The sequence below is a fragment of the Gilvimarinus polysaccharolyticus genome, from assembly GCF_001187555.1.
GTDB lineage: Bacteria > Pseudomonadota > Gammaproteobacteria > Pseudomonadales > Cellvibrionaceae > Gilvimarinus > Gilvimarinus polysaccharolyticus.
Genome location: NZ_LFIJ01000002.1, coordinates 992545 through 1107887, shown reverse-complemented (window position 1 = coordinate 1107887; position 115343 = coordinate 992545). Strand labels below are relative to the sequence as shown.

The window sequence follows — 115343 nt, the reverse complement described above, 5'->3', positions numbered from 1 at the left end:
CCCTGAACCGAGGTGGCGCATTATAGGGAGCACTTGAGTATCGGTCAACCCCGTTTACGAAATACTTTTAAATTACCGCAACTTAGATGCCTGGGCGCTCAGATACAAACCAATACGACTGCAAAACAACCTACAACACCAAATTGCAGCTCGGCAAGGCGGGTAACAATGCAAATTACCGAGCAAAGACGTTAACTAAAGAGGATATAGTAAGTGGTACGCGGGTGAATAATCACTTTTTAACAGTCATCGGCGCAGGCCAAACACAAAACTAAACCACTCCGGCAGCCTAGCTAACACCACAATATGACATAACGCCTTAGCCCCCCTATAATCGAGGCCAAATCGGTGCCAATCAAGCTGCGCCGCTAATTTACAAACAACGGTTCGCATAGGGCGACTAGCATTGCACTCTGCGCGCCATCATTTGACGCAACTGACAAAAGGTACGCCTATGAAACTTCCAAACCTAAAAACCCAACTGATCGGACTCTCACTGGCCAGCACTTTACTCTGCAGCACTGTTTTAGCGGCCGAGCCCAGCGTCTATATTATTGCGCCCGCCGATGGCGCCAGCGTATCTAACCCTGTGACCGTGAAGTTTGGGCTTAGCGGTATGGGAGTCGCACCCGCAGGCGTCGAGCGCGACAACACAGGACACCATCACCTGCTGATCGACGTAAAAGAAATGCCCGACCTAACGCAACCGATTGCCGCCGACCAGAACCACATACACTTTGGTGGCGGCCAAACCGAAACCACCCTAGAGTTGGCTCCCGGCGAACATACCCTGCAACTGTTGCTAGGCGATTACCTACACCGCCCGCACAGCTCACCGGTCATGTCAGACAAAATCACCATTACCGTCAAGTAAACCGTGCCACGGGGTCGGTTAGACGACCCCGTGATACCAGGCAATGACGTAGCTCAACAGGCTTAGCGCGGTCAAAAATATAATCAACCCAAAGAAAAGTGTTTTGAGCTTAAAGGGGCGACGCTCAACACTGTGAACGCCGCGGTTAATAACCCGGTCTACACGCGCTTGATCTTCGGGCGACAACTTACTCGGCATACTTAAATCCCTCACTGTGATATTGCAGCAGAGAATAGCAAGCTGCCGTCGCTTGGCCAACCTTGTCGTAGTCCAGCGGCAAGCAATATAAAAGTAAAAGCGAGTAACTAAGCGGGTAATTCAGAACGGACGGGGTTACACCGGGAAATAGTGGGCAGCTTAGGCGCGCAGATCTACCGCACTGTAAAGCCCTGCGGCTGGCTCGGCGGCATTGTTAGCACCACTACTGTAAAGAAATAACTCTGGGTTAATAGGCAGTGGCGCTTTAGGCGCGGCGGTGTCGTCATCGCTACCGGCCGCGGCCGCTTGCGGTGACGCCTCGTCTTGCTCTTCATCGCCAGCGGGCGCCTGACTTTGCGCTAAGTCTTCACGCACCAATTGCGCCAGCTCAGCACGGGCGTCAGCCGCCATGCGGGACGCATCGGCCGCCACCAATCGATCTTGAGACGAAGGCTCTGCGGGGGCCATGGCCGCCGCATGCACCTGCAACGCTTTTTCTAACGTAGCCTGAGGATCCCCGGCCACTGGGCTGGTATCAATCTTAACCTCGCCCGCCACTGCGTAATTAACGCCATCGGGGCCGCGGGTTGTTTCGTAACTGGGGGCGCCGGCAAACTGGCCACCAGCCGCCGCATGGGCGCGTTCGTGGGCGCGCACTTCGCGATCGCGCTTAGCCAACTCGGCTATTTGCCCTTGGCGCTCTTTTAATTCTTGGGCTTCGACCGCTTTGGCCGCCGCGTCAGCACGGGTGCGCTCACGCTCTTCAACCTCACTAGGGCGATCTTCTGTGGCCCGGCGGTTTTCACCTCGGGCAGACTCGGCCCCCTCCTCTAACGGCTTAAAGCTTGAAGCTTTTAGCTCCGCGCTCTCTTGCCCTACAGGCGCGCGCCCCAAAGGTGCAAAAGGGGTTACCGCGCTGGCAAAGTTAGAGGGCAGTGTATTTAACATGGCAACAGTTAAGCTTTAACGTCCAGCAATGCGCCAATAGCTTGATCCGCCACTTCCAAGACACGGGCCGAGCTATCAAACACTTGCTGTTGCTGTTGCTGTTTTATATTAATCAGTGGGGTGGCTAAATCGACCGGCTCGCTGCTGGTAGTTGCTGTAGCAATCTGCTGTGCCGACTGGGTGATTTCTGCACGCGAATTTTGCATCCCGATCAAACTTTGGTTGACGACAGATCCGATATCCACAGTGACTCTCCTAATTTACATACGCCTATTTGCATATGTTGATTCGCAGTTGCCGATGATAACGCTAAACCAACAACAATAACACTCGCCGCGCGTGACAAACTGCCAACAAAACACGATTAACATTGCCCATTTTAACGCCAAGGGCGAACAAAAAACAGTCAAACGAGCTATTATTTACGACTTACTAAGATTAGTTAGGGCTAAAAAGATCGGAGTTATAGCCAAATCAATCGGCTAGACACGCGGCTCCAGAGACTCAAGCCTAAGATACGCACTCAGCGCCGCAGGGCTCGGCTCCGTCAAATAAGGCACCACCCCCACACAAGGTGCTGCAATCTGGCGTTGCAGGGTATCGATATTGGCATCGAGTCTCGCGGTGTCAGGGTCGACCACATTGGCCACCCAGCCGGCAAGGTGCAAGCCGTCGCGCCGAATCGCCTCGACACTTAACAATGCGTGATTAATACAACCCAGACGCATCCCCACCACCAAAATCACCGGCAGTGCCAAGACTTGGGCTAGCTCGGCCAAGGTTTCGGTATCGCTTAAAGGCACCCGCCAACCACCGGCGCCCTCCACCACGGCAAAGTCAGCTCCTTGCGCTAACACTGCGCGACTTGCCTGGGCCAATGCGGTAACACTCAAGCTAACCCCCTGCTCGGCCGCTGCAATGTGCGGCGCAATTGGCGCCTCAAACGCCACAGGGTTAACCGCCGCATACTCCAGCGGCGGCCAGCACTGCGCCTGCAAGCACAACGCATCATCATTAACCCAGCGCCCGGTGACAAATTGACAACCCGCCGCCACCGGCTTAACCGCTGCCGTCGTTAAACCCGCCTGCCGCGCTAAAGATAACAGCGCCGCCGCGACACAAGTTTTACCAACATCGGTATCCGTGCCGGTGACAAAATAATGAGCCATTACACGCCCTCCGGTTTGCGGGCAGACAAATACACCACCTCATAGCTCGCGGGCAGCCCACGCGCCTCTCGACACTGCTCGTAAGCGGCCTCCAAAAGCTGTAGCTGCTTGCGCCCCGTCAGCCCCTGAGGTCGACCACGGTTCACATTATGAGCCCCCAAGCCTTTTAGCTCGCGCGTGAGCTCACGCACATTAGCGCTAAACAATGTTTCGGTATGCACGCGCAGACTCGCATCAACAAACCCTGCCGCTTGCGCTGCCGCCAACAATAACTCGGGCGGCATAAAATGATTAACGTGCACATACTCATCAACTGCACGCCACGCACTTTGCAGCTCGTTTAAGGTGCCGGGCCCCAAGGTCGCAATATAAATACAGCCGCCGGGGGCCAATACTCGGTACAACTCAGAAAATAGCGCCGTAAGATTTTCGCACCATTGAATCGCAAGGCTCGAAAACACTAAATCGATACTCTCAGACGCCAGCGGTAAAGCCTCGGCGTCGGCGCACAGCCAAGCATCGGGCTCCGGGTGATGCTCGCGGCCATAGCGCAACATACCCTCGGCCAAATCCAGCGCCCAGTGATTCTCGGCACCCGTCACGCGGCGCAAGCCTGCGCCAAACAACCCAGTGCCCGAGCCTAGGTCGAGCACTCGCGAGGCCGGCCCCGCAATGCTAGAGAGTAACTGCTCACCTACCGCGCGTTGCAAGCGGGCGGCAGATTCATAAGTGGTGGCGGCGCGACTAAACGATCGAGCAACTTGCTGTTTATTTAACTGTTGTTTATCGCGCTGAGCAGCACCGATAAGATCCGCCGTTAAAAAATCGGTTATCGCCTGCGCCACCGCGTGCGGCTGATCTAAATGCATAGCGTGGCTCGCATCGGCAATCACAGTCACCTTATGGCCCGCATTAAGCGCCGTTAACGCTGGAGCCACACCTACCGGCAGCAACGCATCCCGCTCGCCCAGCAAATGCAACGCGGGGCACGCCAGTTGCGCCAACGCGGCGCGATTGTCACTCGCGGCTAAGTAATCAAGCGCGGCGCGCCAATTATTGACACTCTCGTCACTTTCCAGCGGGTTGCTCAGCCACAGGCGCAATTGCTTTAAACGCTCGCGCTCGGCACTACTGCCCGCCGCTACCAGCGCCGCAAAACGTCGCGCAGTTGCCAGCGGCTGCGCCGTAAAAGCCGTATTAAATTGTCGGTTAACCGCTGAGGTCATGGCATCGGGCCAGTCTCGCTGAGCGACAAAACAAGCATTGCTCGCAAGCGTCACTAAGCGACTGACGCGCGCGGGATAAGCGTGGGCAAACTGTGTCGCCAGCATTCCACCCAACGACCAACCCACTAACTGACAGCGCTTAGGCAAGGATGCCGCAAGCTGCTCTAGCACTTGCTCACAACGCCACGCGGGCAGTGACGCAGAACCGCCAAAGCTGGGTAAATCGACCAGCCACACATCCGCCAACGGTTGTAACGCCCAAGCTAAAGGAGCCATCGCACGCGAATCAAAACCCCAGCCGTGCAACAGGACGATAGGGTCGCGTCCGCGATTAGCGCCAGAGGATAAACGTTCAACAGAGAGGGACATGTTACTGACGCACATCCTTTAAAGCGGCCAACAGCCCATCGAGCTGGGCGTGGCTATGAGCGGCGGTTAAGGTGACGCGCAACCGAGCACTGCCGGCGGGAACAGTGGGTGGACGAATCGCGCTCACCCAATAACCGCGTTGATACAGCGCCTCGGACAAGGCCATTGCATCAGCATCGGCGCCAATCATTATCGGTTGGATGGCCGTGGGCGAATCCATCAACTGGTAGCCCAGTTCACTCGCACCCTGGCGAAAGCGCACAATCAGCTCCTCCAAATGGGTCCGGCGCCAAGACTCGGCCTGCGCCAAGCGCAAGCTGACGCGGGTAGCCGCGGCAACGGCGGGCGGCATAGCGGTGGTATAAATATAACTGCGCGATAACTGAATAAGCGCCTCGATCAAACGCTCGGAGCCGGCAATAAACGCCCCAAAGCTGCCCATCGCTTTACCCAATGTACCCATCAGTACCGGCACATCAAGCTGGCTTAAACCAAAGTGCTCGCAAATTCCGGCACCGGTCTTACCCAGGCAACCAAAACCGTGGGCGTCATCGACCATCAGCCAACCACTGTGTTCGCGCACGGTGCTGGCAAGCTCGGGCAGTGGCGCTAAATCACCATCCATACTAAACACACCATCTACCGCCACCAACTGACGGGCGCCAGAAAAACCAGCTAATTTGGCCTTTAAGCTGGCTGGGCTATTATGTAAAAAACGACCAAAGCGCGCGCCCGAGAGAGCACCGGCATCCAGCATAGAGGCATGGTTAAGGCGGTCCTGCCAAATAGCGTCGCCCTTGCCTACCAGCGCCGTAATAGCCCCTAGATTTGCCATATAACCGGTAGAGAACAACAAGGCTCGCTCGCGGCCGGTGTACTCGGCAATTTCACGCTCAAGCTCATGATGCTCGCGCGAGTGGCCGCACACCAAATGCGAGGCGCCACTGCCTACGCCCAGCTCGCGGGCGGCTTGGCTCATGGCATCAATTAACTCGGGGTGCGCCGCCAGGCCTAGGTAGTCGTTACTGCAAAAGCCGATAACCTTGCGGCCATCAACGTTTAACACGGGCCCTTGGGCCGAGCCAATTTCGCGGCGCTGACGATAGCGGTGCTGCAGGCGGCGCTCATCGAGCACCGCCTGCAGGTGTTGATCAAAGGGATTCATGGGGTTCGCTTAAGCTGCGTAGCTAGGTTGCGTTATTGCGCCGCATCGTAAAAGAACTGGTCGTTGTGCACCGCTTCTAGCGAGGCGGCAATCGACGCTTCGGCCTCACCGTCGTCTTCGTGCACTTCGCGCGACTCGGGCTTAATGCCCAAACGCTTAAACAGCTGCATATCTTTGTTCGATTCAGGGTTGGCCGTAGTCAGCAGCTTCTCGCCGTAAAAAATCGAATTGGCACCGGCAAAAAATGTCATCGCCTGCATTTCATCGCTCATTTCTTCACGCCCCGCCGACAAGCGCACGTGAGAGTGCGGCATCAAAATACGCGCCACCGCGATGGTGCGGATAAACTCCAGCGGGTCGAGGTCAGCCTCTTGCTCAAGCGGCGTACCGGCCACTTTTACCAACATATTGATGGGTACAGACTCGGGGTGCTCAGGCATATTGGCCAACTGTTGCAGCAGGCCCGCGCGGTCTTCGGCCTCTTCACCCATACCGACAATACCGCCACAGCAGACTTTCATACCCGCTGCACGAACATTACCCAACGTTTCTAAACGGTCTTGGTAAGTCCGCGTAGTAATCACCTCGCCGTAATACTCAGGCGATGTATCCAAATTGTGGTTGTAATAATCCAACCCTGCGGCGGCTAAATCGTCGGCTTGCTTCTCATCCAGCATGCCCAAAGTCATGCAGGTTTCTAAACCCAGCGACTTAACCTCTTGCACCATTTTGGTGACATAAGGCATATCTTTACCCTTGGGCGAGCGCCAAGCGGCGCCCATACAAAAGCGGGTTGCGCCAGAGGCTTTAGCCGCGCGAGCTTCCTCGACTACCTTTTCTACCGCCATCAAGCGCTCGCGCTCAAGGCCGGTATCGTAGCGGGCGCTTTGCGGGCAGTAAGCGCAATCTTCTGGGCAAGCGCCTGTTTTGATCGAGCACAAGGTGCTTACCTGAACCTCATTGGGATTAAAGTGCGCACGATGCACCGTTTGCGCCTGAAACAACAGATCGTTAAACGGCTGAGTAAACAGCGCCATAATTTCAGCGCGGGTCCAATCGTGACGTACAGCAGTAGCAATAACAGAGGCGTTCATAGGAGCATCCGAGTGTTTTTTGATTGATCCGCAAAGTGCCTCACAGGCACTGGCCGATCTCGATTAAGCGCCTATAGTAATCTGTGCGATGGAACTGTCAACCCAAAAGACGCGCGGGGGTTAACAACTCAAGCAACCCAGCTGGCGGCCAGAGACTCCGCGTTGCGCCCACTCAGGACAACCGCCCGACCGTTACGTTTTATTTTAATGCGGCCGCTAAGATACGGCGTTAATATATAAAGCTAAAACAGATAACAGCAGGTATGCGAGGGAAACGGCAATGACCGGCGACAACGATAAAACGCAAATTAACAATACGCCCAGCAAAGAGCCCTCCGAGCGGCGTAAGATTGGCCATTACGAGGTTGTCTCTGAGCTGGGCCGTGGCGGTATGGGAACCGTCTACCGCGCTTACGAAAGCTCGCTTAATCGTTACGTCGCCATCAAAGTATTAGCCCCCCATTTAGCCGACGACCAAGAGCTGGTATTGCGCTTTGCCCGCGAGGCTAAAAGCGTTGCTGCGCTCAACCACCCAAACATTGTGCATATTTACTATACCGGCGACGATAACCGCATACCCTTTTTTGTTATGGAGTGCGTTGAAGGCGACACCATCACCGACCTACTGGCCGAGCGCGGCGTGTTTAGCCCAGACAAGGCCGCTAAAATGATACTGCAAGCGGCCAAAGGGCTGGCCGCCGCCCACCAAAGCGGCATTATTCACCGCGACATTAAACCGTCCAACTTAATGGTCGATAGCACCGGCACTCTTAAAATTGCCGATTTTGGCATTGCCCTCGCCCGAGACTCAAGCGACAACCTCACCGCCACCGGGCACTTTGTGGGCACCACCGGTTACGTTAGCCCGGAAATTTTTAAGGGCCACACGGTTGATGCGCGCTCGGATATTTTTTCGTTGGGGGTAGTACTGTTTGAAATGCTAGCGGGCCGTAAACCCTTTGACGATGACAGCCCCATGGGGCAAATGCTGCAAGTCGTCGAGCACCCGGCACCAAACATTCACGACCTTAACCCCGCCGTTGATGCCGAGCTGCAAAAAATACTGGCAAAGATGATTGCCAAAGACCCCGAAGAGCGCTACCAAAACTGCGATCAACTGGCCGCAGATATACGCCTATATCTAGCGGGCACCGCAACGAGCAATACCGTGCCCCCCGTATCCCCCGCTAGCACCCAAACATCACCTTCGCGGCGACGGGCATGGCTGGCATTACCGTTATTATTGCTGGCCGTGGGAGCGGCGGGTTACTGGTGGCGCGCCCCCTTAAGCGAAGCACTAAACGGCACCGCGCCCGCCCCCAAGCTTTTGCCAGAAGAGGCCGCAGCGGCACCCAAAGCAGCGGTGGTAATAACGACTAAAACAACAGAAGCCGCCACCACAAACGCCGTAAATACCGCAGAAAACGCAGCCGCTAACACACCTAAAAGCACAAACATCGCAGACGCAACCGAACCACAACTCACCACCGATCAAGATCACACGGCCAGCCAATCATACTCGGCCGCAGCGGCAGCCGACACACCCGTAACCGCCACCGGCAACAACACAACAGCCGCCACTTTAGCGCCAGCCACTGTCGATACCACCGCTGCAGAAACGCCTGTTGCGACTAATAACACGACAGCCCAGCATAGCCACAAAACAACTCCAGCTGTTGCCCCCACCGATACCGTAGTCGTCGTACGTGGAGACCCAGTGCTGGCCCACGAACTGCGGCAAATGCTGAACCAAGCTGCTCGCAACAACGGTTTAACGCTATTAGACAGCGCTTTTATCGCGGGGCTTGGCGGCGACACTAGCGCTCCACTACCGGCACTTGCCGATGTACGCACACCAATCATGGAAGCCGGCGGACGCTTCTTGGTTGTCGTAAACGCCGTAACACTCGACTCAGAACCATTAAGTTATTACGGCCAGCAAGACACGCTATACACCGGCCAAATAAACCTAACCGGCTACGACTTAGTCGCACGCACGCAATTAGGCACCTGGGGCGAGCCGGTGCGCTACACCAACCTCAACGCCAAAACACAAACCAACACGGCGGCCCAAGCAATGGTTGATGAATTGTCTAGAAACTTAAGGGATGCGGCTCAATAGCCACAATGTGGCGGCTTAGCTGCCGCCATAAAAATGAGAATGGCATTACCGAATCAACACAAGACATGGCCTTAACAAGGGCGGCCTTTAATACCATCTAAAGGCAAGTTTTAACTTGCCTCCTAGGTTTTTTTATTAAAAGCCTACAAAGCTAATGCTTACTCGCACCCGTTATTTCAACAAGCCCGCCGCCAGTATCCGAAAAGCCTCTATGGCTTTTGGCAACACCTTTTTCGGCGTGTCGCTGGCTGCAACCCACAGCGCTGCATTCAAGGCCGCGCCATTTAGCAGCCTTGCCGCCGCTTCGGTGTCCACCGGCTTAAGGGCTTGCTCGTTAATCAACTTTTCGACAATCGCAATAGTTGCCTGCAAACAACTGCTCTGGCTTGGCCATTGAGAGGGGTCACCCAGTACCGCAGGGCCATCCAGCAAAACGATACGCTGAAATTCAGGGTCGAGGGCTTTCTCGATATACGCAGTCCCCTCGGCCAATAAACCCTCCCAATCGCCTGCGGATTTATCGCCTACAGCTTGTGCATATTGCGCCATCTCTGAATCCATTTGCTCTACAACCGCTGCAAACAACCCGCGCTTATTGCCAAAGCTGTGGTAAAGAGCGCCGCGAGTAAGCCCCGCTGCTGCCGTTAATTCATCCATGGATGCAGCAGCATAACCATGCTCGGCAAAAGCTTGGCGAGCGGTCGCAATCAATTTGGTTTTATTTTCCCGGGCACTTTCATCACGTTTATTCATCGTTTTTCGTTATCTCACAAAGCAATTGACATACGCGCCGTATGTAGAGTAATTTGACATACATCTCGTATGTGGAGTTGGCCGACACCTCAAATGCGTAGTCGATTCTGCAACATTACTCTTAACAGCGATTTAACGGATACAAAAGGTAAATTATGATGCAACGCGAAGCCATATTCCCAACCAACAGACACGCCTTATACGATGCCCACGGCTATTCGGCTGCCATAAAGTCCGGCGACTTGCTGTTTGTCTCGGGCCAAGTAGGGAGCCGCGAAGATGGCACCCCAGAGCCGGACTTTAAACGACAAGTAGCACTCGCCTTTGAAAATTTAAAAGCCGTATTGGCCGCCGCCGATTGCAGCTTGGACGATATTATCGACGTTACCTCTTTTCATACCGATCCCGAAAATCAGTTTGCCGCGATAATGGACGTGAAAGCACAGACATTCAATACCCGCCCCTACCCAAACTGGACAGCAGTCGGCGTAACCTGGCTGGCGGGGTTTGATTTTGAAATTAAAGTTATCGCGAGAATTCCAGCAACGCCATAAAAGTACAGAAGCATAAGGTCAGCAATGAGATCAGAGCGGCTAACACTTGGGGCTCTGATCCTATTCAGCTTAATAGCTTGATGTAAACGAGGATTGTCAGATACCTAAATCTTTTAGATGGTTCATAGACTCAAGCTCTAACGTATCAAGCGTGACCTCTGCAAACCGTTTCAGCATGAGCTGTTCGGCCTCACCCATCACATCTTGTAGTGCCTTATTAACCGCAATCTCTATCGGGCAGCTATTATGCTCATCGGTTAAGCCAATGGTAAAAACAGAGCCCTCCCCTAACGAGCTATGAATATCCAATAAAGAGATTTCGGCTAGGGGCTTTGCAAGTGTCCAACCGCCGTTATGCCCCTTGGCAGAATGCACATAACCCTGAGCACGCAACAACGCCATCGTGCGCCTTACAACAACGGCGTTGGTCGATAACATTTTTGCCAAAGTATCCGAAGTAACAGGGGAGTCGAACCTGTTGAGATGTACCAGTACATGTAGGACTCGCGAGAGCCGGCTATCTTTGCGCATGTGTCACCTTGGAGCTTAAAGCCTCAATATATCACGAAACATTATAGGTTACGTGGGTTGCCACAAGCCCACCCTTCATGTAACTATTGATGTTCTTTAAGTGAGGCGATACACATGAAAACAGAAATAGTAATTATAGGTGGCAGCTTTGCAGGCTTATCGGCGGCCATGCAGTTGGTTCGCGGCAGACGCAATGTTGTCGTGGTGGACGCTAACTCACCGCGAAATCGTTTTTCAAAAGAATCTCACGGCATTTTTTGTCTCGATGGAAAAACACCGGCCGAGATTCGCGCAACGGCATTAGCGCAACTACAGTCTTACCCAACGTTCCGGTTGGTTGAAGATAGCGCCGTCGACGTAGCGCAAACCACAGACGGGTTTTTGGTCACTCTGGCAAGCGGTAACCAACACCACGCACAAAAACTGATTCTCGCCACCGGTATCACCGATCAGCTGCCGGATATTCCCGGCGTAAAAGAACACTGGGGCAAGAGCGTTATCCATTGCCCTTACTGCCACGGTTACGAACTGCAAGATCGCGTCCTTGGCGACGAGCGAAATGTCTTTTCATCAAGCCGCCATGATCCCAGATTGGGGCGCGACAACCCTGTTTACCCAAGGGCAATACAAACCTGAAGGAGAAGTGCTCGATCACCTTCACCAAAGAGGCGTCAGCTTAGAAGAATCGGCCATAGTCCGTGTGGTCGGCGACGGAGAACACATTCAGCATGTTGAGCTGGCAGATGGCCGCCAGACAGCCATTCAAGGCCTGTACGTTGCGCCCCAGGTAACCATAACCTCGCCCATTGTCGCCAAGTTGAAGCTTGAAACTGTAGAGACACCCATGGGCACTCATATCAAAGTTGATGAATTTAAAGAAAGCTCTACAGCGGGTGTATTTGTTGCCGGAGATTTATCCAACCCAATGCAAAACGGCACCTTCGCTATTGCATCGGGCACCATGGCCGGTGTCGCGGCCCATCGTGCATTAATGTTTAATCATTAAGATTTACCGACATTAGATCTCAAGGGTTCTGCACCGACCAACCAAAAGCGAGAACATAATGCAGCAGGATGAAATAACGGCTCTGTTTGATCAACAGGCCCCCCATTACGACACCCATTGGGCCAAAACCGCAGCGATTCGTGACTGTTTAAATTTATTGGTCGACGGTTTATTTGCGTCGCTACCAAACGATGCGCACATTCTGTGCGTTGGTGTTGGTACGGGCGATGAACTACTCCACCTTGCTCGGAAAAATCCTGGCTGGTGTTTCACTGCGGTCGAGCCCTCAGGCGCTATGCTGGCTATTTGCCGAAAAAGAGCAGAACATTCTGACGTAATCTTGCGCTGCGAGTTTTACCAAGGCTTTTTAAACGAGGTGTCCAGTATCGCTCAATACGATGCCGCCACGTGTTTTTTAGTGTCGCAATTTATTCTAGAACGCGCAGATCGCATACAGTTTTTTCGCAGTATCGCCGACAGGCTAAAACCTAATGGCTTATTGGCCAGCGCCGATCTTGCCGCACAAGTCACCTCGCCCGAGTTCGATGTGTTACTGCGCGCTTGGATGAAGATGACCTCGGGCCAAACAACAGAAGAAGGGTTGGCCCGCATGCGCAACACCTACACTAACGATGTCGGCGTATTACCACCAAGCGAGGTGTCCACCTTAATCAAAGCTGGCGGCTTTGATGTACCCATACCGTTTTTTCAAGCGGGCTTAATACACGGCTGGCTGGCGAGTCGGGCAGGCTTTTAATGGGCAATGACAAGTAGTGTTGATATTTAAGCACTAGCCAAAGCCGCCACGGCATTAGGCACACGGCGGCCAAGCCCAACGCTATTGATTACTATATTGCACCCACGCTTTGGACGAGGCCACATACACAAAATCCGAGTTAATACATTGCATCAAACGTAAATCACCATGCTGCGGCGGGTCATAATCTTCCAGCCCCTCCAGCGACAAACTGTTCGCCATTGGCGCTTTACGGGCCAATTGTGCGGGGATATCGTTCAAATGCAGCTCTGCGGCCGACCACGTCAAACCATCGCGCTCTTGGGCCGAACTGCTCGGGTTGTTTTCATCCACAAACACCGCCGATGTACCCGCCATTTTTTTATAAGCCATTTGAGCTCCTATGTGAGAGGTTAAGTTTAGGTTTTACCTATAGCCGGACTTAATCTATATCATGTGTGACTGATTTTCTATGGAAATCATGAGGTGCGGCTGAGTCAATCAGCGGGATTTTTGAATGGCATGTAACCAGAAATTTAGTTGGTGATTCTTAAAAAACCTCGATACCCAAAGTGCTAAACGATTTACACTGGCACCGCCTTCACTTTTCTTGCCCCCTGTCGTGGACCGGCGAATGGCTTTTCTGCTTGGCCAGAAAATCCATCGAAAGGCCGCTCCTGCACATCCAAGCACCTCAACTCTAGCGCCCAAAGCCTCGCTACGTAAAGTAAACATAGGCGATTAAGCCAGACAAAAACGGTAGATTATAGATAGCGACAAAACCGACAAAAAGAATTACCCCTTCAAAACCACGAGTTTTTACTAGGTGATTCAACAGAAGAATCGGCCACGCAAAGAACACCAACGCACCAAAAGTGAAATCTGGTATTTGACTTGATTTATGCGGCTCTTTGATTACCCATAGCGATATCAGCAAGGCGAAGACAAACATCCAAAGAAACTCGGTTCGATCTGGGGTATCCATTTCCGAGAGACCATACTGTATATTCACATACGTGCATGCCGCAGCAACAACAGTAATTGTTAGAAGAATTAAATTATGGATTCCTTTCATGAAACAAATTCCTTATGTATTTAAACACTTGCAACAAATAGGCAGACAAATGAGCGACAACAGGCGTTATTTTAATCGCTGTTCTTATAAAGAGTTCTTATCCGTCTAATTACACTATAAAAAGCCCAATAAAATATACTATAGATTATTGCTGTAGCAACCCATCTATCTCTGGTAGAGATTGGATTAGGAAAAAACAGAAGATCTTTGAGTAAAAACAGAAAGATAACACTTACTGACAGTTCCTTGTCGGAGAAAAACGCACTGAAGGCGTATGTTAGCCGTAGAATATTATGCCACCGCAATAAACGCAACCACCAAAAAAACGCTACGAAGCGCCGCTTTTAGGTCCCCAGCGGCCAGCCGAGCACAATTCTATTTTAGGGGGTAAGCACGCATGAATGCGTGCCATCTAAAATCGGCTAGGGCGAGGGAACCCGAATCACTACATGGATGTAGCTAAATAGAGCAGCGCAGGAGCAGTTGCCGTGGGCTGGATGGGCGGAGCCTTTATCCTGTAAAAAATCTATCCGTTAGCCCTTAACCGCCAAATAAATCGTATGCTTACTGCCCTTGCCTTTATGCGCCCGCACAGTCTTTACATCTACCTTAAACTTCGCCTTTTTAATCTGTGTGGTAAAGCTCGGGTCATGCCAAGCCGACCACACCGCCAACACTCCGCCTTTATGTAGTGTATTGCGTATCGCCTGCAAGCTATCTAGCGAGTACAAGCTGTTATTGTCAGCGTGAGTAAAACCCTCTGGGCCATTATCGACATCGAGCAGTATTGCGTTAAAAGTGGGTTGCTGCGCTACAAAAAACTCCGCCACATCGCCCACATGCACAACTGTGCGCGGATTATTTAACGGGTAACCGGCGCATTCGCCTAGCGGGCCTTTATTCCACTCAATAACATCTGGCACAAGCTCGGCAACGGTAACTTTAGTGGTCGCGGTTGTGGCATTAAGTGCCGCCGCTAAGGTAAAGCCCATACCCATGCCGCCCACCAAAACCGCAGCGTTTGGTACTGCCTCTAGATGCGCGCAGCCTAAATCGGCTAATGCTAACTCCGAGCAGTGTACGCGGCTATTCATTAGTTCGCCGCGCACGCCTTTAAGCGCAATAGAAAATTCTTTATCGCGCTGCGCAAGGCGTAGCTCGCCGCCATTATTGGGGATCGTTGCCGTGCCTAGTAGGTTCCAAGGGATCATATCAATACGCATTAACAGGGAATGAGGCGGCTACTTTAGCAGATTCGGCGCGCCGCTATCAGCAGAAACTAAGCTATCGCGACAACACCTTTAGCAATAACGTCGGTATTATCTGAGTTTTATAAAATTTTGCTGCACGATTACTTATAAAAAATAATACATCGGTATAAAAATAGGCGTTAAGCAAAGGCTAAAGAGTTCTAAGCAAAAACATGCGGCACCATTGCAACGACAGATTATAACGTCTATGGTTCTGGTTTTCGTTTATCGGGAGAAAAAGATGTTTAACAAGCTAGTGGGAATTGAACCGTTGAGTTTAGTTCCAGCGGTAGAAGAACAACTTTATACACTTGCCAAAGAGGTGGTGTTATATCAAGACATCCCTAGCAACCCCGCCGCCATAGCGGCGCGCATTGGTGACGCCGATGCTGTTTTACTGAGCCACACCACACATTTAGGCCGCGAGGCCTTAGAGCTGTGCCCCAACATTAAATACATTGGCATGTGCTGCTCGCTGTACTCACCCGAGTCGGCCAACGTTGATATTCATTACGCTAACGCGCAGGGCATTACCGTAACCGGCGTGCGCGATTATGGCGATGAAGGGGTTGTCGAGTACGTTGTCAGCGAGCTTGTGCGCTGCCTGCACGGCTTTGGGAACAACCCCGACGGCAGCCCAGCAAAACCTTGGGATGGCGTAGCCCGTGAAATTACCGGACTTAACGTGGGAATTGTTGGCTTGGGCACGCTGGGCGGCATGATCGCCGATGCCTTAGCAATGTTTGGCGCTAACATCACCTACTTTGCCCGCAGCGAGAAACAAGCCGCCCGCGAAAAAGGTTACCAATTTTTACCTTTAGGTGAACTTTTGGCCAAAAGCGAAGTGGTTATTTGCAGCCTAAACAGAAACGTTGTGCTGTTGCACGAAGAAGAGTTTAAACAACTGGGCAACAACAAAATCTTGTTTAACACGGGTTTATCTCCCGCTTGGGATGAAGCACCATTCTTAAAATGGCTGGACGGCGACAACCTGTGCTATTGCGATTCGCTGGGCGCACTCGGCGGCGAGAAACACTTGAGCCACCCCAACGTCCGAAGCGTGAATGCTTCTACCGGTCGGACGCGTCAAGCGTTTCAGCGCCTTAGCGATAAAGTGCTGCAGAATATTTTAAAATACAATGGCCGAGGTGATATTACGTAAGGTGTTTACCACGCTCCAGCCCGCTATTTGAGCTGTTTTACTGTAAACATCAATCACGGCATGGACCTGTTCACTTTTGATTTCTATCCGGTGATCATCCCCGACATAACCGGGCACTGAGGTCATGGATACTTGCATTTGTTCAGGTCCAACCGATGCCAATGAGGCGGCTACCGCCACGTTAACTCGGGTGGGAAACAACGCAATCGCCTCTACCGCGTTACCTTCAAATACTTGGCGTTTTTCTGTCTGTAAAGATTCATCGTAAACCGAGATGCCACGCAAAGAGTTTGGGCCTTTCTCGGTTTTAAATGATGCCTCGCATGGCCCCATTAAAGATGCCGTTCGCAACACATCAAAGCCGCCTATCGCGCCCGGCACAAGGTGTACACGCGTGCCGTGTTCACGGGCTACTTGCTCCACTTCTTGGTAAAAAGCAGTATCGGCCAAAGCGCCAATAGATAAGGTAACAATGGATGCACCACTTTTAAGTGCTGGCAAAGCCAGATCTTTCATGGCGGCCGGAGAGGCCGTCTCGACAATATAATCGGGCTTTAGCTCTAGCAACTGCTCAAGACTATCGCACGCGACGCAGTCGTGAACCTTATTAGAAATACTCCGAGTTTTTTCTTTGGTGCGAGAAAACGCCCCCACCAGTTTATAATCGGGGAGCAATCCATCTAAAAGAGCACTTACAACAATATCGGCGAGCTTGCCGCAACCCACAATAGCTAATGTCTTCATTTTTACACCCCACACTCATGATTTTTGAAGCGTCATAAATGAACGCCACTAAAAGCATCGGGCAGCCTATCAATACCCTATAGAGATATCAACACACTAAACACATAGTCGCGCTGACGCCATTTAGGCGTAAGCTTATGGGGAGCAATATATCAATGGAACTTATATCACTTTAGAGTACAAAGCCGTAGACGAGCTTTTTAGGTACTGATCAAACACCATGCAGATTCTTCTAATTAGCAGGCGGCCAGCGCTATTAACCTGAATGCCCGTTGGCGTCAGTGTGACTAACCCGTCTGCTACCATCGGGGTTAATGCCTGTAGCTCTGGGGCAAAATGTTGCGCCATATCAATATCAAACTGTTGGTTAAACGTTGCAAAATTTAGCTCAAAGTGACAAATAAGTTGGCTAATTAATTCTTTGCGGATGAGATCTTCGCGAGTTAGCGATACGCCACTGACAAATGCCGGAGTATTGGCGTTTATCAGGTTTTGGTATTCATTAATGTCTTTACTGTTTTTAATATAGGTATCGCCAAAATAGCTAATCGCCGACACACCAAAGGCTAATAGCTCACAGCCCTTGTGGGTCGAATAACCCTGAAAATTGCGATACAGCGCTTGCTCGTTTTGCGCTTTCACTAAAGAGTCACTGGTTTTAGCAAAATGATCCATCCCCACATACACGTAGCCGGCCGCTTGTAACCGCTCGATAATAAGTTGCAGCATGTCGAGCTTTTGCTGCGCTGCGGGTAATTGATCATCATCAATTAAGCCTTGGCTTTTAAACAAGTGCGGTAAATGCGCATAACCAAACGCCGAGATCCGGTCGGGCGACAGCGCGATCACCTCATCCAGCGTTTTACTTAGCGATGCCACCGACTGCAGCGGTAAGCCGTAGATAATATCCATGCTAATCGACTGGAAGCCACATTCGTTGGCTGCCGCCATAATGGCATTAACTTGCTCGACGCTGTTATAGCGATTCACCGCCTTTTGCACGTCGGGGTCAAAATCTTGCACACCCATGCTCAAACGATTAAAGCCAATATCACGCAGGCAATAAATTTTATCGACCGACATTCGACCGGGATGAACCTCTACCGAAGCTTCTAGAGCATCGCCAGGCAGCAGGTTAAAGTGACGCCGTGTGGCGGCCATCAGCCAGCGCATTTCTGATTCGCTAATATAAGTAGGTGTGCCGCCGCCCCAATGGAGCTGAGCTACCGGCTTGGTCGTATCCAGTTGTGTCGCTATCGCCGACATTTCACGCTCTAACGCTTCAAGGTACGGCATTGCGCGCTCTTTATGATGAGTCACAATTTTGTTACAGCCGCAGTAGTAACACAGAGTTTCGCAAAACGGGATATGAAAATAGAGCGATAAGTCGCGCTCTGAGGCATTACATTTGGCAATCGCTTGGGCAAAATCTTGCGCGTCAAAGCTCTCAAGAAATTGGGGCGCGGTGGGATACGAGGTGTAGCGCGGCCCCTGTAGATCGTAGCGTTTTAATAGCTCTGGATCCCAGGGGACATTGACTGAACTCATGACGGTAAAACCTTAACTGTATCAAGGGGGCTTAATTGACGGTTAATTATTGCAGCAACGGCGAGCCGCTGACGTCGAAATCGTACCCTTTAATATCGGCCTCGGCAATAAGCACTTGGATATACTGCGCCACGGCTTTACGCTGTACTTTTTCGGTTAAATATTCCACTATTTTATCTTTAACTGACTCGTACGGCATGGCTTCTCCGGCTATTTTCCGCTCGATATAGACCAAATGAAATCCATAACGGGTCTCGACTGGGCGCGGCATTAAGCCCAGATCGGCTACAAAGACTTGGCGTTCAAATTCGGCAACTGTTTGCCCTCGGCTAATTTGCCCCAAACTACCGCCGGTTTCTTTCGATGGGCAAGCAGACTCACGTCTTGCCAGAGTGGTAAAGTCGGCGCCGCCTTTTAGCATCTCGAGCAGTGCATCGGCGCGGGTTTTGGTTTCGGCGCGGCCGGCATCGTCGTCTTTATTAACCGCCAATAAAATATGCTTAACTTCTAATAATGGCGAGGTTAAAAATCGCTCTGGGTTGGCAGAAAAATAGGTTTTACAATCTTCCTCGGTCGCCTCTGGCGTAGCAACTTCTCGCTCGATTAGCGCTTCGATAAAACCTTCATCCGAACTCTCTAGCGAATCATCGGTAACGGTTATGCCTAACGCTTTAGCGCGCTGGCGAAACAGCTCGGCAATGACTAAAGATTCGGCCGCTTTACACATAGCTTCGCGCTTAGAATCGGCGCGGTGGTATTGCACTTCTTGCGAAATAGTATTTTCGTCGATAACAACATCATTGACGGTAATCATAGTGGCGATGGCCTCGCAAACAACTCATTTTTATAGCGACGACACTGGTCGTCGGGAATGGTAATGCTTAAGCGTTGGTTAATGCGCGGCGCCTTAGCGCCGCGCAACAATTACATAGATGCTCGACTACGGCGGCGTACAACTTGGTAGTTTCTGCCAAGGTACTTAACCGGCACACTCAGCATGTGAACCAAACGGGTGAACGGAAATACCAAGAATATTGTCATGCCAAGAATAATGTGTGCTTTAAACACCCACGATACATTAACAATCGCCTCGGCACCGCTAAACCCGCGTAATAAAAATACGCTTTGGGCCCAATGCATTAACTGGAGCATTACCTTGCCATCTAAGTGACCTACCGAGATAAAAATCGAGCAAAGCCCAAGCATTAGTTGCGCTAAAATAAGTAGCAGCACCAGCACATCCGAGCCATTACTGGTGGCGCGAATACGCGGGTGAAACAAGCGGCGAATTGTCAACACCACTAAACCAAACAGGCATAATAGGCCAAAAAAACCACCGGCAATAATTGCCAACAGTTGTTTTGCCTCGGCGGTGACACCTAAAAAATGCCAAACGGCTAATGGCGTTAGTAAGCCGACAAAATGCCCCATGAAAATGCCAATAATGCCCACATGAAAAGGAATGCTGCCAATGCGCAGCCACTTTTTTTCTAACAGTTGGCTAGAGCCGGCCTTCCAGGTGTACTGCTCCCTGTCGTAACGAATCCATGTGCCGATAAACATCACAGCAATCGCGATATACGGATAGATACCAAAGGCAAACAAATGAAAAGTAGACATCGTTGCTCCTAATGTTTTTGCGCGCGTTGTGGATCGACAATATTAAGTATTTGCTCTTGATCTCTGCGCTGACCGGATTCTGGCTTGTAGTTAGTGTTACAGGCATCTGACTTAGAGTCGGGGCCAAAGGTCACCATCTCCTCCTCCCATACTTTATCCAGTGCCTCGGGGGTATCATCGCGCGCCTCTGTTGCAACTTTTTGGCGCATCTCGTCTAAATTAACGCGTGCCCCACACCAATATAACAACGCCTCAAATAAAGCCGCATAATTGCATTCGCGCTCTTTTAACCGGGCGGCCAACAGCGCCAAAATATGCTCTACCTCTTGCAGACCGGCGCGGGCGTTATCGGCCCCTTGAGTCGATAAAAACTCTAGGTACAGGGGCAAATAATCGGGCAGCTCTTTGGCGTCTATCTCCAGCCCCGCTTGACGATACTGATCCATCAAATCGACCATCGCCTGACCACGATCGCGCGATTCACCGTGCACGTGCTCAAACAACAACAGCGATAAAGACCGGCCGCGCTCGAACAAAGAGTCGTACTCGGACTGCCAATCCATTAAATCGCCGCCGGTGCGCTGCGCTACAAACTCTGTTAACTCGCCACGCAACTTAGACTTAAGATTAATGCTGGCCACCAACGCCAACAGCTCGTCTCGCCCATCCATTAACTCTTGGGTTGGGTACTCCATAAGCAGCGATACTAAACGCAAACTTTCCATGCTTTACTCCTAATCTTCTTGCAAGACGGCGGGGATAATTTGCCTAACACCAGCACGATTGCCACCAAAAAGACTGGTTTCATCATTACCACCACCGCAACCATTACCAAAGGTAAAGCCGCACTCGCCTTTCATATCGTAGGCGTCTTCGGCATAGGCCCGATGGCTGGTCGGAATCACAAAGCGATCTTCGTAATTGGCGATCGCCATATACCGGTACATCTCCTCTACCTGCGCCACGCTCAGGCCGACTTGTTTTAGTACGTCTAAATCTTGTACCCCATCGACGTATTTAGAGCGGTTGTAAGCACGCATCGCGATCATTTTTTCTAACGCATCAATCACCGGTTGCTCTTCACCTGCCGTTAATAAATTGGCCAAGTAACGCAGCGGTATACGCAGTGACTTAAGATCAGGAATTTCGCCATTCATGCCTACATGGCCGGCCTCTGCGGCACCTTGAATGGGCGACAGCGGCGGCACGTACCAAACCATCGGCAAGGTGCGATACTCTGGGTGCAGCGGCAATGCAACCTTCCACTCTACCGCCATTTTATAAGTGGGTGAGCGCTGCGCGGCTTTAATCCAGCCCTGGGATATACCTTCTTTTTCGGCGGCGGCAATAACTTCTGGATCGTTAGGATCCAAGAAGATATCCAACTGCGCCTGATACAAATCGGCTTCATTGGGTACGCTGGCGGCCTCTTCAATACGGTCGGCATCGTACAACAGCACGCCTAAGTAGCGAATGCGGCCGACACAGGTCTCGGAGCAAACCGTTGGCTGGCCGGCTTCGATGCGCGGGTAACAAAAGGTACACTTCTCGGACTTACCGCTCTTCCAGTTGTAGTAGATTTTTTTGTACGGGCAGGCCGACACACACATACGCCAACCGCGACACTTATCTTGGTCGATCAGGACAATGCCGTCTTCTTCACGTTTGTAGATGGCACCCGACGGACACGCAGAAACACAGGCTGGGTTTAAGCAGTGCTCGCAAAGACGCGGCAAATACATCATAAATGTATTTTCAAACTGGCCATAAATATCGGCTTGAACTTTGTCAAAGTTAATATCTTTACGACGTTTTTCAAACTCGGTGCCTAAGATTTCCTCCCAGTTAGGGCCCCACTCGATTTTCTCCATGCGCTGCCCGGTAATTAACGAGCGCGGCCGTGCCGTGGGCTGATGCTTGGTATCGCCAACCGTGTGTAAGTGCTGATAGTCAAATTCAAACGGCTCGTAGTAGTCGTCAATTTCGGGCAAGTCGGGGTTGGCAAACAAGTTGGCCAATACCCGCAGCTTGCCGCCGATGCGAGGTTTTATTTTGCCTTTCTTATTAAGCGTCCAACCGCCGTTCCAAACTTTTTGATTTTCCCATTCTTTGGGGTAACCAATGCCCGGCTTTGTTTCTACATTGTTAAACCACGCGTACTCGACACCTTCGCGAGATGTCCAAACGTTTTTGCAGGTAATCGAGCAAGTGTGACAACCAATACACTTGTCTAGATTTAATACCATGCCTATTTGTGCTCTTACTTTCATGCGTAAACCTCCGGGCCTTACTCGGTATCGAGCCAATCGACTTTATCCATTTTGCGGATAATGACGAACTCATCGCGGTTACAGCCCACTGTGCCGTAATAGTTGAAGCCGTATGCTTGCTGCGCGTAACCACCGATCATATGGGTGGGTTTCATCACCACTCTGGTAACGGAGTTATGAATGCCTCCGCGCGTTTTGGTTAGGTTTGAGCCCGGGGTGTTGATGATGCGCTCTTGAGCGTGATACATCATGCTTAAGCCTTGCGGCACCCGTTGCGACACAACCGCCCGACAAGCCAGTGCACCGTTCACGTTAAACACATCAATCCAGTCGTTATCGACAATGCCAGCGGCTTTGGCATCGGTTTCGCTGAGCCACACAATGGGCCCACCGCGCGATAGCGTTTGCATTAATAAGTTATCGGAGTAAGTACTGTGAATACCCCACTTTTGGTGTGGTGTTACCCAATTAAGCACCAACTCTTTATGGCCGTTTTCTCTTTTGCCCAAGAGCGGTTCTACGGCTTTTAGGTTAACCGGTGGTTTATACAAACAGTGCTGCTCACCAAAATCGAGCATCCATTCGTGATCTTGATAAAATTGTTGCCGGCCGGTAATAGTGCGCCAAGGTATTAGCTCATGCACATTGGTGTAACCGGCGTTGTAGGACACGTGTTCGTCCTCCAGCCCCGACCAAGTAGGAGATGAAATGATTTTACGCGGCTGGGCGACAATATCGCGAAAGCGAATTTTTTCGTCTTGTTTAGGTCGCGCCAAATGCGTGTGATCGCGCCCGGTATGTTTGCCCAACGCCTGCCAGGCTTTAACCGCCACTTGACCATTAGTTTCTGGCGCCAGCGATAAAATAACCTCGCAAGCATCAATCGCCGATTCGATTTTAGGCCGACCTTGATTGGCGCCCTCTTCGTGGTGCACTTGGTTAAGTTTACCTAAAAACTCAACCTCTTCTTTGGTGTCCCAGCTAATACCTTTGCCACCGTTGCCCAAGGTTTCTAGCAGTGGTCCAACCGAGGTAAAGCGATGATAAGTGTTGGGGTAATCACGCTCTACTAGGTTGATGTTAGGCATAGTAACGCCAGGCACGGCATCGCATTCGCCCTTCCACCAAGCTTTAACGCCGTAAGGTTGTGCCAGCTCGCCGGGGGAGTCATGCATAATAGGTGTAGTGACTACATCGGTCTCTACCCCTAAATGCCCCACCGATACTTCGGAGAATTTTTTGGCAATGCCTTTAAAAATTTCCCAATCGCTGCGCGACTCCCATACCGGATCAATCGCCTCGGTTAACGGGTGAATAAACGGATGCATATCCGAGGTATTCATATCGTCTTTTTCATACCAAGTAGCGGTAGGCAATACAATATCGGAGTACAAACAAGTGGTCGACATGCGGAAATCTAAAGTCACCCACAGGTCTACTTTGCCCTCGGGGGCGTCTTCGTGCCACACCACATCTTCGGGTTTGGTCTCGTCCGACTCACCCAGATCTTTGTTCATCAGGCCGTGTTTGGTGCCCAAAAAGTGACGCAGCATATACTCGTGGCCTTTACCGCTAGAGCCTAACAAGTTGGAGCGCCAAACAAACATATTGCGCGGAAAGTTTTTAGGACTGTCTGGGTCTTGGCAGGCAAACGTTAACTCGCCGTTAACCAGCTGTTGCTGAACATAATCTTTAACATCTTTACCGGCAGCTTTAGCTTGTGCGGCGATATTAAGCGGGTTTTCACCTAACTGCGGCGCCGATGGCAACCACCCCATACGCTCGGCGCGGGTGTTGTAATCTAGAATGCTCGATTGCCATTTAGCTTTATTGGCCAGCGGCGAAACCAGATCGCTCATGCTCAGTTTTTCATAGCGCCACTGATCGGAGTGCGCGTAAAAAAATGAGGTTCCGTTCATATGTCGTGGTGGACGCTGCCAATCAAGACCAAAGGCTAAGGGTGTCCAACCGGTTTGCGGGCGCAGCTTTTCTTGCCCCACATAATGCGCCCAACCGCCGCCGCTTTGGCCAACACAACCGCACATCATCAGCATGTTAATTAGGCCACGGTAATTCATATCCATGTTGAACCAGTGGTTCATACCGGCACCGACAATAATCATCGACCGGCCATGGGTTTTATCTGCTGTGCGCGCAAACTCGCGGGCAACGTTAATGACGTGCTCGGGCTTGACGCCGGTTATACGCTCTTGCCATTTAGGCGTGTAGGGTTTGTCATCGTCAAAGCTTTGCGCACAATTAACGTCGTTTAAGCCGTTGTCGACCCCGTAGTTGGCTAGAGTTAAATCAAACACCGTCGCCACTAACACTTGTTCGCCATTGGCCAAAGTAACGCGTTTTACCGGAACTTTATGCACTTGCACGTCGGTGTGATTGGTGTGCTGAAAGTAACCGTGGTCGTGCTCTTTACAACCAAAATAAGGGAACGAGACATCGGCGATTTCATCGCTGTTGCCTTTCAACGACAGCTGTAAATCAACCTCATCGCCTTTGCCACCTTCGCACGCCTCTAAGTTCCATTTACCATGCTCGCCCCAGCGATAACCAATAGAGCCGTTAGGGCTAACCAAGCGCTGATCCGCGCTATTAATAGCCACAGTTTTCCAATCGGAGTTATTGGTTTCACCCAAGTTATCCACTAAATCGGCGGCGCGTAAAAAACGTCCTTGCTGTAGTACGTCACCACTTTTTTCCAGCATCACTAAATGCGGAAAATCGGTATAGCGCTTAACGTAGGGGATAAAGTAATCACTTTGCGAGTCGACATAAAACTCTTTTAAAATTACGTGGCCAAAGGCCATCGCCAGAGCGGCATCGGTGCCTTGGCGCGGTGCCAGCCATTGATCGGTAAGCTTGGCCACCTCCGAATAGTCGGGAGTAATGCTGATAACCTTGGTGCCTTTGTAGCGTACCTCAGTCAAAAAGTGAGCGTCGGGGGTACGCGTTTGCGGCACATTAGAACCCCAACAAATAATATACGACGAGTTATACCAATCGGCCGATTCGGGCACATCGGTTTGCTCGCCCCACACTTGTGGCGATGCCGGTGGCAAGTCGCAATACCAATCATAAAAGCTTAAGCAGTTACCGCCAATTAACGATAAATAACGCGCACCCGCCGCGTAAGACACCATCGACATAGCAGGAATAGGCGAAAAGCCAGAGATGCGGTCGGGGCCATAACTTTTGGTGGTATACACATTGGAGGCGGCGATAATTTCATTCACCTCATCCCAATGAGCGCGAATAAAACCACCCAAGCCGCGACGCTCTTTATAGCTTTTGGCTTTTACTGGATTTTCTACAATAGATGCCCAGGCATCTACCGGGTCGGCGTACTGCGCGCGCGCTTCGCGCCACAGCTTCATTAAAGACTGGCGAACTTTAGGATACTTTAAGCGGTTAGCACTGTAGATATACCACGAGTAACTTGCACCACGAGGACAACCCCGTGGTTCGTGGTTCGGCAAATCGGGGCGGGTGCGGGGGTAATCCGTTTGCTGCGTCTCCCAGGTAACCAAACCGTTTTTAACATAGATTTTCCAGCTGCAAGAGCCGGTACAGTTAACCCCGTGGGTCGAGCGGACAATTTTATCGTGCTGCCAGCGCTGGCGGTAACCGCGCTCCCATTGACGATCCTCAGTGGTGGTAACGCCGTGGCCTTCGGAAAAAGGTTCTCGCTGCGCCTGAAAATAACGCAACTTATCGAGCAGATGACTCATTCGCGGACTCCTGAACAGAGGCTATAGCAATAAGCACTTAGGGCTCTTGCCGGTAATAAATTCACCCGCTAATGGTGCGCCTCCTAAGCTTTTTTCGCCACGTGCCAAAACCGCCTACTCATGCCCCCTGCTACCACCAAAGTGGTAGTAAGAAAAAATATAAGCTACTGATTTATAAGGCCATAACTTAGCAACCCGCTCATTAAATACTATTTTTTACGTCAAACAGTTCATCGGTGGTATTCCTCAATGGTTCGCCAAAAAACACAACTTAAAGCGCGCAATCACATCGCGAGTAAACCCAACCGGCAGACTGTGGCAGAATAACGTTTTACCAGTCCGCTTTCGGGCATCATATTCGCCAAAAAAGATAATCTCTTATGCGCCAAAGCTCACTCGTTATCAGCATCAAACTGACCTTAGCTGGCATTGTCGCGCTGGCCGCGATGACCATGGCGGTCTCTTACTGGATTTCCGATCGCTCGGACAATGACGCCTACGCCATCAACTTGGCCGGCTCACTGCGCATGCAAACATATCGGCTGGCGCTGTTAACACACACCGATTCGGTCAGCCCCGAGGCCATAACTCAAGCACGCAAGAGCCTAGAGCAAACTTGGAATCACCCGCTGATACAATCGTTGCAACAACAAAGCTCGACACAAAATACGGCCTGGACTGAAGCGAGAGATTTTTGGCTGCAACACCGCCAACAGCCCAATGCACAAGCGTTAACAGCTGGCTTACCCATCCTTGAGCAGCAGGTAGAAAAATTAGATAAATTAGTACAGGGTATTCAGTCACACACCGAGGCCAATGCACAAAAACTTAGATTGGTACAGGTGATTTCATTATTTTCTATACTGACGTTAGCTGCGGTGGTTATTTACTGGCTGCGTATTCGTATGGAGTTGCCACTACTGCAATTGGGGCAAATGAGCCGACGGATTAGCCAAGGGGATTTTGATTACCGAATTACCTCTATGCAAACTGATGAGCTTGGCTCACTGGCAAAAACGTTTAATAAAATGAGTGACTCCATCTCTCATATGCACAAAGAGATGGAACAAAAAATACAACAGCAAACCTTTGCCTTAAAGCGCAGTAATACCGCCTTACAGTTTTTGTATGACACCGCTAAAGCGATTATCGAGCAAGAGCCCAACAATATTGATTACCAGCCCATTTTGCAGCGGCTACAAGGTTTAGTGGAAGTAGATGATATTGAGCTGTGCTTAATTACCGAGGCAGGCGACAGCCCCTATCGACAAGTTAAACCCGAAAGCAGCCCTCCCGAGCTGTGCATGATTCGCAACTGCGAACACTGTCTTGCCGGTAATCCCGTCAACGAGCCTAACGCTGAAACAACGGTGTATCGTTACAGCTTTCCGATGAACCGCGACCAGAATCATTACGGCGTGCTAGTGGCACGAACCGAGCACGGCCAAATTCCAGAACCTTGGCAACAACAACTGATGCAGTCAGTCGCCGATCAAATAGCCATGGCGTTAAGCTTACAAATCCAAGAGGACGACGCTCGGCGCTTGTCTCTGGCGCATGAACGTACCGTTATTGCTCGCGAACTACACGACTCATTGGCACAAGCATTATCTTACTTAAAAATTCAGGTAACACGCCTTAAACGCGCACTGGTAAAGGACGATAAAAAAACACTTGAGGATGTATCGTTTGAACTGCATCAAGGATTAACTTCCGCCTACCAACAATTGCGCGAGCTACTCACTACCTTTCGTTTAAAAATCGATGCCCCTGGGTTACTAGGCGCACTGCAAGGCAGCGTGAAGCAGTTAAGCGAACAAACCGAGATGAATATTGAGCTGGATTACCAGTTAGAAAATCTACCGTTAACCCCCAACGAAGAGATTCATTTATTACAGATAGTGCGTGAAGCGGTGCAAAACTCTATTCATCATAGCCGAGGCAAAAACATAGAGATTTTTATAAAGCAGGCAGAAAAACAAGTAATCGCCCAAATCTTAGACGACGGTATAGGTATTAACGAGAACCCTCACAAGCTAAACCATTACGGCTTAACCATTATGCAAGAGCGCGGAAAAAATCTAAACGGTGAGCTAACAATCGTCGGGCGTGACACCGGCGGCACCTGTGTCACGTTTGTATTTACTCCAGTGTGTTTAAGCTTGGCCAATGTGTTTGCGCGGGAGTAATAACAATCGCCTTTGCTTTGACTGTTACCACCACTAGCACGGAACCTCGGCCCCCTTGCGCGCGTAATACCACCACGTTACCAATAGGCAGCTGACATAAAACAGCACAAAACTGATAAGTGCCGCCTCGACACCGCCGGTAAACTCAAACGATGAACCGTAGGCTTTGGGGATAAAAAAACCACCGTAAGCGGCAATCGCCGATATAAAACCCAACACCGCCGCCGCTTCGCGGTTGCCCTCAACCTCGGCTTGCGGCACGCTGCCTAACGCCCGCTGCCGCAACGTCATAAAAATAACAGGAACCATCCGGAAGGTAGAACCATTTAGCACTCCAGAGGCAATAAAGAGCACTAAAAACATACCAAAAAAGCCCCAAAAATTACCTGAACTATTGCTGTCGGGTAAAAAGTGAATCACACCCAGTACACCTGCTATCATCGCCGCAAAAACCCACAAACTGACTCGCGCACCACCGAGCTTGTCGGCGATAACACCGCCAGCAGGGCGCGCCAAGGCACCCAATAAAGGCCCAATAAATGCGTACTTAGTTGGGTCGACATCGGTAAACAACATTTTTGACAACAGCGGAAAACCTGCGGCAAAACCAATAAAACTACCAAAAGCGCCTAAATACAACCAACACATAAGCCATGTGTGCTGACGCTTGAAGATGACCGCTTGATCACTGAACGATGATTTTGCCGAGGCGATATCATTCATACCAAACCAAGCGACAATCGCACCTATGGCAATAAAGGGCACCCAAATTAACGCCGCATTTTGAATCCAAACTGCTTGCCCTGCGGCCGCGCCTTGTTGCACGATTAATGGATCGCCAGAAAAAACACTCAAAGCTGATGAGGCAATAATCAACGGGCCAATCAGCTGCATCGCCGAAACCCCCAAATTACCTAAACCGGCATTTAAACCCATGGCACCGCCTTTTTCGGCTTTTGGGTAAAAGAAGCTAATATTAGCCATGCTAGAGGCAAAGTTGCCACCGCCAAAACCACACAGCAGCGCCAAGATTAACATCACCAAATATGATGTCTCGGTATTTTGCAGCGCAACCCCCAACCACAAGCACGGTAATATTAACGATGCAGTTGAAATTGCCGTCCAGCGTCGGCCGCCAAAAATGGGCACCATAAAGCTGTAAAAAATACGAAAAGTTGCCCCAGAAAGTGAGGGCAAAGCCGCCAACCAAAACAGCTGATTAGCAGTATACGAGAACCCCATTTGCGGCATCTTTACGACTAAAATGGACCATATTGACCACACCGCAAATGCTAAAAACAAATTCGGTATCGATATCCAGAGGTTTTTACGGGCAATTTTTTTACCTGTATTTTGCCAAAAATCTGCGTCTTCTGGACGCCAATCATCCAACACAAAAGCATCTGGGGTAGAAAGCTCAGGAAGATCGCGAACGCTGTACTCGCCCGCCCCCCACTCGCGCCGCTCGGCTAAACGAATAGCGTAATGCATCCACGCCAATGCGGCCGCAGCAACCAAAAACAACAGCATAAACGCGCTTTGCCAAATACCTACCACGTCGTTAAGCATGCCGAATGTTAGGGGCAAGAAGAACCCACCTAAACCACCAATCATACCCACGGCGCCACCCACTACGCCCACATGATTGGGGTAGTAAACGGGAATATGTTTGAACACCGCCGCCTTGCCCAGCGACATAAAAAAGCCCAGCACAAAGGTCAAAACAATAAAAATGGGAAGGCTCAAAGAAAAACTAAACTCTAGGGTATGATCAACCCCTAATATGCGGTATTCGGTGGGCGGATAGCTGAGGAAAAAGCAGCAAATTACCGATGCCATAAGCGTCCAATACATCACGCGGCGGGCACCGTAACGATCGGACAACCAACCGCCTAAAATTCTAAATAGTGATGCCGGAATAGTATACAGCGCCGTCAAAACGCCGGCTGCCGCAATGCCTAAGCCGTACACCTCCATTAAGTAATGGGGCAACCACAACGCCAGTGCAACAAAACCACCAAATACAAAAAAGTAATACAACGCAAAGCGCCATACTCTGATATCACCCAGCGGCTCTAATTGCTGACTTAACGATACCCCTTGTGCTCTGCGTTTTGTTAACCCAGGGTCGGCCTTGGCAAAAACCATGAATGCCACGCCCATCAACGCGATAACCACGGCGTATATTTGCGCTGTGGCCTGCCAACCCATCGCCAATAATAAAAAAGGAGCGCCAAAGTTAGTCACCGCCGCACCGACATTACCAGCGCCAAAAATCCCCAGAGCTAAGCCTTGTTTTTTAGGTGGATACCAGGCCGAGGTATAAGCCACACCCACAATAAACGCACCACCGGCTAAACCTAAACCGAGAGCCGCTAACAATAATATGTAGTAATCGGTGGCGATACTCACCAATAGCACAGCAGCGCCGGTGGCGATCATCAATAAGCCAAACACCCAGCGGCCGTCAAAGCGATCAGTTAACACCCCTAAAAATAAACGGCTTATCGACCCCGATAAAATAGGCGTTGCCATCAACAAGCCCAACTGGGTATCGCTTAATCCGAGCTCTTGTTTAATACGAATACCCAAGATTGAGAAAATCGTCCACACGGCAAAACATAGGGTAAAAGCAAAGGTCGATAGAAACAGCGCACGGCGCTGATCGCGCGGGTGAAGAGTGCTGGCATCGAGCATGAGATATCTCCAGTAGTAGCAATAGGCACGGCACGTAACAATAGCCATACCAATAGTAAGTCCTAAGTAAAAAACTAACTATTGGGCCCTATAGGCACCACCTTCTACCCACAAAAGGGTAATTGAGTCATCCCGAAAATTAACAAACTATATTATGGCTGATAAATAAATGAGCGACGACGCAGATAAAACAAACCGTTTAAGAGTGCACAAATGGCATAAAAAACGGCAAAGCCAATAAAAGCGGATGCCATATTCGCCTCGCTATAATAGGCCAACATAAGTGGTATATAAGCCATTCCCACAGTTGCCATAGCCATTAACCAAACGTTTGCTCCCAAGCGTAAACAGGGTGGGAAAATAGCTGGCTGAGCTTGCACTAATGCGGCATGTGCTAATCCCGCGGCAGTAAACATCATGCCAAAACTTACTAAGTAACCGGTAAAATAACGCGACGAATAAACGGAGCCTAGTGCCAAGTCTATATACCGAGCGGTAACGACAGCGGCCAGCCCCAATAAGATAAAACACACCTGCGCGACCCACACACCGCCCCAGCGCTGAGCCGCCCAACGCCCCAGAGGGCGCATTAGTAATGCCGCCAATGGCAACATCCAGGCGTACAAAAACACTCTAGAGTCTGCAGAGTTATTTAATAGCGGTGTAGGTGAGCGAAACAAAACAGCCGTTAACAACGGAAACACCAACGTAAAACCCAAAAAACTCCCCAGAGATGCAACCCATGAGGCACTCATTACCCACAAATGTCGGTGCGACCAAAGCGCCACTAAAGGTTGCCAGCGAGCGGCAGGTAAAAACAACCTTAATATCGCGACACTCAATACCAGTACTAATAACACCGGTACAAGCCACAACCATAAGCTCCAGTTTTGCTTTACCGCATGCAACAAGAAAACAGCCCCCACCACCGATACGACCAACCCCACAGCGAAAACGCCCAGAACGTTAACCGCTTGACGCCAGCTGCCGGCCCGGTACCAGCTGGGACGCAACATCCAAAAAAGCAATGTGACGGCACAGGCTAGGCCCCAAAAAACACCCACCCAGCTTAACCAAATCGATGTGTCAGCCCTGACCTTTCCTAAAAAATGACTGGCATTAAATAATAAAACTTGCCCCGACTGTCCCGGAAAACTAACCGTTACCAATAACGGCAAAACCAATAGCCCGACAATAATCCCCAAATGGCCAACCGCGGTGGTGGCCTCTAAGCTATATGCTGAAACCCGTGCAGAGGTAATAGCCGCGCCGCTGTGTACCATATGACAACCGCCCCCCACACCGGCCAATAATGCCAGCCAAGGCAGGGCCGCGCCGGCCGCAAAATCTGCCAGAAAAAAAAGCAATACACTCAGCCCAAACAACACCAACAACAGAGCCAACAACAACCCCGGCTCTGCGCGCAAGGCCGGCAAACAACCCAACAACAAACGCAAGCTCATGGCGTATAGGCCGGTTAATGCCATAGCCACAAACAAGGTTTTAGTGCTTAAAGCATCGTTGATCAGTCCCATGTAGGTAAGTAATAACGCCGGCGCCGACCACAAACCAAAAGCACACAAAAGCCCCACCATCACCAAGCTCAAAGGCAATGGTGCCGGTGCTTTTGCAGCGGCATTGTATGATGTTATTTTTTTAATGGTGGCGCCAAAGCCAAACATAATGACTACCGATTAAAATGTGGCTAGCGACGATACGGGCTAAAAATGCAGCTAAAAACAGAAGGTTTTTATTAAATAGCATATGCCTGCGGTTAAAACTCTTAGCACCTAAAACAAAATCACGAGCACACTATGGCCTGTTAAGATCAGCGCCTCAATTAACCATTATGGTTAAGACCGCCTCGTTAACTGCCCACTTAGGGTTACCCACAAAGCCCAAGCTACGCTATTAACTAAGACACGCGATAACTTAGCCCTCTTGCGCAAAAGCCCACCTACCCCGACAATGGTTAAATCAGATTTCTGCTGCGCCACCGGACTTAACACTTATCCACTCGGCTGTATGTCTAGTTCAGCGCAAGTAACGTAAAGCACAACCGCGATACAAGGACTTTTTCATGAACCAAGACAAATCCAGCATTATGTTGGTTGACGATCACCCTTTGTTACGCAAGGGTCTGCAACAGCTTATCGAGCTGTCGGACGACCTAGTACTAGTTGCACAGGCCAGCAGCGGTGCCGAGGCGTTAGAGCTTGGCAGCCAATTAGACCCCGACTTGATCTTGCTGGACTTAAATATGCAAGGTATGGACGGCCTAGAAACCTTAGAAAAACTCCGGACTGCGGGAGTGACTTCGCGTATCGTTATGCTGACGGTATCTGACTCTGACTCGGATGTTATTGGCGCTATATCACGCGGTGCCGATGGTTACCTACTAAAAGACATGGAGCCGGAGGAGTTACTCACCCAAATCGAGCGAGCGTTACAGGGCAAGATGGTCATGAGCGAGGCCGTCACTCAAGCACTGGCCACCGCGATACGCCGGCCACAACATAGTCATCAGGCAAAGCTTGAGAACTTGACCGGTCGCGAGCTTGAGATTTTAAAGCTCATCGCTAAAGGCCTAAGCAATAAACTGATCGCCCGCGAGCTAGACATATCGGATGGCACCGTTAAGGTGCACGTTAAGCATCTATTAAAAAAACTGGGATTACGCTCGCGAGTAGAAGCGGCGGTGTGGATGATTAACCAAGAAAAAAGCGAGTAACCCATCATGGCCTGTTGTGACGAACCTAAACTGTTACCGGTGGCTCACGCCATCGCCCAGATGCAAACAGCGGTGAACGCTGTTACCCAGACCGAAACACTACCCCTGACGCAGCTGCTTGACCGGATTAATGCCGCGCCTTTATACGCCAACTTTAACGTCCCCGGCTACGACAACTCGGCCATGGATGGATACGCTTTGTATGCCGATGGCGTCAGCCGTAATTTTACGCTGGTGGGGCAATCTTTAGCCGGACACAAATTTACCGACACACTAAAGCCCGGCGAGTGCGTACGCATTACCACCGGCGCCACCATACCCCAAGGCGCCAACTCGGTAATCATGCAAGAAAACACTCAAGTACAGGGCACTCAGGTGCAACTGTTAAGCAGCCCCAAACCCTCGGACAATATTCGTCGCGCCGGCGAGGATTTAAGCAAAGGACAAATGGTGTTTGCGGCCGGCCACCGATTTGGCCCGGTAGATATTGCGTTACTCGCCTCGCTAGGCTTAGCCCAGGTCGAGGTAAAGCGTCGTTTAAAAATCGCCGTGCTCTCGACCGGCGACGAGCTGACACCGCCAGGTGAGACGCTTGCAGAAGGTCATATTTATGACAGTAACCGCTACGGTATTATTGCCATGCTTAATCGGCTAAACGTCGAGGTGATAGATATAGGGCTAATAGCCGACCAACCCGATTTAATACGCAGCGCCTTTACCCGCGCTGCCACAGAAGCCGACGCCATTATCTCTAGTGGTGGCGTATCGGTAGGCGACGCCGATTATGTAAAAGATATCTTAACCGAGCTGGGAGAGATATCTTTTTGGAAAGTCGCCATCAAGCCGGGCAAACCGTTTGCGTTTGGCCGCATTGGCTCGGCAATGTTTTTTGGCTTGCCCGGCAATCCGGTCTCAGCCATGGTGACCTTGCATCAACTCGCCTTACCCGTCTTGCAAGTAATGAGCGGCGCACAACCCGAGCCCGTTTTGCAACTTACAGCCAGCGCCGTAAATGGCTACAAAAAACGCCCCGGGCGCTGCGATTTTCAACGTGCGCGACTTTATAGCGACGGCCAACAAAATTACATTACCAGCACCGGCGCACAAGGCTCGGGAGTGCTCACCTCGTTTGTCGGTGCTAACGCCTACGCCGTGCTCGAGGCCGAGCGCGGCTCGGTGGCAACCGGCGAGCTGATAACAGCCATCGCTTTTGATCGCTTTTTACAGTGACGCTGCACACTCGAGGCCGGTGCTAGCCTTGAGCTAAACGTTGCCTGTTATCACTCAAGCTTTTAACGAGTAACGCCGTTGTTAGCTCGCATTCGACAGGCAACTTTAAACGCACTAAATGCCCCGAACCCGGCGCCCGAGCAATGCTCATATCGTGCTTATCCCGCAACTCTGGCAGTACAAAAGTATAGTTTTTCTCGGGCGTCAGCAGGGTTAGCTCATCGCCCACCGCAAAGGCATTTTTAACATCTACCTCACACCATTCACCGTATTTGGCGACCGGCTCGGCCACCCATTGCTGCTCACCACTACCGTGAGCCCGCGCTAGGTTTTGTAGTTGCTCGGGCTTTGCATGACGATCCAGCAAGCCTGCCGTATAGCCACGGTTAGCCAGTCCCTCTAAATCTTGCAACAAAGCTAAATCGAACGGCCGGCCGGCGCTGGCATCGTCTATCGCGCGACGGTACACCTGCGCGGTGCGGGCGACGTAATAAGGCGATTTAGTACGTCCTTCTATTTTTAATGAATGCACACCCATCTGCGTTAGCTGTTCGACATACTCGAGTGCACGCAAGTCTTTAGAGTTAAGAATATAGCTGCCGTGTTCGTCCTCATCGATGGGCATTAACTCACCGGGCCGAGTTTTATCCTCTAGCAGTACCGGTTGCCACTGACCGACTTCATCCTCGAGCGCAGGTTGCGCTTGGTACTTCCAACGGCAAGCATTAGTGCAGGCACCTTGATTAGGATCGCGGTGGTTAATATAGCCCGACAACATACAGCGCCCAGAGTAAGCCATGCACAAAGCGCCGTGAACAAACACCTCGATTTCCATATCAGGTACCTGTTGACGAATCTCGGCGATCTCCTCTATGCCCAGTTCACGCGATAAAATAACTCGCGTAATACCCTGTTCTTGCCAAAACCGCACAGCGGCCCAATTAACCGTATTTGCCTGTACCGACAAATGCAACGTCATATTCGGAAAGTGTTGGCGTAACAACCACACGACACCTGGGTCCGAAACAATTAAGGCGTCCGGCTCCAATGCCACAATAGGAGCCAAGCGCTCTATTATGGTGCGAACTTTATTATTGTGCGGCGCCACATTAACCACCACATAAAAAGCTTTGCCTAATTTATGTGCTTCGGCAATTCCTAGCGCTAAAGTAGGCACATCAAAACTGTTGTTGCGCACCCGTAAACTAAACCGTGGCAAACCGGCGTAAACGGCATCGGCACCGTATGCAAAAGCCAATCGCATAGCGCGCAAGCTGCCCGCCGGAGACAACAACTCTGGGGCAATTATCGGTGTATTCATTATGAACCTCACGTAAAAAGGCAGGACATTACCAAATTTTTAATCGTTGCTTGAGCGCCTGCCACTAAAGGCCAGTGATTATATCTAATTTGCTTATTTCCGGGCAAAAAACTACCTACTACGAGGTATTACGAGTGCTACGATCAAGCCATAACATCTCAACCTAAAATACGATAAACTACCTTTACGTTAAGCGCCCACAGCAACATCTACGCGCTTACTTAATTCACACCGAGCCTACCCGCCTAACACCTTCTGGTTATGGCGCGCTGGCCGCGCATTTACGGATACCCTGCAAATGCGCCAGGGCAATACGGGAAACCGGCTTGCCTCCCTTATTTGGAAAGGTGTTATATGCTGACCGACTCGTTTGACCGGCGCTTTAGTTATTTGCGCCTGTCGGTTACCGAGGTATGCAATTTTCGCTGCGATTATTGCTTGCCAGATGGTACCGATTGCGGCGCCGAAGCCCGCGCCCAAGATTTAACTCTCGATGAAATTCGTCGCCTCGTCGCCGCTTTTGCCAAGCTCGGCACACGCAAAGTGCGAATCACTGGCGGCGAACCATCGCTGCGCAAAGATTTAGTGGATATCATCCGCATTTGCAAAGCGACTCCCGGCATCGAGACCGTCGCGCTAACCACCAATGGTTACCGTTTGGCTAAAGATATAGATGCTTGGCACGAAGCAGGACTAGATGCGCTTAACGTGAGCATTGATAGCCTCGACCACGCCAAGTTTGAATTAATTACCGGCCACAACAAACTGCAACAAATACTGCAAGGTTTAGCGCGTGCCGCCGAGTTAGGCATTAACAACATTAAAGTCAACGCCGTACTTATGAAGCATTATAACGACGATGCCATGGATGACTTTTTTGACTTTGTTAAAGCACGGCCTATTACTTTGCGCCTGATTGAGCTGATGCGGACCGGCGATAACGAAGCTTTTTTTAATCGTCACCATTTAAGTGGCCAGGCGATTATTAACCAGCTTAAAGCCAATCACTGGCAAGAGCGCTTACCCGGCACCCATGCGGGCCCGGCTCGAGAATTTTGGCATCCAGATTACAGCGGTGGCATTGGCTTGATTATGCCTTACAGTAAAGATTTCTGTAACACCTGCAATCGCTTGCGAGTCTCGAGCCAAGGGGCATTGTTTTTGTGTTTGTTTGTCGACCAGCATCAAAGTCTACGGCACTTATTGCAATCGGATGATTCGCAACCGGTCATGGATTTTTTACAGCAAGCGATAAAAGGCAAAACCATTAGCCACAACTTACATCAACAAAATCCGGGCTCTACTCGGCAGCTAGCCATGATTGGCGGCTAAGTGACAACACACCTTTTTTACGAGAACCGTTATGGCACACACACTACCTACAGAAAAACAGCCGCTTAATATTGCGGTATTAACTGTATCGGACACCCGCGATTACGCCACTGACACTTCTGGCCAATACCTCGTTGACGCATTGACCGAGGAAGGCCACCTACTGGCCGATCGCGCACTGCTAAAAGATGACGTTTATGATATTCGCGCGCAAGTATCAAGCTGGATCGCGCGCGCTGACGTGCAGGTTATTTTGATTACCGGCGGCACCGGCTTTACCGACCGAGACTCTACACCCGAGGCAATCAAGCCATTATTGGACAAAGATGTCGAAGGTTTTGGCGAGTTGTTTAGACATATATCGTGGCAAGAGATCGGCACATCGACCATACAATCTAGGGCGCTTGCAGGCTTTGCCAACAAAACCTTGATCGCCTGTTTACCCGGATCTACTGGCGCTTGCCGTACCGGATGGAGCAAGATACTGCAACCGCAGCTCGATGCTCGCCAAGGACCGTGTAATTTTGTTGGCCATTTAACGCGTTAAACGCACTTTACAGCAAACTCTAATGGCCGCACCAGGCGGCCATTATTATCGAGCCCTTGGTACTAGCAGCAACATTTAAAAACTAACCACACTTAGAGGCGCCACAACTTAAACACGTTTTACAGCCATCTAAAATAATCACGGCTTTAGTATGGCACTTAAGACATAAAGTTGCCGTGGGTGGAAAATCACCCGAGCCGGGTTTTATTTTATGTTTCTTTTCAAATTCTTCCTGTTTTTCTGCCAGAATTTCTTTTTGTATATCCGATAAAGACTCGCCCTCTATCAAACCGATGCGTTTCATGTGGGTTTCAATAGCATCGCCTATCTCAGCCACTAACGATGGCATAAAGCGTCCGCCCGACTTAAAGTAACCGCCTTGCGGATCGAACACCGCCTTTAGCTCTTCGACCAAAAACGTCACATCGCCGCCTTTTCTAAAAACCGCCGAGATTACACGGGTAAGTGCTACCACCCACTGAAAATGCTCTAGGTTTTTTGAGTTGATAAATACCTCAAATGGTCGGCGCATCTCGTGATCGGTGCCGGGGTTTAACACCACATCGTTAATTGTGATGTAAAGCGCATGGTCGGACAGCGGCGTTTTTATTTTATACGTACTGCCCTCTAATGATTCTGGCCGATCAAACTTCTCGTTCATTTTCTCTATATCTGGAACTTTTGACTCTTCTTCGGCTTTAATTGAAACAGCCACAATTTTTTTATCAATCACAATAGCGTTCATACTAAACACCCTAATGAATCATCTGGTTAATTTTTCATAAGCCTTAAAACTTACCGTAGTAGCCTTCTTTTATGGCATCAAAAAGGTTGGCGGCCGTGTGTGTCTCACCGTCGTACACTATTTCTTCGTTGCCTTTGCAGGCAATACGTGAGCCGTCTTCTAGCTCAAACTCATACACTGTGCTTTCAAGGTCTTGCTCTTTGACGAGAACCCCTTGAAAAGCTTCGGGATTAAAGCGAAAGGTAGTGCAACCTTTTAAGCCTTTCTCATAGGCATACATATAAATATCTTTAAAACGATCGTAGGCAATATCGGTAGGTACATTAATGGTTTTGGAGATTGATGAGTCAACCCACTTTTGCGCCGCCGCCTGTACATCCACATGTTGCTCTGGTGTTATTTGATCAGACACCACAAAATACTCGGGCAGCCCTGTCTCGCCATCTTCTGGGTAGGGCTTGGCGCTGGGATCGATCAACTGCCGATAGCGCAATAGCTCATAAGAGAAAACATCGACCTTTTCTTTACTTTTACGACCCGCGCGAATTACATTGCGCGCATAGTGATGAGCAAAACTAGGCTCAATGCCATTGCTGGCGTTATTGGCCAACGATAAAGAGATGGTTCCGGTTGGGGCAATCGAGCTGTGGTGAGTAAAGCGCGCGCCAGTCTCTAGCAGCTGCGCTATTAGCTCTGGGTCTTCATCGGCCAACTGTTGCATATAACGGCTGTATTTAATCAGCAAGACCTTACCCGGCACTTTATCGCCCAGCGCGTACTCGTCCCCCAGCGTAGGCTGTTTAGCAAGTAGCTCGGGGGTGATTTCAAACAACTCATCCATAATGGGAGCCGAGCCTTTCTCTTTGGCCAGTGCCAGCCCCTCTCGCCAGCCAGCCAACGCCAACTCTTTGCTCACCTGCTCGGTAAAAGCCACCGATGCTGGACTACCATAGGCAATCGTTAACATAGATAACGCCGATCCTAAACCAAGAAATCCCATGCCGTGACGGCGTTTGCGTACGATTTCATTGCGTTGCCCCTCAAGTGCCAAACCATTCATCTCGACGACGTTATCTAGCATTCGGGTAAATACTTGTACCAATTTGCGAAATTTCTGCCAATCAAATTCGGCCTGCTCAGTAAATGGGTTGTTGACACACTGGGTTAAATTAACAGAGCCCAACAAACAGCTACCGTAGGGGGGCAAAGGTTGTTCGCCGCAAGGGTTGGTTGCCCGTATTTCTTCACAAAACCAGTTGTTGTTATATTTATTAACGCGGTCAATTAAAATAAAACCGGGCTCGGCAAAATCGTAAGTCGAGCTCATTATTTGATTCCACAACTGGCGTGCTGGTATTTTTTTAACGATCTTACAGGCAACCTCACCACGTTCATTACGCAAATAATGTGACGCCAAGTGATCAAGCCGACGCCAAACAAGTTGCTCGGGGTTATCGGCAGCTAAACCTTCACGCTGTTTGTCTTTATCGGTAACAGGAAAGCTCAGCGACCAAATAGCATCGGCTTTTACCGCCTGAATAAAATCATCGGTAATCAGCAATGATAAGTTAAATTGACGCAGTCGACCGGCCTCGCGCTTGGCACGAATAAACTCGCTAACATCCGGGTGATGCACATCAAAGGTCGCCATCTGAGCGCCGCGCCGACCACCGGCCGATGAAATGGTAAAACACATCTTGTCGAATATATCCATAAAGGACAAAGGCCCCGAGGTATTAGCACCGGCGCCGGCCACATACGCACCTTTGGGCCTTAAAGTAGAAAACTCATAACCAATGCCACAGCCGGCTTTTAGAGTTAACCCCGCTTCAAGATTTTTTTGTAAAATATCTTCCATCGAGTCGCTGATGGTGCCCGACACGGTACAGTTGATGGTCGAGGTGGCAGGTTTATAAGCTTCGGCGCCAGCGTTGGATATGATGCGCCCGGCAGGTATTGCGCCATTTTTTAGAGCCCAAATAAACTCTTTATGCCAATAGTCACGACGCTTAGGCTCTACCTTGGCGAGTGCAGTCGCCACCCGCGCCCAAGTATCATTTATGCTTTGATCTAGCGGATTCTCATTGTGATCTTTAAGTCGGTACTTTTGATCCCAGATATCCTCCGAGGCTGGTTGCAAATTAAATTGGTCTGATAGTGCTGTAGCTGATGACTCTGTATCTTGCGACATAAATGATTCCTTTGTGCGGGGAAATGCTTTGTTGCTGAACGCCATTGGCGCTTAGATCACAAAATTTAAAAGGAAAAAATAATAAGGCCTAGACCGATAAAGTTTTAATACCCGCCAAACGGTGCCAATAACCGTTGCTATCGTCGGGCTCGCGGGAGCGATACGTGTTGCTAGAGCGCGCGGCGTGGAACTCATAAATCCAATTAGGGGTTTCCTGTGCCTGCGGACTAAGCCGCACGGCGTCTATCAGACCCGCCATACTGGGAAGATCATCAATCAAATTGTAACGTTGCCCGGACTGCGTCTGAATACCGTTAAGGGTAAACAGCTTATCCCGCTCTTGACTGTAAACGGGTCGGCCATCTGGGTATTTAATGCAACACAAATCACATTCATCTTTGGCCCGGTTTTCCGAGCGCGCCGTAAAACACCGCGCCGACCAAGCCAACGGTAAATGGCCAAACGCAAACAGCTCTACAGCAAAGGCGCTGCGAATATCGGCCACCTCTGGCTGACTCAGTAGTTGCTGTAACCACTCGCGTGATAGCTCGACCGGCACTAGCCAACGGGTCATACCAAACTGTACTAATTGATGGAGAGTTTGAGCGTTATAACAATTAATAGCGGCGCCTACGGTAAACGGTAATCCCTGCTCGCGCAGCAAACCGACTGCGCCTATATCATTGGCCTCGATGGTAAACTCGCCGTTATCGCAATAACGCCGTAACATACGCAAATCCGCCGGCGACTCCAGCAGCGTCATGGTAGACAACACCACCTCTTTGCCTGCCTCGCGTAATTGATGGGCTAACTGCAGATAATCTGGCAGGTCCAGCTCACGTCTTTTAGGGCAAACTGTCTCTCCTAGATAAACAATATCGGCGGGCGAACCTGCCACGCGATGATAAAACTCACGCACGTATTCTGCCGGCCAATAATACAATATTGGCCCAACCGAAAGCTTAATATGAGACATAGAATCTTTTACTTTAGCAAACATTATCGCCAGCTCCGGTGATAAGCGCCTAGGGTTGTTTGCGCGCCCTCGGATAAGCGCGCCAGTTGTGCATTCCACGCACCACTAACGTTATAACCTTCGGGGTTATCCAACAGCTGATCAATCGCCGCTCGCCACACGCGGGTAATTTGTGCAACGTAAGCGGGACTGCGTTGTCGCCCCTCAATCTTTACCGCTTTTATGCCATCGCGCTGCAATGCAGGTAGCAAGCTTAAAGTATTCAAACTTGTGGGTTCCTCTAACGCGTGAAACGGTTCGCCATCAACCTCAAAGCGTCCCTTGCACAAGGTGGGGTAACCGGCGTTTTCTTGCGGCTCAAACCGGTCGATTAAATAACCATTGAGTCGCGCTTCAAGTACACCCTCTTGCTCTTGCCAGCGCACGAACGGCGCAGGCGAGCAAGCGCCAGAATTATTAGGCGATTCTCCCGTCATATACGAACTTAAATAACATCGCCCCTCAGCCATAATGCACAAACTGCCAAAGGCAAACACTTCAAGCTCGGCACTCACGGTATGAGCCAGCGCACTAACTTGCTTTAGCGATAAAACCCGAGGCAATATCACACGCGTCACACCATAGGTTTTTTGATAAAACTCAACGGCGGCGGCATTGGTGGCCGACGCCTGCACCGACAAATGACGCTCTACCGAGGGGTAACGCTCGGCGGCATAGGCCAACACCGCCATATCGGCAAGAATAAGTACATCAGTGCCGGCTTTTACAGCATCGTCGACTGCGCGTTGCCACACAGCATAATCACACGGGTGGGCAAATGTGTTAATCGCCACATGCAAACGTCGGCCCTGTCGATGCACTAGTGCTGCCACCTCGGCCAAGCCCTCGGCATCAAAGTTAAGGCCGGCAAAATGCCGCGCATTGGTGTCGCCACGCAACCCCACATAAATCGCATCAGCACCGGCTTTTAGTGCTGCTTTTACCGCTGGCCGGCTGCCAGCTGGGCATAGTAATTCCATCGCTTATACCTATTTAGTGTAGATGGCGAGAGCTGTAAGTTTTGTTAGTATCCCCGCTGGAGGTAACTACCATGACTGCTATTTTTAACTTATTACGACTTTGCCCCGACCCGCGTATTGCCATTCGCCTTGCGCCTAACATTATTCCTGCAGCTGCCCTTAATAAAATCGCTCAAGCAGCCCTTAACCGGCTGTTTAATACGGCCCTTAAAGCCGGCGATCTGGAGTTTTTACAGGGCCGCACAGTGCGAATTACAGTGAGCGATATTGCCGTGGACTTGTCACTAACCGCAGCAGACCATCAGTTACAGATCACCACGGCCAACGACTCCGAGGACGTAACCTTACGCGCGCAATCGGCAGCTTTGCTCGAGATCATCATGGGCCAAACAGATCCAGATACTTTGTTCTTTCGGCGTCAATTAGCTATTAGCGGCAACACCGAACTGGGCGTACAGCTGAAAAACTTTTTAGACACCTGCGAACCACAAGAGGTTATTCCTAAGCCGTTGTACCAAGCATTGGCGCGCTACCTAGAGGTGCAGTCCTTGGCGGCTCAGCCTTAATGAACAGCCACCAGCCTAATGGCAAGGCAAAGTTTTTGACATTCCTCCGAAGGCATACCTCCTATGGGGCAATGCCGGCGTTTACACATCGCCACCCCAATCATTAACTACCGAGTGCTACCTATGAATGAATTTACGTTAGAACATTTTGATGACTTCTTAGCCATCGCCAAGCAACAACCTAAACCTCAAACACTGCTATTGGTACTCGCCCAACGAGAGCTTCCACACGGCCATACAGCCGAGCAAGAAAAACAATATCAAGCAGGTAACGGCGGACACCTAGCACCATTAGGTAGCATTGCCAAACAAGCACAAACTTTAAATAGCTTTGCCGACTTAGCCCACGAAGCCACTCAAGTAACCGAGCAATGGGACGCTGTGTTTGTAGCGGCGCTGGATCAGCCTGAGGATGACGCAATCGTTAAGAAGATTGACAAGCTATTAGAAAAGATGGTCGATGATATACGCATAGGTCTGGTGGGAAAATTTCTTACTTTTGATAAAAAAGGCACTCCACTGACTCTTGAGCACGGCTGACATATTTTTACTGAGTTGTTTGATCATTCGCGGACAAAATATTTAGTGCCATTTATGTATCGAATGCCGAAATGAAAGCCGAGAATTTAACAGCGTATCTTTAGCTTTAAACACATCTACTACCATACACTTACGCCAACTCCTCAGTCATTACCTATACTGAGGTAGCTACGGACACATAAGAGTTAATGGCGGATTATGAGTATTTTTTTAAGGTAGGATGATAAGACGCCTCGCTATTAGCGATAGCAAAAGCCATGCGAATCTCGTCCATAAAAAAATACCGATCAACCATTTTCTATAAATCTGGCATCGATATTTCTGGTGACGATATGGTTTTTACGGCGACTTTTTTACGCTCACGACTCTTTTGGAGGCCGGTCATATGTGCGACAAAAAAACCACAGACGACTTTATCGATCATAACAATCTACTCACGCACCCACTCGAAACATTTGACGATATGCGCCAGCGCTGCCCGATAGCTCATAGCCCCGACAATAACCTCAATAAAGGCTGGTGGGCATTTAGTCACGCCGAGGTTAAGCAGGTGATTAGCGATGAGAAAACCTTTAGTAATATTGTATCAACTCACCGCAGTGTACCTAATGGACTAGACCACCCGGAGCACAGCCGCTATCGAAAACTCATAGAGCCTTTTTTTAATAAAGCACATATAAAAGCTTTTACCCCACAGTGCCAACGCATTGCCAAGCGCTTAGCGTTAACCGTAAAGAATCAAAAAAACGTAAATGTTATAGCTAATATGGCGGAGCAGTTCTCGGTACAAGTGCAATGTGAGTTTTTAGGTTGGCCAGACGATCTGCATGAGCCATTGCGCCGCTGGGCACACGACAACCATGCAGCTACCTTGGCAGGAAACCGCCCCGCCATGGACGAAATAGCACAGCGTTTTAGCGGTTATATTGATACATTATTAACCGCGCGACGCGCCAATTTAGCACAAGTCGAAGATGATGTTACCAATGAAATATTAAGCGCTACGGTTAATATTGAGGGTCGCCAACAACCCATTAGCGATGCTGATATCGTTAGTATTATGCGCAATTGGACCATGGGCGAGATTGGCACTATAGCCGCGGCTATGGGTATTATGTTGCACTTTTTAGCTATTAATCCGGCCCTACAGCAACACTTGCGAGACAACCGCCAAGATGTACCCGAAGCGATTGAAGAAATGCTAAGACGCCATGGGCCACTCGTAACCAACCGCCGTAAAGCAACCCGCGACGTAACGTTAGGTGGGCGCACAATTAAAGCCGGTGAGCTAATAACGGTAAACTGGGTGGCAGCCAACCGCGATGACGGTGTCTTTGCCGATGCTAACGAATTTAAATGGGGCCGGGATCAACATCAAAGCTTACTGTATGGCGCAGGAGTACATGTTTGTCCAGGCGCGCCATTGGCGCGACTCGAGCTGCAAACCATGCTTCAGGCAGTGTTAGATCACAGTGGTAGATTTACGCTGACCAAACACAAAAAACCAATAAGCGCACATTATCCCGCCAGCGGATACAGTGCTTTATGGTTGGATTTTAACGATTAATGTGAGCGTTTAAGGGTTAAAAAGGACACTAAAAAAACATACCTGTTTCCAACTGCGCCTCTTCGCTCATCATGTTGTAATGCCACGGAGGGTTAAACACCATATTAACGTTACTCGAGCGCACAAAAGGCACCTCGGCTAAGCGACGCTTAACATCATCGACCAGTACATCACCCATACCACAACCGGGCGCGGTCAGTGTCATATCTACGTTAACCGATCCGGCATCATTATCAACTGTCACCTCGTACACAAGCCCTAAACTAACAATATTGGTCGGAATTTCAGGGTCGTACACCATCGACAGCGCATGCCAAACTTGATCGACCGAAATATTCCCATCGGCCGGCGCATCAAAACTTAAGCCATTAGACACCAAGCCGATCGCATCCGCATCTTTACCGTCTATGCGGATTAAATTGCCGTGATATAACAATGTGTAGCTGGCGCCTAACGCTTGCGTCACGGTTGCCTCGGCGCCCTTGGGTATCAGTAAATCCTCGCCCGACGGCACCATTTTAGAGGGACATTCACGGGTAAACTCTACCTCACTGCCTTGTGCACTGTGCGGTACTTTGGCATTGGGTGCACGAATGGTTAATAGCTTTTGTTCACTTAGCCCCACCTCTAAATTTTTTAGATAGGGCAAGCTGGCTTTATCAATGTAAAATTTTAAACCTTCTTCAAATACAGTTAAATCAGACTCTTTTGCATCACTCGGCTGGCAATAACCCAAACACGTTTCTGCGCGTGGGGTACCAGCTTCGACCACAAATATTCGTACCGCCGCCACCTCTTTTTCTTGCAGAAGCTTTTTCAAATGTTGTAGCGCGGCGCTAGAGACGGTAATGCCAGAAATCATAGTAACCCTTACCTAAACGTTATGAGCGGCTATCATCCATGATCTTTTGAGTATTTAGACACGCTCGCAAACCATTTGCGCTTGAGCCTTAAAGCGCATTCCCTGTGCTTTTTACATGCTTATCTGTCGGACAGTTTAATGGTATTGGCTGTTAATCAGCAATATCACCAGTGCTGCTGGAGCCAAATTTACTTCGACTTACACCAAGCAGATCAAGCTGGCCGCCGTTAACACGGCCAGCGTAGCCAAATTATACGGGTGTATTGGGATCAGCCGCAGGGGGATTGCTTTGGCCATAGCCGCTAAATACGCCTTTTACGACCTGCCAAGCAACGGCGAGCGCACCGACAATAAAGACCACATCGCCAATAGTGCGTACCCAGCGCAATGTTTCCAGCAATGGTTGCTGCATAAAGCCCTCACTGCGGGCGTACCATAACCCTTCAGAGGCACTGGCGACAAACTGAATAAAGCCAATGGGCAATAAACTGGTAAACAGCATTAACACCAAGCCCCCATTCAGCGTCCAAAATGCTGTTCTCATTAAACGTTCGCTAAACACTAACTGCGGCCGAATATAACGCAACACCAACAGACTAAAACCTAGCGCTAAAAATCCGTAAACCCCAAACAGTGCCGCATGAGCATGGCTTGCTGTGGTATTAAGCCCCTGAATATAATACAGCGAGATCGGAGGATTGATCATAAAGCCCATTACCCCTGCGCCCAGCATGTTCCAAAACGCTACCGCCACAAAAAAGTACAGGGGCCATTTAATGTTGCGCATCCAAGGTGCTTTGAATTTAAGTCTCCAGTTCTCCCACGCCTCATAGCCCAGTACCACCAGTGGCACCACCTCAAGGGCACTAAACGTTGCACCCACCGCCATAACCGGTGTGGTAGTACCTGAAAAGTACAGGTGATGAAACGTACCAGGTACACCGCCAAGCATAAACAACGATGCCGAAGCGAGCGAGGCGGCAGTTGCAGTTGTGCGTGAAGTTAAGCCCATATTAAAAAATATAAACGCCAAGGCCGTGGTGGCAAACACCTCAAAAAAGCCTTCAACCCATAAATGCACAACCCACCAGCGCCAGTATTCCATCACCGATAAGTTGGTTCTTTCACCATAAGCCAGGCCCGCGCCGTAAAACAAACCAATGGCGATCACCGATGCGGTAAACAACGCTAATAAGTTTTTATCACCGTCTTGGCGCAGTGCCGGAGCAATAGCACGCAACATTAACAGCAACCAAAACACGATCCCCAGAAATTTAAGAATATGCCACAGGCGACCTAGATCGACGTATTCGTAGCCTTGATGCCCAAGCCAAAAGCTCCACTGGTGTGGCATAAGCTGGTTAATAGCAAAGTAATTGCCGGTAAATGAGCCGACCACTACTAAGATCAACGCCCAAAACAGAATATCTACTCCAAGCTTTTGAAATTTAGGGTCTTTACCGCCGTTAATGATAGGCGCTAAAAATAGACCAGCAGCCAGAAAACCTGTGGCAATCCAAAACATCGCGGCTTGAATATGCCAAGTTCTTAATAACGAATAAGGAAACCAGTTGGACAGCTCGATACCGTAAAAGCTTTGACCTTCAATGGTGTAGTGCGCCACTGCACCGCCCAAAAATACTTGGGCCACAAACAACCCAACAACTACCAGTAAATATTTTGCCAGCGATTTTTGCGAAGGCGTCAGAACAAAGCTGACAATAGGATCGTGTGTAGGAGGGGCAACCTCTTCCTCCTCTTTACGTAAAAAAGCCCACGCCCAAACCAAACTGCCCACACCGGCAATTAACAAAATAACGCTCACTACCGACCATACAATATTCTCGGCCGTTGGCACGTTGTTAATCAGCGGTTCGTGAGGCCAGTTGTTGGTGTAAGTTGCGCCATCGGGGTAACGCTCAGTACTGGCCGCCCACGCGGTCCAAAAGAAAAATTGAGTAAGCTTAGCGCGACGCTCATCATCGGGCAGCGTTACTTCTTTCATCGCATAGCTTTCACGGGTCGGCTGCAGTGATGCCTCGCCACCAAACAAACGATTGTAATAATCAGCGGTGTGCGCAATCGCCTGTGCCCGCCGCTGGCTAACAACCAGAGAGTCGGCTTCTGCATTGTATGTATTAACACGGTAAGCTTGGGTTAAATCGTACTTCAAGGCATTTTGCTGACGCCCATCTAACGCACTATACGCTCGGCCAAACTGCTCTTGCGCGGCAATCTCAAGCCAGGCTAACAGCTCCCGATGCAACCAATCGGCGGTCCAATCGGGTGCCTGATACGCACCGTGCCCCCAAATAGAACCCAACTGCATCCCACCTACCGATTGCCAGGCTGTCTGGCCGTCGAGGATACTCTCCTCGGTCATCAACACTTCACCCTGATCGGTTACCACCCACCCAGGTATTGGTGGAGCTTTGCGGTATACCTCGGCACCAAAGTAACCTAGCAGCCCAAAAGTAATAGCGACTACAGCAATTAAACCCCACCACAATTTGCGATACTGTCCCATACCTATTTAGCCTCTGTTATCGATACGATCGAATAAAACATTGTTTTCAAGATGAATATGCTCAACCATATCGATCTCAAACTCTTCTAACCCACGGTACAACGCTTGCCAGGTGTTACATGCCTGCTCGGGCAGTGTTAGATCATGAGTTAACGTCCGGACCATCTCTAACGCTTTGCCGTGGTCGTTATGCTCGTGTCGCATTACTTGCACAGGGCCTGCAGCTACGCCATGCATTCCGCGGCTAATCATTGGAAACAGTACTTGCTCTTCTTTGCCCATGTGAGCTTCTAGCTCAGCTTGTATCTGCTCTAAATGTGCGGTTAAGGTAACTGGACAGTTGGGGTGCCCACCGTGCACCAACTCTACCCGTCCGCTTAAACGTATTAACTCGGGTAATTGGCGTCGGTGAACATCGTGGTAACGGGTCAAAATATGCTCAATTAACTCGATATCGTTTTTTTCTGTCCACACGCTGCTATCTGCCCTAGGATGATGGTTAAGTGCCAACAACGCCTGCTCTAAATCCTCTTGCGCCAACTGCTTATCATCTGCGGCTTGCCATAAAGGCCTATCACCGGCGCAACAAAAATTAATGCCGTAGCGCCTAAACACCTCGGTAGCCCCTGGAATATCACGAGCAACCTCCCCAACCGCTTGCGTTAACAGGCTCATAAGCCCTCCTTATGTATGGTTGTACTATGCAACGCACAAAAGATTCATAATTTATGCATCTTAATCGTGATGCTACACCCACGCGAAATAGATGTAAATATAATGCATCTTATATTTCAGCAAAAACTTACGGCCGGTACCGACCGCCGGTAAAGCTCAAAATACACAAATAAGAAGCCTACTTGGCGCTAGGCATAAGAAACCGTATAAAGAACAGCAAATAATACCGGGGGGGGAGGAGATGTGATTGCTCAGCGCAGGCCAAATCGCTTAAGGCCTACGCACTTGGGTTGTACCGCGCTAACTAAAGCGCTGCTCTAAATACTGAATGATATCGCCAGACTCATACATCCACGTTGTTGCGCCGTTTTCATCAATCCGTAAGCAGGGCACTTTTATACGGCCACCACCTTGCTCTAATTCGTCGCGATAAGGGCTACCGAGCTGAGCATTACGCAACTCAATGGGCAAATTTAAACGCCGCATTGCGCGCCGAGTTTTGATGCAAAAGGGACAAGCCGAAAACTGATATAACGCCAGATTTTTTAGCTCGTGCTCGACCCGAGATTGGGCATCGGGGCTGCGTTTGACTTTTTTGGGTGGCAGTATCCAGCTGACAAAAGCAATAAGGCGACCAAGGCCTTCGCGTAAAACTTTAAGCAATAACTTCATAGATTCTCCTGCGCTAACCGGTACTAATATAATCTCCCAAAAGGGAGTGCGTCTATATGGGTTGGGCAGACTAACCATCACACGCCCCAATGTACAGACTAGTAGCTCAGTTTTTACCGTTATCGCGTAAAAGACAAGAATCTAAACAGGCCATTGATCTAAATTTAGCCCCAAACCAAATTCGGCGACCAGCCCCTTGGGACCGTCGCACTTAACCGTCAGCACCCCAAGCAATTCTGCATTCCTATTGCAAAATAGCATCGATCGTCTTTAGGCCAAAGGGCTTGATTGCCTTTTATATTCGAGCGAGATCACAGCTCGGTCCCGAAGAGAAGCACTCATTAAAAATCTCGTACTTAGTTGCACCAGATAACACCTAACACAATCTATTCTTTAACACTGAAAATAAAAACAGTCAAAAACAAAAAGCCCCACACTGCAGCTGAGTGCGGTGTGGGGCCTATTAGGCAATGTTAAAGTTATTCTTTTTTAGCGATTTCACGCTTTTCTTTTTTATCCGCACGTTTTTCTTTTAATGATCGTTTTGCCGCTTTTTTCTCAAGTTTAGCCATGATATTCACCTTTAATTAATAAAAAATTAATATTACAACCAAAGCCCTACATTTATGTAGAGCGACCTTTCTTCATTAATGCACCTCCACTACTTGAAATTGCATATGAGCACCTAAAAAATCCACATTAACCACATCACCTTTTTTAGTGTCTATCAGCTGTGCACCCAGCGGAGACAAATATGACACTAAGCCCGCTTCGGGGTTACTTAAAGCTGGGGATACTATTTGCAACTTAACCAACTGGTTCTCTTGGTAATCCATTAACGTTACGCTGCTATTAATAGATACTCGGTTATATTTTTGACTAATATCGCCATTATGCAGCTCAATTCGCTCAAATATTTTAGATAACATAAGTGGTTCAATACCTAGGCCCCAAGGTCGGGTAAGGTAATAACTTTGGGCGCGACGAAGCACCGATCGTTTAGATTCGACCTGTTGAACGGAACACATAGGTTTATCCTATCTGCAATGTTTACATTAAATTTTTTAAGTAATTAATTTTTGCACACGAGGTGCTAAGTGCGAATGCACTTTTAGAAGGGGAAGGTAAGAGAAATTCTCCATGTGATAAAACGAATTAAGTTATGCACTTTTTAGCTCTCTTTTTAAAACTTAAAGTAAGACCAATGGCTATAGACTACCTAGTTAAAAATTAAAGTCAACATGGGTTGCACAACGAATGTTGGCCGGTCAAGAAGTGCCGTCATTTATGCTGAAATAAACCGGTGTATTACACAGAAATGCTCGAGCACGGAGTGTCAATACAGCTAAAAAATACCGAAACCCATCGAATTAGATGGTAATAATAAAAAAGCCCACCGCACTGTCATTGTGTGGTGGGCTTTTTGTGTATGGCACGTGCTTTATACGCCAAAAGCTCTGGAAAAACATAACCGGCGTTAAACGTGCCGGTTATGTTAATAAGCCTTAGCTTATAAGCTAAGGCTTATTAAATAACACCAAATGCCATAACCGCATCGGCTACTTGACGGAAGCTAACAATATTAGCGCCAGCCACGTAGTTACCAGGCATGCCAAACTCTTCGGCTGTGCGATGACAATTTTTATGGATGTTAACCATAATTTCACGTAAACGGTTTTCTGTGTACTCAAAACTCCAAGTGTCACGGCTGGCATTTTGTTGCATCTCTAAGGCAGAGGTAGCAACACCACCAGCATTAGCGGCTTTACCCGGTGCGTAAGCAATACCGTGCTCATGGAACAGATCAACAGCTTCTGGCGTACAGGGCATGTTGGCGCCTTCTGTCACGGCAAAACAACCATTGGCGATTAGCTTTTTCGCATGGCTTTCGTTTAGCTCGTTTTGAGTCGCGCACGGGAAAGCCAAATCACAGGCGATATCCCAAATATCGCCACCGTGACGATACTCGGCGTTAGGACGATGATTGGTGTATTCTTTTAAGCGACCGCGCTCTACTTCTTTAATCTGACGGACGGTATCTAAGCAAATACCTTGTTCGTCGTAGATTACGCCGTTAGAGTCCGAGCACGCCACAACAATGGCGCCCAACTGCTGAAGCTTTTGCGTGGCGTAAATAGCGACGTTACCCGAGCCCGACACCACACATCGCTTGCCAGCCAACTCTTGGCCACGCACTTTTAGCATTTCCTCGGCAAAGTAAACAGCACCATAACCGGTCGACTCTTTACGAACCAATGCGCCGCTCCAGCTAGGGTTTTTACCCGTTAGCACACCGGCTTCGTAACGGTTAACAATACGTTTGTACTGACCAAACAAATAGCCGATCTCACGACCACCAACACCGATATCACCGGCGGGCACATCGGTCATATCGCCGATATGACGATAAAGCTCAGTCATAAAGCTCTGACAAAAACGCATTATTTCGTTGTCAGATTTACCCTTAGGGTCAAAGTCTGCGCCGCCTTTACCGCTGCCGATAGGCAAGCCAGTTAGGGCATTTTTAAAGGTTTGCTCAAACGCTAAGAACTTAATGGTGCCCAGCAGAACCGACGGGTGAAAACGCAACCCGCCTTTATAAGGCCCAAGTGCACTGTTAAAACCCACCCGAAAACCACGGTTGATTTGCACTTCGCCCTTATCATCTTGCCAAGGCACGCGAAAAATAATTTGGCGCTCTGGCTCACAGAGGCGCTCAATAATTTTGTGCTCGGTGTACTCGGGGTGACGCTGCAATACCGGCGCTAAGGTCGAGATCACCTCCCAAACAGCTTGGTGAAATTCTACTTCGCCCGGATTGCGTGCTTTGACCCCTTCATAGATGGCCTGAATGCGTTGCTCAGCTTCTTTCATAAACATCCTTAGGTGTCTCCACCCTATCTACTCATTAAAATTACACATTATTTAGACGACACAAGCAGCCACCATTCACACACTGAGTTTGGTGGCTGCTTGTCCTCACGGCGACTTTTGGGCGGCAAAAAATGCCACCGCAGCGCAAGTGGACTGACATTAAATCTACACTTAATCAAACAAAATCAGTGGGTTAAGGCAAAGGAGCCGTAGATTCTAGTCCCTCTATACGGCGGCAGCGCCCTCAGGAGCATACTCACTGCAAAACCGGCCTAATCGGGCCCAGAAAATAAAAGAGGCCAATGCCCTTGGCCCATCACTGACACAAAAATGACTGACGCGAGCGCTGTTCGCTCTACCGTCCTGATCCAATTATGCACCATAATGCGGCCTCGCACCATAATGCGGCACTTATGCGCCCTAAATGCACTAAAATCTGGCATCCTTAAGGTGCAGGTCGCAGCCCGCTTATTTGAGCAGAATCAATATAGCCGGCTCAAAATCACCAGTTGCTAGACTTTTACCTCAACCCTTACTAAAACTAACTAACAGCTATACTTGTTAAGCCGCCGCTAACGGCCTGCTATACCGCTGCTTTCTTTTAACTCGTCAAACCTAACTAGTAGGATTTGCTTTGCCCTTATTTAGCGCCAACTTGTGTCTTTTATGCCGTCAAAGCACTCCGTTAATAGTCTGTGCAGGCTGCGCCGAGCAACTAGAGACTCTCCTCATTGGCCAGCACCAGTGTCGGCAGTGCGCATTACCACTCAATGCCGAGGCCGAGTATTGCGGCGAGTGCTTAGCCACGCCGCCGGCTTTTGACCGAGTCATTGCGCCTTACTTGTATGCTCATCCGCTGGATTATGTGATTGGACGCGCAAAACACCACCACTGTTTACGCAGTGCGCGGGCATTAAGTCAGTTGATGGCGCGCAATATAGAGCTTTACTATCGTGCATTACCGCAACGGGAGCGCCCCACGCAAGTGGTCGCGGTGCCGCTACACTGGCGACGCCAAATAAGTCGCGGCTTTAATCAAACGCAAATTTTAGCCCGTGCCGGGGCGCAAGCTATCGACTTACAAGCAAATACACGGCTGCTTAAGCGCGTCCGCGACACGCAACCGCAACAAGGGCTTAACCGACAGCAAAGGCTGGCTAACTTGCATGGCGCGTTTACCGCTTGCGAGCTTAAAGGCCAACGAGTGGCACTGGTGGACGACGTGGTGACCACCACATCGACGGCGCGCGAGATCAGCAAGGTGTTACGCCGCGCCGGCGCTTCCGAGGTACACATCTGGGCACTGGCACGCACACCTGACGCTCACCTTTAAAAGCAAGCTTGCCTCGGCGCGTGTTAAGCCCCATCAAACCCCGTACAATATGCCCCCACAACCACCCACACCCGAGGGGGACTGTATGAGTAGTCAATCACCCGAGCAATCTGTACATCCGTACGAGACCTTAACTCCCGATGTGGTCATGGATGCCATAGAGAGCCTTGGTTATCTTTGCGATGCACGAGTGTTTGCGCTTAACAGCTACGAAAACCGCGTGTACCAAGTGGGTATCGACGAGGGCGCTCCGATTATCGCCAAGTTTTACCGCCCCGCGCGCTGGAGCGACACACAAATCCTTGAAGAGCACAGCTTTTCGAGCAGCTTGCACGATTTAGGAGTATCGGTAGTGCCGCCGATTGTCGGCGCCGATGACCGCAGCTTATTTGAATATCAAGGGTTTCGTTTTTCGCTCTACCCACGCCAAGGTGGCCACGCACCAACGCTCGACAACTTTGACCATCTGTTAAGTCTAGGCCGTGCACTAGGGCGCATTCATGCCCTTGGACAAGTCACGCCTTTTGAGCATCGCCCAACGCACAATACTGCGACCTTTGCCGAGGCGAGCTTTGAGTTTTTACTCGAACATGAGTTTATTCCGCGCTCGCTGCTCGAAGCCTACACGACCCTAGGCCGAGATTTAATCGCGCGCTGTCAGGATATTTTTGCTCAGGTTAATTACCGCAATATTCGTCTGCACGGTGACTGCCATCCGGGCAATATTCTTTGGCGTGACGAGGTACCCCACTTTGTCGATTTTGACGATGCCCGTAACGGCCCAGCCATCCAAGATTTGTGGATGCTACTGTCCGGTGATCGCGCTCAGCAAACCGCGCAACTCTCCGAGGTATTGGAGGGCTACCGTGAGTTTTGTGACTTCAACAGCGCCGAGTTGTTACTGATTGAGGCGCTGCGCACGCTACGAATCATGCACTACAGCGGCTGGCTGGCTAAGCGCTGGCAAGACCCTGCGTTCCCCCACAGCTTTCCCTGGTTTAATACCGAGCGCTATTGGGCCGAGCATATATTAGAACTGCGCGAACAATTAGCGGCTATTAATGAGCCAGCGCTAGAGATTTACTAGCGTATTGCCGCATAATAGCGCTATTGACCGCACCACAAGGAGCCACCATGTCGATCGAGCCTGCAACCTCAAGTGCCGATCCCGTCTGGGACGAAATCCGTCAACGTGCTTTCGAGCAAGCAAACCGCGAGCCCATGCTCGCCAGCTTCTTGTACGCCACGATCTTAAATCACGACTCGCTGGAAGACTCCCTGAGTTTTCACTTAGCCAATAAACTCGACAGCCCTGCCCTAGCGGCCATTTCGGTGCGCGAGGTGATCGATCAAGCGCTGGCAGACGACCCAGCTATCGGCGCCGCCGTCAGAGCCGACATCCAAGCGATTAACGAGCGCGACTCGGCCTGCTGCTCACTGACCACCCCCTTTTTGTTTTTTAAAGGCTTTCACGCCTTGCAAGCGTATCGCGTGGCCCATTGGCTTTGGCTGCACGAGCGGCACGCTATGGCGCTGTTTTTGCAAAACCGTATCTCGGTGGTGTTTGCAGTGGACATCCACCCGGCCGCGATCATTGGTCGTGGCATTATGCTCGACCACGGTACCGGCATTGTGATTGGTGAAACCGCCATTGTTGAAGATGACGTATCCATTATGCAATCGGTCACCTTGGGCGGTACAGGTAAAGAAAGTGGCGACCGTCATCCTAAAGTGCGCAGCGGTGTATTGATTAGTGCTGGCGCTAAAATCTTAGGTAATATAGAAATCGGCCACTGTGCAAAAGTGGGGGCCGGCAGCGTTGTTCTTAAACCTGTAGCGCCGCGTACCACCGTTGCCGGAGTGCCAGCAAAAGTTGTCGGCAGCGCCGATTGCGACCACCCGTCGCGCGCCATGGATCACTCTCTGGAAGGGTAAAATTGGCCGCGCGGCTTTGCAATTGTTGACCCTTTGGCTGGCAAATGTGGTGTATATTTGATGTCGCTTATTACCTATAAATAAAGCAACACCAATAAATAAGTACACCAACAATAAGGAACCTCATTATGCCCGCGCCATTACTCCGTACACCATTAGCCCTCGCGTTAGTATCTCTGCTTAGCGGCACCGCCTGCGTCAGCAGCAACACATCCGACAGCGAGCAATGGATCGACCTATTTAACGGTAAGGATTTAGATGCTTGGGCCATTAAAATTCAAGGTTCGGCGCTGGGTGAAAACCCTTTAGACACCTTTCGCGTAGAAGATGGGCTGCTTAAAGCGCGCTACGATAACTACGAATCTTTTCCGCAAAAAAACGCTGGTTTTGGCCATATTTTTTACGCCGAGCGCGCATTCTCGCATTACATTTTAGAGGTTGAGTATCGTTTTGTTGGCGAGCAAGTAAAAGGCGGCCCTGGGTGGGCGTACCGCAACAACGGCATGATGTACCACACTCCAGCACCAACAATGATGGAATTAAATCAAGATTTTCCCGTTAGCATCGAGTTCCAACTGTTAGGTGGTAATGGCACCGATGAACGCACCACGGCCAACCTTTGTACGCCAGCAACTCAGGTTGTTATAGACGGCGAGCTGCGCAAAGATCACTGCATTAACTCAGCCAGTAAAACCTATCACGGCGATCAGTGGGTAACCGCTCGACTAGAAGTGCACGGCAGTGAAGTTGCCATACACAGCGTCAACGGCGAACAGGTCATGACTTATACCGACTTACAACTGGACGATGGCACGCCCCAGGGCAGCGGTTATATCGCCCTACAAGCCGAGACCGGCCCAACAGATTTTCGTCGTGTCCGCCTGCTTAATTTGGAAGGCTGTATGGACGACAAGGCCAGTAACTACCGCTCTTATTTTATTAAAAATGACAGCGCCGCCTGCCAATACACTCAATAGTTAACGGCTTTGTTGCCGTCAATTTAAGCCATTATTTTTAGTCTAATGCGTTAAAAATTTGGCAAAAAAAAGCCGCCCACAATGGGCGGCTTTTTTGTTTAACGATTGACCTTAATGCCCTTCATAGGCCTCAGAACCATCCAGCTGACTTAGATAAGCCACCAAATCCCGCAGCTGGGTTTTATCCAGCAACAACCCCATAGGCGGCATGCCCGAGGGCGAGTTGGTTTGTGCGACAATATCGGCGCGAGCCACTTGGTGCGATTGACCATCGTTGGTTTCGATGGTCAGGTCGGTGTCAGACTCTGCGGTAAATAAACCTTCCACTTTAGTGCCATCGGTTAAGGTTACGCTAATACGCCCAAACCCTGGAGCGATACGCCCAGCTGGATCGACCATCGCTTGCAGCAACTGCTCATCCGTTAACTGCTGACCAATATGCGTCAATTCAGGGCCAACGCGACTGCCACGAGTACCAACAACGTGGCAACGAACACACTGCGCCGTACTGTTGTGACGGAACAAGTTAAGCCCAGCTTCGACGTCGCCACCGGCGAGAGACTCGGCATAGACTTGCATCGGATCATCGCGATCTTTGCTCGCCTCGTACTCTTGCACTAATTGTTGCAGGACATCGTTTCCGGAGTTTTCTGCAGCGGTAATCAGCTCTAACTTAACAGCTGGGGCAATAGCGCCGGCGATCAATTGATGCATCTGTTCGGTCAATACCTCTTCAGCCTCAGGCGCTTTAATTTGCGCTAACGATTTTAGTGCTGCCTGTTGCTCGGTCACCGAGCCTTGCGCCAATAAAATCGTATGCATATCAACCTTGGTCGACACCGGAATATCCAGTGACGGCACCATGGCCAATGCCGCCATGCGCACTTTTACCGCGTCGTCTTCCAGCGCTTGATAAATAGCCTTTTGCATATCGCTGTAATCGAGCACCTGCAAATTCTGCAGTGCGGCTAAGCGCACATCAGTCGAGTCGTCAGTCGTTAAAATTTCGTTTAGACGCGAGGCCGCATCGGCATACACCAGTGCACCCAGCGCGTTAACACTGGCTTTACGTACATTGGCGTCAGCGTCTTTTAACAATTGAGGATAGACATCGGCCAGTGCTGCTTTGGCGTCATCACCGCTGCCGGTGCGCTCGCCACGGTAACGTCCGCTCACGCGATCAAATACCGACGGCTCGATCCAATTGGCCAAAGTATCGACCGCCTCGGCGCGCAGCGGCGCTGGAGCTTTAGTATCAGCGGCGTAAGCGGCTAAACGTTTTGCCGCTGCCCCATCGGCGACAAAGGCGTTGGCGTTAATCACCCGACGCAGCAATGGCTCATTGCTAAAGCCAGTGGTGCCCAATAGTTTTGCCAGCGCAGGCAGAGCATCATCGATAAACAGATCATCGTTGATCGCGCGCGCTGCGTTAGTCACCACAAACTGGCTGTCATCATTCAAAAAACTTGCCAAGGCGGGACTTTTCAACTGCCGCAAGGCCACTACCGCAGCAATACGTACCGCCTCTGAGGCGTGCTTGGATAATGCCGTTAGAGCGTCAACATCACCAATACGAGCCAAGGCGATGGCCCCCCCTTGGCGCAAGTAAACATCCTCGTCGTTGTTCGACTCGAGCATGCTAATAATTGGGGCGGTCGCTTCGCTGTTGCCTAATCGGCCCAGAGCTTGCGTCGCAAAAAACCGTACCCGCGCGTTGCTATTGCTAACATTGGCAAGCAACGGCTTAAGTGCTGGTTGATAAGCTGCGTCACCTATAACTTTGGCAGCCTGCGCGCGAATCTCCGGATCGGCATCATCGAGCAATGCCAGTAAAGGTTCAGCGGCATCGGCGCTATCGCGAGCGATCTGGCCCAAGCCCCAAATAGCGTGAATCCGCGCTAACTGATCATCGCTATCGAGCGCAGCGATAAGAGTCGCCCGCTCATTGCGGTCTACCAATTCAAACTGCGCCTCAGAGCGCACCCGCATGTCGGCGTGAGCAAGTAACGAGGTCAATGTCGCGAGGTCGAGCTGAGCAAAATCGGTCGTTAACCATTTTTGGGTATCAGCCCGAGCATCGGAAGCGGCTGCAGCAGGAGTATCCAATCGCCAGATCCGGCCTTTGCCATTACGTCCCCAGCCTTCAATCCAATCACTGGCGTACAACGCGCCCTCTGGGCCAACATCTAAACCTGTGGTTTGTACACCGCGCATTACAGATTGGTCGGTTGCCAGTTCAAAGCCGGCACCATTGGGCTCAAGAGTAAAAGCGTTAATGCCCGAGCGTGGTGCAGAACCGGTGTACTGCACAATAAAGAAATGATCGACCCAGCGCTCGCTCAATGCGGTACCGGGGTTGTAGACCATGCCAGTAGGGCCGGCGTGGTAAGCGGCAATAGGTGGCAGAATATGCGCCGCCTGACCGTCAAAGCGCGGCTTGTACAACTCTTCGTCCATCCAAACTTTATAGGTGTTGTTTTTTGGATCGGTGTATTTACCAAACTGCCAGTTAATACGCCAGCCAGAATCGGAGCCATCAACCAAATACACTAGCCGCTCGGATTCACCCGGATGGTCACCGTCGTTATCAACGCTGATTAAGTTGCCGTATTTATCAAAAGTAAATTCATGAGTATTGCGCACGCCGTGAGCAAACACTTCAAAGTTACTGCCATCTGAGTCGCTGCGCACCACAACGCCCTGGTTGGGATAAGGGTATTGATTGCCGTCAACATCGACGATATGTGCACCGATATCACCGATACCATAATAAATCCGACCATCGGGACCTTTAGTCACACCCGACATGCCGTGACCACTAAAGCCGATATGCACGGCGAAACCATCGGAAATGGCAAGTTTCTCATCGGCCATACCATCACCATTGGTATCTTTTACTCGCCAAGCGCTGGGCGCCACGCCTAAAAATAATTCATCACTGCGGTTATCGTAGTAAATCCCACCGAGCACATCGGTGATCTCGGAATTAAAGTCTTCTAAAAAGGTTTGCGCACGGTTGGCTCGGCCATCGCCAGTGGTATCGCTCACTTGCAACACCTGCTCGTTCCGTATCGCTAAATCCTGCCAATCGTGTATGCCATCTTTGTTGTGATCGGGCACATCTTGCTCAGTCAGGTTTTTATCGGCAGCGAAGGTTTTGTGCAAAAATTCACGACGATCTTCATTCGTTTGCATCGCCATCGAGTCGGTTAACCAGTGCGGGTAAGGCCGAATATCAAACTCAGAATCATTGCTGCGGTGGGTGATTGCTACCCATGCTCGGCCTTGGTTATCCATACTTAAAGCGACAGGATCAGCCATCAGCTCTTCCGATGCCCACAACGTCATGTCGATGCCTTCGGTCAAATCTAAACTGACCTGCGAATTAATACGCTCGGCGCTTGCCGCCATTTCGGCGTCGGTCATTGTTACTGCTTTAACCGGAGCAGCTGCACTCTCGGTAGCTGGCAGGTTAGCATCGACAACGCCTGCAGCGGCAGCTGGGTCATCCTGAGTGCAGCCGGCCAGAGCAATCGCAACAGCGAGGGCGGTCAAACGAAAGGTAAAAGTAGCGCAGCGGATTTTTTTATGAGTTATCGACATAGTGCTCACTGTTATTGTATGAAGTGTTAAATTCTATATGACTAGATCTATGAGTTTGGAGTATAAGCCAGCAAAAGTGGCATTCAAGTTAAGTATTGTTTGCCTAGCAAACCCCACTATGCACCACAAGTTAGCCCCTGTATGCCTCTGCGCCCTAAAAGCAGGCGCGAATTTAGGTCTCTAAGCACGAATTAGCGGTGTCTGAGCTATTGGCGGATATCTTGCTTAATAATGTAAGTCTCTGGGCAATTAACTTCTACTTCCCGGCACTGAAGGTTTAAAGCTATGCATTACACTAAACCAATGATTGAACTTGTCATGGAGGTTCGCCGCCGCACCCCGGCAGAGCTAAAACCAAGCATCAAACTTGCCAATCCTGAACTACTAACGGAGCTGTTGAAGCATTACTTAGACTCCAGCGATACCATCACACGCACCCTGATTAAAGAGTTAATGAAACTCGCCGGCGAGCCATGGGTCAGCCAACTCAAAAACCCTGACAGCAGCGCAGTATCCAACCTACAAACCAAAGTCTATCGCGGCCAAACCAGCTTGGAGCAAAGCCCAACTAAATCAGCTCCCGAGCCCGCCGCCAAACGTCCAGTGAAAGTCTACCGCGGCCAAGTGGTTTACACCTAAGCGCACGCGCTGCAGTTATCGTGAGTCACCAGCGGTTACATTTAAAGAACTACTAAGCTGCACCGTTTAACCAACCACTTGCACTTTGGCCTACTTTTATACGCAGTTCAGCGCGCTTATCTTAACGAGTATTGACAAGCTATATCGGCCGGCGATACGGAAGAGCAATCACGCCATGACACGAGCGATCTCAACAAGAAAGTCGGCAACGCAGATACAACACTATGCCAACTCTGTACGAACTCGCTCTAACAACGCTTTGGTTGCACGAATACCTTCCGCCGCGGGAAGATCATGTCCTTCGTACTCAATCCCCGCATAACCGCGATAACCAGCCGCTTTTACCAGTTTAAAAATACGTAAAAAATCGATATTCGGCTCGTTACCTGCCGCATCAAACGTAAACGTTTTAGCGCTAACAGCGCCGGCATAGGGCATCAACTCGGCCACACCCTGATATAAATCGTACTGTTTAACGCAGGGCGAATCCCACAAATCACCCGCCTCACGCTCATAACAAAAATTACCAAAATCGGGCATGGCGCCGCAGTAAGGACTGCCGGTAGCTTTTAAAACAGCGGCGAGTTTAGCGCCGTGAGATGAGAATCCCCCGTGATTCTCGACCAAAATGTTAATGCCCATCGGCTTTGAAAACTCGACCAGCTCAACCAAACTTGCTACCGAAGCCCGATGCCAATCGTCGGCCTGAGCACTGCCGTGTAAGTTAACGCGAATGCTGTGACAACCCAGCTCGGCTGCCATTGCCACCCACTTGTGATGATTGCCAACCGACTGTTTGCGGCGTTTTTCATCTGCAGTGGCTAAATCGCCTTCGCCATCAACCATAATCAACAAACTTTTAACACCGTGATCGTCGGCTCGCTGTTTTAGGCCACGAATAAAAACAGGGTCGCGGGATTTATCCATAAAAAATTGGTTTACGTACTCGACCGCGCCAATATCAAAACTGGTACGAGCCACCGCAGGAAAATCTAGAGGATTTAATGATTGATCAAAAAAAGCTTTATTAAGCGACCACTGCGCCAGCGAGATATCAAAATGATAAGGCGCGGCGGTGGTTAACGCTTCGGCGCGTACCCCCAAAGCGGAACTGCCAGCCAAAGCACCGGCCCACTGCAAACAATGGCGACGAGATAAATCAGTCATACTAACCTCACTAAGACGACTCTTTTGCAGATGCAAAAGCAAAAACGGCAAAAATGATTACCTTACAAGAATTCTAGCGCCCGCGCACCTCAATGCTTAGCCTGCAAACTGATTACTTCAGCTCGGCAAACGCATTAACTTACATTCGATTCGTGTTTTAAGGCCTGAATTTGAAAGTCCGAATTAAGCTGCGGGCAAATTAACACGCGCCGCCCCGGAGGTGAGCTCTCCAAGTTCGGCAACCAAATCGGTCACGGCCGATTCCGGCACATCAACCGCAAGAGTAACATCGGCAAGGTACTCGGCGGCGTTAACTTGTATATTGTGCAGTGCTAGGCAGTGGCGGACACGCTCCTCATGGGCAAAGCTTATCGCTATGGTTATCGCTACAGACGGGGTCACCAAGCGCCAGCGCGCAATATCTAATGCACCCGAAATCGCAGCACCATAGGCACGCACTAACCCTCCAGCGCCCAGTTTGGTGCCGCCAAAAGTACGTACCACTACCGCCATACAATCACCTGCGTCTCGATGCTCTAAAACATTAAGAATAGGTTTGCCCGCCGTACCACTCGGTTCGCCATCGTCACTAAACGCCATACTTTTAGGCTGCAAGGCAGCGCCCAAAATGTACGCCCAGCAATAATGACTAGCGCCGGGGCGCTCATGTCGCAGCGCATCTAGTTGCGCCAATGCCGTTTCGCGCTCGGCAGCGGGGCTCAATACCGCCGTAAAGGTACTGCGCTTTTCTTCGAGCATAAATTCACAAGGCTCTGCCAACACTTGATAAGGCCGACTCATATCACACCACTTAAACCTTAACGTTAATAACCATCTTTAAGCTTTAAACAACCCAAGCGTGTCGAGCTGTTGCCGCTGCGAGGCTGTACTAAAATCGACATTGTGCAGACTAGCAATACTATTAAAGCAATCTGTTACTTGGGCAACATGGCCGCGTGTGTCCGACCCCGCAGCAACGACAGAACCGTAGCTAATACTAAAAAGCCCATTGCCAAGTTTATTGCCTGATGAAACGTTAACAGTAAAGGCTCGGCAAGCGCACTGCTCATAGGGCGCTCGCCCAAATGCCAGTGCACAAACAAGTTCACCATACTCATGCCGACCAAGTTACCCATCACCCGCGCCAAGTTAAGCGTTGCCGCCGCCACCCCCACCTCGTGAGCTGCGGCCGAGTGCATAACAACATGATTGTTGGGGCTTGAGAAAAAGCCAAAGCCAAAACCCACCAGCAGCAATGCCAACATAATATCCAGCCGCTCGGTGGTAGCATCTAACGTGCTAAGCAACGCAAAGCCTACCAAAGTGCAAGCGCAGCCGGCACTGGCCAGCCAGCGCGCAGGAAAGAAGTCTGACAAACGTCCGGCTACCGGTGCCACACAAGCCATCGTCAAAGCCTGTACCAACATAATCTGGCCCGCCTCACCGGCGCTGTAGCCACGTACATATTGCAAATACAAACTGAGCATAAAGCCCAGTGGGTAACTACTGGCATACATAAGCGATGCGGTAGTCAGCGACATAGAAAATAACTTTGATTCGCGAAACATCTGCACCCGAATCAACGGCGTTTGGGCGCGCGCTTGCATGCGTACAAACAGCGCAAGCAAAACCAAGGCAAGCGCCACCAAGGCTACATGCCCCAGCCCTGGGATTCCGGCTAAGCCCAACGCCAAACTCACGGCGACCGCGGCAAATAATATCGCCCCACGCCAATCAAATCGATCTTTACTGTGGCCGCGCCACTCACCGGGCACTCGCGTTAAGATAGCAAGCACCACCACAGCAATAGGTAGCGGCAATAAAAACACATGGCGCCAGCCCCAAGCCTCTGTCACCCATCCCCCCAGAGCCGGCGCTAAGGTTAACCCCAAATAAATACACGCGGCATTAAGCCCCAGTGGCAGGCCGCGCTTGTCGGCGGGAAACACCGAGATAAGCAGTGCCATACTGGTGGCAAACATCATTGCCGAGCCAATACCCTGAATAAACCGTAATACCAGCAGCGCCTCGATAGACTGGGCAAAAAAAGCCACGGCGCTGGCACCGGCATTGATACACACACCGAAAAAGAACAGCCGTTTACGCCCCCATAAATCGGCACACTTACCTGCAGGCAACATAAACATAATGTTGCTAATAAGCACCACAGTGGGAATCCAGCTAACCAACACCGCGTTCGCGCCTAGATCTTCGGCCAGCGCCGGGATCGCCACATTCACCGATGCCATACCCAATGGCGCCACAAAGGCACCAAGGCATACCATCACCAACACTCGCCAAGGAGGTGCGAGCTGAGCGACTGCGGGAGAGTTTGTGTTCAATTAGAGGCCTATTTACAAAAAACAACCGTATCGCGCACGAGTACGCGATAACAAAAAGCCGTGGTAAAACATCGGGAGTCATCGTATTAAAACACAATGGCTGACAATTAAGCCCGGCTTTACCCGTCTTTTCTCGATACACATTAAACCGCTTAAGATGCACGACTAATCGAGATGAAAACATAATCACAAAAATAGCGGGGATGGCAGACGGCTTAAATATCTGAGTAAAAAGAGTAGGCTTAACTGGAGACTAAGCGAAGAGCTGATGCTCCCCGTCAAAACGAAAAAAAACCGCAGCAAGGGGGCTTGCTGCGGTTTTTACAGGATGGAGACCAGCCTTGGGCTCAGTAATTGGCGAGATCCGTCTATTCCTTGCCTCACAATCCGTGTGGATATCCTTGTTAGGCCATAATCCCTATGACATTCCGTATACTGCCTCTGAACCGCCATAGTCCCTATGCTCGTGTTCAGTGTTGTATTATGAGCCTCTTCACCCAGCGGCAATAGTCGTCTTTGTCACATATTCTTGTAAGAGATGTCGTACAAAAGTTTTAAAAAACCTCTTCTGGCTCTAAATCAAACAAGTACTGTGGCGCAACATCTAACTTACGACTGATATCGTCACCCTGAGTTTTTAATAAATCTATATCAGCTTGATCGAGATCTTCCCCTAAGCCCTGTCGAATCACAATCTCAACCCGACGGTTACGTGCACGGTTGTCGCCGGTACTGTTATTAACCAATGGTCGGGTATCAGCAAAGCCCGACACCTCAAAACGACGCGGGTCGAGATAATCTCCCAGCAACAGCTGCGATGCCACCGAAGCGGCGCGCATAGCGGATAGATCCCAGTTAGAGCGGAAGCGCGCCGAGCTTATCGGGATATTGTCGGTGTGCCCTTGCACCTCGATACGTCCGGGTTTAAGCATTAATACCGCACGGATCTCATCAATAACATCGTAGTAATCTGGCGCTAAGGTGGCGGTACCTGACTCAAACGAGCCTTTCTCGCGAATACGAATAATAATCTGCCGCCCCCGAGTTTCGACCTCGAGTTCGCCATTGGCAATGCGCTCTTTGAGCTTATCTGCCAGCTCGGCCGCATCAGCGCGGGTTTGCGCCACCAGCTCTTGCATGATCTGCTCCAGCCGTTCGCGCGCACTATCGTCCATATCTGGCTCGCCGCGCTCAATATCGTACTCTTGCGAGTCGCGCACCTCCAGACTCATTTGGGTAATGTCCTGGGTACTCTGAAAGATCTCGTTGATCGGGGTTGGCTCGGGCTTACCGGGGCTAAACTCTTGGGCAATTATGCTGGTGCCCTTGGGGACTTCATTCACCGATATCTCAGCTTGCACACCAAACGCTTGCGCCAACGAGCCGGCCAAACGCTTAAATTTCATGGCGTCCATTTCTGAAAACGACAAGAGCAACACAAAAAAGCACATCAACAGCGCCATCAAGTCGGCAAAAGTCGCCATCCATGCCGGCAGCCCAGGGGCGCAGTCGCAGCCCTCACCGATATCTTCGTCATCAGTATTCATAGGTATTAACTATCCGCCGTATCGGCGACATCACGCTTACGCTCGGGCAAATAGGTGCGCAACATGCTGTCAATAACCCGCGGGTTTTGCCCTGCTTGAATCGCCAACAAGCCATCGATAATCATGCTTTTAATCATATGCTCTTCGGACGCACGCAGTTTAAGCTTGTCGGCAATAGGCAGGCACACCGCATTAGCCAGCATCGCCCCGTACAAGGTTGTCAAAAGAGCCACTGCCATCGCCGGGCCAATCGCTTTCGGGTCATCCATATTTGCCAGCATCGCCACCAAACCAATCAGTGTGCCTATCATACCCATGGCTGGTGCGACATCGCCTAATGCGGCAAAAATAGACGAGCCACTATTATGTCGCCGCTCGGCTAACGAGCGATCTTTAGACAGCATCACCCGCACCACGTCAGGATCGTGCCCGTCGACTAACAGCTGAATGCCTTTTTGCAAAAAATTATTGGTGACCTCCTTGCCCTCTAACGACAGCAATCCGCCTTTGCGTGCGGCATCCGCTAGGTCTACTATTTCGTCGATCAGATCTAGCGGCTCGTCTATTTTGTTGACAAAGCTTTTTCCTGCCACTTTAAACGCACTTAGAAAATGGCTTAAACCAAATTTAGCCATTACCGCAAATACGCTCCCCCCCAGCACGATGACCAGTGACGGGCCATTGACAAACATGCCTATCTCGCCCGACATGAACATCGAAACAATAATCAGGCCTACCGCCCCAATTAGCCCGATCAGCGTTGCTAAATCCACACACATCTCCTTACTTCTGCACGACTTTATCGGTTGCGACGAACCGCCAAAGCACCCAAGCCCACTGCAATTAAGCCTATTGTAATCATAATAGTACCCCTAACGCGGAAAAAGCGCGTTAGGTACTGCCATCTACCCGCCATCAAACGGTATAATGGCCACCAATCATTGCCCGCAGTCGGCTGTAGTATTTTTAGCTATCGGCCACCAGTGCAGGAACATAACCCTAAATTCAATGCCTTGCAGACAATACAGGTTGCCGTATGCCCGCCAAGAAAAAAAGCCTCGATCTAGAATCATCACTGTCCGAGCTAGAATCAATTGTCGCGCAAATGGAAACCGGCGAGCTAACCCTGGAACAATCGTTAGCGGCCTTCGAGCAAGGCATTAAGCTTACCCGCAACTGCCAAACACGCCTACAGCAAGCCGAACAGCAAGTACAAATGCTCATAGAACAAAACGGCGAAGCAACCCTGACCGAGTTTGATACCCCAGACAGCACACAAGATAACGGCGCGGTTTAATGACCGACTTTACCGAGTACGCCAAAGCCTTGCGGGCGCGGATTGATATCGCGTTAAACCAAGTTATCCCCGAGACCCCCAATAGTCAGTTGGCCGAGGCCATGCGCTACAGCTTAGCCAGTGGCGGCAAGCGTATTCGACCGCTGCTGCTGTTTGCCGGTTATCGTGCCACTGCGGGCCAACAAGAACACCCAGCACTCGAGATTGCCGCCTGCGCACTCGAGGCGATTCACGCATACAGCTTGATCCATGACGACCTCCCCGCCATGGATGACGACGCCTTGCGCCGTGGGCGCCCCACCTGTCATTTAGCCTTTGACGAAGCGTTAGCCATATTAGCTGGCGATGCACTGCAAACCCTAGCGTTTGAGTTATTAGCCGACACCCCTGGGTTGACCGACAGCACCCGCGTGCAATTGATTCGCAGCCTCAGTCGCGCCGCCGGTATGCGGGGCATGGTGGTAGGCCAAGCGATTGATCTAGCCGCGGTCGATACCGAGCTAAACATCACCCGCTTAGAACACATGCACCGCTGTAAAACCGGCGCGCTAATTGATGCCAGCGTTACCATGGGTGCTTTGATAGGGGGTGCCAGCGACCAACAGCTCAATATTTTAGCTCGTTACAGCCGCTCGTTAGGGCTAGCGTTTCAAGTGCATGACGACATTCTTGACGTAACCGCCGACACCGCAACCTTGGGCAAACAACAAGGTGCCGACCTCGCTCGCAATAAGCCCACCTATGTATCGTTATTAGGCTTAAGTTCGGCCCAGGCAAGAGCTTACGAGCTATACCAAGAAGCGCTGACCGCCCTTGCCGAGCTCGACGGCGATACCGAGCTGCTGCAACGTATTGCCCACTACGTGATTGAGCGACGCCACTAATCGGTAGCCAGTGTGCCGTTAAATACCTACAATAGCGGGTTTCCGCAAGCGATAAAACGTTCATGTTTAACGAAATTCCCACACAGCGTCCCGTGACCCCGCTACTCGACACTATCGAGTCGCCGGCGGATCTGCGTGAGCTAAACGAAAAGCAACTGACCACCGTAGCCGAAGAGCTGCGAGCGTTCTTGCTTTACAGTGTGGGACAAACCGGCGGCCATTTTGGCGCAGGGTTAGGCGTGGTCGAGCTGACCATTGCGCTGCACTATATTTATCAGACCCCGGATGATCGTTTAGTTTGGGACGTAGGCCACCAAACCTACCCCCACAAAATACTCACAGGCCGCCGTGAGCGATTACTCACCATGCGCCAAGCCCAAGGCTTATCTGGGTTTCCTAAACGTGAAGAGAGCATCTACGACACGTTTGGCGTAGGCCACTCGAGCACCTCCATCAGCGCCGCACTGGGCATGGCGCTGGCCGGTGGCGAGCGCAAGTGCGCGGCCATTATTGGCGATGGCGCCATGACAGCCGGCATGGCATTCGAAGCGCTCAATCATGTCGCGCACACCGATGCCGACTTGCTCGTGATTCTTAACGACAACAATATGTCGATCTCACCCAACGTTGGGGGGCTGGCCACTTACCTCTCTAAAATCTGGGGCAGCAAGTTTTATAATTCTTTGCGTGAAGGCAGCAAACAAGTACTGACCAAAATCCCGGCCGCGTGGGAATTTGCCAAACGCACCGAGGAGCACTTTAAAGGGTTTGTCTCGCCCGGCACCTTATTTGAAGAAATGGGTTTTAACTATATCGGCCCTATCGATGGTCATGATCTGCCATCACTGGTGCGCTATCTACGCAACTTGCGCAGCATAAAAGGCCCCAAATTACTGCATATCATCACCCAGAAAGGCAAGGGCTTTGAACCGGCCGAACAAGATCCAGTGGGCTACCATGCACTGAATAAGCTTGAGCCTACGCCCAAAAAACCAGTGTCTAACCGCCCCAAGTTTCAGACCGTTTTTGGTCAATGGCTGTGCGATATGGCCGCGCTTGAGCCCCGACTTACTGCAATTACCCCCGCCATGTGTGAAGGTTCGGGGATGGTCGATTTTGCCCGCGAGTACCCCGATCGCTTTTTTGATGTTGCTATTGCCGAGCAACACGCCGTAACGCTGGCCGCAGGTATGGCTTGCGAAGGACTAAAGCCGGTAGTCGCCATTTACTCGACTTTTTTACAGCGCGCGTATGATCAATTAATTCACGATGTCGCGCTGCAAAACCTCGATGTCACCTTCGCCATCGACCGTGCCGGCCTAGTGGGTGAAGACGGCGCGACCCACGCTGGCAGCTTTGATATTAGCTACTTGCGCTGCATCCCCAATATGGTGATCGCCGCCCCCAGCGATGAAAACGAGTGCCGCCAACTACTCTACACCTGCTTTTCTCACAAAGGCCCAAGCGCGGTGCGCTACCCCCGCGGTACAGGCACTGGCGTAAGTATTGACTCCGCCATGAATGCCTTGCCCTTGGGTAAAGGCGTGGTGAAGCGCGAGGGAGTTGAAGTCGTCATTTTGTGCTTTGGCACGCTGTGCAAAACCGCTCGCCAGGTAGCCGATAAAATAGGCGCTACGCTGTGTGATATGCGCTTTGTTAAACCGCTCGACACCGACTTAATCGACGTTATGGCCGCCCGCCACAGGCTGGTCGTCACCTTAGAAGAGAACGTCATCGCCGGCGGCGCAGGCTCGGCGGTTGCCGAGCACCTCGCCGCAAGCGCGCAAATTACACCACTGCTGCAATTGGGGCTGGCCGATGTGTTTATTAATCACGCCAGCCAAGCCGATCAACTCAGCGGCCAAGGCCTTAATGCCGAAGGCATAGCCGATGCCATCAGTACCCGCCTTGCACTATTAGCGCAACCTAGCACCGGCCGGCTAGCGCCTTAAGCGCGGCAAACTCGCGCGGCCAAACTGACGATAGATTCATTGCCCCCGCACGACAAAGCGAGTATCCTAATTAGTAATTACTCTCATTACCAACCAAGAAACATTCCACGCTATGACACCCAGCCCTATCTCGACCGCTAGCGCTCCACAGCAGCGCCCTCGCTCACTCGATCAATGCCGCAAAGGAGAAACCTTGCGCATTACCGAGCTGCTCAGCCAGCCTGCGTTTGGCGCCCAAGATGAGCAGGTAACCTTGCGGCTAAAAGAGCTTGGCTTTTTACCCGGCGTTAGCATGACGGTGCTTGGTTACGGATTTTTAGGACGCGACCCATTGGCGGTAAAAATTGCCGGAACCAAATTTGCTTTGCGCCGCAGTGAGGCGAGCAAAGTGGCAGTGGCAACGGAGGATCAGCCATGAGTGTCCAAGCGTTACGCTTTGCCCTTGTAGGCAACCCAAACTGCGGTAAAACCTCCATTTTTAACCGTTTAACCGGCGCCCGCGCAAAAGTTGCCAACTACCCCGGGGTAACGGTCGAGCGGCGCACTGGGCCGGTGTCTGGCACAGCAAGTCCGGCTCAGTTAATCGACCTGCCCGGCACTTACAGCCTGCATGTATCGTCGCTAGACGAGAAGGTTGCGCGAGATATTATTTTGGGACAAATGGCTGGCGAAGCGCCTCCAGATGTCTTAATTGCTGTGGTCGACGCCACCAACTTACGCCTGGGCCTACGTTTAGTGCTAGAGCTAAAAAAGCTCGGCCGGCCGATGATTTTAGCGTTGAACCAAGCAGATGCCGCCACCCACCGCGGTATCAAAATTGATACCGACGGTCTAGCCGCCGCCATCGGTGTACCCGTCGTCGAGACTGTCGCGATTAAACGTCACGGTTTAAATGCCTTGTGCGACGCGATGGATCAGATTACCGCGCAACAACAAAACACCCAAGCTAATGTGATCAGCGATGCCGATGCCAGCCGTCAAGAATCGGTCGAGTCGCTCTACCAACACATCGAACAGCTCACTGCAGCCTACGTAACAGCCCCGCCCGACACCATAACCTGGCAAGATAAGCTCGACCGCTTTGTGATGCACCCTGTGGCCGGTCTTATCACGCTATTTGTGGTACTGCTGCTGATATTCCAGGCTGTATTTGCCTGGGCCGCGCCTATTATGGACTTGATTGACGGCAGTTTTGGCGCCTTAAGTGAATGGGTGGCCGCGACACTCCCAGATGGTATTCTTAAAGATTTTCTAGCCGACGGCTTAATCGCTGGGGTTGGTGGCGTCTTGGTGTTTTTGCCGCAAATTATTATTTTATTCTTCTTTATTCTATTGCTCGAAGATTCGGGTTATTTAACCCGCGCCGCGTTTTTGCTCGATCGCCCCATGCGCGGCGTCGGGCTATCGGGCCGCTCATTTATTCCGTTACTGTCGAGCTTTGCCTGTGCCATACCGGGCATTATGGCGACCCGCACGGTACCCGATCCACGCGAGCGTATTATCGCCATTATGGTGGCGCCACTCATGACCTGCTCGGCGCGCTTACCCGTGTATACCCTCATCATCGCCGCGTTTATTCCCAGTCAAAAAGTCTGGGGAATCTTTAACCTGCAAGGGCTTACACTATTTGTGCTGTATATGGCGGGAATTGTCAGTGCCGCCCTAATGGCTTGGTTGATGCGTCTGCGCCGCACTCGTGAGGAGTTTCCACTGTTGCTCGAACTGCCCGCGTATCGCTGGCCGTCGGCCTACCATTTACTGCTGGGATTACGTGAACGTACCTGGGTATTTTTACGTCGAGTGGGCACCATTATTCTCGCACTCTCCATCGTGCTCTGGGCGCTATCGAGCTTTCCGGGACCACCCGCTGGCGCGGTTGGCCCGGCCATCGAATACAGCTTAGCGGGCCAGCTTGGGCGCTTTATGCAGCCGATATTTGAGCCAATGGGTTTTACTTGGCAAATGTGTATCGCGTTGATTCCAGCGATGGCGGCACGCGAAGTTGCCGTAAGTGCGCTGGCAACCGTGTACGCGGTTGGCGGTGATACCTTTGAGCAAGCCTTAGGTCAAACTTTAGGTCAAAGCTGGGGGCTACCTACAGCTTTGGCTTACTTGGCTTGGTTTGTTTACGCACCTCAGTGTTTAGCCACTATTGCCGTGGTGCGCCGCGAAACTAACTCGCGCTCGGCGACAGCCTTTTTTACCATTTACTTATTTGCCTTAGCTTACTTTTTTGCGGTTGCCACCTATCAAATAGCAACCGCCGTTTTAAGTTAAAAAACGTTTAAAGACCCGTAACCAAGTAAATAGATCTGCGTTAAATAACCGCGCGGCTCAACAGGAGAAACACCATGTGGCAAGAGTTAATCGTCGCCGTCTGTGTTGTGCTGGCCACTATTGCTGTGGTGCGCCGCATGCTACCTGGGCGGCGCTCAAGCTGCTCCAGCGGTTGCAGCGGCTGCAGCGCACAGTCGGCGTGCTCAACCGTTAGCCGCCGCGATGCTAACATCGAAGTTCACACCATAGAGGTTCAACCTAGCCGCGGCGCCTGACAGTACTGACGCAAAAAATCATCGTGGTTCGGTTGCGCCGCAACTACCTTATCAATGGCATTGACACCACTGGCCAGCGAACGCTTCAGTGCCTCGTAATCAAGCGCATCAACCGTCCGGTTATAATCATCAGGTAGCTGCCCCATACCCGTTAACACCATCTGCCAGCTAGACGGCTGAAAAAAGTCCTCTACGCCCGCAAATAATCCGCCCTGCTGACGAAACAAGGTTAATTTTTCCTGCAAACTTTCAGGCAGTGTTAACGCGCGACAATATTGCCAAAACTCGGTATCTGTTCGCTCGCTGGTACAATAGTGGACAACTAAAAAATCTCGAATCTCTTCATAATCGGCTTTGATGCGCCGGTTAAATTCATCCTGTAAAACTGTTGCACAGTCGGCCTTTGGATAAAGCCTTATAAAGTGTGCCAGCGATTTTGACACCAGGTGGATCGCGGTAGACTCTAACGGCTCCAGAAAACCTTGCGCCAAACCAAGAGCGAGGCAGTTTTTGTACCACACCTTACGCCGAATTCCCGCGCTAAAAGGAATCACTCGTGGCTCGTTTATCGCCTCGGTATCGAGTCCATTAAGCAGGGTGTTACAGGCTTGTTGGTCGCTGCTAAATTGACTGGAATAAACATAACCATTACCGGTGCGCGATTGTAATGGGATACGCCAGGTCCAGCCCGACTCACGCGCGGTCACAAGAGTAAAAGGGGTTGTTTCGGGTGGCTTTTTACTTTGTACGGTAACCGCCCGGTCGCAAGGCAGCCAGTTCGACCAATCGTCGTAACCGGCCTGTAAAGTTTGCTCGATCAACAAGCCAGTAAAACCGCTGCAATCAATAAAAAAGTCGGCACTCACACTCGCGCCATCGTCACATTGCAGGCTCGCAATAAAACCACGCTCATCTAGCACCGCATTTTGTACGTGCCCCTCCCGCCGCTTTACACCCAACGATTGAGCGTAATCCGCAAGGTATCGCCCCACTAAAGTGGCATCAAGGTGCAACGCATAACGTGCATTGGCAAGCGGGGTCTTAGCTGCATTAAAAGGCAGGTAAAATTTTCCGTGCTTGGCCAACTGCGCCTCGGGCGAGTGCGCCAACAAGGGGGTAAGGTCACCCATCGCTCTAGACTTTAACCAAATCTGGTAAAAATCATGGCCATCAATAGTGCGGCCGATATCACCAAAAGAATGGAAGTAATCTTCGCCTTTTACTCGCCAGTCAGAGAACTGTATACCCCACTTAAATGTCGCTTGAGTTTTTTGGATAAAGTCGACTTCATTGATACCGGCGCGTCGAATAAAATCAATAAATAATGGCACGGTCGCCTCACCCACGCCCACAATCCCAACATTAGGCGACTCGATCACCTCAATGGTGACATCAGTGCCTTTAAAGATATTTCCGAGGGTCGTGGCCGCCATCCAGCCTGCGGTGCCCCCGCCTAATATCACAAACTTCTTTATTGCGGTTAACTCTGCCACCCGCGCTCCTCATCGGTACGATTAGGTTTATTTTTTATGGTTAACTTTAAAGTTATGTAAGAATATCGACTCAACCTGCAAACAATGTTGCTATGTGGGTTGATATTATTTATCTTTGATTAGCAGTGCAGCCTGTGCGGCGCAACTAGTAGATAATATAAACGCCTAGGGCGATTAAACTTCTCGGTAGTATAATCTACAGCCGTGTATTTTACTCGCAACAATATTTGGCTAAAAATGCCCGCCATCGACTGCCTGCCCATGATGCTCGCCATAGAATGCCCAGCCAAGAGAGTCCTTATTTCTGAGATCACCGAATGAGGCTTGACACTTTATAACCATTTTATAGCTACCTTTTTATAGCTGCCCTTATCATTGCCTTGCCGGTAATCCGACCGCTATAGCGACTAGGATTAACGGCCCGCTCGATCGGCAACAAATAAGAAGCCAAGCTAGCAAAACAGTACTCAGCGGAGCACCACATGAAAAAAATACTGACTACACTCACAATTTTCCTGCTCGCCGGCTGCGGCAGCCATATAGATCGAGGCGCCGCCAATGGGGCAAGTAAGCTCGCAGCCACAAGCACCGAGCAGCTAGCGCTAATTCCCTATCCAGAATCCGTAACACGCTTACCCGGCACCTTGGTGCTGCACAATGTCGTCCATGTCGAAGCCGCCGACGGCACGGCAACATCAACCTTAGCACTTAAGAATTTACTTAAGACTTTGGATATTACTCGCGACACATCGGCCAGCACTCAAATCCAATTGTATTTAGTCGATGAACCCGCGCTTGGCAGTGAAGGCTATCGGCTCGATATCGATCAGCAAATTATACTCAGTGCCAACACCGATACCGGCCTGTTCTACGCCGTGCAAACCCTGAGCCAGCTGTTGCCAAGTCAAGTACAAGCCCACTACGAGCTGCCCAATACCAGCATCATCGACAGCCCAACGTTTAGTTGGCGCGGTAATATGCTGGATGTTGCTCGTAGCTTTTTATCGGTAGAGTACATCAAGGCGCACATTGATCGGATGGCACGCTTTAAGCTCAACCGCTTACATCTACACTTAAGTGACGACCAAGGATGGCGTATCGAAATCACAGACTACCCTAAGCTTACCCAGATTGGAGGGGCCAGCGCAGTCGACGGTGGCCGCAGTGGTTTTTATACACAGGCCGAGATTCGCGACTTAGTAAAATACGCGCAAGACCGTCATGTAACTCTAGTGCCAGAGATCGACTTACCCGGTCACACTCAGGCGGCCATTGCCTCTTACAATGAACTGGCCTGTGATGATGTTACTAACCTCGCCCCCTACAGTGGTTTAGAGGTTGGCTTTAGCAAATTGTGCTTAACCGACCCAGATACAACCTACACATTTGTAACCGACGTACTAACCGATATCGTAAAACTATTTCCATCGCAGTACATTCACATCGGTGGCGATGAAATTAAAGACCCGCTCTACCCAGAGTTTATCGCTCGTGCCACTCGGATTGTCGCCGATTTAGGTCGCACGGCCATCGCTTGGGAAGAGGGCTCGGTGGCCGACAACGATCCGGACGTACTGCTGCAACTATGGAACGATAAATACGACATACAGCCGGCGCTTGATCGTGGCCATCAACTGATTTTGTCGCCCTGTAGCTACAGCTACTTTGACCACGGCAATTATCAGGGACAACCCAATACTTACGATTGGTGCCGCAAGGAAGGCGTACCACTTGAGCGTGCATACCAATTAAATCCGCAAGCTTACACGCAAATTTTAGGCGTGGAATCGGCCATGTGGTCAGAGCTGATTCATACCGACCACACCGCCGACAACCGACTTTGGCCACGCGTGACAGCGACTGCCGAACTCGGCTGGAGCCGCGCCGAAAATCGTGACTACCAAGAGTTTTTAACGCGTCTTAACGCTCTGCGCCCGATGCTCGACGCTATGGGTATCCAGTACTACCGCGAGCCTGCGTTAAACTGGTAGCCGGCAACAAGCCCGGCGCGATAAACGCGCCGGCTATTTTAGCGTTACTGTAGCGGGAGCAATGCCCCGCTACCTCGTCAAACCATCGGCTCTCGACGACACTTCACGATCCTCCGTGTTAAACTCGCTGCATCTTTAAATAATCGCCACTGCGGCCACACAGCGAGGCACATTTATGCCTGAATTTAGACAATCTCTCGAACTAAAATCATTTCTCGGATTACTGTTATTGGTGTCCGTCGCATTTTTAGGTATTTTACAACCGTTCTTTGGGCCAATTTTTTGGGCCTGCGCTCTGGCCATTATTTTTTATCCAGCGCAAATTCGCTTTTTAAGTAAATTTGAAAACCGACCCAATATTCGCGCATTAATCACTCTGCTGTTTTGTTTGATCATTGTCATTATTCCGGTCATCTTGCTAGTCAGCTCGGTTATCGGTCAGGCGGCAACGTTATACCAACAAATCGATTCCGGGGAGATCGACCCTGCCAAAAAAATTGAACAGTTTCAGGGCGGCTTTCCTATTGTGCAAGACACCCTAGAACATTTTGGTGTAAACCTTAATGATCTAAAAGATCAAGCGGTAAACTTTGCCATGAACAGCGGTAAGTTTATTGCCCAGTACACCTTTAACATTGGTCAAAATGCATTTAAGTTTGTACTCGATTTTTTCTTAATGCTCTATCTTACTTTCTTCTTTTTGCGCGACGGTAACAACCTGCTAGAGCTAATGATTCGCGCCCTCCCCATGGGTGATACCCGCGAGCGCTTACTGTTTTCCAAATTCGCTGAGGTAACCCGTGCAACCGTTAAGGGTAATTTAGTGGTGGCAATTGTACAGGGCGCACTGGGCGGGTTTATTTTTTGGGCGCTAGGGGTTCCGGCGGCATTGCTATGGGCGGTTGTTATGGCGTTTGCTTCACTACTGCCAGCGGTGGGCGCGGCTATTATTTGGGCGCCGGTTGCGGTGTATTTTTTGGCGGTGGGAAATTATACCCATGGCATTATTCTAATTGTCTTTGGCGGCGGTGTAATTGGCTTAGTTGACAACTTTTTACGTCCAGTACTAGTGGGCCGTGACACCAAACTGCCCGACTATCTAGTGCTGCTATCGACCTTAGGCGGCATGGCATTATTTGGCATAAACGGCTTTGTCATCGGGCCTTTAATCGCCGCGTTGTTTATAGCATTTTGGGGAATCTTTATGCGTGAAATCAATATCGAAGAGCCAAAAGAAGATAGCTCGCCGGAAGTTTTAGAGGACATCTTAGATGACGATTCAAGTCCTGCCGAACCGACCAGCTAACGCCTTCACTTTGCGCCAAGGCTGCAGCCTTGGCGCAAAGATGCTTCACCCACAACCCGCCAGAAGCCTTATGTTACGCTCAATCTTGCGGCATCGATGATATCCATTAGGCGGGCCAAATAGGCATCTTTAGGCCTAAAGCTCCCTTGGGTTTGCCGTTTAAAGTCTCGCTCTACACTATCGAGCATATGCCTAAGACGGCGCTGATGAATGCCCAGACAACCTTGTAGCGGGTCTGATATCAAGCCAGAAAAGCAAGCAAAAACGGCCATTAACGCCATCACACCGGTCGCCGACAACACAACCAAGCTAGCACCCGGCTCAACCGGAAAGAGCGTGTAATACCATCCCCCCAACGTTGGGCCCAAAATAAAATCCCACGCGGCGGCTCGATTGGCAAAAGCACCCGCTAATACCACGCCGATTGCGAGTCCACCGGGGGTAAATTTTTGCAGCGTAAAAGCCCCAGCTAAGGTTGCCACCAGGGTGTTACTAATATCAGCCGTTGCTGTACGGGTTAATGTGTACTGAGTTAACGCATTAGCCAAATTACGCCCTAAACGCTGCTCGTGCTCCGCGTCTAATTGGGTGAGTGATTCGTGCCCGACAATAGCGGCGACTATGCACTCACGCAGTCGATTTTTATTCTCAGAGCGCATTAATAACTCGCGCTCCGCGCATGTCATTAAATACCGCTGCACATCAGTTTGCATACCGCTGGGAATACGCATCAACTGATGCGCTAATTTAGCTCCGCCACAGGTATGGCTTAACCACGCAAGGCTGCGAAAAACAATGTAAAAAGGCACCCACAACAAATTAAACGGTGCCCGTAATATATCCCAGCCCAACGCTCGCCGATTAGTATGCCAAGCGCCAGGATAGAAAAAATGCTGCTTTACAAAACTAGGGATGCGAGCGCGACACTCGTTAAAGTAATCTTCAATACCTTGCTCGATTATTGCCATTAAAACCGAATTATTGGCAGGGAGGCTTGCTTTGTTTGTCATACGGCAACGACTTCTAGTAAGGAGGCGCTCTTTTGCCTTAAGCAAACATGACACCTTAGCGGCGATCTAACACCAAAGGCGGCCATTATACCGCTACTCTTGCGCCACATAGGAAGCCTTTTTAGACTTGATTATTTTTACAGTTACCAGCAAAGGGTTATGATCAGAGCTTTCGTAGATTGGCACTTCGGCGGCGTTAATGGTGACACCGCGCGACCACACATAATCCAATGCCAGACCAAAGGTAAGCGTTCTGTTATCAACTGGAAATTCGGTCGCCACTAAACCAAGCGGCGTCAGCACATCGGTTAATACCTTACGTCGTGAGTAGCTCCAGCTGTTCAAGTCGCCCGCAAAAATAATCGGGCCTCGATGAGCGCGCATAATGGCTGCAGCCGTATTTAGTTGCGCATGGTAAGCCTTAGTACCCCACGTAAAATTAATAGCGTGTAAGTTTATCGCCAATAAGCGCTCACCATTTTGTAGCACATACTCGACTACATTGGTGGCTTTTGGGGTATTTAGCCAAGGTTCTTGATGGCTAAATTGGCAGTGTACCGAGGCTGGCCAATGGCTTAATGTCATCACTCCAGACTGCATATTATCTGAACGATACCCAGGCGAAAAACGCCAATATGGTTTTAATGATTCAAGGTTTTTATCTTTAAACGCCTCTTGCAGCAAGACGATATCTACCTTATGACTTAAAGCTGTTAAATCTTCTAATAAATTCTTATTTTGCGCTTTATAGATATTCCAACTTAATATCGAAAAAACATTGGGCAGCTGATATTCCAAACCATAGGTTTTTGCTCGACTACGGCGAAGCTTTGCCTGACACTGATCGGCACTTTTTGCGCTGCCGGTTAAGGCTTTTTCGACATCGTTTAAAGTGGCCTTGGGCTCGGGCAAACTTACATCATTAACGCTTTGTGCAGTGCCGCTTAATACCGTTACCGGCAATATGCACAAAGCCATCGAGCACCGTATTATTTTTTTAATCTTACAGTAGCTCAACACTTTGGGTGCCGATGTATATTTTTATCAGATGGATGTCTAAGCGAGCAAAGCATGATCGGGCGTATATTAAAGGCTGACCACTTTAGCCCTGCGCTTAGGGCTCGATCTAAAAACAGTACATTCTGGATATTTAAAAACAACATTGAATTCCGCTAGCAATATCGCCACTGTGTCATGTGAACTTGGGATTATATGAATTTTGGGTTATGCCTATCTCACCTAGACTATAACACTTCACTCGCCCGCTGGGCTTTTTGCAATTTTCGCGTAAGCCCCATCGTCTCGTAGATATCTACCGCAAGCTTATAAAACAACTGTTCTCCTGGGTGCTTTTTAATGGCAATCTCAATTTTTTCTGCGGCCAACTGATATTCAGCATTGCGATAATACTGAGATGCCAAACGATATTGATAGTAAGGGTTACTCTCGCGATACTTATACGCCAGTGCATCGAGCTGTTCGGCCAGAACAAGCCTGCCGGTATAACGATAGTGCTGGCTTAAATTACGTATCGCCGTTAAATCTTGCGGATTGCGTGTGAGCGCTTCGGCATAAAGCGCCTCGGATAACTCATGCAAACCTTGTTGACGGTACAAGGTAGCTAAATTATTCCATAAAAAACTCTGACGATCATCCAACGCCAAAGCTTGCTTTAAATTATAAAATCGGCTGTCAAGTGTATCACTTTGCGGGTTGGTGGGAGCAATGGCGAGATTGTTATAAAACTGGCTTTTTGCCGTGCGGTCACTAATCGTTTGTTGCGAGTAATATGCTCGGTAATTACGCATATCTAAGTCGATCACAAGCGTATCAATATTATGCCGCAATTTAACTTTGACGTTAACGTGTCGCATAAACTGCAATCGGTCGTCAATTCTATCCCACGTGGGCGGAATCGCCACATCGTTGATATGCGCTTCCAGCCCAATGTGGCGAGCCATAGCCACAAACAACAATGAAAAACTCAGGCAGTTGGCTCGCTGTAGCCGATAAGCTTGGGCTGGAGTATAAGTTGCGCTGGCCTCGTACTGTATACCTCGGCCACCGCCAGACTCGGGTAACAACAGCGCGTCATGCAACGCTTGAACCCTATCAGCGTCGTTGCGTGCAGCACTTACAGCTTGTTCGGCAAAGTGTGCCATTTGGGGAGTTATAGCAAGAAGCTCGTCGGGGGCAATACGCTGGGCGGGTATTTGCTGCAAAATATCCAGCTCCGCCCCCGATAACGCACGATCAATCAAGGCTTTGTCGGGCGCCGAGACAAATTGACTCACACTCGTGTTGCTGCAAGCGCAGACAGAGGCCAACAACAGGCACGTAACGACGCTTTTTAACTGTCGTTTTAAAGCTACCCCAACCATAGCCCGCCCTCTTGTCTTAATTAACACCTTATGAGTATAGGCGATCCTCAAGCACAGGGCCGAATTAGTCGCAACAGGCTTCACCCCATATGGCACAATAACGACTTTAAGCGTACAGACCTTGGGCGCTATCACTACCGGTAAAACGTATGAGAGCTGTCACCGCCGCTTTATTATTGATCTTCGTCTGCCATACTCAGGCCGCCGAGACATTGCGCATTGCCGTGGCGAGTAACTTTAAGCCGACACTCGAGGCCTTATTACCTGTCTGGCAAGCTCAAAGCGATATTGCCATCAGCCTCTCTAGCGGCCCCTCTGGCGCACTTACGCAACAAATTTTAGCCGGCGCACCCTTTGGTTTATTTTTATCGGCCGATGCAGATTTTCCTCAGCTACTTTTTAACCAAGGTAAAAGCGCCCAGCCGCAGGTATACGCCCGCGGCCAGCTGATTCTCGCCTGCAACCAAAATGTCCAATCCAGTACCCAGGCACTGCAACAAGCCAACACTTTAGCGCTGGCCAACACCCGTACCGCACCTTACGGACGCGCCGCCATCATCTGGTTAAGCGAACACGGCCAGGGTATTAGCGCCAAACAAGTTCAAGCCGGATCAGTTGCGGGAGCGCTGCAATTTGTCGTCACTGGCAACGCTGACTGCGCACTCGTGGCCGCAAGCTTTACCGAGCTTGCACCCCAGCTATACTGGTATTCTTTACCTCACGCCGCCGTGCTAACACAGGCCGCAAGCGTGATAGATAACTCCAGCGCAGCATCGTTATTTTTAACCTTTTTACTGAGCGATACAGCACAACAGCTTATTCAACAAAACGGATACTTAACCGCCAAACCGTGAATGCCGCCATTTGGATTACCTGTAAACTGGCACTGGTGACCACACTGGTGCTGCTCGTACTAGGCACACCCTTAGCGTGGTGGCTGGCGCAGGGCCGCGCGCGCCATTTACGCACATTAGTCGAAGCCGCCGTCGCGCTACCGCTAATACTCCCACCCACAGTACTGGGGTTTTATCTTTTACTGTTGCTCGCCCCCGATGGTGCCATCGGTCAATTCAGCCAATCGGGGTTAGCCTTTAGCTTTACCGGCTTAGTCATAGGCTCGGTCATTTACTCACTGCCATTTGTGGTGCAGCCACTGGCTGCCAGTTTTAGCCAGCTAGAGCCTCGAGTATTACAACTGGGACGCAGCCAAGGGTTAAACCCATTTCAGCTATTGCGCCACATTGTTTTGCCCGCCACTCGCCACGCATTTGTGATGGCCAGTGCCTTGGGGTTTGCCCACACCGTGGGCGAGTTTGGCGTAGTGTTAATGATCGGCGGCAACATTTCTGGCGAGACTCAAGTGCTGTCTATTTTATTATTCGATGAAGTTGAAACCCTTAACTTTGCCCAGGCCCACCGCATTGCTGGGGGGTTATTGGCCGCCTCTTTCGCGCTTCTGGTACTGCTTTACAGCTGGCAAAAAAAACGAGGGCACACCCGTGTGGCAATTTGAGCTAGACGGCCAACAATGGCGCTGGCCCAAGGGCGAGTGGCTTGGCATTAGTGGCCCCTCAGGCTGTGGTAAAACGCAACTATTAACCCGCATTGCCTGTGGCACTAGTGGCTGGTTGCAATGCGACCAACACCCTAATTTACTCGCCCTACCCAGCCATAAACGCGGCCTGGGCTGGGCTGCGCAAAGTGCGCCGCTATGGCCCAACCAACAAGTGCAAGCAATGCTTGGCACCTTGGCCAAACGGCATCAATTTAACGACTGGCAAAGCATTGCCCACGAACTGCACATTACCCCGTTGTTACAACAATATAGCGACACTCTCTCGGGTGGTGAGCGTCAACGAGTCGCACTATTGGCAGCGGTTATCTGCGCTAAGCATTTACTGTTACTCGACGAACCCGTCTCAGCCCTGGACGCTAACGCCGCGCGGCAGGTATTAAGTGTGATACATCGCATCGCTACCCAACGGCAGCTCTCGGCCATCTTAGTCAGCCACCAGTGGCACGACTTAACCGCCACCTGCCACTGGGTGTATCACTGGCAAAGCAACACGCTTAGCACCCTAGCCGATGCCCACCGAGCCCACGTCCTTAACCACCCCAGTAACGCTTGCGCCCTGTGGCCGTTAGACGGTAAGCCCCACGATGGCCAAGTGCTGGTTAACGGCCACCGGCTCGAATGCGGCCCACTTGCGCCCAGCACCTTGCGTATCCGCATCGATGCCCACGAGGTATCCATCGCCCGCCAGCAACCCGGCCCCTCCAGTATTGCCAACACCCTTAAAGTCACCGTTACCGACTTAAGTCACATTAGCGATACCAGCTTAATTGCCACGCTAGATTGGCACGGCTATGAGCTATACGCGCTTATTACCCCCAAAGCGGTGACAACCTTAGGCTTGGAAAAAGGCCTTAGCGTGTTTGCGCAATTTAAAGCCCACGCCGCTAAACCAGCCTAGAACCCACACGCCAAGATAAACACCTCATTTGACCCCCATCTTATTTTCAATAGCCTATTGACAGCCCACTACTGTGTACCACATAGTATATACTGTGCAATACATAGTATAGGTGTAATTTTGACGGACGAGCCTGAACGATTAACCAAACTAACCATGGAGCTGCGTCGAGGGCTGCTGATTATGGCGGTGCTTGAGGCGTTAGCGCAGCCGCATTACGGCTACTCTTTGCGTCGCTTTTTGCAAGAGCGCGGATTAGAGGTGGACGAAGGTACGCTTTACCCATTGCTGCGCCGGTTGGAAAGCCAAGATTTACTGAGCAGTGAATGGCAGCTGCAAGAAGGGCGCAAACGGCGCGTTTACCGGCTATCCGATACTGGCGACAGCGCTCGCGTGGCAATGACTGAAGAGTGGCAAAACCTAAACCAGGCGTTAAAAAACATTAAAGAGGCAACCCAATGAACTGGCTTGAGCGTTATACCTTTGCGGTTAAATCTCACTTACCACCGAGTGTTAGAAACGATGTGGCCGATGAGCTGCTAAGCGATTTACAAGACGAGTGCGATTACCGCGAAGAATCTTTAGGTCGCCCGCTTACGGACGACGAAGTAAAAACGCTGTTGCGCGAGCGCGGCCACCCAATGCTGGTGGCGGCAGACTTTCAACCGCGCCCAACACTGGTGAGCGAAAGCCTATTCCCTGTCTACCTACAGTTGCTGCAATGGATGGTAATTGCCATTGCCGTGCTACAGGTATGCTTTGCTGGGGTCGAATTGATTGGGCAAGGCGATGTGCGTTTTTGGCAAGCGCTGCCGCAAACACTGTGGAGTATTTTGCATCAGAGCTTGTACGGCTTTGCCTGGCTGACCTTGATCTTTTATCTACTGGGTGAGTCCGTTAGCCGCACGGACTTATTTAAACGCTGGAAGCCAGATTCGCTACCCAACGTTGTGACGCAGGGGGAATACATCAGCCGCACTGGATCCGCTTTTGAGTTGGTGGTGACGGTATACTTTACCGCATGGTTAAACCATGTGATTCCACAAAGCTTGGGGGAGCAACCCATTGCGCTGATTTTTTCAGAGCAATGGGCCACACTATTACCTTGGATTAATACCGTGCTTATCGTCGGCATGCTCATCAGCGTGACAAAACTATTGTCGCCCTACTGGACTCGCCGCAAGATTCTAACCGAGTTAGCGCTGTCTGTTGCCACACTAATCATTATGGCCACGATTTACCGTTGGGATAGTCCACTGGCCATTATGATCGGCAGTGGTGATAGCGTTAAACAGTTTGATATACCGGCCAATTGGATTACATGGGGGATTGCGGGGTATTTGGTGGTCGCTGTAATTGACTCTATCGTTAAAATAAAACGGTATCGGGCACTGTAGTGCCCGATACCCAGCGACAGTGTTTAATCACGCTGATCTTCGATGTAGTCTTCCAGCTCTTCGTAATACTTTTCAGCGTAGTCACGAACTTTAGAAAATACAGCGTCATCTTCCAAAGATTTTAGCAAACTGAGGTATTGCTCTTGTCCGCTCATGCCGACAATACGAACGGCCCATGCATGGACATCGGTACGCTGGCCAGAGCGAAAGCCATCCACATAGGCCTCATCTTTTAGCATCTGAGCCAGCGATTCGACAATATAGGTATTGTCACGGTGGTTGCGATAAATCTCTTTTAAAGCCGCCACCGAGGTTTTTCTGTCAAAGCTTCGGGCGCGGTTGGCCAACTGATTGACTTGCCAGTTTTGGCTTAGATCCATCGTCCTAGTGTCGTGCACGGCGCCAACTAATGCTGCACGTTTTTGCAGAATTTTCAGGCTATCTTCCGCTTGGCCCTGAATCTTTTTAGGTGCTTTATCGTCGACCTCAAGCTCCTTAAAAAATTCTTCATAAATGCTCATGCCAGAACTGGCCAACGCATTCATCGCCTCTCGGGTTTCTTTTATGTCACTGCGCTCATCAAGGGTATAGCGCAGTTTAATGTTATTAACAATCGCGTCAAATAAGCGCTTGTCATTATACCAACCCCGGCGTATGGCTTTATAGGCGTCGATACGATCATCACTATCGCCACTGGAAAATATCGTTAAGTAGCCGTCGGTCACAGTTGCAGGGATGTAATCGTTAACACGCTCAGGTTCGGCCGCAAACTCTGCCTGTAACTCTATTAACATTGGAACAAATTCGGCTGGTATCACTTTATTATTAAAGCTGGCTCCGGCAATTTCTTTAATCATGGCGCCGGCAAGCACACCACCGGCTCTTAGTGCGTAGCCATAGTCTTTTTTCTGCTGATCGGTGCCGTTTATTCCAGCTAAATCAATGCTTTTCATCGTGCGTCGATCAGAGTCAAAGCTATATAGCTCCTGCTCGCCCATCTTTGCAGCCACACTATAAAAGAATTCGGGATCACCCATTTTTGCCATAGGCATTGGGGTCTGATCGCCCCAGAAATGGCGGTAGTAATCTAATCGAAAACTCAAACCAATCGCATCATCTTCAGCCTGATCAAGTAATGTCAAACCAGATTCACGCAATTTAAATAACAGCATTTTATGCACTACGGCGGTGAATTGTGGCTCATTAAGAAACTCACCAAATACACAACACTGAGTTAGATCTACATCCAATTTACTAACGTAATAACGGCCGTTAACATCTAACCCTGATTGAGCAGAGGCCTGCTCCGCAGCGACAACGTTAACAGAAAGAAAAACAGATAAAGATAATACCAAAGACACACAAAAACGAATCATAAAAACTCCCTGTCTATTATTATTGCAAGGCGATATTTGTCCATAAGCTATGGACTGCCCCGCTTTTATACCATAAATTAATTCAAATAGGGCTTGTTAGCTATCTACATTGGCTAGTTGCGGCTCGAGCTCTTGCTCTAATACCGCATCAAGTGCATCGGTGAGTATTGGATAAATCGTAAAATTGCCGTTTTCAGGTTTAATGCCCGCTTTAACCATGGCTTTTAACGGCTGAAACTGAATATCAGAAAAAATCAGCTGGCATTGGTGTTTTTTACAGCGGGTAATAAATCCCGTTAAACCATCGAGCCCGCCGGCATCTAGCAGCGGTACGCCGTCCATATGTATAACAAGCCCTTGCTGATCTTTAGCTAACGCATCCAGCTCGGTGAATATTTTATCGGCAGCAGCAAAAAACAATGGCCCGGATATTTTGATGACTCGCCAGTGCTCAGGCAAAGGGCGCGGTACATGCCTGAGCGCTTTGGTGATATCACGCGCTTTGGTCATAGTGGCGATATCACGCATAAACAGCAACGAGGCAATAACCACTGCCGAGCCAATAGCGACCACCATATCAACCAACAGCGTTAATGAAAAACAAATTAAAAATACAATTAGGTCTGCCGAGGGTGCGGTGCGGATTGTTTTTAATATTTGCCGGCCGTGACACATACGCCAGGCCACAATAACAACCAACGTAGCCATACAGGCCATCGGCAAATGCTTAAGATAAGGCGAGGCCCAAAGCAAACACGCGGCGATAACGCCAGTGTGGATAACCGCAGCCAATGGTGTTGCTGCGCCAGCACGATAATTTGTAGTCGAGCGAGCAAGCTCGGGGGCCGCGCTAAAACCACCAAAGAACGGAGCGACAATATTGCCCACGCCTTGACCAAACAATTCGGCATTAGCTTGGTAATGCTTGCCCGTCAAACGCTGTAGCATAACCGCGCATAACAACGCCTCGATCGCACCAAGTAAGGCGATGGTTAAGGCTTTCGGCAGCAGCTCGCCCAACATTGAAAATGTCCAGTAATTGCCCTCTACCCCCTGCCATGGCAACGTGAAATGTGGCAAAAAATTAGGTATTCCTTCAACTGTATGGCCAGTCAACGCGTGATATTCAAACGTGCTCGCGATTGTCGCAACAGGATAACCAAAATGTGCGAGTAACAATGCCACGAAAACACCTGCCAATAACGTAATCAAATGCGCTGGAATCGGTACTTTTACCTGAGGCCAAAGGTACATCACCGCAAACGACACCGACGTGACAATAAGTGTTGGCCAATGCACCGTAGGCAGATGCGAGACGACAGCCCATAGCTTGGCAAAAAAGAAACTCGGCATTGCCTCGGTCAGCACCAAGCCGAGTAAATCTGGGATCTGTAAGGTGGCAATAACAATGGCGATACCCAGCGTAAAACCAAAGGTAACAGTATGAGGAATGTAACTTAACACTCGGCCAAATTGCGCCAGTGCCATAAGTAAAATAAAAACACCCGCCAACAATGTGGTTAGCATCAGTCCCGGCACACCAAATTGCTGCACCACGGGTTGTAAGATTACGACAAAAGCCGCCGTTGGCCCCGAGACGGAATAACGCGAACCACCTAAAACGGCCATAATCAAGCCGGCCACTAGCGAGGTGTACAAACCATGTTCTGGCGGCACCCCTATCGCAATAGCTAACGCCATAGATAGCGGGATTGCCGAGATTCCGACCGTTAGGCCGGCCATAAGATCGCCGCGCAGTTGTTTTAAGCTATAGCGCTCGCGCAAGCAACTGTCACGTAGCCCACTGGCGATATGTAACCCTTGAAATTGGCGACGCGCCGACATAACTTACCCTACCCTAAAATTTTATTATACGTTCTAAGACTTCAGCCGTCAGTTGCCAAAACACCCTGGCACGTTATACCATCGAAGCCACAATAATATTCATAGGTTTTGAGTTCGCCTTATATTACGACAAACTGTATCCGCGTTTTTAACCCGACGATCGAGCTAGGTTATGTGCTTACAATTTATCGCAACGCGCAGCTGTCAAATTAAACACTGTGTCGCTACCGCTATGCATTTGCGGCCTTTGCTGTTGCTATGCGGCCAGTTATTGGCCTGCCTACTGCTGGCTCAAGCATCACAGGCCGATGCCATCAATAACGCACAATCCGAGCAACAGCAAAATAATGACGCCGCCATGCCAGTCACCCTTTGGGCCGGCAAGGCTGCTCGTGGGCTTTATGAGATCGCCTTATTAAGTGCCATTTTAGACAGCACCGCCGACCATTACCCTAGCTACAAGCTCTCGGTTAACAACGCCCCATTAGGCACCCTGCGTGGCCGGCAAGTCATTGCTGAGGGTAAGCTCGCCAACGTTTATGTATCGGGGTTACGAGAGGATCAATACACTCGCGACAACACCATACTCTTGATTCGGCAGCCGGTAATGAAAGGCCTGTTGGGTTATCGCGCCGCCATTATTCGCCAAGGCGATGACCAGCGGTACGCACAAGCTGCGGCCGAACACGATTTACGCAACTTAATTATCGGCCAGGGCCATAGCTGGGAAGATGCCGCAATCCTACGCCACAACGGTTTCACCATCAACGATAACGGCCGCTTTGAAACTATGTTTGAGATGCTCGCCTATGCGCGCTTTGATGCCATCTTTTTAGGTGTTGCCGAGATCGAGCAAGAATTTTCAGCCAATAAACTCCACGAACAATTAACAATTGCTTACCAACCTATTATTTATTACCCACACGCGATGGTATTTCAGGTAAGTGGCAAACATCCAGAGCTGGCACAGCGTATCGAACAGGGCTTTAAAATAGTCTCGGATAACGGTACTCACGACCAATTACTAAAGCAATACTTTGGCCCTGCGATACAGCGCATTGGTGATCCAAACACCGACATTTTGGTACTAACACATCCCAACCCAGTTCTTATGGCAGAACTGGCTCAACCACTGTTAGCGCATAAGCCTCAGCCCATAGAAAAATCGAACGATTAAACTTGGTGCCACTGTACTCACAAGCTAACCTGTCTATTGCGCATATAATTCGACCCAACTTTCTCGCGATCGGCCCGCACAACATATCGCAACGGCCCACCAGCACGCATGGCATCAAACGGATAACACGTTATCAGCCACAGACTATCGGCTTCCGGGTTCACCCACAGCGAATCTTGCATTGAGTTAGCAATACTTTGTTGACTAATCACATAGCGGCGCCACCGACCATCCGTACTTTGCCAACGCAAAATATCGCCGTCTTTTAACTCGCGTAAAAATGCAAAATGCGTATCTCTGTGTCCCGCTATCACGCGCGCGCTATTCACTTCGGCCCCACCGATTGACATTAAACCTGGACCAAAAGCCAACGCTTCGCCGTGCCCACCGGCTAGCACATATAAATCTTGGCGTACGGCACCGGATGCATCAAGCACCTGCAAGCGCCCAACAGCATGAGTATCGGCCCAGGGCCAAGGCGCTACAGTCAGTGTCGGCGCCGCAAGTTTTTGCTGCCAAGCGCGTTCTATTAGCACTTGTGCCAACTGTGCTTTAGCCTCTATGGCAAACGCACTCCCCCACTGCCACAACAACACCAGCAGCAATAAAGCACTCAAAACTAAGCGGCCACGATGCCACCTAGGCAACTCCGTGTGAGGTTTGTTACGCTTCGGCATAACGCACCTCCATACCCTTTAAAACGATTAACGCCAATAAAGCCAAAGCACCCAACAATAAATGCCAGCTGACACCTAGAGCGGTTTGCGGATAACTCAGTGCCTGCATGGTGGCACCTGCCGGCATAGCATTACTAACGGCACGCTCGCGTAAGGCACTTTCAGCAGGGCGAACAGGAGTTTTATCAACCGCTACCAAGCTGGTATAACGCGACATTAATTGATACTTAAGTGCCACTGGTAATATTTCTTGCTGCGCTTCATTATTGACATCTCGACCATTAACATACAGTTCGTTTTCTAAAAATTTTATCTTTTCACGCCCAAAGCGCTGCGCTAATACGGGTAATAATTTTGTATCGCTCTGCCCAGCAACAGTATTTAAAACAAGGTCGCGCTGCCAGGATTTTCCGGCGCTTGTACCACGCACTGTTATCATCGGCTGTGAACCGCTAGGCCAAGGCGATAATTTAGCCGTTACCAGTAGCGGTTCACCCCAATACAAATCGGGAATACGACGCGGATACATCTGCACCGGCTGTGGCCAATCAATGGTGATATTAGTAACAACTGGACTTTTTAACTTATTGAGCAAATCCGCCATGCGTTGTTCAATTTGCGCGGCGCTGGCGATCTCGGTAAAACTACCGCGACCAAACTCCGCTGCACGACGCATAAAAAATCGGTTAGGGGCGCTACCAATAGCAACCGTAAACAAACGAGCATCACCCAAGTTTCTATGAATATGTTGCAACAGCGCGGCCTCATTACCCACACTGCCATCGGTTAAAAATACAATTTGCTGTAAATGTTCGGCATCTTTTTTGTAAGAAAATGCCTGCTCTAATGCCGGCAATATTTCAGTGCCGCCATTAGCCTGCATGCTGGCCAAGGCTTTAGCTGCAACTTTGAGATTATCCGCTGTGGCCGTTACCACATCAGAAAATACTGCACGGGTATCACTGGAGAATAAAATAACATTAAACCGATCTTGCGCCGTTAACGTATCCAGCGCCAGCAACGCACTGGCTCGCGCCTGCTTAATAGAATCGCCCGCCATAGAGCCTGAAGTATCTACCACCAACACCAGTTCACGTGGCGTTAGCCTGCTACTCGCCACTTCACGTGGCGGCATTAACATAAGCTGTAAATATCGCTCGTCCTGCCACTCGCTTACAAATTGCGCCGCAACCGGGGCACTCTGCGCCGTCGGCTGCCAACTTATCTCAAAATCGCGATCCATACTCACCTTAGCTTGGCTAAAGTGAATACGACGCTTACCTAAATCGTCACCCTTAGGTTGGTTAACCGTAAGCTGATGGGTAGCACTGCGCACCCAAGCTAAAGGCATTCCAGCATCAAGCTTTAGATCGATACTTACAGGATTTACAACCTTCCCTACTGCGGCGTATTTTTGTAGTGGCGTAATGGAGGCCGCATCTTTGACTTGATCGGTGGCACGGGCCCAACCTTGGGCGCCAGTGGTGAGTGTTTGGATAGCCTCGAGCTCAGTACTTACAACGCCCGGAATATAGCGTGGGGTTAAGGTTAAAGGTAGACGCAGGCGAAACTCACCAGAGTCGTAAATCACCTGCTGGCTATATCCCAAATCAATTCTAACCGTCTCACCAGGGGCAATATTAGCGATTTGTTGCCGGAATAAATTGGGCCTTTGCTGTTCAATCAATGTGGCTTTCTTGCCCGCAACTTTAGCCGCTTCAAAAGTTTTACGCGCCTGTGCTTTTTCTTGAATTTCGCCTTCAATCACGCGTTCGCCCACCACCATTTTTAATCGGCTAACGGCGCTGTCTTCCGCCAACGGGTAAACATAGGTCGCGCTCACCCACTCATCGGTTTGATTCTTAAACGTTTGCGACACCAATACCTGGGCTTGCAACCCCTGTACGCTAAGATCTATGTGGGTCCCCAAATGCAGTGCTTCTGTCGTCGTGCCGGCTACACTGTCATCGTCAGCCAACAGCACCAAACGACCAGAATCAGGCTCAGCCCAGACAACCGTTGCCGTAATAGTGAGCATGCTCAGTATTGCCCGCCTCGCTATTTTCTCTGCTTTTCGCCACAACTTATAACTCATGATTTATCTCCCGGCTTTGTTAGTATTGATGCTGCCAGTACAACAAAACAATAGGGCCAAGCCGCGACTAATTAGGGCAATCTTCTGGGCAATTATGATCAATTGTGGCGATGGAATTAATAGCGATGCGGATAGTAAAAATGAGTGCCCATCCACCAAACTTAAGGTAACGACAGGAGTATAATGTCTACATACAATCATAAACGTTCTGTACAAGGCGATTTTTGTCGTTAGTGATCGGGTAAGTTAGCAATAGCTTGCTTACAAACCTCCATAATCCTATCACTCATAGGGTCATCCGTTAACGCTCGGGCAACGGCCAAGCCACCCACCATTAACACTGCCGCTTGCAACGCTACGTCGCTTTGTTCATCGCGGCTATCGGCTCGAGCAATATTACGTACAAAACCTTTAAACACATGAGCGTAAGCGTGTCGCACCTGCTCATCTCGCTGATAAATATCTGTGGCTAAAAATGCTAACGGACAACAATCATTGCCACCATCGGCGCGCTCACGGCTTAAATAGCGCTCGGCAATATCACTCGCACTCGGCGCGACGGAGGCGCCTTGCAGTACCCGGTTCTTAGCCCGCACGGCGGCGACACTAATGGCCTCGGCATAAAGCGCCGATTTAGAAACAAAGTGTGCGTAAAATGCACCGCGAGTTAACCCCGCAGCGGCCATCACATCATTTATTCCTACCCGCTCATAGCCAAGTCGAGTAAACAGCTCAGCTGCCGCCGTAACGATCGCTTCGCGGGTTTGGGATTTGTGCGCCTTGCTCCAAGCCATAAATTCAACTCCTGTGTAGTAAGCCTGTCAAAAATAACCCGAAAAAGGGGAAAACGATTTACCAATCTTACACATTCATCAAAATATGTTCATTAACATATTTTGGAAAGCTAAATTACCGCCCAGCCAACAATATGTTCTTGAACATATTGTTGTGACTGCTAACCTGCGACCAAACCTAAACAGCAAGGAGTTAGTCATGAGCCCTCTAGTTCAACTTTACGGTCCGTCATTTAGTGTGTTCGTGCGCATGGCGGCGCTAGTGTGCGAGGAAAAAGGCATTCCCTATCAAACAGGAAAAACACTTAACGACAAAACTATCGATATACACAGCGATGAGCACTTTCAACTACACCCGTTTGGCAAAATGCCAGTGCTGATTCACGGTGATAGAACCCTGTGTGAAACCGCCAGCATCGGCCGTTACTTGGATCGCGCTTTTGGCCCAGAAACGCTGCAAGGAGAAAACGACTGGGAGCGTTCCCAAGTTGATCAATGGTGTTCTTTGATCACTCAGTATGTTGATTTTTGCGTGGTACGAAACTTTATGTTGGAGGTTGTGTTCCCCAAGGGCGAAAATGGTCAACCACGCATGGATGTAATTGCCGCTAACCGGCCAGCGGCGGAAAATGCTATCACCATCATTGCCAGACAGTTAGGAGATAAACCCTTTTTAGTAGGCAATCAGTTTACATTAGCCGATGCAATGCTTGCGCCGATGCTTAGCTACAACGTAGAAACACCCGAGCCTATTAATTTGGTCACGACACACCCGCAACTGCTAAAATACGCCAACAGACTACAACTGCGCGCTAGTGGCCAAAAAGTCTTAAAACCACTTATCGAATCCATGTAGTATTTTAGTGGTAGCACGAATAACGACTGCAACAATTGAGAAATAATGATGCGCGCAGAACCTTTTTCTCTAGGGAATACGCCCGTCATGACACATGATTTTTATCCGTTATAAATACTATGTTTAATCACAACACCCACATTCACCGATCCATTCGATGTTACTTAATATATCAGCGTTACTATCATTAACCTGCCAATAAAGCTTAATCGATTAATAACTGCCAATTAAAGCCTCGATTCAATCATAATGCTCGCCACTTAACCGTTACTGTAATAGCAAATATTGTGGCGTTGTTCGTCCCGCTATTTTTTCGTTTTAGCCAAGCTTTATAACCCATGACCTATCTCTCTGGCTTATTGATGCAGGCCCTGACAGTAAAGCTAAAAAAGGGGTCAATCCTGATTAATTAGGGAAACTGTCTAAGCAACTATGACAATAAAGGTAGGCTGCTTGCTAGATTAAAGTTTGATCTCTTTGGACGGAAAGTCTATGGTTATCAGCTACATAATTAAGCTGCACAACGAATAAGCATCTATACAGAGGAAATGCTATGGCTTCATCTTTGGTTGTCGGCGGCGCAAATGGTCGCAATGTCTGCTTATTGCCAGCATTGGCCAACCGTCACGGATTAATTGCCGGCGCCACCGGCACCGGTAAAACAGTCAGCATGCAGGTACTGGCCGAGGGTTTCGCCAACATTGGCGTGCCGGTGTTTGTCGCGGATATAAAAGGTGATTTGTCGGGCTTGGCGCAGCCAGGAAAACCCCATAAAAAAGTCGATGAACGACTTGCAGCAATGACTATTGCAGACTTCTCCTTTGCTGAAAACCCAGTACGATTTTGGGATATTAACGCGCAAAAGGGCATTCCTGTACGACTCGCATTATCTGACTTAGGGCCACAATTTTTAGCTCGACTATTGGATTTAAACGATACCCAAGAGTCTATTTTAAGTATTATCTTTGATTACGCTGACGAGCAGGGTCTGCTGCTAATAGACTTAAATGATTTAAAGACTAGCCTAAGTTTTATTCAAGAAAACTCAGCCGATGTACAAAAGGTTTATGGCCGTATTTCTAGCGCTTCTATTGCCGCTATTCGACGGCGTTTAATATTGCTCGAACAAGAAGGCTTAGAATCATTCTTTGGCGAACCATCCCTCGAGTTTAGCGATTTAATCGCGACCCACAACAACCGCGGTATCATTAATGTACTCGATGCCCGATCACTAATGAACACCCCTAAAACCTACGCCATCTTTTTACTTTGGTTGATGTCAGAACTATTTGAAAATTTACCTGAGGTAGGCGATCCAGAAAAACCCGTCATGGTACTGTTTTTTGACGAGGCGCATTTATTGTTTAAAGATTGCCCTAAAGTCTTTGTCGATAAGATTGAGCAGGTTGTTAGATTGATTCGCTCAAAGGGAGTAGGAATTTATTTTATCAGCCAAAGTCCTAGCGATATCCCCGATTCGGTTTTGGGACAGTTGGGCAACCGAATTCAACACGCACTACGCGCTTATACCCCAAAAGAGAAAAAAGCCGTACGCATTGCCGCACAATCCTTTCGGCCCAATCCAGAGCTCGATACCGAGCAGCTTATTTCTGAGCTGGGAGTGGGTGAGGCCCTGGTATCAACCTTACAAGAAGGCGGCATACCCAGCATGGTAGAGCGCACTATGATGGCTCCACCACGATCTCAAATCGGCCCCATCAGCGAAGCTGCCAGAGCTACCATTATCAAGACCGACGCATTGTTTTCTCGCTATAAAAACGCCGTAGACCCAGAGTCTGCCCATGAGATTTTACAAAAACGCCAGCAGGCTTTAGCCAAACAAGAGGAAAAATCATCAGCCAAGCCCAAAGCAAGCCGCAAACGATCATCATCTCGACAAGGGGTCGGTGAGGCATTCTTAAAAAGTATTGTTCGCAGCTTAGGCAGCGGTGTGGGACGTAAACTCGTCCGTGGCTTACTTGGCTCGTTATTAAAATAACACTCGTTTTACGCCAGAAACCACCATTCATAATACAGCGACAACAGTAACTACCGCGATTTATAAAAAATTTTAAACAAAAAAAGGCCAGTAGCAATACTGGCCTTTTTACTATCTCTTGATATAAAACTTCACTAACTCACTCTAAAACTACTGATCATATTGATCATAGTTGCCAAACGAACAACCAATATACGGATTACTTCCATCAGCTTGGACGAAGCTTCCCTGCCCTTGCAAAGTTACATACTGGACACCGTGGCCCGCAATCTCTCCCGTGCGATCTGCCGCGGTCAAGAAATACATATAACGATTAGCATTAAAGCCATTTGTATAAAGTTGCTCTTCTACATTGGCGCTACCGTCAGGCACCAAAATCGCTTTAGATGATGCATCAGTACTGTAATCATTAGTCAGCCACTCAAGCTTAACCGACCAATGGTCACCCGCTAACACTTCAGCATTGGGGGCTGCCCAATCCCAGTAATAACCCGAATAGGAGCCGGGAACAAAGCCTCGGTTTTCAATGGCGATTGTTGCCTCCCAACCATTTCCGCCCCACTCTTCAACACTATCGATACTGCACGAAGCCATAGCATTGCTGTGCGTGAAAGTAGCACTGTCTTCTTCTTGCGCTAAGCCACTACCGGTCGTAATAGAGATAGTGTGATCGCCCAAGCTAAGTCCTTGCTGCCACATAAAAAAGTTGCCTCGGCAGCAAAAAATACCGGTCAAGTCGTAAGCTTCGCCATCGATGTAAGCAATAATGTTTTCGTCAGGAACACCTGTGGCATTAAAAAAGCTTGCTACGGGCAAAGTGTAATAAAAAACACCATTATCAATCGTGTCATAAAGCAGCAATGTTTTATTAACTGGCTCACCACAGGTTTCACCCGATAAAACGGGCTCTTCCATTAGGCCATTACTACCATCTCCAGCCACACCAAATACATAGGCTTGTCCGGCGGGAATCACAGCATTCCATGCCGAGCTAAACACTCGATAGCGATTAGCACCAAGGGATTCCATCTGCGGCCCCCAGGCAGAACTCATCGTGGTTCCAGCAGGAAACTCAAGAATCACCTCCCACTCAGAGGTAGCCGATGCCGATGTGTTTTCAATCGCGATCTCACCTTGCCATTGGTTGCTATATTGATGGGGCAATAGCGTCGTATCAAAACTACAAGCAGCACCTACCGTATCCCGGCTGATACTCACTAGCGCCGGTTCCGACCAAACACCACTATTGATATCAAAGATACGGTAACTAAAGCTGTCCGAGCTACCAGAGCCTGTCATGCTATAAGTCACGATACCGGAACCGATCCCTGCTGTCCCCAATACTCCGTGTTGAGGCTGATCAACAATCTCGTAAGTTAACGAGTTATTGTCACCATTTAATACCGCCAAATTTATTTGACCGGTACTGGATGCCCCCAAAGGTAAGACGCCCGGCAAAGCCGTAACACCACCACACGCTTGCGGTATATCACCTTTTGCCACTTCATCCATATACGCCGCCGCCCAAGCTAACGGAGTATTCCAGTTAATGGTAATTTCATTCGTAGAGAAAGCTTGCAGTTCATCTACATAACATTTCAGAGGGTCGCATCCGGCCAATAAAGCTTGAGCGACAGGATCTTCCATGCCCGCGTTTGGACCACCCACAAGTACACCTGCTGGTGGCGTTGGATAATTGGAATTAACACTATGAGCCCAGTAGCGATGATGTGGATTTTCTACGGCAGTCTCACCAAAACCTGTTACATACGATACGCCCATTGGGTTGCGTCCTAAAATATAACCCATAGAACGGTTCATAGCCTCGACATAAGAACCATCCGTGCAACCGCTAAAATCACGCGCTAATCCCATTAATAATGTGTTGTTAAGCACATTGGAATTGGAGCCCCAATACACAGTATTAACATTAAAAGGTACACCATAGCCCTCCGCCTGAGTGGCTGTCACGTACACATCGGCACGATCAATCACCGCCTGACGAGCTTGTGCAACCCAGCTGGCATCTACCGGAACATCGTCACCTACCGTCGCCAAAGACAGCACACCAAGGCCTGAAACGTGTGCCCATGTCATACTGGTTTGCGGATCGGTAGCAGGCATAAGTAGATGATAAGCGCTCGCGGCCTGCATATCGGATGCAAATCCAACAGGATTTAAGGTGCCCGATAAATTAGCGGCAATATACAACTCCGTTGCCGCCCAATAAAATTCGTCCTGCACATAGGATGCCCCTTCAGCCAAGCGATCACCTGGCAGGTCTTCATACTGGCCGCCACCATCGTTTGAGCTGTGAGTTAAAGGGGAACGCTGATAAGCATTATTCTTAGCCGCCTGATAAGCTAACTGAGCTTTTGTTAAACACTCTGCGGCAAAGTCTGGATCGATAGTGCGATACACGCGATAGCATTGCGCACCTATGGCTGCAAAATTTAATGTCGCCGCCGTTGATGGAGCCCAAACGTGACGAGGATTTCCAGTAGACGTGGCGTCTGCTGGATTAAACGCATTACCGGTCCAAGCGTCATCATGAAGCTTGTGATACACCATTCCCGCTTTATCAGCCCCTTGCGGGATCTGCATTTTTAAGATCCACTCAATCTCATAGCGCGCCTCATCAAGTATATCGGCGATACCATTTCCCGCTTCCGGTATAGCCATGGTGCCATCAGAAAAGTCAGCCGCGTTAGCACCCAAATGCATTGCTCGCTCATACTGATTAAGCATGGTCCAGACAGAAATACCGCCATTGACCACATACTTACCATGATCACCCGCATCGTACCAGCCACCACCTACATCTAGGTTATTGCGGCATTCAAAACTAGCATCAACACAGCCTTTAGTAGATAAATTATTGTCGTAGACATGCCCAGCATCGCGCGCTAAATCATTACCCACCAATGCAGCATCTATCGCCATACCGGCGCGGTTATGATAAAAATACGCCAAAGCGTCGTATTTCAGCTGGCTATAAACATCATCATTAATCGCAAACGTAGGGCTGTAAATTATCTCGATGCCTTCACTCACCTCAAGAACAAACTCAGCACCCGTCGCGGTCACATTAGAGAAATCTATGCTATGTAAATAATCTCCCGATGCACTATCACTACCAACACTTGCACTAACACCTGTTGCCACCTCGGTCGCGCTACCCGCCTCTACTTGCGCGCGCGTACCTTGAAGTAAACGCCAGCTTCGGGGAGCTGTTTTAACGGACGCATCACTAGGCACCGCATAAGTGGCTATTTTATCCAATGCCGTGAGATAACCGGCCTGATTGACGTGCACGGGAGTGAAGCTAGACTCATCGGTGACGTCCTCACAATCAGGACAGATCAGTTCAATATTATCAAAACAAATTTCGGTGTTATCAGGCACAAGCCCTCCGCCCATCTGAAAACCGGCGTAAACACCTTCGTAATCGCTGCTAGGTGTAAATAAACCTTGGAGAGTCGTCCAGCTGGTGCTGACAGCACTAGCCGTAGGGGTATGAATACCAATCCATCCATCAAGCTCGTGCGTCACCTGAAATTTAACACTGGAGGCGTTACTGGCTTTTACATCAAAGCTGTAGCTGTACTCGGTACCAGCGGTAAGCTTTATGCCATCTTGACGCAAGGTAATGCCCCACTCAAAAGTACCAGAGTCTGTTACATTCAGACACAGCTGATCATTCACCACAGTGGCGCTAAAATCAGCTTCACCCCAATCACTACTCACAACCCAAGGAAAATAATTTCCATCAAAGCTTGAGTTCTCGAATAAATTTGCCTCAGCCAAAGCTGATTGTGCCGCTAATGATCCAGCACCGCAGGCCAGCACCAGCGCAAGCATGTTTCGCCGGCATGTAAATCTATGATTTTTGTTCACCATGACTCTCCCATTTTGATTATTGTTATGGGTCTATGCATTACATTAAAACGCAATAGACACCAAATCCTTCACTTCATTTTCTTCACCATCTATGAAGGGCAAACAATTAATCACAATCAAATCAGAGCATCGTCTAACTACCCGACCGGGCGAGAATTAATACGTTCAAACAAACATCGAACGCCTACAGCCCTTACCACACAAGGCTGGCACATTTATCTTCGTGAATATGTTTTTCTGCAATGCGACTTGTTTACGTCAAATTGATATACTGCTTAGGTAACATCAACAACTCTTGCTGGCACAAATAACAACATATTGGCGCGTAAAAACTAATAAAAACTTGGCCAAATTATGGACTCTGTAATATTTAACACCCACGATGTCGTTCTTTTAATGACCGCGTATCAATGCATTTTATACGCCATACTGTTGCTAGCGCTCAGCCGTGGTCACATGCCTCAAAATTTATTTCTGGCATTATTTTTACTATCGCATGCGGCAATACCACTGGATATTTTAATTAATTTTGGCGCGGAGTTTCGCGCTGTCGCCCTCGAGGCATCGCCTAATTTATTTTATATTTTTGGCTTTGCCTATTGGATCGAAGGGCCACTACTACTGTGGTATACCCGCAGTGTGGTATACCGAAATTACCGCCCCAGATCTTGGGAGTTATTGTACTTATTACCATTTTGCGCATACGTCATTTATGAAATCGTATTTTATTACACCTTAAGTTCCGACTCTAAACTGGCGCTACAACAAGGGTACGAGCTGACCTTGGCGCCCAAATACATGAACTACGTTACATTTTTTCGCGAGCTTATTCGGCTTAGCTTTGGTATTGCTTGCGTGCTTGAAATACGTCGCTACCGGGCACGCATTCGCGATAGCTTCTCTGATATCCAAGCTATGGATTTTAAATGGCTAAACCTGTTAGTTGATGGATTCTTGGTATTAAGAATAATAGCTATTGTCGTTGCCAGTATGATTTTAGCGAGCATCCACTTTGGCTTAACCTTAGATTTCAGCTCAGTAGGATTAACCGCAAACTATCTGGCATTTCTTTTAGTCAGTGTTTTGATATTTTTCAGCTTACGCCACTCCAGTGTAGTGGGAGCAGTAGACGAATCGTTAATAAAACACTCTCCAAGTGATAAAGCTCCATTTAATGACGACGACATTGAACGGTTGCTAAGATACATGAACACCGAACGACCTTACTTACAACACTCCCTCACTATCGATCAATTGGCGTGCTCATTGGATATGCCGCAAAAAACTTTATCTGCCATGATAAATCGACATTTTGGACGAAACTTTTTTGAGTTTATTAATAGCTATCGAATCACTACCGCAAAAGAATTACTGCAGGCGCCGGACAAACAATCAATGAATGTTTTAGATATTTTGTATGAGGCAGGTTTTAACAGCAAAGCAACATTTAACACTCTGTTTAAAAAAACCGTTGGGGTGACACCCTCGGAATACCGCAAACGTCAGATGTCATAACGCATCTATGAGTCAGTCGAAAATGTGTCACATGCACTTATAGAACCACTATCAAAGCCCATTTTAAACCAGTGCATCCGCTGTGCAGAGGTGCCATGGGTAAAGCTTTCGGGCTGAACCGAACCTTGCGCTTCACGCTGTAAACGGTCATCGCCAATTGCAGCGGCGGCAACCAGCGCCTCATCTAAATCACCTGGCTCTAGCATTTGTCGAAAGCGATCGGCGTGGTGCCCCCAAATTCCGGCAAAACAATCGGCTTGCAACTCTTGTAAAACGGACATGTGATTTGCACCAGCCTTATCGAGTGCCGCCTGGCGCTGGCGCACCTTATCAGACACCCCTAATAAGTTTTGCACGTGATGCCCAACCTCGTGTGCAATCACATAAGCTTGCGCAAAATCACCGGGTGCGTTGTGGCGATTTTTTAAATCCTGATAAAAGCTTAAATCGATATATACCTGTTTATCAGCAGGGCAATAAAACGGGCCAACCGCAGCGCTGGCTCGACCACACGCTGATTGCACCGCGCCACTAAACAAAACCAGTTTAGGTTTTTGGTACTGCAAGCCTGCCTGCTTAAATAACTCCGTCCAAGTGTCTTCGGTATCGGCCAACACCACCGCGGTAAACTCAGCCAACTCTTGCTCGGCTGCAGTTGGCTGATGTGCTTGGCTAGGCGCGCTGGTATTATTACCCAACGATAAAAACGGCAAATCAATCCCAAAGTATGACGCCGCCATCAAACCCAGCACCAATGCGATCATCCACTTGCCACCGCGCCGCCCTAGCAACATCGGTAATAAGCGCAGTAAAACTGTAGATCCACCACCGCTACCGCCACCTGCTAAACGTTGACCACGTCGGTCATCAATATTGGAACTGCGTCTACGGTTTTTCCAGCGCATGGTGTTTCCTTATGGATTGATACAAAAAAGCCCCTGGTTACCCAGAGGCCTAATGGACACTGCGACTAAGCAGCATAACCGATTTAGCATTGTTAGGTTAGCCGGTATTGCGCATCCCCGCCGAGATACCCGCCATTGTGACTTTAAGCGCGCGCTCTAGCTCTTCACTGAAAGGCTTACCACTACGATGACGCTTAAGTAGCTCGGCCTGTAAGTAGTTGAGTGGATCTATATACGGTTTACGCACATTTAATGCTTGGCGCAACATAGGGTCGGAGTCAAACAGTTCGTCTTGACGTTTAATACGATTTATCAGCACCTCAAGGGCACCTAAGTCGGCGCGTAATTGCTGCCCTAACGGATGCAGCTCTGCGGGCACTAACTCCTTCTCGTAATACGCGGCAATAGGGCCGTCGGCTTTGCCGATGACCATTTCGAGCAGGTCCAAAAACGATGAGAAAAATGGCCAGTTGTCGACCATATCATTCAAAGTTCCAGGCGCGTGCTCTAGTGCAAACTCTAACGCTTGGCGCGCACCGAGCCAGGCGGGTAAATTTAACCGCACTTGCATCCAAGCAAACACCCAAGGAATAGCGCGCAAGCTTTCTATGCCACCGGTCGCTTTACGCTTGGCCGGACGCGAACCTAACGCTAATAGGCCCAGCTCTTGCTCGGGAGTCAGGTTGCGGAAATAAGGCACAAATTGTGGATGCCCTCGCACCACACGCCGATACCCCTCAAGGCTGGCATGCGACATGCGCTCGATCAAGTCGCGCCATTCATCAGTAGGTGCCGCGTGTGGCTGCATAGTTGCACGTAAAGTCGCCGCTACGTAAATTGAGAAACTACTAAAGGCCACTTTGGGCAGACCAAACTTATAGCGAATCATTTCGCCTTGCTCGGTCACCCGAATCTTACCTTTTACCGAACCCGGCGGTTGCGATGCCATGGCTTTTTCTACCGGGCCGCCGCCGCGACCGACTGTGCCACCGCGGCCGTGGAATAAAATTAAATCAATGCCGTATTTTTCGGCCAAGGTGACCAATCGCTCTTGCGATTTGTACTGCGCCCAAGTTGCGGCAAATTTACCAGCATCTTTGGCCGAATCAGAGTAGCCGATCATCACTGTTTGTTTTGCGCTGGTGTACTCTTTGTACCAAGGCAGCTGCCACAACAATTCCATTACCTCAGCCGAGCGATCCAAGTCATCCAAGGTTTCAAACAGCGGTACGATGGGCATATTCCAACCCATACCGCATTCTTTTAACAGCAGTGCCACCACTAAGACATCGGACGGCTGTTTTGCCATAGAAATAATATATTGCGATAACGTCTCACGCGGTTCGCTGGCAATAACTTTACAAGTATCAAGCACTTCACGGCCTTCGTCACTTACCGGCCAGACAGCGGGAAACAATGGGCGCTTCTCTTGCAAATGTTTCAGCAAAAATTCTTGTCGCTGTGATTCGCTCCACTCAAGGTAGCTACCCATATCTAAGTAATTGGTTAATTCGTCCATCACTTTTATATGACGCTCGCCATCTTGCCTGATATCGAGCGGCACTAAATTAATGCCAAAGCTGTGAACACGACGAATAGTGTCTAGCAGTGGGCCGTTGGCAATGTGCGGTAAACCCACATCTTTTAACGAGCGGTAACACGCCATCAAAGGCGCTAATAAATCTTCGCGCGACTCGATAAGATTTTTGGGGCGTTGCGGATCTTGATTTTTTAAACTAGCTTCAGCCCAGTCGAGCGTGGCTTGAATTTGACTGCGCAAGGGCGCTAGGAAATCGCGATAAGGAGTTTCGCTATCGCCCACACTCTCACGCAGCTCGGCGCTCGCTTGGTGCATACTTAAATCGCCATACAAACTCTGTATGTCGAGTAAATACAACTCGGCCGCCATCCAGCGTCCAAGCAATAATACTTCGCGGGTAACCTCGTGCGTTACATTAGGGTTGCCATCGCGGTCGCCCCCCATCCACGAATAAAAACTAAACGGTTGCAAATTGATCGGCAAACTCTGGCCTAAGTGGTTGGTGCAAATACGGTCCATGTGCCGAATAAAATCGGGCAACGCTTGCCACAGGCTGTTCTCAATCACCGCAAAGCCCCACTTGGCTTCATCGACCGCGCTTGGGCGTTCACCGCGAATCTCATCGGTGCTCCACATTTCTTCGACCAAGCGGTGCAGGCGTCCAATCACCTTGTCTTTTTCAAACGACAGTAAGTTACCGCGCTGTTGATCCGACAAAGTGTTTACAATTTGATCGTATTTACGAATAAGGGTACGACGTGTCACCTCGGTCGGGTGCGCGGTAAGTACCAGCTCAATACTAAGGTTTTGCATCACCTCCAGCAGATTCTCTTTGCCATAAGTATCGGCAAAATCTAGCACCATGGTTTTTAAACCATCTTCGGGCTCGGCCTCGGCACTGGCGCTGTATTCTTGATCAGCCATATTGGCAAGGTTCAAAAACTGATTGAACGCTCGGACGATTGGCAAGATGTCGCTGTCATCCAGCTCGCCCAACATGGCCACCAACTCGCTCGAATCTTCGTCTTCACTTTGATTGATACTTTTGCCCAGTTGGCGAATAGCCTCAATTTTAGCAAAACGCTCTTCGCCTTCATGATCGCGAATGATCTCACCCAGCAGCTCGCCCAATAATCGGACATTTTCCCGCAGGGTTTCTGGTAGCTGTTGCATCTAGTGTCTCCGTAGCCAAAAAGGTGGGGGTATATTACGGGATTTTTGCATATTACGGCAGCATCAAATCGCGTAGAGGATTATCCACACAGCCTGTGGACAACTTTGTGCATGAGCTTTGCGTAACCCCCCAAAGGCTGTACCAATGGCGGCGTAACGCCAACTGTGCGATTCTCACACAGAATAAAAACAAACAAAATCAATGCCTTAAAATGCACCAATTAGGATACATAAGCAGCTACTATGAGCAGCTGTTTGACGGCCAAACACGATAACTGCGCCCCGCGCTAGCATGGCCATCACTCGACAAAAAAACAACGCCGTATTGCGTCAAGAATGATTAAGCTCGTGAAAAATCAAAGCTCAGGGTTTGACTGATGCGCTTCAACCCTTGTTGCTGCATTAGAAGTCGATCTACCCCTAACGCCACCCCAGCACATGTAGGTATGCCTCGAGCTAATGCCCCGAGTAGCCGTTCGTCTACTGGATAGCCGGGCAGCCCTAAGGCGCGACGACGTGCAAGATCTCGATCAAACCGCTGGCGCTGCTCCTGGGCGCAAGTAAGCTCCCAATAACCATTGGCCAACTCCATCGCTTTACCGGGGGCAGAAGCTAAGTACGCCTCAAACCGTCGCGCAACGGGTGTGCCCTGCTCGTCATTAACAATCCGCGCTAACGCCGCTTGGCTAGCGGGAAAGTCGTATACGAACGTTAACCCCACCGGTAAGCTGGGCTCTAATTCATGAGTAACCAACAAATCCAGCCAAGCGTCTTTGTCTAGACCGGTATCGTCAATTTCGATCAAGCTTTTTCCCAGCGCGCGTAAATCCGCCAGAGCTATGGTGTGGGGGTCTATCTGCCAGCGCTGAGTAAACCACTGGCGGTAGCTAAGCTTATAGATACTAAGCTGCGGCACTACCTCGGCCATTAATTGAGTGACTAAGTCACCGACCTCGGCCATTAATGCGTGATCGTCCAGCCCCACGCGATACCATTCCAACATGGTGAACTCGGGGTTATGACGCGAGCCATGCTCACCGGCACGAAACACTTTAGTAAGCGCGTAAATACAGTGCTGGCAGTCGGCCAACAATCGTTTCATGGCGTATTCGGGGGAGCTTTGTAAATAATAGGTTTGCCCGGCATTGCGCGCGGTTACCGGCTCAATAAATGGGTCTGTAACAAAGGAGCTGGCAAGAATTGGAACTTCGACCTCGAGCACTTGGCGCATGCGAAAGAATTCACGCACTTTATAGTTAAGATCGGCCCGCGCCTGTAACAGCGCGGGCGAACAACTCGGCAGGTCGATATCACTCACTCGGCGTAATCAGTCTTTAGTGGCACGGCCCAAGTATTCACCAGTGCGGGTGTCAACTCGAACCACGTCACCGATATTCATAAATAATGGTACTTTTACCACCGCGCCAGTTGCTAAAGTGGCAGGTTTAGTACCGCCTTGTGCCGTATCGCCTTTTAGACCAGGGTCGGTCTCGGTCACTTCCAGCTCAACATGGTTGGGCGGGGTCACTACCAAAGGGGCATTATTAAACAAAGTCACCACACACTTATCTTGCTCGCGCAGCCACTTGGCAGCATCGGCTACCGCTTTAGCGTCAGCGGCAAACTGCTCGAACGACTCGGGCTCCATAAAGTGCCAAAATTCGCCATCGGTGTACAAATACTCCATATCGCGATCGACAACATCGGCGCTTTCTAGGTTTTCGCTACCCCGAAAAGTACGGTCCCATACGCGGCCGGTGGCCAAGTTGCGCAGCTTAACGCGGTTAAAGGCTTGACCTTTACCCGGCTTTACCAGCTCGTTCTCAACAATGTTACATGGATCACCGTCGAGCATTACTTTCAGACCAGTACGGAAATCGTTGATAGAATAGGTAGCCATAACCCCTCTCGTTTATATTAACGGAATTTGAAAGGCGCTAATGATACATCGAACCGTCGCTACATGGCAGACCGAGACTTGGCAAGAGGCGCTGAAAAACGTTATTCGCAGCCCAGAAGAGCTATTTAATCTGCTAAAACTGGATCCAGCCCTACTTCCGGCGGCACATTTAGCCAGTGGCGACTTCGCCCTGCGGGTGCCGCGCGCCTTTGCCCAGCGAATGGAACCCGGCAATATTAACGACCCATTACTGCGCCAAGTGCTGCCCATCGGCGACGAACTGTTAGCCGCGCCCGGCTACAGTCACGACCCGCTGGATGAAAACTCAGCCAATCCACACCCTGGTTTGGTGCACAAATATCAAAGCCGGGTACTGTTGGTGGTCACTGGCAGCTGCGCCATTAATTGCCGCTATTGTTTTAGACGCCACTTCCCTTATGCAGACAACCGCCCCAGTCGCGCTCAATGGCAGCAAGCGCTGGACTATATTCGTCGCGACTCAAGCATTCACGAAGTGATTTTTAGCGGGGGCGACCCGCTCAATGCACCGGACTCTACCCTAGCGTGGCTAACCGATGAGCTCAGCACTATCGAGCACATCACTCGCCTGCGGGTGCACTCGCGGCTGCCGATAGTATTGCCCGCGCGCATTACCGATGAGTGCCTTGAATGGCTGGCCCGGCCGCGCTTTGCGAATAGCTTAGTAATTCACGCCAATCACGCCCGCGAGCTAGATGCTAGTGTTGCGCGCGCTTTGGCGCTACTGCGAGAGGCGGGTGTCACACTACTGAATCAAACGGTGTTATTGAAAGGCGTTAATGATTCATTCGAGAGCTTAACTGAGCTTAGCGAACGGTTGTTTGCCTGTGGTGTGTTACCTTACTATTTACACTTGCTGGATAAGGTCGCAGGGGCGGCGCACTTTGATGTTCCAGAGCACGAGGCACATCAACTCCACCAGCAACTACTACACAGCTTGTCGGGCTACCTAGTCCCCAAATTAGTGCGTGAAATCCCCGGTGAGCCATCCAAGACACCGGTAATATAAAACAGCCCTAACAACACATAAACTACTGGGGCGCGCCGTTCTATATAGTTGAGTACAACGCAGCCCTAGTCACAAACTCCGTATCATCCGCTATAGTGTAGCAATAGCCCTAAAGTAAAAAGCCAATAGCATGAATGAAGCCCTATCTGACGCCGCACTACTTGCCCTATTCGAGCTGCCCGAGGCTGATCGGAAAACTCTTAGTTTTTGCAAAAGTGCTACCGCGGCTCAGGTGGCGCAATGGATCGATGCGCAACCACTAACGCAAACTAGCTATGTCAGCGCCGTACTGTATGCCGCACTCCCCGAGCTAATACACCTAAAAACCGACGGCCAAAATCACATCGACATGCTCGATCAAGTACGGCCGGCGGTACAGGCCGCCATTCAGGGACTCAGTAAAGCCTTTTTACACCAACCTCTTATTTTGCCCGAAGCCGCTCGCAAGGCAGCGGTAATAGCCCAAGCACTGCAAAAACACTTAAGTAACGCTTACTTAAGGACCGTTCATACAACTTTTACCAATCGCTGCCCACCCGAGCTACGCGCCTTAGCCATACACCGCACACTAACCGGCCTAGGTTTATTATTGCTGCGCAGCTACCAACTTTACACCCCCACGCTTAAACGACTATGGCGCGAGGTGCACACGTTATATTTATTAGCCGAGCGTCACGATCTAACCGAGCTGCACATAAACGACCCTCTGACCAACCATCAGGGCGTCAAAACAATTACCCAAGCTTATCTACGCATTTTGCTGTTAGCCACTGCGCACCCCAACCAGCTGGGGCAAAACGATCTGTACAATTTGTATCTATCGCTCGAATCGCTCAGCTTGCAGGCACAGCTGCACAAATATAACGAGGAGGGCGACAACGCCCACAATGGTCTGTACGCGATTATGCTCGACAACGACAGCCCGCCGGTTTACCGCAGCCGCTTAAAACTATACAACAGCCAAGACTTACGGCTGCTCGACACAGATGCGCTATGTAAAACCCTACAAAACCAACCTCCAGGTACAGAAACACGCCTATCCTCGACCTTAATCGGACATATACTCCCCGCTTGGCAGCACGCGGTCGAGCGCAGCTACCCACGCCACGCCGGGGACGGCTCGTTAGAAGTCACGGTAGGGCTGAGCAATGTGCATTTTTACAGCGCCAACGAAACACCGTTTAGCCTTTACCTTAAAAGCCCATCGGAACTTGGCTTAGACGGCCTCAACCAAGGCATTTTTAAACAGCGTGGCTTAAAACTGAAAGACCGTATCAACCCAAACGCTGCCGACCCTTGGGGCGAAGCTTTTGATGTCGCCAAGCCCAGCATGCAAACCAGCGGGCAATCGACGTTGAATTTAGAAGATGATATTCGTCGCGCTAGCCGTGCCAACTACCAAGGCCAACACCCTATTGATAAAATCGCCGTTATTGATGCCAGCGCCGGTGGTTATTGCTTAGAGTGGCGAGGCCAGAGCCCTGCCACACTCAAAGCCGGAGAGTTGTTGGGGGTTCGCGAGCCTGGACGCCAAAAATGGGGAATTGCCGCCGTGCGTTGGGTGCAACAATCCCGTAGCGCAACACAGATAGGCATACAACTACTCGCACCGCAGGCTCAACCAGCTGCCGCGGCCATTGTGCAAAAAACCGGTGAGGATGCCGAGTACCTACGGGTGCTGGCACTGCCAGCCTTGCGCCTTGCCAACCAACCCGCTAGCCTACTGACTAATGCGGTTAGTTTTCGCGAGTTGCAAAAAATTAAGCTTTACCAAAATGGTGTTATCACCTCCTTGCAGCTAACTCGCCGGTTATTTTCGACGGGTATTATCAGCCAATTTGCCTATAAAGTTTTGGCAAACGCCGAGCCCCCTAAGGCTCAAGAAACACATGTAAAAACAGACTTTAGCGCTTTGTGGGACAGTAAAGAGTAATGTGGACTGCGGCGCGCCACAAGGTATTAGCAGGCTGATTAAAGCGTCGATCCGGTCGCATTTTTCAACCGCCAACATGGTCGGCCTTTCACAAAACGTGTACAAGTGTTGAGGTCGCCGAATATTCGGGTAATATAGCTACCTCTTCAAATCTATAAATGCCAGTTTGCAAGCTAAAGCCGATAATCAGCTAAACTTTCCGAATAAACGGATGAATATCGCACTTAAGAACCTGCGATACACTGGCATTCGATACAAACCATGGAATAGCGAGCGCAGTAGACATCTATGAATTCCAATGAAACGATCCGCCTGCTCATCCTTAATGATTCACAGGCAGAGGCAGAGCGCCTAATCAGTATGCTGCACAATGCTGGGCGCCCCAACCGAGCCCAACATGTCACCTGCGACGAATCTTTGACCAAGCTTATCGAAGAGCAAGCCTGGGACGTTTTAATCGCCCACGACAAAACCCAAAACCTATTGCCGGCCTCAGCTATTCAGCTTATTCGTCGACTCAACAAAGATATTCCAGCGATATTACTGACCGACGACGAAACCAGTCAGGCTATTGTCGAAGGCTTAAAAGCTGGCGCCGCCGATGTAGTACGCTTAGACGAAGACCAGCACCTTTTATTGGTCATAACCCGTGAGCTGGCCAACCGCGCCCAGCGCCAAGAAAAACGTATTGCCGATCGCCGTCTGCGCGAGTCCGAGCGCCGCTCCCAGTCGCTGCTAGATAGCTCGCGCGATGCCATCGCCTATGTACAAGATGGCTTGTATCTATACGCCAATGAATCGTTTGCCGAGCTGTTTGGCTACGACGACAAAGACGACATTGATTGCATGCCCATTATGGACATGGTGGCCAAAAGTGATCACGCCAAACTTAAGAGCTTTCTTAAAGATTTCACCCTTAAAGGGCTCGATGCCGAATCCAGCACATTAAGCTTTGAAGGCCTACGCCATGACGGCAGTCAAACAGCCGTCTCGCTAGAAGTGGCCCACGCCAGTTATGACGATGAGCCCTGCTTGCAGTTTTTAACTCGCGGCACCCGTGCCGCTGTCACCGAAGCCGCCGCAGCGGCAGCAGCCGGTGTTTCAGCACAAGAGTTAAAAGAAGCCAAATGGAAAGACAGCATTACCGGTCTATATAACCGCAGTTATGTGTTAGCGCACATGGATAAAGTTATCGACGGTATCGGCGATGATCAAAACCGCTGCCTGCTGTATATCGACATCAATGACTTTGCTGACACAGTACAAGCTAAGCTCGGAATGGCCGGTGCCGATGCGGCGCTAGAGGATCTAGCCCGACTGCTTACCAGTGAAGCTAAGCAAGGCGAAACCCTCGCCCGCTTTGGTGATAACACCTTCACTTTGCTCACCACCAACACTACCGCAACAGAAACAGTTAATCGCGCCAAAAAACTGTGCTCGACCATTGCCGAACATATTGTCGAGGTAAACAGTAAAACATTGCAGCTAAACGCGACTATCGGTGTTTCCGTGCTAAACGAAAACTCCAGCAGCGCCGAGCAAGTGATCGAGCAAGCCATGACTGCCGCCGATCAAGTACGAGCAAACAAAGATGCTAGCGCTCTGCTGTACGAGCCGCCCGTAAGCGCCGAAGAAAAACAAGAGCGCGACATGCTCAAAGACGTACAACACGCCTTGGATAACGATCAGTTTCGTTTATTGTTTCAGCCAATTATTAGCTTGCGCGGTTCAGAAGAAGAGTATTACGAAGTTCTGCTGCGGCTACTTAATGCCGACAACGAAGAAATCTCACCCAATGAATTTATCGAGGCGGCGCATCAAGCGGGCTTTGGCGTTAAGATAGATCGCTGGGTTATTTTAGAAGCGGTTAAACTATTATCCGAGCACCGCGCACGAGGCAACAAAACCAAGCTAATTCTTAACTTAAACAGCGCCTCGATCTGTGACAGCTCGCTGGTTGCTTGGCTGGGAGTGGCCTTTAAGGCTGCCGGTTTATCGCCCGATGCTATTGTGTTTCAGGCGCAAGAGGTGGACATAACCAACCACCTTAACGCCGCCAAAGCTCTTAATAGCGGGCTTGAGAAAATCGGCAGCAAGCTGGCCATTTGCAACTTTGGTTGCTCACTCAACCCATTTAATACCCTCAAGCATGTTAACGCCGCTTTTATTAAAGTCGATGGCTCGTTTACTCAAGATGTACAAAGCAAAAACGAAAGCCCCGAGTCGTTAACACAATTGCTCGAGCAATTACACGAAGCCGAAAAAATCACCATTGTACCGTTTGTCGAAAACGCCAGCGTACTCTCGACTCTATGGCAAGCTGGCGCACACTATATTCAAGGCCACTATCTACAAGAGCCTACATCGTCAATGAGCTACGACTTTAATATGGAAGGCTAACGCGCTTCTTTATTAAAGATAACAGCAATAAAAAGGCAGCCCCATGGCTGCCTTTTTTATTGTCTGCTTAAGAACACATAGCGCCTTAGCATACTCTATTACTCGGGACGGTAACGCTGCACGTTATAACCTTGCTGCTCCAATAAAGCCAACACACTATCGGGGCCGGCTAAGTGCAACGCGCCCACCAATATAAACTCTTTTTCTGGCGTTGCCAGTAGCGCTTTAATTTTGGGTAACCAGTTTTTATTGCGCTGGGCCAAAATCACATCGTAAAGCTCGGGCGCCTCATCCAGCATGGGTTTACCCATCAGCTTAAACAAATCGTCTGCATCGCCGGCACGCCATTCGGCCACCATCGTTTCAAACAACTCGGCCATCTGCTCAAGATCATCCAGCGTCGAGTTAATAAATAAATTGGGGTCCATTTTGGTCATCGCCACCACAAACCCCAACTGCTGCTCGGTGGTCTCCAGCTCGCCTAAAACTTTCCCCTGCGTTTTTGCCATATCGAAGTAACGCCGATCAATGCCTTCCCCAAAGCCCAGCTTTTGCATCTCAAGCATGGTGAAGGCAAGCGCTACAAACGCCGGTTCAAAAGCTTGTAATGGTGCTAGCGGCAACTGTCTGGCGAGCGCGTAAGCACTTAACCGCTGCCAAGTTTTACTATTAAGCCGATCTTCTAAAGTTTGCCCCGACTCCAGCATCATCGCTTGCTGCAGCCGTTGACTAAACTCCGCATCACTCAGCACATCCATGTTGGCTTCAAACACCACTTGATCAGCAGCGGCAAGCGCTGCAGGGTACTCGGCCGGCAGCGGGAAATCGCTGGGCTTTAACATATGGATCGTGCCACCAATGAACAACTTGTTTTCACCATCGCTGACCTGCCAGACATAACTGTCGGCATAGCTGGCAAAACTTGCGCACAAAACGCCGGCAGCAAGCAGTCCTTTAAAGCGTGTCATATTCGTTCCTTGTGAGACTTATTAAATATCAACGTATTTATAACGTTTAAACAATAACTAGTGGGCTTCTAGTAAGAAGGTCACGGGGCCATCATTGGTTAAGCTTACCTGCATATTAGCGGCAAAAATACCGCAGGCAACTGTAGGGTGTAGCACCTGTAAGCGCTGCACAAAATAATCGTACAGCTCTTTGGCTTGTGTCGGTGTGGCTGCGCTAGAAAACCCAGGGCGCAAACCTTTACGAGTGTCGGCGGCCAAAGTGAACTGCGATACAACTAAAATACCGCCGGCCACCTCGGCCACGTTTAAATTCATTTTATCGTCTGAATCGGCAAATACACGATAATTTAACACCTTGTGCAATAATTTATCGGCTTGCGCTTGGGTATCATCTCGCTCGACCCCCAGCAACAGCAACAAACCCCGATCAATACGACCAACACACTCGCCACCAACGGCTACCGATGCGTGAGACACTCGCTGAATCAAACCACGCATAACTTAAGCCGTTTGGTCAGAGTCGTTACTGAGTTTGCGCGCTAGCTCGTCAGTTGCGCGAATCAGCGCATCGACGATACCGGCCTCGCGGGAGGCGTGGCCGGCGTCGCGGATAATTTGCAACTCGGCATCGGGCCAAGCCTCTTGCAAGGCAAAAGCGTTATCCAACGGACACACCATATCGTAACGACCATGCACGATCATGCCGGGAATACCGGCGAGTTTATCGGCATTGTTAATAATTTGGTTGTCGTCTAAAAAGGCTTTATTAACAAAGTAATGAGCCTCGATACGCGCCAGTGCCAAAGCTTTAAAGGGGTTCGAGAAGGTATCCACTACATCCTGATTGGGCCGCAAGGTAGCGCAACGTCCCTCCCACAGTGACCAGGCTTTGGCGGCCGACATTTTTTGCAGCTCGTTATCACCCGTAAGACGTTTATAATACGCGTGCATAACATCGTGCCGCTCGTTGGCGGGTATCGGGGCAAGAAAATCTTTCCAGTAATCGGGAAAGATCGAGCTCGCGCCATCTTGGTAAAACCAGCGTAGATCGCGCTCCCGACACAAAAAGATGCCGCGTAAAATAAGCCCCAGCACCCGTTCGGGGTAAGTCTCTGCATAGACCAGACTTAAGGTAGAGCCCCAAGAGCCACCAAACAGCGCCCAACGCTCGACATTTAACGCCTCTCTAATGCGTTCCATATCCTCTACCAACGCTTGTGTGGTATTGCCCTCAAGCTCGGCGTGAGGTGTAGAGCGCCCAGCGCCACGCTGATCAAACAAAATAATACGGTAACGCTCTGGGTCAAAAAAACGTCTGTCGTACTTACCGCAACCCGCACCCGGACCACCGTGAACAAAAATCACAGGGATGCCATCGGGATTTCCCGACTCATCTACATACAGCTCGTGGGGTGTTTCGACGGGTATTTGATGCCGTGCAAACGGCTTAATTTCTGGGTAGAACATCAACATTTAGGGCGACCCTGCGTACGGAGGAAGATTGCAATTGAGTATCAACTTGCAACTTAGCACACAAAGACGAT

95 protein-coding genes and 1 riboswitch are annotated in these 115343 nt (G+C 50.0%); of the genes, 40 read left to right on the top strand and 55 right to left on the bottom strand.

What is annotated here, in order from left to right:
* The first annotated feature begins 454 nt into the window (after positions 1-454).
* Positions 455-874: a DUF4399 domain-containing protein gene (locus GILYN3_RS13390; protein WP_049723460.1), complete on the top strand. Its 420-nt coding sequence runs from the start codon at positions 455-457 to the stop codon at positions 872-874.
* 18 nt (positions 875-892) lie between these two features.
* Here GILYN3_RS13390 and GILYN3_RS13385 read toward each other — a convergent pair whose 3' ends face one another.
* From GILYN3_RS13385 to bioB, 7 genes are all read right to left on the bottom strand, one after another.
* Positions 893-1072, bottom strand: a complete 180-nt coding sequence (locus GILYN3_RS13385; RefSeq protein ID WP_049723459.1) for a DUF3094 family protein — start codon at positions 1070-1072, stop codon at positions 893-895.
* Positions 1073-1231: 159 nt separating this feature from the next.
* Positions 1232-2020, bottom strand: coding sequence for a putative metalloprotease CJM1_0395 family protein (locus tag GILYN3_RS13380; protein WP_049723458.1), 789 nt, complete (start codon positions 2018-2020; stop codon positions 1232-1234).
* An 8-nt stretch (positions 2021-2028) separates the two neighbouring features.
* Complete coding sequence (locus tag GILYN3_RS13375; RefSeq protein ID WP_049723457.1) at positions 2029-2265, bottom strand: hypothetical protein; 237 nt, start codon at positions 2263-2265, stop codon at positions 2029-2031.
* 237 nt (positions 2266-2502) lie between these two features.
* On the bottom strand, positions 2503-3189 hold the full coding sequence (bioD, locus tag GILYN3_RS13370; RefSeq protein ID WP_049723456.1) for a dethiobiotin synthase: 687 nt from the start codon (positions 3187-3189) through the stop codon (positions 2503-2505).
* Positions 3189-4784: a malonyl-ACP O-methyltransferase BioC gene (bioC, locus tag GILYN3_RS16560; RefSeq protein WP_084005444.1), complete on the bottom strand. Its 1596-nt coding sequence runs from the start codon at positions 4782-4784 to the stop codon at positions 3189-3191. Before bioC ends, bioD begins: the two co-directional genes overlap by 1 nt.
* 1 nt (position 4785) lies before the next feature.
* Positions 4786-5949, bottom strand: coding sequence for an 8-amino-7-oxononanoate synthase (gene bioF, locus GILYN3_RS13360; protein ID WP_049723455.1), 1164 nt, complete (start codon positions 5947-5949; stop codon positions 4786-4788).
* Between the two features lie 32 nt (positions 5950-5981).
* Positions 5982-7043 (bottom strand): biotin synthase BioB, encoded by a 1062-nt coding sequence (gene bioB, locus GILYN3_RS13355; protein ID WP_049723454.1) that lies wholly within the window; start codon positions 7041-7043, stop codon positions 5982-5984.
* A gap of 280 nt (positions 7044-7323) precedes the next feature.
* Here bioB and GILYN3_RS13350 point away from each other — a divergent pair, with 280 nt between their 5' ends.
* Positions 7324-9165, top strand: coding sequence for a serine/threonine-protein kinase (locus GILYN3_RS13350; protein WP_049723453.1), 1842 nt, complete (start codon positions 7324-7326; stop codon positions 9163-9165).
* A gap of 171 nt (positions 9166-9336) precedes the next feature.
* Here GILYN3_RS13350 and GILYN3_RS13345 read toward each other — a convergent pair whose 3' ends face one another.
* Complete coding sequence (locus GILYN3_RS13345; RefSeq protein WP_049723452.1) at positions 9337-9918, bottom strand: TetR/AcrR family transcriptional regulator; 582 nt, start codon at positions 9916-9918, stop codon at positions 9337-9339.
* A 155-nt stretch (positions 9919-10073) separates the two neighbouring features.
* Between GILYN3_RS13345 and GILYN3_RS13340 the strand changes: the two genes are divergently transcribed.
* A complete protein-coding gene (locus tag GILYN3_RS13340; RefSeq protein ID WP_049723451.1) occupies positions 10074-10472 on the top strand; it encodes a RidA family protein in 399 nt (132 codons plus the stop codon).
* Between the two features lie 96 nt (positions 10473-10568).
* Here the strand turns inward: GILYN3_RS13340 and GILYN3_RS13335 are convergent, their stop codons facing one another.
* Positions 10569-11003: an Rrf2 family transcriptional regulator gene (locus GILYN3_RS13335; protein WP_049723450.1), complete on the bottom strand. Its 435-nt coding sequence runs from the start codon at positions 11001-11003 to the stop codon at positions 10569-10571.
* 114 nt (positions 11004-11117) lie between these two features.
* Here GILYN3_RS13335 and GILYN3_RS17020 point away from each other — a divergent pair, with 114 nt between their 5' ends.
* The 3 genes from GILYN3_RS17020 to GILYN3_RS13325 are packed head-to-tail and all read left to right on the top strand — an operon-like array spanning position 11118 to position 12766.
* Positions 11118-11639 carry an NAD(P)/FAD-dependent oxidoreductase gene (locus tag GILYN3_RS17020; RefSeq protein ID WP_198147357.1) on the top strand — a complete coding sequence of 174 codons (522 nt, stop codon included), beginning with the start codon at positions 11118-11120 and terminating at the stop codon, positions 11637-11639.
* On the top strand, positions 11563-12009 hold the full coding sequence (locus tag GILYN3_RS17015) for an FAD-dependent oxidoreductase (RefSeq protein WP_198147356.1): 447 nt from the start codon (positions 11563-11565) through the stop codon (positions 12007-12009). The genes GILYN3_RS17020 and GILYN3_RS17015 overlap by 77 nt, the downstream gene beginning before the upstream one ends.
* A gap of 58 nt (positions 12010-12067) precedes the next feature.
* Positions 12068-12766, top strand: a complete 699-nt coding sequence (locus GILYN3_RS13325) for a class I SAM-dependent methyltransferase (protein WP_049723449.1) — start codon at positions 12068-12070, stop codon at positions 12764-12766.
* A gap of 81 nt (positions 12767-12847) precedes the next feature.
* Here GILYN3_RS13325 and GILYN3_RS13320 read toward each other — a convergent pair whose 3' ends face one another.
* From GILYN3_RS13320 to GILYN3_RS13310, 3 genes are all read right to left on the bottom strand, one after another.
* A complete protein-coding gene (locus GILYN3_RS13320) occupies positions 12848-13138 on the bottom strand; it encodes a hypothetical protein (protein ID WP_232305596.1) in 291 nt (96 codons plus the stop codon).
* Between the two features lie 325 nt (positions 13139-13463).
* On the bottom strand, positions 13464-13820 hold the full coding sequence (locus tag GILYN3_RS13315) for a hypothetical protein (RefSeq protein ID WP_049723448.1): 357 nt from the start codon (positions 13818-13820) through the stop codon (positions 13464-13466).
* A gap of 533 nt (positions 13821-14353) precedes the next feature.
* Positions 14354-15031 carry a spermine/spermidine synthase domain-containing protein gene (locus GILYN3_RS13310; RefSeq protein WP_049723959.1) on the bottom strand — a complete coding sequence of 226 codons (678 nt, stop codon included), beginning with the start codon at positions 15029-15031 and terminating at the stop codon, positions 14354-14356.
* Positions 15032-15311: 280 nt separating this feature from the next.
* On the opposite strand from GILYN3_RS13310, the gene GILYN3_RS13305 reads away from it, so the two are divergent.
* Positions 15312-16232 carry an NAD(P)-dependent oxidoreductase gene (locus GILYN3_RS13305; protein ID WP_049723447.1) on the top strand — a complete coding sequence of 307 codons (921 nt, stop codon included), beginning with the start codon at positions 15312-15314 and terminating at the stop codon, positions 16230-16232.
* Here GILYN3_RS13305 and GILYN3_RS13300 read toward each other — a convergent pair.
* The 7 genes from GILYN3_RS13300 to GILYN3_RS13270 all read right to left on the bottom strand — a co-directional run bounded on the left by GILYN3_RS13300 (position 16200) and on the right by GILYN3_RS13270 (position 26157).
* The gene (locus GILYN3_RS13300; protein ID WP_049723446.1) at positions 16200-16976 is read right to left on the bottom strand and encodes an aspartate dehydrogenase domain-containing protein; all 777 of its coding nucleotides are present in this window, start codon (positions 16974-16976) and stop codon (positions 16200-16202) included. The genes GILYN3_RS13305 and GILYN3_RS13300 overlap by 33 nt on opposite strands.
* A 162-nt stretch (positions 16977-17138) precedes the next feature.
* Complete coding sequence (gene hemN, locus GILYN3_RS13295; protein WP_049723445.1) at positions 17139-18524, bottom strand: oxygen-independent coproporphyrinogen III oxidase; 1386 nt, start codon at positions 18522-18524, stop codon at positions 17139-17141.
* Between the two features lie 46 nt (positions 18525-18570).
* Positions 18571-19338, bottom strand: a complete 768-nt coding sequence (locus tag GILYN3_RS13290) for a peptidylprolyl isomerase (protein WP_049723444.1) — start codon at positions 19336-19338, stop codon at positions 18571-18573.
* A 110-nt stretch (positions 19339-19448) separates the two neighbouring features.
* The gene (gene narI, locus GILYN3_RS13285; protein ID WP_049723443.1) at positions 19449-20144 is read right to left on the bottom strand and encodes a respiratory nitrate reductase subunit gamma; all 696 of its coding nucleotides are present in this window, start codon (positions 20142-20144) and stop codon (positions 19449-19451) included.
* 8 nt (positions 20145-20152) lie between these two features.
* Positions 20153-20869, bottom strand: a complete 717-nt coding sequence (narJ, locus tag GILYN3_RS13280; protein WP_049723442.1) for a nitrate reductase molybdenum cofactor assembly chaperone — start codon at positions 20867-20869, stop codon at positions 20153-20155.
* Positions 20870-20878: 9 nt separating this feature from the next.
* A complete protein-coding gene (gene narH, locus GILYN3_RS13275; RefSeq protein WP_049723441.1) occupies positions 20879-22414 on the bottom strand; it encodes a nitrate reductase subunit beta in 1536 nt (511 codons plus the stop codon).
* A gap of 17 nt (positions 22415-22431) precedes the next feature.
* Positions 22432-26157, bottom strand: a complete 3726-nt coding sequence (locus GILYN3_RS13270) for a nitrate reductase subunit alpha (protein ID WP_049723440.1) — start codon at positions 26155-26157, stop codon at positions 22432-22434.
* A gap of 380 nt (positions 26158-26537) precedes the next feature.
* Here GILYN3_RS13270 and GILYN3_RS13265 point away from each other — a divergent pair, with 380 nt between their 5' ends.
* Positions 26538-28346 (top strand): histidine kinase, encoded by a 1809-nt coding sequence (locus tag GILYN3_RS13265; RefSeq protein ID WP_049723439.1) that lies wholly within the window; start codon positions 26538-26540, stop codon positions 28344-28346.
* A 33-nt stretch (positions 28347-28379) separates the two neighbouring features.
* On the opposite strand, the gene GILYN3_RS13260 is transcribed toward GILYN3_RS13265, so the two are convergent.
* A complete protein-coding gene (locus GILYN3_RS13260) occupies positions 28380-31043 on the bottom strand; it encodes a nitrate/nitrite transporter (protein ID WP_049723438.1) in 2664 nt (887 codons plus the stop codon).
* 152 nt (positions 31044-31195) lie between these two features.
* Positions 31196-32725 carry a hypothetical protein gene (locus GILYN3_RS13255; RefSeq protein WP_049723437.1) on the bottom strand — a complete coding sequence of 510 codons (1530 nt, stop codon included), beginning with the start codon at positions 32723-32725 and terminating at the stop codon, positions 31196-31198.
* A 398-nt stretch (positions 32726-33123) separates the two neighbouring features.
* Between GILYN3_RS13255 and narL the strand changes: the two genes are divergently transcribed.
* Both narL and moeA read left to right on the top strand, forming a co-directional pair.
* Positions 33124-33774, top strand: a complete 651-nt coding sequence (gene narL / locus GILYN3_RS13250; protein ID WP_049723436.1) for a two-component system response regulator NarL — start codon at positions 33124-33126, stop codon at positions 33772-33774.
* A gap of 6 nt (positions 33775-33780) precedes the next feature.
* Complete coding sequence (gene moeA / locus GILYN3_RS13245; RefSeq protein ID WP_049723435.1) at positions 33781-35004, top strand: molybdopterin molybdotransferase MoeA; 1224 nt, start codon at positions 33781-33783, stop codon at positions 35002-35004.
* Positions 35005-35026: 22 nt separating this feature from the next.
* Here the strand turns inward: moeA and trhP are convergent, their stop codons facing one another.
* Positions 35027-36325, bottom strand: coding sequence for a prephenate-dependent tRNA uridine(34) hydroxylase TrhP (trhP, locus tag GILYN3_RS13240; RefSeq protein ID WP_049723434.1), 1299 nt, complete (start codon positions 36323-36325; stop codon positions 35027-35029).
* Positions 36326-36542: 217 nt separating this feature from the next.
* A riboswitch (molybdenum cofactor riboswitch) is annotated at positions 36543-36691 on the top strand.
* On the opposite strand from trhP, the gene moaA reads away from it, so the two are divergent.
* Together moaA and moaB are read left to right on the top strand one after the other, a co-directional pair.
* Positions 36680-37657 (top strand): GTP 3',8-cyclase MoaA, encoded by a 978-nt coding sequence (gene moaA, locus GILYN3_RS13235; protein WP_049723433.1) that lies wholly within the window; start codon positions 36680-36682, stop codon positions 37655-37657. (Overlaps the previous riboswitch by 12 nt.)
* A 31-nt stretch (positions 37658-37688) precedes the next feature.
* Complete coding sequence (moaB, locus tag GILYN3_RS13230) at positions 37689-38204, top strand: molybdenum cofactor biosynthesis protein B (protein WP_049723432.1); 516 nt, start codon at positions 37689-37691, stop codon at positions 38202-38204.
* Between the two features lie 82 nt (positions 38205-38286).
* Here the strand turns inward: moaB and GILYN3_RS13225 are convergent, their stop codons facing one another.
* The 4 genes from GILYN3_RS13225 to ubiU form a co-directional block, all read right to left on the bottom strand.
* Positions 38287-38949 (bottom strand): TSCPD domain-containing protein, encoded by a 663-nt coding sequence (locus tag GILYN3_RS13225; RefSeq protein ID WP_049723431.1) that lies wholly within the window; start codon positions 38947-38949, stop codon positions 38287-38289.
* Between the two features lie 43 nt (positions 38950-38992).
* Positions 38993-41140 carry an adenosylcobalamin-dependent ribonucleoside-diphosphate reductase gene (locus tag GILYN3_RS13220; RefSeq protein WP_049723430.1) on the bottom strand — a complete coding sequence of 716 codons (2148 nt, stop codon included), beginning with the start codon at positions 41138-41140 and terminating at the stop codon, positions 38993-38995.
* A gap of 88 nt (positions 41141-41228) precedes the next feature.
* Positions 41229-42140 (bottom strand): U32 family peptidase, encoded by a 912-nt coding sequence (locus GILYN3_RS13215; protein ID WP_232305595.1) that lies wholly within the window; start codon positions 42138-42140, stop codon positions 41229-41231.
* Positions 42140-43135 (bottom strand): ubiquinone anaerobic biosynthesis protein UbiU, encoded by a 996-nt coding sequence (gene ubiU, locus GILYN3_RS13210; protein ID WP_049723429.1) that lies wholly within the window; start codon positions 43133-43135, stop codon positions 42140-42142. Before ubiU ends, GILYN3_RS13215 begins: the two co-directional genes overlap by 1 nt.
* Positions 43136-43206: 71 nt before the next feature.
* Between ubiU and ubiT the strand changes: the two genes are divergently transcribed.
* The 3 genes from ubiT to GILYN3_RS13195 all read left to right on the top strand — a co-directional run bounded on the left by ubiT (position 43207) and on the right by GILYN3_RS13195 (position 45808).
* Complete coding sequence (gene ubiT / locus GILYN3_RS13205; RefSeq protein ID WP_049723428.1) at positions 43207-43701, top strand: ubiquinone anaerobic biosynthesis accessory factor UbiT; 495 nt, start codon at positions 43207-43209, stop codon at positions 43699-43701.
* A gap of 63 nt (positions 43702-43764) precedes the next feature.
* Positions 43765-44241, top strand: coding sequence for a hypothetical protein (locus GILYN3_RS13200; protein WP_049723427.1), 477 nt, complete (start codon positions 43765-43767; stop codon positions 44239-44241).
* 385 nt (positions 44242-44626) lie between these two features.
* Positions 44627-45808, top strand: coding sequence for a cytochrome P450 (locus tag GILYN3_RS13195; protein WP_049723426.1), 1182 nt, complete (start codon positions 44627-44629; stop codon positions 45806-45808).
* 28 nt (positions 45809-45836) lie between these two features.
* Here GILYN3_RS13195 and sufT read toward each other — a convergent pair whose 3' ends face one another.
* The 6 genes from sufT to gdhA all read right to left on the bottom strand — a co-directional run bounded on the left by sufT (position 45837) and on the right by gdhA (position 53418).
* Complete coding sequence (gene sufT / locus GILYN3_RS16910; RefSeq protein ID WP_084005442.1) at positions 45837-46670, bottom strand: putative Fe-S cluster assembly protein SufT; 834 nt, start codon at positions 46668-46670, stop codon at positions 45837-45839.
* Between the two features lie 250 nt (positions 46671-46920).
* Positions 46921-49197: a nitric-oxide reductase large subunit gene (locus GILYN3_RS13185; RefSeq protein ID WP_049723425.1), complete on the bottom strand. Its 2277-nt coding sequence runs from the start codon at positions 49195-49197 to the stop codon at positions 46921-46923.
* A gap of 6 nt (positions 49198-49203) precedes the next feature.
* Complete coding sequence (gene ytfE, locus GILYN3_RS13180; RefSeq protein WP_049723424.1) at positions 49204-49872, bottom strand: iron-sulfur cluster repair protein YtfE; 669 nt, start codon at positions 49870-49872, stop codon at positions 49204-49206.
* Between the two features lie 300 nt (positions 49873-50172).
* Positions 50173-50544 carry a glutathione S-transferase N-terminal domain-containing protein gene (locus GILYN3_RS13175; RefSeq protein ID WP_049723423.1) on the bottom strand — a complete coding sequence of 124 codons (372 nt, stop codon included), beginning with the start codon at positions 50542-50544 and terminating at the stop codon, positions 50173-50175.
* Between the two features lie 647 nt (positions 50545-51191).
* A complete protein-coding gene (locus GILYN3_RS13170) occupies positions 51192-51572 on the bottom strand; it encodes a GreA/GreB family elongation factor (RefSeq protein WP_049723422.1) in 381 nt (126 codons plus the stop codon).
* A 499-nt stretch (positions 51573-52071) separates the two neighbouring features.
* On the bottom strand, positions 52072-53418 hold the full coding sequence (gene gdhA / locus GILYN3_RS13165; RefSeq protein ID WP_049723956.1) for an NADP-specific glutamate dehydrogenase: 1347 nt from the start codon (positions 53416-53418) through the stop codon (positions 52072-52074).
* Between the two features lie 634 nt (positions 53419-54052).
* Here gdhA and GILYN3_RS13160 point away from each other — a divergent pair.
* From GILYN3_RS13160 to GILYN3_RS13145, 4 genes are all read left to right on the top strand, one after another.
* Entirely contained in the window at positions 54053-54751 is a 699-nt protein-coding gene (locus GILYN3_RS13160) for a ComF family protein (RefSeq protein WP_049723421.1), read from the top strand.
* Between the two features lie 85 nt (positions 54752-54836).
* Positions 54837-55838 (top strand): serine/threonine protein kinase, encoded by a 1002-nt coding sequence (locus GILYN3_RS13155; protein ID WP_049723420.1) that lies wholly within the window; start codon positions 54837-54839, stop codon positions 55836-55838.
* Between the two features lie 47 nt (positions 55839-55885).
* Positions 55886-56686, top strand: a complete 801-nt coding sequence (cysE, locus tag GILYN3_RS13150; RefSeq protein ID WP_049723419.1) for a serine O-acetyltransferase — start codon at positions 55886-55888, stop codon at positions 56684-56686.
* A 128-nt stretch (positions 56687-56814) separates the two neighbouring features.
* On the top strand, positions 56815-57663 hold the full coding sequence (locus GILYN3_RS13145; RefSeq protein WP_049723418.1) for a 3-keto-disaccharide hydrolase: 849 nt from the start codon (positions 56815-56817) through the stop codon (positions 57661-57663).
* Positions 57664-57774: 111 nt separating this feature from the next.
* On the opposite strand, the gene GILYN3_RS13140 is transcribed toward GILYN3_RS13145, so the two are convergent.
* The gene (locus GILYN3_RS13140) at positions 57775-61266 is read right to left on the bottom strand and encodes a HEAT repeat domain-containing protein (RefSeq protein WP_049723417.1); all 3492 of its coding nucleotides are present in this window, start codon (positions 61264-61266) and stop codon (positions 57775-57777) included.
* Between the two features lie 285 nt (positions 61267-61551).
* Between GILYN3_RS13140 and GILYN3_RS13135 the strand changes: the two genes are divergently transcribed.
* Positions 61552-61905, top strand: coding sequence for a hypothetical protein (locus GILYN3_RS13135; RefSeq protein ID WP_049723416.1), 354 nt, complete (start codon positions 61552-61554; stop codon positions 61903-61905).
* A 222-nt stretch (positions 61906-62127) separates the two neighbouring features.
* On the opposite strand, the gene GILYN3_RS13130 is transcribed toward GILYN3_RS13135, so the two are convergent.
* The 5 genes from GILYN3_RS13130 to pomA form a co-directional block, all read right to left on the bottom strand.
* Positions 62128-63072, bottom strand: coding sequence for a sugar phosphate isomerase/epimerase family protein (locus GILYN3_RS13130; RefSeq protein WP_049723415.1), 945 nt, complete (start codon positions 63070-63072; stop codon positions 62128-62130).
* Between the two features lie 183 nt (positions 63073-63255).
* Positions 63256-63873 (bottom strand): IMPACT family protein, encoded by a 618-nt coding sequence (locus GILYN3_RS13125; protein ID WP_049723414.1) that lies wholly within the window; start codon positions 63871-63873, stop codon positions 63256-63258.
* Between the two features lie 134 nt (positions 63874-64007).
* Positions 64008-65414, bottom strand: coding sequence for an MFS transporter (locus GILYN3_RS13120; RefSeq protein ID WP_232305594.1), 1407 nt, complete (start codon positions 65412-65414; stop codon positions 64008-64010).
* Positions 65415-65968: 554 nt separating this feature from the next.
* Positions 65969-66961, bottom strand: a complete 993-nt coding sequence (locus tag GILYN3_RS13115) for a flagellar motor protein MotB (protein ID WP_049723412.1) — start codon at positions 66959-66961, stop codon at positions 65969-65971.
* 5 nt (positions 66962-66966) lie between these two features.
* Positions 66967-67734 (bottom strand): flagellar motor protein PomA, encoded by a 768-nt coding sequence (gene pomA, locus GILYN3_RS13110; RefSeq protein WP_049723411.1) that lies wholly within the window; start codon positions 67732-67734, stop codon positions 66967-66969.
* Positions 67735-67997: 263 nt separating this feature from the next.
* On the opposite strand from pomA, the gene GILYN3_RS13105 reads away from it, so the two are divergent.
* From GILYN3_RS13105 to GILYN3_RS13080, 6 genes are all read left to right on the top strand, one after another.
* Positions 67998-68258 carry an exodeoxyribonuclease VII small subunit gene (locus GILYN3_RS13105; RefSeq protein ID WP_049723410.1) on the top strand — a complete coding sequence of 87 codons (261 nt, stop codon included), beginning with the start codon at positions 67998-68000 and terminating at the stop codon, positions 68256-68258.
* Positions 68258-69142 carry a polyprenyl synthetase family protein gene (locus GILYN3_RS13100; protein WP_049723409.1) on the top strand — a complete coding sequence of 295 codons (885 nt, stop codon included), beginning with the start codon at positions 68258-68260 and terminating at the stop codon, positions 69140-69142. Before GILYN3_RS13105 ends, GILYN3_RS13100 begins: the two co-directional genes overlap by 1 nt.
* A gap of 62 nt (positions 69143-69204) precedes the next feature.
* The gene (gene dxs / locus GILYN3_RS13095) at positions 69205-71094 is read left to right on the top strand and encodes a 1-deoxy-D-xylulose-5-phosphate synthase (RefSeq protein ID WP_049723408.1); all 1890 of its coding nucleotides are present in this window, start codon (positions 69205-69207) and stop codon (positions 71092-71094) included.
* Positions 71095-71206: 112 nt separating this feature from the next.
* A complete protein-coding gene (locus GILYN3_RS13090; RefSeq protein ID WP_049723407.1) occupies positions 71207-71512 on the top strand; it encodes a FeoA family protein in 306 nt (101 codons plus the stop codon).
* On the top strand, positions 71509-73371 hold the full coding sequence (feoB, locus tag GILYN3_RS13085) for a ferrous iron transporter B (RefSeq protein ID WP_049723406.1): 1863 nt from the start codon (positions 71509-71511) through the stop codon (positions 73369-73371). The genes GILYN3_RS13090 and feoB overlap by 4 nt, the downstream gene beginning before the upstream one ends.
* Positions 73372-73445: 74 nt before the next feature.
* Positions 73446-73646, top strand: a complete 201-nt coding sequence (locus tag GILYN3_RS13080) for a FeoB-associated Cys-rich membrane protein (RefSeq protein WP_049723405.1) — start codon at positions 73446-73448, stop codon at positions 73644-73646.
* On the opposite strand, the gene GILYN3_RS13075 is transcribed toward GILYN3_RS13080, so the two are convergent.
* Entirely contained in the window at positions 73625-75139 is a 1515-nt protein-coding gene (locus GILYN3_RS13075; protein WP_232305593.1) for a tryptophan halogenase family protein, read from the bottom strand. The two genes, GILYN3_RS13080 and GILYN3_RS13075, sit on opposite strands and share 22 nt — an antisense overlap.
* A 482-nt stretch (positions 75140-75621) precedes the next feature.
* Here GILYN3_RS13075 and GILYN3_RS13070 point away from each other — a divergent pair, with 482 nt between their 5' ends.
* A complete protein-coding gene (locus tag GILYN3_RS13070) occupies positions 75622-77130 on the top strand; it encodes a beta-N-acetylhexosaminidase (protein ID WP_049723404.1) in 1509 nt (502 codons plus the stop codon).
* Positions 77131-77305: 175 nt separating this feature from the next.
* Positions 77306-78436, top strand: coding sequence for an AI-2E family transporter (locus GILYN3_RS13065; RefSeq protein ID WP_049723403.1), 1131 nt, complete (start codon positions 77306-77308; stop codon positions 78434-78436).
* A gap of 68 nt (positions 78437-78504) precedes the next feature.
* On the opposite strand, the gene GILYN3_RS13060 is transcribed toward GILYN3_RS13065, so the two are convergent.
* The 3 genes from GILYN3_RS13060 to GILYN3_RS13050 form a co-directional block, all read right to left on the bottom strand.
* On the bottom strand, positions 78505-79446 hold the full coding sequence (locus tag GILYN3_RS13060; RefSeq protein ID WP_049723402.1) for a DUF6635 family protein: 942 nt from the start codon (positions 79444-79446) through the stop codon (positions 78505-78507).
* A gap of 93 nt (positions 79447-79539) precedes the next feature.
* Positions 79540-80424: an endonuclease/exonuclease/phosphatase family protein gene (locus GILYN3_RS13055; protein ID WP_049723401.1), complete on the bottom strand. Its 885-nt coding sequence runs from the start codon at positions 80422-80424 to the stop codon at positions 79540-79542.
* A 266-nt stretch (positions 80425-80690) separates the two neighbouring features.
* Complete coding sequence (locus tag GILYN3_RS13050) at positions 80691-81740, bottom strand: transglutaminase-like domain-containing protein (protein ID WP_198147355.1); 1050 nt, start codon at positions 81738-81740, stop codon at positions 80691-80693.
* A gap of 236 nt (positions 81741-81976) precedes the next feature.
* On the opposite strand from GILYN3_RS13050, the gene modA reads away from it, so the two are divergent.
* The 5 genes from modA (at position 81977) to GILYN3_RS13025 (ending at position 85698) form a co-directional block, all read left to right on the top strand.
* A complete protein-coding gene (modA, locus tag GILYN3_RS13045) occupies positions 81977-82681 on the top strand; it encodes a molybdate ABC transporter substrate-binding protein (RefSeq protein WP_049723399.1) in 705 nt (234 codons plus the stop codon).
* Positions 82678-83340, top strand: a complete 663-nt coding sequence (gene modB, locus GILYN3_RS13040) for a molybdate ABC transporter permease subunit (protein WP_157484936.1) — start codon at positions 82678-82680, stop codon at positions 83338-83340. Before modA ends, modB begins: the two co-directional genes overlap by 4 nt.
* The gene (locus GILYN3_RS13035; RefSeq protein WP_049723397.1) at positions 83327-84301 is read left to right on the top strand and encodes an ATP-binding cassette domain-containing protein; all 975 of its coding nucleotides are present in this window, start codon (positions 83327-83329) and stop codon (positions 84299-84301) included. The genes modB and GILYN3_RS13035 overlap by 14 nt, the downstream gene beginning before the upstream one ends.
* 120 nt (positions 84302-84421) lie before the next feature.
* Complete coding sequence (locus GILYN3_RS13030; protein ID WP_232305592.1) at positions 84422-84763, top strand: PadR family transcriptional regulator; 342 nt, start codon at positions 84422-84424, stop codon at positions 84761-84763.
* Positions 84760-85698: a hypothetical protein gene (locus GILYN3_RS13025; RefSeq protein WP_049723396.1), complete on the top strand. Its 939-nt coding sequence runs from the start codon at positions 84760-84762 to the stop codon at positions 85696-85698. Before GILYN3_RS13030 ends, GILYN3_RS13025 begins: the two co-directional genes overlap by 4 nt.
* 23 nt (positions 85699-85721) lie before the next feature.
* Here GILYN3_RS13025 and GILYN3_RS13020 read toward each other — a convergent pair whose 3' ends face one another.
* Together GILYN3_RS13020 and dauA are read right to left on the bottom strand one after the other, a co-directional pair.
* Entirely contained in the window at positions 85722-87074 is a 1353-nt protein-coding gene (locus tag GILYN3_RS13020) for a hypothetical protein (protein WP_049723395.1), read from the bottom strand.
* 96 nt (positions 87075-87170) lie between these two features.
* Positions 87171-88919 (bottom strand): C4-dicarboxylic acid transporter DauA, encoded by a 1749-nt coding sequence (gene dauA, locus GILYN3_RS13015; protein WP_049723394.1) that lies wholly within the window; start codon positions 88917-88919, stop codon positions 87171-87173.
* 172 nt (positions 88920-89091) lie between these two features.
* On the opposite strand from dauA, the gene GILYN3_RS13010 reads away from it, so the two are divergent.
* Positions 89092-90096 (top strand): type 2 periplasmic-binding domain-containing protein, encoded by a 1005-nt coding sequence (locus tag GILYN3_RS13010; protein WP_049723393.1) that lies wholly within the window; start codon positions 89092-89094, stop codon positions 90094-90096.
* A gap of 17 nt (positions 90097-90113) precedes the next feature.
* Here the strand turns inward: GILYN3_RS13010 and GILYN3_RS13005 are convergent, their stop codons facing one another.
* The 3 genes from GILYN3_RS13005 to GILYN3_RS12995 form a co-directional block, all read right to left on the bottom strand.
* Positions 90114-90773, bottom strand: a complete 660-nt coding sequence (locus GILYN3_RS13005) for a class GN sortase (RefSeq protein WP_049723392.1) — start codon at positions 90771-90773, stop codon at positions 90114-90116.
* On the bottom strand, positions 90760-92811 hold the full coding sequence (locus GILYN3_RS13000) for a marine proteobacterial sortase target protein (RefSeq protein WP_049723391.1): 2052 nt from the start codon (positions 92809-92811) through the stop codon (positions 90760-90762). The genes GILYN3_RS13005 and GILYN3_RS13000 overlap by 14 nt, the downstream gene beginning before the upstream one ends.
* 287 nt (positions 92812-93098) lie before the next feature.
* Complete coding sequence (locus tag GILYN3_RS12995; RefSeq protein ID WP_049723390.1) at positions 93099-93662, bottom strand: TetR/AcrR family transcriptional regulator; 564 nt, start codon at positions 93660-93662, stop codon at positions 93099-93101.
* A 199-nt stretch (positions 93663-93861) separates the two neighbouring features.
* Between GILYN3_RS12995 and GILYN3_RS12990 the strand changes: the two genes are divergently transcribed.
* Both GILYN3_RS12990 and GILYN3_RS12985 read left to right on the top strand, forming a co-directional pair.
* On the top strand, positions 93862-94518 hold the full coding sequence (locus tag GILYN3_RS12990) for a glutathione S-transferase family protein (RefSeq protein ID WP_049723389.1): 657 nt from the start codon (positions 93862-93864) through the stop codon (positions 94516-94518).
* A gap of 553 nt (positions 94519-95071) precedes the next feature.
* Positions 95072-96517, top strand: a complete 1446-nt coding sequence (locus tag GILYN3_RS12985) for a helicase HerA-like domain-containing protein (protein WP_049723388.1) — start codon at positions 95072-95074, stop codon at positions 96515-96517.
* 150 nt (positions 96518-96667) lie between these two features.
* Here GILYN3_RS12985 and GILYN3_RS12980 read toward each other — a convergent pair whose 3' ends face one another.
* Positions 96668-100378: a glycoside hydrolase family 9 protein gene (locus tag GILYN3_RS12980; protein ID WP_049723387.1), complete on the bottom strand. Its 3711-nt coding sequence runs from the start codon at positions 100376-100378 to the stop codon at positions 96668-96670.
* 393 nt (positions 100379-100771) lie between these two features.
* Here GILYN3_RS12980 and GILYN3_RS12975 point away from each other — a divergent pair, with 393 nt between their 5' ends.
* Complete coding sequence (locus tag GILYN3_RS12975; RefSeq protein WP_049723386.1) at positions 100772-101932, top strand: helix-turn-helix domain-containing protein; 1161 nt, start codon at positions 100772-100774, stop codon at positions 101930-101932.
* 5 nt (positions 101933-101937) lie between these two features.
* Here the strand turns inward: GILYN3_RS12975 and ypfJ are convergent, their stop codons facing one another.
* The 4 genes from ypfJ to efp all read right to left on the bottom strand — a co-directional run bounded on the left by ypfJ (position 101938) and on the right by efp (position 107450).
* The gene (ypfJ, locus tag GILYN3_RS12970) at positions 101938-102837 is read right to left on the bottom strand and encodes a KPN_02809 family neutral zinc metallopeptidase (protein ID WP_049723385.1); all 900 of its coding nucleotides are present in this window, start codon (positions 102835-102837) and stop codon (positions 101938-101940) included.
* A 97-nt stretch (positions 102838-102934) separates the two neighbouring features.
* Positions 102935-105550 (bottom strand): phosphoenolpyruvate carboxylase, encoded by a 2616-nt coding sequence (gene ppc, locus GILYN3_RS12965; RefSeq protein ID WP_049723384.1) that lies wholly within the window; start codon positions 105548-105550, stop codon positions 102935-102937.
* A gap of 340 nt (positions 105551-105890) precedes the next feature.
* The gene (epmA, locus tag GILYN3_RS12960) at positions 105891-106868 is read right to left on the bottom strand and encodes an EF-P lysine aminoacylase EpmA (protein ID WP_049723383.1); all 978 of its coding nucleotides are present in this window, start codon (positions 106866-106868) and stop codon (positions 105891-105893) included.
* A 9-nt stretch (positions 106869-106877) separates the two neighbouring features.
* On the bottom strand, positions 106878-107450 hold the full coding sequence (gene efp, locus GILYN3_RS12955) for an elongation factor P (RefSeq protein WP_049723382.1): 573 nt from the start codon (positions 107448-107450) through the stop codon (positions 106878-106880).
* Positions 107451-107490: 40 nt separating this feature from the next.
* On the opposite strand from efp, the gene epmB reads away from it, so the two are divergent.
* The 3 genes from epmB (at position 107491) to GILYN3_RS12940 (ending at position 112831) form a co-directional block, all read left to right on the top strand.
* Entirely contained in the window at positions 107491-108498 is a 1008-nt protein-coding gene (gene epmB, locus GILYN3_RS12950) for an EF-P beta-lysylation protein EpmB (RefSeq protein ID WP_049723381.1), read from the top strand.
* A gap of 130 nt (positions 108499-108628) precedes the next feature.
* Positions 108629-110431 (top strand): hypothetical protein, encoded by a 1803-nt coding sequence (locus GILYN3_RS12945; protein WP_049723380.1) that lies wholly within the window; start codon positions 108629-108631, stop codon positions 110429-110431.
* Between the two features lie 288 nt (positions 110432-110719).
* Complete coding sequence (locus GILYN3_RS12940; RefSeq protein ID WP_049723379.1) at positions 110720-112831, top strand: EAL domain-containing response regulator; 2112 nt, start codon at positions 110720-110722, stop codon at positions 112829-112831.
* Positions 112832-112929: 98 nt separating this feature from the next.
* Here the strand turns inward: GILYN3_RS12940 and GILYN3_RS12935 are convergent, their stop codons facing one another.
* The 3 genes from GILYN3_RS12935 to pip are packed head-to-tail and all read right to left on the bottom strand — an operon-like array spanning position 112930 to position 115272.
* On the bottom strand, positions 112930-113799 hold the full coding sequence (locus tag GILYN3_RS12935; protein WP_049723378.1) for a TraB/GumN family protein: 870 nt from the start codon (positions 113797-113799) through the stop codon (positions 112930-112932).
* A gap of 57 nt (positions 113800-113856) precedes the next feature.
* The gene (gene dtd / locus GILYN3_RS12930) at positions 113857-114297 is read right to left on the bottom strand and encodes a D-aminoacyl-tRNA deacylase (protein WP_049723377.1); all 441 of its coding nucleotides are present in this window, start codon (positions 114295-114297) and stop codon (positions 113857-113859) included.
* Positions 114298-114300: 3 nt separating this feature from the next.
* Entirely contained in the window at positions 114301-115272 is a 972-nt protein-coding gene (gene pip / locus GILYN3_RS12925; protein ID WP_049723376.1) for a prolyl aminopeptidase, read from the bottom strand.
* Between the last annotated feature and the right edge of the window lie 71 nt (positions 115273-115343).

What these genes read in the sequence shown, in the direction of transcription:
- GILYN3_RS12990 (WP_049723389.1), top strand. Translation starts at nt 93,862, where the DNA reads ATGAGCCCTCTAGTTCAACTTTACGGTCCGTCATTTAGTGTGTTCGTG.
- modA (WP_049723399.1), top strand. Translation starts at nt 81,977, where the DNA reads ATGAGAGCTGTCACCGCCGCTTTATTATTGATCTTCGTCTGCCATACT.
- bioF (WP_049723455.1), bottom strand. Translation starts at nt 5,949, where the DNA reads ATGAATCCCTTTGATCAACACCTGCAGGCGGTGCTCGATGAGCGCCGC.
- pip (WP_049723376.1), bottom strand. Translation starts at nt 115,272, where the DNA reads ATGTTGATGTTCTACCCAGAAATTAAGCCGTTTGCACGGCATCAAATA.
- GILYN3_RS13055 (WP_049723401.1), bottom strand. Translation starts at nt 80,424, where the DNA reads ATGGCTTTGTGCATATTGCCGGTAACGGTATTAAGCGGCACTGCACAA.
- GILYN3_RS13155 (WP_049723420.1), top strand. Translation starts at nt 54,837, where the DNA reads ATGAGTAGTCAATCACCCGAGCAATCTGTACATCCGTACGAGACCTTA.
- bioB (WP_049723454.1), bottom strand. Translation starts at nt 7,043, where the DNA reads ATGAACGCCTCTGTTATTGCTACTGCTGTACGTCACGATTGGACCCGC.
- epmB (WP_049723381.1), top strand. Translation starts at nt 107,491, where the DNA reads ATGATACATCGAACCGTCGCTACATGGCAGACCGAGACTTGGCAAGAG.
- GILYN3_RS13135 (WP_049723416.1), top strand. Translation starts at nt 61,552, where the DNA reads ATGCATTACACTAAACCAATGATTGAACTTGTCATGGAGGTTCGCCGC.
- GILYN3_RS17020 (WP_198147357.1), top strand. Translation starts at nt 11,118, where the DNA reads ATGAAAACAGAAATAGTAATTATAGGTGGCAGCTTTGCAGGCTTATCG.
- ypfJ (WP_049723385.1), bottom strand. Translation starts at nt 102,837, where the DNA reads ATGCGCTGGAAAAACCGTAGACGCAGTTCCAATATTGATGACCGACGT.
- GILYN3_RS13340 (WP_049723451.1), top strand. Translation starts at nt 10,074, where the DNA reads ATGATGCAACGCGAAGCCATATTCCCAACCAACAGACACGCCTTATAC.
- GILYN3_RS13080 (WP_049723405.1), top strand. Translation starts at nt 73,446, where the DNA reads ATGTGGCAAGAGTTAATCGTCGCCGTCTGTGTTGTGCTGGCCACTATT.
- GILYN3_RS17015 (WP_198147356.1), top strand. Translation starts at nt 11,563, where the DNA reads ATGTCTTTTCATCAAGCCGCCATGATCCCAGATTGGGGCGCGACAACC.
- feoB (WP_049723406.1), top strand. Translation starts at nt 71,509, where the DNA reads ATGAGTGTCCAAGCGTTACGCTTTGCCCTTGTAGGCAACCCAAACTGC.
- GILYN3_RS13005 (WP_049723392.1), bottom strand. Translation starts at nt 90,773, where the DNA reads ATGCCGAAGCGTAACAAACCTCACACGGAGTTGCCTAGGTGGCATCGT.
- GILYN3_RS13105 (WP_049723410.1), top strand. Translation starts at nt 67,998, where the DNA reads ATGCCCGCCAAGAAAAAAAGCCTCGATCTAGAATCATCACTGTCCGAG.
- moaA (WP_049723433.1), top strand. Translation starts at nt 36,680, where the DNA reads ATGCTGACCGACTCGTTTGACCGGCGCTTTAGTTATTTGCGCCTGTCG.
- GILYN3_RS13070 (WP_049723404.1), top strand. Translation starts at nt 75,622, where the DNA reads ATGAAAAAAATACTGACTACACTCACAATTTTCCTGCTCGCCGGCTGC.
- GILYN3_RS13335 (WP_049723450.1), bottom strand. Translation starts at nt 11,003, where the DNA reads ATGCGCAAAGATAGCCGGCTCTCGCGAGTCCTACATGTACTGGTACAT.
- sufT (WP_084005442.1), bottom strand. Translation starts at nt 46,670, where the DNA reads ATGATTTCTGGCATTACCGTCTCTAGCGCCGCGCTACAACATTTGAAA.
- GILYN3_RS13350 (WP_049723453.1), top strand. Translation starts at nt 7,324, where the DNA reads ATGACCGGCGACAACGATAAAACGCAAATTAACAATACGCCCAGCAAA.
- GILYN3_RS13270 (WP_049723440.1), bottom strand. Translation starts at nt 26,157, where the DNA reads ATGAGTCATCTGCTCGATAAGTTGCGTTATTTTCAGGCGCAGCGAGAA.
- hemN (WP_049723445.1), bottom strand. Translation starts at nt 18,524, where the DNA reads ATGAGTTCAGTCAATGTCCCCTGGGATCCAGAGCTATTAAAACGCTAC.
- GILYN3_RS12975 (WP_049723386.1), top strand. Translation starts at nt 100,772, where the DNA reads ATGGACTCTGTAATATTTAACACCCACGATGTCGTTCTTTTAATGACC.
- GILYN3_RS13025 (WP_049723396.1), top strand. Translation starts at nt 84,760, where the DNA reads ATGAACTGGCTTGAGCGTTATACCTTTGCGGTTAAATCTCACTTACCA.
- moaB (WP_049723432.1), top strand. Translation starts at nt 37,689, where the DNA reads ATGGCACACACACTACCTACAGAAAAACAGCCGCTTAATATTGCGGTA.
- ppc (WP_049723384.1), bottom strand. Translation starts at nt 105,550, where the DNA reads ATGCAACAGCTACCAGAAACCCTGCGGGAAAATGTCCGATTATTGGGC.
- GILYN3_RS13125 (WP_049723414.1), bottom strand. Translation starts at nt 63,873, where the DNA reads ATGAGTCGGCCTTATCAAGTGTTGGCAGAGCCTTGTGAATTTATGCTC.
- GILYN3_RS13255 (WP_049723437.1), bottom strand. Translation starts at nt 32,725, where the DNA reads ATGTTTGGCTTTGGCGCCACCATTAAAAAAATAACATCATACAATGCC.
- dauA (WP_049723394.1), bottom strand. Translation starts at nt 88,919, where the DNA reads ATGTCGGCGCGTCGCCAATTTCAAGGGTTACATATCGCCAGTGGGCTA.
- efp (WP_049723382.1), bottom strand. Translation starts at nt 107,450, where the DNA reads ATGGCTACCTATTCTATCAACGATTTCCGTACTGGTCTGAAAGTAATG.
- GILYN3_RS13060 (WP_049723402.1), bottom strand. Translation starts at nt 79,446, where the DNA reads ATGACAAACAAAGCAAGCCTCCCTGCCAATAATTCGGTTTTAATGGCA.
- dxs (WP_049723408.1), top strand. Translation starts at nt 69,205, where the DNA reads ATGTTTAACGAAATTCCCACACAGCGTCCCGTGACCCCGCTACTCGAC.
- narL (WP_049723436.1), top strand. Translation starts at nt 33,124, where the DNA reads ATGAACCAAGACAAATCCAGCATTATGTTGGTTGACGATCACCCTTTG.
- cysE (WP_049723419.1), top strand. Translation starts at nt 55,886, where the DNA reads ATGTCGATCGAGCCTGCAACCTCAAGTGCCGATCCCGTCTGGGACGAA.
- GILYN3_RS13020 (WP_049723395.1), bottom strand. Translation starts at nt 87,074, where the DNA reads ATGATTCGTTTTTGTGTGTCTTTGGTATTATCTTTATCTGTTTTTCTT.
- narI (WP_049723443.1), bottom strand. Translation starts at nt 20,144, where the DNA reads ATGTCTACTTTTCATTTGTTTGCCTTTGGTATCTATCCGTATATCGCG.
- GILYN3_RS13010 (WP_049723393.1), top strand. Translation starts at nt 89,092, where the DNA reads ATGTGCTTACAATTTATCGCAACGCGCAGCTGTCAAATTAAACACTGT.
- ubiT (WP_049723428.1), top strand. Translation starts at nt 43,207, where the DNA reads ATGACTGCTATTTTTAACTTATTACGACTTTGCCCCGACCCGCGTATT.
- GILYN3_RS13305 (WP_049723447.1), top strand. Translation starts at nt 15,312, where the DNA reads ATGTTTAACAAGCTAGTGGGAATTGAACCGTTGAGTTTAGTTCCAGCG.
- GILYN3_RS13185 (WP_049723425.1), bottom strand. Translation starts at nt 49,197, where the DNA reads ATGGGACAGTATCGCAAATTGTGGTGGGGTTTAATTGCTGTAGTCGCT.
- GILYN3_RS13100 (WP_049723409.1), top strand. Translation starts at nt 68,258, where the DNA reads ATGACCGACTTTACCGAGTACGCCAAAGCCTTGCGGGCGCGGATTGAT.
- GILYN3_RS13300 (WP_049723446.1), bottom strand. Translation starts at nt 16,976, where the DNA reads ATGAAGACATTAGCTATTGTGGGTTGCGGCAAGCTCGCCGATATTGTT.
- GILYN3_RS13115 (WP_049723412.1), bottom strand. Translation starts at nt 66,961, where the DNA reads ATGAATACTGATGACGAAGATATCGGTGAGGGCTGCGACTGCGCCCCT.
- GILYN3_RS13385 (WP_049723459.1), bottom strand. Translation starts at nt 1,072, where the DNA reads ATGCCGAGTAAGTTGTCGCCCGAAGATCAAGCGCGTGTAGACCGGGTT.
- GILYN3_RS13170 (WP_049723422.1), bottom strand. Translation starts at nt 51,572, where the DNA reads ATGTGTTCCGTTCAACAGGTCGAATCTAAACGATCGGTGCTTCGTCGC.
- ubiU (WP_049723429.1), bottom strand. Translation starts at nt 43,135, where the DNA reads ATGGAATTACTATGCCCAGCTGGCAGCCGGCCAGCGGTAAAAGCAGCA.
- GILYN3_RS13310 (WP_049723959.1), bottom strand. Translation starts at nt 15,031, where the DNA reads ATGATCCCTTGGAACCTACTAGGCACGGCAACGATCCCCAATAATGGC.
- GILYN3_RS13380 (WP_049723458.1), bottom strand. Translation starts at nt 2,020, where the DNA reads ATGTTAAATACACTGCCCTCTAACTTTGCCAGCGCGGTAACCCCTTTT.
- GILYN3_RS12945 (WP_049723380.1), top strand. Translation starts at nt 108,629, where the DNA reads ATGAATGAAGCCCTATCTGACGCCGCACTACTTGCCCTATTCGAGCTG.
- GILYN3_RS13090 (WP_049723407.1), top strand. Translation starts at nt 71,207, where the DNA reads ATGACACCCAGCCCTATCTCGACCGCTAGCGCTCCACAGCAGCGCCCT.
- GILYN3_RS13175 (WP_049723423.1), bottom strand. Translation starts at nt 50,544, where the DNA reads ATGAAGTTATTGCTTAAAGTTTTACGCGAAGGCCTTGGTCGCCTTATT.
- GILYN3_RS13260 (WP_049723438.1), bottom strand. Translation starts at nt 31,043, where the DNA reads ATGCTCGATGCCAGCACTCTTCACCCGCGCGATCAGCGCCGTGCGCTG.
- GILYN3_RS13345 (WP_049723452.1), bottom strand. Translation starts at nt 9,918, where the DNA reads ATGAATAAACGTGATGAAAGTGCCCGGGAAAATAAAACCAAATTGATT.
- moeA (WP_049723435.1), top strand. Translation starts at nt 33,781, where the DNA reads ATGGCCTGTTGTGACGAACCTAAACTGTTACCGGTGGCTCACGCCATC.
- ytfE (WP_049723424.1), bottom strand. Translation starts at nt 49,872, where the DNA reads ATGAGCCTGTTAACGCAAGCGGTTGGGGAGGTTGCTCGTGATATTCCA.
- GILYN3_RS12995 (WP_049723390.1), bottom strand. Translation starts at nt 93,662, where the DNA reads ATGGCTTGGAGCAAGGCGCACAAATCCCAAACCCGCGAAGCGATCGTT.
- GILYN3_RS13225 (WP_049723431.1), bottom strand. Translation starts at nt 38,949, where the DNA reads ATGAACGCTATTGTGATTGATAAAAAAATTGTGGCTGTTTCAATTAAA.
- bioD (WP_049723456.1), bottom strand. Translation starts at nt 3,189, where the DNA reads ATGGCTCATTATTTTGTCACCGGCACGGATACCGATGTTGGTAAAACT.
- GILYN3_RS13065 (WP_049723403.1), top strand. Translation starts at nt 77,306, where the DNA reads ATGCCTGAATTTAGACAATCTCTCGAACTAAAATCATTTCTCGGATTA.
- GILYN3_RS13140 (WP_049723417.1), bottom strand. Translation starts at nt 61,266, where the DNA reads ATGTCGATAACTCATAAAAAAATCCGCTGCGCTACTTTTACCTTTCGT.
- GILYN3_RS13220 (WP_049723430.1), bottom strand. Translation starts at nt 41,140, where the DNA reads ATGTCGCAAGATACAGAGTCATCAGCTACAGCACTATCAGACCAATTT.
- GILYN3_RS13320 (WP_232305596.1), bottom strand. Translation starts at nt 13,138, where the DNA reads ATGGCTTATAAAAAAATGGCGGGTACATCGGCGGTGTTTGTGGATGAA.
- GILYN3_RS13265 (WP_049723439.1), top strand. Translation starts at nt 26,538, where the DNA reads ATGCGCCAAAGCTCACTCGTTATCAGCATCAAACTGACCTTAGCTGGC.
- GILYN3_RS13200 (WP_049723427.1), top strand. Translation starts at nt 43,765, where the DNA reads ATGGGGCAATGCCGGCGTTTACACATCGCCACCCCAATCATTAACTAC.
- GILYN3_RS13195 (WP_049723426.1), top strand. Translation starts at nt 44,627, where the DNA reads ATGTGCGACAAAAAAACCACAGACGACTTTATCGATCATAACAATCTA.
- narH (WP_049723441.1), bottom strand. Translation starts at nt 22,414, where the DNA reads ATGAAAGTAAGAGCACAAATAGGCATGGTATTAAATCTAGACAAGTGT.
- GILYN3_RS13000 (WP_049723391.1), bottom strand. Translation starts at nt 92,811, where the DNA reads ATGCTCACTATTACGGCAACGGTTGTCTGGGCTGAGCCTGATTCTGGT.
- GILYN3_RS12935 (WP_049723378.1), bottom strand. Translation starts at nt 113,799, where the DNA reads ATGACACGCTTTAAAGGACTGCTTGCTGCCGGCGTTTTGTGCGCAAGT.
- bioC (WP_084005444.1), bottom strand. Translation starts at nt 4,784, where the DNA reads ATGTCCCTCTCTGTTGAACGTTTATCCTCTGGCGCTAATCGCGGACGC.
- dtd (WP_049723377.1), bottom strand. Translation starts at nt 114,297, where the DNA reads ATGCGTGGTTTGATTCAGCGAGTGTCTCACGCATCGGTAGCCGTTGGT.
- GILYN3_RS13215 (WP_232305595.1), bottom strand. Translation starts at nt 42,140, where the DNA reads ATGTTTGCTAAAGTAAAAGATTCTATGTCTCATATTAAGCTTTCGGTT.
- GILYN3_RS13315 (WP_049723448.1), bottom strand. Translation starts at nt 13,820, where the DNA reads ATGAAAGGAATCCATAATTTAATTCTTCTAACAATTACTGTTGTTGCT.
- GILYN3_RS13390 (WP_049723460.1), top strand. Translation starts at nt 455, where the DNA reads ATGAAACTTCCAAACCTAAAAACCCAACTGATCGGACTCTCACTGGCC.
- GILYN3_RS13145 (WP_049723418.1), top strand. Translation starts at nt 56,815, where the DNA reads ATGCCCGCGCCATTACTCCGTACACCATTAGCCCTCGCGTTAGTATCT.
- GILYN3_RS13290 (WP_049723444.1), bottom strand. Translation starts at nt 19,338, where the DNA reads ATGATTACCGTCAATGATGTTGTTATCGACGAAAATACTATTTCGCAA.
- GILYN3_RS12985 (WP_049723388.1), top strand. Translation starts at nt 95,072, where the DNA reads ATGGCTTCATCTTTGGTTGTCGGCGGCGCAAATGGTCGCAATGTCTGC.
- GILYN3_RS12940 (WP_049723379.1), top strand. Translation starts at nt 110,720, where the DNA reads ATGAATTCCAATGAAACGATCCGCCTGCTCATCCTTAATGATTCACAG.
- GILYN3_RS13325 (WP_049723449.1), top strand. Translation starts at nt 12,068, where the DNA reads ATGCAGCAGGATGAAATAACGGCTCTGTTTGATCAACAGGCCCCCCAT.
- GILYN3_RS12980 (WP_049723387.1), bottom strand. Translation starts at nt 100,378, where the DNA reads ATGCTTGCGCTGGTGCTGGCCTGCGGTGCTGGATCATTAGCGGCACAA.
- narJ (WP_049723442.1), bottom strand. Translation starts at nt 20,869, where the DNA reads ATGGAAAGTTTGCGTTTAGTATCGCTGCTTATGGAGTACCCAACCCAA.
- trhP (WP_049723434.1), bottom strand. Translation starts at nt 36,325, where the DNA reads ATGAATACACCGATAATTGCCCCAGAGTTGTTGTCTCCGGCGGGCAGC.
- GILYN3_RS13130 (WP_049723415.1), bottom strand. Translation starts at nt 63,072, where the DNA reads ATGACTGATTTATCTCGTCGCCATTGTTTGCAGTGGGCCGGTGCTTTG.
- gdhA (WP_049723956.1), bottom strand. Translation starts at nt 53,418, where the DNA reads ATGAAAGAAGCTGAGCAACGCATTCAGGCCATCTATGAAGGGGTCAAA.